The sequence below is a fragment of the Mesorhizobium sp. WSM4836 genome, from assembly GCF_055811815.1.
Map to the genome: position 1 here is coordinate 1 of NZ_JBVVQF010000008.1, position 113399 is coordinate 113399.

General features: G+C 61.6%; 105 protein-coding genes and 6 pseudogenes (1 of these 111 running past the window's edge). 43 read left to right on the plus strand and 68 right to left on the minus strand.

The window, feature by feature from the left end:
* Positions 1-141, plus strand: a pseudogene (locus AC0L2P_RS11815) (S-(hydroxymethyl)glutathione synthase); the annotation flags it as partial.
* A gap of 144 nt (positions 142-285) precedes the next feature.
* Positions 286-531 carry a type II toxin-antitoxin system Phd/YefM family antitoxin gene (locus tag AC0L2P_RS11820; protein WP_473501388.1) on the plus strand — a complete coding sequence of 82 codons (246 nt, stop codon included), beginning with the start codon at positions 286-288 and terminating at the stop codon, positions 529-531.
* A 90-nt stretch (positions 532-621) separates the two neighbouring features.
* Here AC0L2P_RS11820 and AC0L2P_RS11825 read toward each other — a convergent pair whose 3' ends face one another.
* From AC0L2P_RS11825 to AC0L2P_RS11875, 11 genes are all read right to left on the minus strand, one after another.
* Positions 622-1452 (minus strand): BtpA/SgcQ family protein, encoded by an 831-nt coding sequence (locus AC0L2P_RS11825; RefSeq protein ID WP_473501389.1) that lies wholly within the window; start codon positions 1450-1452, stop codon positions 622-624.
* Positions 1449-2357: a ribokinase gene (locus tag AC0L2P_RS11830; protein WP_473501390.1), complete on the minus strand. Its 909-nt coding sequence runs from the start codon at positions 2355-2357 to the stop codon at positions 1449-1451. The genes AC0L2P_RS11825 and AC0L2P_RS11830 overlap by 4 nt, the downstream gene beginning before the upstream one ends.
* A 3-nt stretch (positions 2358-2360) precedes the next feature.
* Entirely contained in the window at positions 2361-3131 is a 771-nt protein-coding gene (locus AC0L2P_RS11835; RefSeq protein WP_473501391.1) for a glutamine amidotransferase, read from the minus strand.
* 28 nt (positions 3132-3159) lie between these two features.
* A complete protein-coding gene (locus AC0L2P_RS11840) occupies positions 3160-4248 on the minus strand; it encodes a phosphotriesterase family protein (RefSeq protein WP_473501392.1) in 1089 nt (362 codons plus the stop codon).
* A gap of 4 nt (positions 4249-4252) precedes the next feature.
* Positions 4253-5257 carry an ABC transporter permease gene (locus AC0L2P_RS11845; RefSeq protein WP_473501393.1) on the minus strand — a complete coding sequence of 335 codons (1005 nt, stop codon included), beginning with the start codon at positions 5255-5257 and terminating at the stop codon, positions 4253-4255.
* Entirely contained in the window at positions 5254-6051 is a 798-nt protein-coding gene (locus tag AC0L2P_RS11850) for an ATP-binding cassette domain-containing protein (RefSeq protein WP_473501394.1), read from the minus strand. The genes AC0L2P_RS11845 and AC0L2P_RS11850 overlap by 4 nt, the downstream gene beginning before the upstream one ends.
* Positions 6052-6124: 73 nt before the next feature.
* Positions 6125-7063 carry an ABC transporter substrate-binding protein gene (locus tag AC0L2P_RS11855; RefSeq protein WP_473501395.1) on the minus strand — a complete coding sequence of 313 codons (939 nt, stop codon included), beginning with the start codon at positions 7061-7063 and terminating at the stop codon, positions 6125-6127.
* Positions 7064-7179: 116 nt separating this feature from the next.
* Positions 7180-7791, minus strand: coding sequence for a cupin domain-containing protein (locus tag AC0L2P_RS11860; protein WP_473501396.1), 612 nt, complete (start codon positions 7789-7791; stop codon positions 7180-7182).
* Between the two features lie 1087 nt (positions 7792-8878).
* Positions 8879-10123 (minus strand): efflux RND transporter periplasmic adaptor subunit, encoded by a 1245-nt coding sequence (locus tag AC0L2P_RS11865; protein WP_473501397.1) that lies wholly within the window; start codon positions 10121-10123, stop codon positions 8879-8881.
* 18 nt (positions 10124-10141) lie between these two features.
* Entirely contained in the window at positions 10142-12505 is a 2364-nt protein-coding gene (locus AC0L2P_RS11870; protein WP_473501398.1) for an ABC transporter permease, read from the minus strand.
* Positions 12506-12510: 5 nt separating this feature from the next.
* A complete protein-coding gene (locus tag AC0L2P_RS11875; protein ID WP_473501399.1) occupies positions 12511-13218 on the minus strand; it encodes an ABC transporter ATP-binding protein in 708 nt (235 codons plus the stop codon).
* Between the two features lie 268 nt (positions 13219-13486).
* Here AC0L2P_RS11875 and AC0L2P_RS11880 point away from each other — a divergent pair, with 268 nt between their 5' ends.
* Both AC0L2P_RS11880 and AC0L2P_RS11885 read left to right on the plus strand, forming a co-directional pair.
* Positions 13487-14131, plus strand: coding sequence for a CBS domain-containing protein (locus AC0L2P_RS11880; RefSeq protein WP_473501589.1), 645 nt, complete (start codon positions 13487-13489; stop codon positions 14129-14131).
* A gap of 71 nt (positions 14132-14202) precedes the next feature.
* A complete protein-coding gene (locus tag AC0L2P_RS11885; protein ID WP_473501400.1) occupies positions 14203-15516 on the plus strand; it encodes a glucoamylase family protein in 1314 nt (437 codons plus the stop codon).
* 221 nt (positions 15517-15737) lie between these two features.
* On the opposite strand, the gene AC0L2P_RS11890 is transcribed toward AC0L2P_RS11885, so the two are convergent.
* The 9 genes from AC0L2P_RS11890 to AC0L2P_RS11930 form a co-directional block, all read right to left on the minus strand.
* Entirely contained in the window at positions 15738-16184 is a 447-nt protein-coding gene (locus AC0L2P_RS11890; RefSeq protein ID WP_473501401.1) for a pyridoxamine 5'-phosphate oxidase family protein, read from the minus strand.
* A gap of 66 nt (positions 16185-16250) precedes the next feature.
* Positions 16251-17510 (minus strand): MFS transporter, encoded by a 1260-nt coding sequence (locus AC0L2P_RS11895; protein WP_473501402.1) that lies wholly within the window; start codon positions 17508-17510, stop codon positions 16251-16253.
* Between the two features lie 8 nt (positions 17511-17518).
* Positions 17519-19972: a heavy metal translocating P-type ATPase gene (locus AC0L2P_RS11900; RefSeq protein ID WP_473501403.1), complete on the minus strand. Its 2454-nt coding sequence runs from the start codon at positions 19970-19972 to the stop codon at positions 17519-17521.
* Positions 19973-20000: 28 nt separating this feature from the next.
* Entirely contained in the window at positions 20001-21431 is a 1431-nt protein-coding gene (locus AC0L2P_RS11905; RefSeq protein ID WP_473501404.1) for a multicopper oxidase family protein, read from the minus strand.
* Between the two features lie 86 nt (positions 21432-21517).
* Positions 21518-22186: a methyltransferase family protein gene (locus tag AC0L2P_RS11910; RefSeq protein ID WP_473501405.1), complete on the minus strand. Its 669-nt coding sequence runs from the start codon at positions 22184-22186 to the stop codon at positions 21518-21520.
* Between the two features lie 2 nt (positions 22187-22188).
* Positions 22189-22500 carry a DUF2933 domain-containing protein gene (locus AC0L2P_RS11915; RefSeq protein ID WP_473501406.1) on the minus strand — a complete coding sequence of 104 codons (312 nt, stop codon included), beginning with the start codon at positions 22498-22500 and terminating at the stop codon, positions 22189-22191.
* A gap of 19 nt (positions 22501-22519) precedes the next feature.
* Complete coding sequence (locus AC0L2P_RS11920) at positions 22520-22969, minus strand: hypothetical protein (protein WP_473501407.1); 450 nt, start codon at positions 22967-22969, stop codon at positions 22520-22522.
* Between the two features lie 50 nt (positions 22970-23019).
* Entirely contained in the window at positions 23020-23592 is a 573-nt protein-coding gene (gene copM, locus AC0L2P_RS11925; RefSeq protein ID WP_473501408.1) for a CopM family metallochaperone, read from the minus strand.
* Between the two features lie 168 nt (positions 23593-23760).
* Complete coding sequence (locus tag AC0L2P_RS11930) at positions 23761-24261, minus strand: hypothetical protein (RefSeq protein WP_473501409.1); 501 nt, start codon at positions 24259-24261, stop codon at positions 23761-23763.
* A gap of 323 nt (positions 24262-24584) precedes the next feature.
* Here AC0L2P_RS11930 and AC0L2P_RS11935 point away from each other — a divergent pair, with 323 nt between their 5' ends.
* On the plus strand, positions 24585-25541 hold the full coding sequence (locus tag AC0L2P_RS11935) for an ATP-grasp domain-containing protein (protein WP_473501410.1): 957 nt from the start codon (positions 24585-24587) through the stop codon (positions 25539-25541).
* A 202-nt stretch (positions 25542-25743) separates the two neighbouring features.
* Here AC0L2P_RS11935 and AC0L2P_RS11940 read toward each other — a convergent pair whose 3' ends face one another.
* From AC0L2P_RS11940 to arcD, 7 genes and pseudogenes are all read right to left on the minus strand, one after another.
* On the minus strand, positions 25744-26871 hold the full coding sequence (locus AC0L2P_RS11940; protein WP_473501590.1) for an ABC transporter permease: 1128 nt from the start codon (positions 26869-26871) through the stop codon (positions 25744-25746).
* Positions 26872-26875: 4 nt separating this feature from the next.
* Complete coding sequence (gene rbbA, locus AC0L2P_RS11945; RefSeq protein WP_473501411.1) at positions 26876-29608, minus strand: ribosome-associated ATPase/putative transporter RbbA; 2733 nt, start codon at positions 29606-29608, stop codon at positions 26876-26878.
* Entirely contained in the window at positions 29592-30722 is a 1131-nt protein-coding gene (locus AC0L2P_RS11950) for an HlyD family secretion protein (RefSeq protein WP_473501412.1), read from the minus strand. The genes rbbA and AC0L2P_RS11950 overlap by 17 nt, the downstream gene beginning before the upstream one ends.
* A 222-nt stretch (positions 30723-30944) precedes the next feature.
* Entirely contained in the window at positions 30945-31958 is a 1014-nt protein-coding gene (gene arcC / locus AC0L2P_RS11955; RefSeq protein ID WP_473501413.1) for a carbamate kinase, read from the minus strand.
* Between the two features lies 1 nt (position 31959).
* Positions 31960-32959, minus strand: a pseudogene (gene argF / locus AC0L2P_RS11960) (ornithine carbamoyltransferase).
* A 17-nt stretch (positions 32960-32976) separates the two neighbouring features.
* Positions 32977-34209 (minus strand): arginine deiminase, encoded by a 1233-nt coding sequence (locus tag AC0L2P_RS11965; RefSeq protein WP_473501414.1) that lies wholly within the window; start codon positions 34207-34209, stop codon positions 32977-32979.
* Positions 34206-35672 (minus strand): arginine-ornithine antiporter, encoded by a 1467-nt coding sequence (arcD, locus tag AC0L2P_RS11970; RefSeq protein ID WP_473501415.1) that lies wholly within the window; start codon positions 35670-35672, stop codon positions 34206-34208. The genes AC0L2P_RS11965 and arcD overlap by 4 nt, the downstream gene beginning before the upstream one ends.
* A 207-nt stretch (positions 35673-35879) precedes the next feature.
* On the opposite strand from arcD, the pseudogene AC0L2P_RS11975 reads away from it, so the two are divergent.
* The 5 genes and pseudogenes from AC0L2P_RS11975 to AC0L2P_RS11995 all read left to right on the plus strand — a co-directional run.
* Positions 35880-36086 (plus strand): annotated as a pseudogene (locus AC0L2P_RS11975) (alcohol dehydrogenase catalytic domain-containing protein); the annotation flags it as partial.
* 96 nt (positions 36087-36182) lie between these two features.
* Positions 36183-36329, plus strand: coding sequence for a hypothetical protein (locus AC0L2P_RS11980; protein WP_473501416.1), 147 nt, complete (start codon positions 36183-36185; stop codon positions 36327-36329).
* 294 nt (positions 36330-36623) lie between these two features.
* Positions 36624-36861: pseudogene (locus AC0L2P_RS11985) on the plus strand (VIT1/CCC1 transporter family protein); the annotation flags it as partial.
* A gap of 211 nt (positions 36862-37072) precedes the next feature.
* Positions 37073-38140, plus strand: a complete 1068-nt coding sequence (locus tag AC0L2P_RS11990) for a cyclic nucleotide-gated potassium channel (protein ID WP_473501591.1) — start codon at positions 37073-37075, stop codon at positions 38138-38140.
* Positions 38141-38548: 408 nt separating this feature from the next.
* Positions 38549-39604, plus strand: a complete 1056-nt coding sequence (locus AC0L2P_RS11995; protein WP_473501417.1) for a Dyp-type peroxidase — start codon at positions 38549-38551, stop codon at positions 39602-39604.
* 386 nt (positions 39605-39990) lie between these two features.
* Here the strand turns inward: AC0L2P_RS11995 and AC0L2P_RS12000 are convergent, their stop codons facing one another.
* The 6 genes from AC0L2P_RS12000 to AC0L2P_RS12025 form a co-directional block, all read right to left on the minus strand.
* The gene (locus tag AC0L2P_RS12000; protein WP_473501592.1) at positions 39991-40749 is read right to left on the minus strand and encodes a sulfite exporter TauE/SafE family protein; all 759 of its coding nucleotides are present in this window, start codon (positions 40747-40749) and stop codon (positions 39991-39993) included.
* Between the two features lie 8 nt (positions 40750-40757).
* A complete protein-coding gene (locus AC0L2P_RS12005; protein ID WP_473501418.1) occupies positions 40758-41192 on the minus strand; it encodes a DUF6691 family protein in 435 nt (144 codons plus the stop codon).
* On the minus strand, positions 41189-41599 hold the full coding sequence (locus AC0L2P_RS12010; RefSeq protein ID WP_473501419.1) for a YeeE/YedE family protein: 411 nt from the start codon (positions 41597-41599) through the stop codon (positions 41189-41191). Before AC0L2P_RS12010 ends, AC0L2P_RS12005 begins: the two co-directional genes overlap by 4 nt.
* Positions 41596-41928 carry a sulfite-sensing transcriptional repressor BigR gene (gene bigR / locus AC0L2P_RS12015; RefSeq protein WP_473501420.1) on the minus strand — a complete coding sequence of 111 codons (333 nt, stop codon included), beginning with the start codon at positions 41926-41928 and terminating at the stop codon, positions 41596-41598. The genes AC0L2P_RS12010 and bigR overlap by 4 nt, the downstream gene beginning before the upstream one ends.
* 5 nt (positions 41929-41933) lie before the next feature.
* Positions 41934-43226, minus strand: coding sequence for a bifunctional sulfur transferase/dioxygenase Blh (gene blh, locus AC0L2P_RS12020; RefSeq protein ID WP_473501421.1), 1293 nt, complete (start codon positions 43224-43226; stop codon positions 41934-41936).
* Positions 43227-43705: 479 nt separating this feature from the next.
* A complete protein-coding gene (locus tag AC0L2P_RS12025) occupies positions 43706-44380 on the minus strand; it encodes a GntR family transcriptional regulator (protein WP_473501422.1) in 675 nt (224 codons plus the stop codon).
* Between the two features lie 128 nt (positions 44381-44508).
* On the opposite strand from AC0L2P_RS12025, the gene AC0L2P_RS12030 reads away from it, so the two are divergent.
* From AC0L2P_RS12030 to AC0L2P_RS12065, 8 genes are all read left to right on the plus strand, one after another.
* Positions 44509-45096 (plus strand): amino acid synthesis family protein, encoded by a 588-nt coding sequence (locus tag AC0L2P_RS12030; RefSeq protein ID WP_473501423.1) that lies wholly within the window; start codon positions 44509-44511, stop codon positions 45094-45096.
* Positions 45089-46885, plus strand: coding sequence for an alpha/beta fold hydrolase (locus tag AC0L2P_RS12035; RefSeq protein WP_473501424.1), 1797 nt, complete (start codon positions 45089-45091; stop codon positions 46883-46885). Before AC0L2P_RS12030 ends, AC0L2P_RS12035 begins: the two co-directional genes overlap by 8 nt.
* A gap of 5 nt (positions 46886-46890) precedes the next feature.
* Positions 46891-47943: an LLM class flavin-dependent oxidoreductase gene (locus AC0L2P_RS12040; RefSeq protein ID WP_473501425.1), complete on the plus strand. Its 1053-nt coding sequence runs from the start codon at positions 46891-46893 to the stop codon at positions 47941-47943.
* Complete coding sequence (locus AC0L2P_RS12045; RefSeq protein WP_473501426.1) at positions 47940-49415, plus strand: aldehyde dehydrogenase; 1476 nt, start codon at positions 47940-47942, stop codon at positions 49413-49415. The genes AC0L2P_RS12040 and AC0L2P_RS12045 overlap by 4 nt, the downstream gene beginning before the upstream one ends.
* 77 nt (positions 49416-49492) lie before the next feature.
* The gene (locus AC0L2P_RS12050) at positions 49493-50497 is read left to right on the plus strand and encodes an ABC transporter substrate-binding protein (protein WP_473501427.1); all 1005 of its coding nucleotides are present in this window, start codon (positions 49493-49495) and stop codon (positions 50495-50497) included.
* Positions 50498-50562: 65 nt separating this feature from the next.
* The gene (locus AC0L2P_RS12055; protein WP_473501428.1) at positions 50563-51423 is read left to right on the plus strand and encodes an ABC transporter permease; all 861 of its coding nucleotides are present in this window, start codon (positions 50563-50565) and stop codon (positions 51421-51423) included.
* Between the two features lies 1 nt (position 51424).
* Positions 51425-52225 carry an ABC transporter permease gene (locus tag AC0L2P_RS12060; protein ID WP_473501429.1) on the plus strand — a complete coding sequence of 267 codons (801 nt, stop codon included), beginning with the start codon at positions 51425-51427 and terminating at the stop codon, positions 52223-52225.
* Positions 52222-53301 (plus strand): ABC transporter ATP-binding protein, encoded by a 1080-nt coding sequence (locus tag AC0L2P_RS12065; RefSeq protein WP_473501430.1) that lies wholly within the window; start codon positions 52222-52224, stop codon positions 53299-53301. The genes AC0L2P_RS12060 and AC0L2P_RS12065 overlap by 4 nt, the downstream gene beginning before the upstream one ends.
* 129 nt (positions 53302-53430) lie before the next feature.
* On the opposite strand, the gene AC0L2P_RS12070 is transcribed toward AC0L2P_RS12065, so the two are convergent.
* On the minus strand, positions 53431-54654 hold the full coding sequence (locus AC0L2P_RS12070; RefSeq protein ID WP_473501431.1) for a pyridoxal phosphate-dependent decarboxylase family protein: 1224 nt from the start codon (positions 54652-54654) through the stop codon (positions 53431-53433).
* Positions 54655-54964: 310 nt separating this feature from the next.
* Here AC0L2P_RS12070 and AC0L2P_RS12075 point away from each other — a divergent pair, with 310 nt between their 5' ends.
* Entirely contained in the window at positions 54965-55927 is a 963-nt protein-coding gene (locus AC0L2P_RS12075) for a LysR family transcriptional regulator (protein WP_473501432.1), read from the plus strand.
* A gap of 193 nt (positions 55928-56120) precedes the next feature.
* Here AC0L2P_RS12075 and AC0L2P_RS12080 read toward each other — a convergent pair whose 3' ends face one another.
* Positions 56121-56750, minus strand: a complete 630-nt coding sequence (locus tag AC0L2P_RS12080) for a VOC family protein (RefSeq protein WP_473501433.1) — start codon at positions 56748-56750, stop codon at positions 56121-56123.
* A gap of 381 nt (positions 56751-57131) precedes the next feature.
* Here AC0L2P_RS12080 and AC0L2P_RS12085 point away from each other — a divergent pair, with 381 nt between their 5' ends.
* Positions 57132-57713, plus strand: coding sequence for a hypothetical protein (locus tag AC0L2P_RS12085; protein WP_473501434.1), 582 nt, complete (start codon positions 57132-57134; stop codon positions 57711-57713).
* 257 nt (positions 57714-57970) lie between these two features.
* On the opposite strand, the gene AC0L2P_RS12090 is transcribed toward AC0L2P_RS12085, so the two are convergent.
* The 4 genes from AC0L2P_RS12090 to AC0L2P_RS12105 are packed head-to-tail and all read right to left on the minus strand — an operon-like array spanning position 57971 to position 62538.
* Complete coding sequence (locus tag AC0L2P_RS12090; RefSeq protein ID WP_473501435.1) at positions 57971-59170, minus strand: mandelate racemase/muconate lactonizing enzyme family protein; 1200 nt, start codon at positions 59168-59170, stop codon at positions 57971-57973.
* Between the two features lie 17 nt (positions 59171-59187).
* Complete coding sequence (locus AC0L2P_RS12095; protein ID WP_473501436.1) at positions 59188-60549, minus strand: mandelate racemase/muconate lactonizing enzyme family protein; 1362 nt, start codon at positions 60547-60549, stop codon at positions 59188-59190.
* Between the two features lie 57 nt (positions 60550-60606).
* Positions 60607-61773, minus strand: coding sequence for a mandelate racemase/muconate lactonizing enzyme family protein (locus tag AC0L2P_RS12100; RefSeq protein WP_473501437.1), 1167 nt, complete (start codon positions 61771-61773; stop codon positions 60607-60609).
* A gap of 54 nt (positions 61774-61827) precedes the next feature.
* Positions 61828-62538 carry a GntR family transcriptional regulator gene (locus AC0L2P_RS12105; protein WP_473501438.1) on the minus strand — a complete coding sequence of 237 codons (711 nt, stop codon included), beginning with the start codon at positions 62536-62538 and terminating at the stop codon, positions 61828-61830.
* Between the two features lie 208 nt (positions 62539-62746).
* On the opposite strand from AC0L2P_RS12105, the gene AC0L2P_RS12110 reads away from it, so the two are divergent.
* The 6 genes from AC0L2P_RS12110 (at position 62747) to AC0L2P_RS12135 (ending at position 69329) form a co-directional block, all read left to right on the plus strand.
* A complete protein-coding gene (locus AC0L2P_RS12110; RefSeq protein ID WP_473501439.1) occupies positions 62747-64225 on the plus strand; it encodes an ABC transporter substrate-binding protein in 1479 nt (492 codons plus the stop codon).
* Between the two features lie 78 nt (positions 64226-64303).
* Entirely contained in the window at positions 64304-65263 is a 960-nt protein-coding gene (locus AC0L2P_RS12115; RefSeq protein ID WP_473501440.1) for a carbohydrate ABC transporter permease, read from the plus strand.
* The gene (locus AC0L2P_RS12120; protein ID WP_473501441.1) at positions 65260-66150 is read left to right on the plus strand and encodes a carbohydrate ABC transporter permease; all 891 of its coding nucleotides are present in this window, start codon (positions 65260-65262) and stop codon (positions 66148-66150) included. The genes AC0L2P_RS12115 and AC0L2P_RS12120 overlap by 4 nt, the downstream gene beginning before the upstream one ends.
* Before the next feature lie 124 nt (positions 66151-66274).
* Complete coding sequence (locus AC0L2P_RS12125; protein WP_473501442.1) at positions 66275-67372, plus strand: ABC transporter ATP-binding protein; 1098 nt, start codon at positions 66275-66277, stop codon at positions 67370-67372.
* A gap of 20 nt (positions 67373-67392) precedes the next feature.
* Positions 67393-68556 carry a mandelate racemase/muconate lactonizing enzyme family protein gene (locus AC0L2P_RS12130; protein ID WP_473501443.1) on the plus strand — a complete coding sequence of 388 codons (1164 nt, stop codon included), beginning with the start codon at positions 67393-67395 and terminating at the stop codon, positions 68554-68556.
* 23 nt (positions 68557-68579) lie between these two features.
* Positions 68580-69329, plus strand: coding sequence for a ribonuclease activity regulator RraA (locus AC0L2P_RS12135; protein ID WP_473501444.1), 750 nt, complete (start codon positions 68580-68582; stop codon positions 69327-69329).
* Between the two features lie 67 nt (positions 69330-69396).
* On the opposite strand, the gene AC0L2P_RS12140 is transcribed toward AC0L2P_RS12135, so the two are convergent.
* Both AC0L2P_RS12140 and AC0L2P_RS12145 read right to left on the minus strand, forming a co-directional pair.
* Positions 69397-70536: a mandelate racemase/muconate lactonizing enzyme family protein gene (locus AC0L2P_RS12140; protein ID WP_473501445.1), complete on the minus strand. Its 1140-nt coding sequence runs from the start codon at positions 70534-70536 to the stop codon at positions 69397-69399.
* Positions 70537-70832: 296 nt separating this feature from the next.
* Positions 70833-71231, minus strand: a complete 399-nt coding sequence (locus tag AC0L2P_RS12145; RefSeq protein ID WP_473501446.1) for a tautomerase family protein — start codon at positions 71229-71231, stop codon at positions 70833-70835.
* A gap of 74 nt (positions 71232-71305) precedes the next feature.
* Between AC0L2P_RS12145 and AC0L2P_RS12150 the strand changes: the two genes are divergently transcribed.
* Entirely contained in the window at positions 71306-71968 is a 663-nt protein-coding gene (locus tag AC0L2P_RS12150; RefSeq protein ID WP_473501447.1) for a winged helix-turn-helix transcriptional regulator, read from the plus strand.
* 94 nt (positions 71969-72062) lie between these two features.
* Here the strand turns inward: AC0L2P_RS12150 and AC0L2P_RS12155 are convergent, their stop codons facing one another.
* The 3 genes from AC0L2P_RS12155 to AC0L2P_RS12165 are packed head-to-tail and all read right to left on the minus strand — an operon-like array spanning position 72063 to position 75628.
* Positions 72063-72884: an alpha/beta hydrolase gene (locus tag AC0L2P_RS12155; protein WP_473501448.1), complete on the minus strand. Its 822-nt coding sequence runs from the start codon at positions 72882-72884 to the stop codon at positions 72063-72065.
* A gap of 11 nt (positions 72885-72895) precedes the next feature.
* Positions 72896-74389, minus strand: a complete 1494-nt coding sequence (locus AC0L2P_RS12160; protein ID WP_473501449.1) for an NAD-dependent succinate-semialdehyde dehydrogenase — start codon at positions 74387-74389, stop codon at positions 72896-72898.
* A gap of 12 nt (positions 74390-74401) precedes the next feature.
* Positions 74402-75628, minus strand: a complete 1227-nt coding sequence (locus tag AC0L2P_RS12165; RefSeq protein ID WP_473501450.1) for an iron-containing alcohol dehydrogenase — start codon at positions 75626-75628, stop codon at positions 74402-74404.
* A 192-nt stretch (positions 75629-75820) separates the two neighbouring features.
* On the opposite strand from AC0L2P_RS12165, the gene AC0L2P_RS12170 reads away from it, so the two are divergent.
* On the plus strand, positions 75821-76513 hold the full coding sequence (locus AC0L2P_RS12170) for a GntR family transcriptional regulator (RefSeq protein ID WP_473501451.1): 693 nt from the start codon (positions 75821-75823) through the stop codon (positions 76511-76513).
* A gap of 151 nt (positions 76514-76664) precedes the next feature.
* The gene (locus tag AC0L2P_RS12175) at positions 76665-77258 is read left to right on the plus strand and encodes a DJ-1/PfpI family protein (RefSeq protein WP_473501452.1); all 594 of its coding nucleotides are present in this window, start codon (positions 76665-76667) and stop codon (positions 77256-77258) included.
* A 136-nt stretch (positions 77259-77394) separates the two neighbouring features.
* Here the strand turns inward: AC0L2P_RS12175 and AC0L2P_RS12180 are convergent, their stop codons facing one another.
* Entirely contained in the window at positions 77395-78306 is a 912-nt protein-coding gene (locus tag AC0L2P_RS12180; protein ID WP_473501453.1) for a GntR family transcriptional regulator, read from the minus strand.
* A 262-nt stretch (positions 78307-78568) separates the two neighbouring features.
* Between AC0L2P_RS12180 and AC0L2P_RS12185 the strand changes: the two genes are divergently transcribed.
* From AC0L2P_RS12185 to AC0L2P_RS12215, 7 genes and pseudogenes are all read left to right on the plus strand, one after another.
* Positions 78569-79525: an ABC transporter permease gene (locus tag AC0L2P_RS12185; protein WP_473501593.1), complete on the plus strand. Its 957-nt coding sequence runs from the start codon at positions 78569-78571 to the stop codon at positions 79523-79525.
* Positions 79522-80304, plus strand: coding sequence for an ATP-binding cassette domain-containing protein (locus AC0L2P_RS12190; RefSeq protein ID WP_473501454.1), 783 nt, complete (start codon positions 79522-79524; stop codon positions 80302-80304). The genes AC0L2P_RS12185 and AC0L2P_RS12190 overlap by 4 nt, the downstream gene beginning before the upstream one ends.
* 93 nt (positions 80305-80397) lie before the next feature.
* Positions 80398-81312 (plus strand): sugar ABC transporter substrate-binding protein, encoded by a 915-nt coding sequence (locus tag AC0L2P_RS12195; protein ID WP_473501455.1) that lies wholly within the window; start codon positions 80398-80400, stop codon positions 81310-81312.
* Positions 81313-81400: 88 nt separating this feature from the next.
* On the plus strand, positions 81401-82426 hold the full coding sequence (locus tag AC0L2P_RS12200) for a zinc-binding alcohol dehydrogenase family protein (protein ID WP_473501594.1): 1026 nt from the start codon (positions 81401-81403) through the stop codon (positions 82424-82426).
* 74 nt (positions 82427-82500) lie between these two features.
* Positions 82501-82626 (plus strand): annotated as a pseudogene (locus tag AC0L2P_RS12205) (EamA family transporter); the annotation flags it as partial.
* Positions 82627-82759: 133 nt separating this feature from the next.
* On the plus strand, positions 82760-82987 hold the full coding sequence (locus AC0L2P_RS12210; protein ID WP_473501456.1) for a CopG family transcriptional regulator: 228 nt from the start codon (positions 82760-82762) through the stop codon (positions 82985-82987).
* Positions 82984-83421, plus strand: coding sequence for a TA system VapC family ribonuclease toxin (locus AC0L2P_RS12215; protein WP_473501457.1), 438 nt, complete (start codon positions 82984-82986; stop codon positions 83419-83421). Before AC0L2P_RS12210 ends, AC0L2P_RS12215 begins: the two co-directional genes overlap by 4 nt.
* A gap of 388 nt (positions 83422-83809) precedes the next feature.
* Here the strand turns inward: AC0L2P_RS12215 and AC0L2P_RS12220 are convergent, their stop codons facing one another.
* Both AC0L2P_RS12220 and AC0L2P_RS12225 read right to left on the minus strand, forming a co-directional pair.
* Positions 83810-84937: an NAD(P)/FAD-dependent oxidoreductase gene (locus AC0L2P_RS12220; RefSeq protein ID WP_473501458.1), complete on the minus strand. Its 1128-nt coding sequence runs from the start codon at positions 84935-84937 to the stop codon at positions 83810-83812.
* Between the two features lie 64 nt (positions 84938-85001).
* Positions 85002-86003: an SIS domain-containing protein gene (locus tag AC0L2P_RS12225; protein ID WP_473501459.1), complete on the minus strand. Its 1002-nt coding sequence runs from the start codon at positions 86001-86003 to the stop codon at positions 85002-85004.
* Between the two features lie 102 nt (positions 86004-86105).
* Here AC0L2P_RS12225 and AC0L2P_RS12230 point away from each other — a divergent pair, with 102 nt between their 5' ends.
* From AC0L2P_RS12230 to AC0L2P_RS12245, 4 genes are all read left to right on the plus strand, one after another.
* Positions 86106-86972 (plus strand): PfkB family carbohydrate kinase, encoded by an 867-nt coding sequence (locus tag AC0L2P_RS12230; RefSeq protein ID WP_473501460.1) that lies wholly within the window; start codon positions 86106-86108, stop codon positions 86970-86972.
* Between the two features lie 158 nt (positions 86973-87130).
* Positions 87131-87967 carry an ABC transporter substrate-binding protein gene (locus tag AC0L2P_RS12235; RefSeq protein ID WP_473501461.1) on the plus strand — a complete coding sequence of 279 codons (837 nt, stop codon included), beginning with the start codon at positions 87131-87133 and terminating at the stop codon, positions 87965-87967.
* Between the two features lie 76 nt (positions 87968-88043).
* A complete protein-coding gene (locus AC0L2P_RS12240; RefSeq protein ID WP_473501462.1) occupies positions 88044-89573 on the plus strand; it encodes an amino acid ABC transporter permease/ATP-binding protein in 1530 nt (509 codons plus the stop codon).
* Between the two features lie 110 nt (positions 89574-89683).
* Positions 89684-90793, plus strand: coding sequence for a LacI family DNA-binding transcriptional regulator (locus AC0L2P_RS12245; protein ID WP_473501464.1), 1110 nt, complete (start codon positions 89684-89686; stop codon positions 90791-90793).
* A 173-nt stretch (positions 90794-90966) separates the two neighbouring features.
* Here AC0L2P_RS12245 and AC0L2P_RS12250 read toward each other — a convergent pair whose 3' ends face one another.
* From AC0L2P_RS12250 to AC0L2P_RS12345, 20 genes are all read right to left on the minus strand, one after another.
* Positions 90967-92385 carry an NAD(P)/FAD-dependent oxidoreductase gene (locus AC0L2P_RS12250; protein ID WP_473501465.1) on the minus strand — a complete coding sequence of 473 codons (1419 nt, stop codon included), beginning with the start codon at positions 92383-92385 and terminating at the stop codon, positions 90967-90969.
* A gap of 2 nt (positions 92386-92387) precedes the next feature.
* Positions 92388-93239: a PfkB family carbohydrate kinase gene (locus tag AC0L2P_RS12255; RefSeq protein WP_473501466.1), complete on the minus strand. Its 852-nt coding sequence runs from the start codon at positions 93237-93239 to the stop codon at positions 92388-92390.
* A gap of 5 nt (positions 93240-93244) precedes the next feature.
* Complete coding sequence (locus AC0L2P_RS12260; protein WP_473501468.1) at positions 93245-94099, minus strand: sugar phosphate isomerase/epimerase family protein; 855 nt, start codon at positions 94097-94099, stop codon at positions 93245-93247.
* A gap of 21 nt (positions 94100-94120) precedes the next feature.
* Complete coding sequence (locus tag AC0L2P_RS12265; RefSeq protein WP_473501469.1) at positions 94121-94981, minus strand: carbohydrate ABC transporter permease; 861 nt, start codon at positions 94979-94981, stop codon at positions 94121-94123.
* On the minus strand, positions 94978-95940 hold the full coding sequence (locus tag AC0L2P_RS12270; RefSeq protein ID WP_473501470.1) for a carbohydrate ABC transporter permease: 963 nt from the start codon (positions 95938-95940) through the stop codon (positions 94978-94980). Before AC0L2P_RS12270 ends, AC0L2P_RS12265 begins: the two co-directional genes overlap by 4 nt.
* A gap of 11 nt (positions 95941-95951) precedes the next feature.
* Entirely contained in the window at positions 95952-97277 is a 1326-nt protein-coding gene (locus tag AC0L2P_RS12275) for an ABC transporter substrate-binding protein (RefSeq protein WP_473501471.1), read from the minus strand.
* A 28-nt stretch (positions 97278-97305) separates the two neighbouring features.
* A complete protein-coding gene (locus tag AC0L2P_RS12280) occupies positions 97306-98319 on the minus strand; it encodes an SIS domain-containing protein (protein ID WP_473501472.1) in 1014 nt (337 codons plus the stop codon).
* A gap of 192 nt (positions 98320-98511) precedes the next feature.
* Entirely contained in the window at positions 98512-99576 is a 1065-nt protein-coding gene (locus AC0L2P_RS12285; protein ID WP_473501473.1) for a LacI family DNA-binding transcriptional regulator, read from the minus strand.
* Between the two features lie 297 nt (positions 99577-99873).
* Positions 99874-100143: a type II toxin-antitoxin system VapC family toxin gene (locus tag AC0L2P_RS12290; protein WP_473501474.1), complete on the minus strand. Its 270-nt coding sequence runs from the start codon at positions 100141-100143 to the stop codon at positions 99874-99876.
* A gap of 63 nt (positions 100144-100206) precedes the next feature.
* Positions 100207-100329 carry a hypothetical protein gene (locus AC0L2P_RS12295; RefSeq protein ID WP_473501475.1) on the minus strand — a complete coding sequence of 41 codons (123 nt, stop codon included), beginning with the start codon at positions 100327-100329 and terminating at the stop codon, positions 100207-100209.
* Positions 100310-100552 carry a type II toxin-antitoxin system Phd/YefM family antitoxin gene (locus AC0L2P_RS12300; RefSeq protein WP_473501476.1) on the minus strand — a complete coding sequence of 81 codons (243 nt, stop codon included), beginning with the start codon at positions 100550-100552 and terminating at the stop codon, positions 100310-100312. Before AC0L2P_RS12300 ends, AC0L2P_RS12295 begins: the two co-directional genes overlap by 20 nt.
* 330 nt (positions 100553-100882) lie before the next feature.
* Positions 100883-101953 carry a GDP-mannose 4,6-dehydratase gene (gene gmd, locus AC0L2P_RS12305; protein ID WP_473501478.1) on the minus strand — a complete coding sequence of 357 codons (1071 nt, stop codon included), beginning with the start codon at positions 101951-101953 and terminating at the stop codon, positions 100883-100885.
* A gap of 484 nt (positions 101954-102437) precedes the next feature.
* Positions 102438-103136: an FkbM family methyltransferase gene (locus tag AC0L2P_RS12310; protein ID WP_473501479.1), complete on the minus strand. Its 699-nt coding sequence runs from the start codon at positions 103134-103136 to the stop codon at positions 102438-102440.
* A gap of 739 nt (positions 103137-103875) precedes the next feature.
* Complete coding sequence (locus AC0L2P_RS12315) at positions 103876-104664, minus strand: phosphatase PAP2 family protein (protein WP_473501481.1); 789 nt, start codon at positions 104662-104664, stop codon at positions 103876-103878.
* A 45-nt stretch (positions 104665-104709) separates the two neighbouring features.
* Positions 104710-106047 carry an NAD(P)H-dependent oxidoreductase gene (locus tag AC0L2P_RS12320; protein WP_473501483.1) on the minus strand — a complete coding sequence of 446 codons (1338 nt, stop codon included), beginning with the start codon at positions 106045-106047 and terminating at the stop codon, positions 104710-104712.
* A 43-nt stretch (positions 106048-106090) separates the two neighbouring features.
* The gene (gene rfbC, locus AC0L2P_RS12325) at positions 106091-106624 is read right to left on the minus strand and encodes a dTDP-4-dehydrorhamnose 3,5-epimerase (RefSeq protein WP_473501484.1); all 534 of its coding nucleotides are present in this window, start codon (positions 106622-106624) and stop codon (positions 106091-106093) included.
* Positions 106625-106735: 111 nt separating this feature from the next.
* On the minus strand, positions 106736-107887 hold the full coding sequence (locus AC0L2P_RS12330; RefSeq protein WP_473501485.1) for a GHMP family kinase ATP-binding protein: 1152 nt from the start codon (positions 107885-107887) through the stop codon (positions 106736-106738).
* A complete protein-coding gene (locus tag AC0L2P_RS12335) occupies positions 107844-108899 on the minus strand; it encodes an NAD-dependent epimerase/dehydratase family protein (protein ID WP_473501487.1) in 1056 nt (351 codons plus the stop codon). The genes AC0L2P_RS12330 and AC0L2P_RS12335 overlap by 44 nt, the downstream gene beginning before the upstream one ends.
* Positions 108892-110160 (minus strand): HAD-IIIA family hydrolase, encoded by a 1269-nt coding sequence (locus AC0L2P_RS12340; protein WP_473501488.1) that lies wholly within the window; start codon positions 110158-110160, stop codon positions 108892-108894. The genes AC0L2P_RS12335 and AC0L2P_RS12340 overlap by 8 nt, the downstream gene beginning before the upstream one ends.
* The gene (locus AC0L2P_RS12345) at positions 110157-110810 is read right to left on the minus strand and encodes an SIS domain-containing protein (protein WP_473501489.1); all 654 of its coding nucleotides are present in this window, start codon (positions 110808-110810) and stop codon (positions 110157-110159) included. Before AC0L2P_RS12345 ends, AC0L2P_RS12340 begins: the two co-directional genes overlap by 4 nt.
* A 162-nt stretch (positions 110811-110972) precedes the next feature.
* Here AC0L2P_RS12345 and AC0L2P_RS12350 point away from each other — a divergent pair, with 162 nt between their 5' ends.
* Positions 110973-111203: an integrase core domain-containing protein gene (locus tag AC0L2P_RS12350; RefSeq protein WP_473501490.1), complete on the plus strand. Its 231-nt coding sequence runs from the start codon at positions 110973-110975 to the stop codon at positions 111201-111203.
* A gap of 137 nt (positions 111204-111340) precedes the next feature.
* On the opposite strand, the pseudogene AC0L2P_RS12355 reads toward AC0L2P_RS12350, so the two are convergent.
* Positions 111341-111788 (minus strand): annotated as a pseudogene (locus AC0L2P_RS12355) (helix-turn-helix domain-containing protein); the annotation flags it as partial.
* A gap of 202 nt (positions 111789-111990) precedes the next feature.
* Here AC0L2P_RS12355 and AC0L2P_RS12360 point away from each other — a divergent pair.
* Both AC0L2P_RS12360 and AC0L2P_RS12365 read left to right on the plus strand, forming a co-directional pair.
* Positions 111991-112779: a WecB/TagA/CpsF family glycosyltransferase gene (locus AC0L2P_RS12360; RefSeq protein ID WP_473501491.1), complete on the plus strand. Its 789-nt coding sequence runs from the start codon at positions 111991-111993 to the stop codon at positions 112777-112779.
* A 162-nt stretch (positions 112780-112941) separates the two neighbouring features.
* Positions 112942-113399, plus strand: the start of a protein-coding gene (locus tag AC0L2P_RS12365) for an oligosaccharide flippase family protein (RefSeq protein WP_473501492.1). It continues 862 nt past the right edge of the window; 458 of the gene's 1320 nt are visible here — the first part of the coding sequence; its start codon is at positions 112942-112944; the stop codon falls past the right edge of the window.

The window sequence follows — 113399 nt, forward strand, 5'->3', positions numbered from 1 at the left end:
GGTGTCGATCCGAGCCGCATGGACGGCATAAGGTCACAGCTGAAGTCAATCGGGCTCGAGCCCTATGATTGCCTCAATCCAGGCCTGATGGACTATGTCGCCACCTGGACGGCCAAGAGATCCGGCGCGTTGCCGGCCTAGTAGCCGCTCGACTATCATCGATCGAGCCGGGCGACATCGCCCGGCTCGATCATGTGTACGTGCGCATGTGGGTCATCGAAAATCCACTAGACTAAGTTTTATAGACCTAGACTAAGTTTTACAGACTAAGTCACGAGGCCCGCCATGCGCACCGTCAATATCCACGAGGCCAAGACGCATCTGTCTTGTCTTATCGACAGGGCGGCCAAAGGCGAATCCCTCATTATCGCCAAATCCGGCAAGCCGATGGTCAAGGTCGTTGCCATCGACGCACCTGCGGCCGGCGAAATGCGTCGCGTGGGGTTTATGGCCGGGCAGTTTTCAGTTCCGGACGATTTTGATCGCATGGCCGATGAGGAAATCGAGAAGCTGTTTGGCGGCGAGCCATGAAACTTCTGCTCGATATCCGTCTTCTGCTCTGGGCGGCGCGCGCGCCCGGAAAGCTCCCGCAAGCCGCCCTTGCTAGGCACCTGAAGTCAACTATCGCTTCAGACCACCCATGAAGGCCTTTACTCGAGCAGAGTCGACCTGGTTCCACCAGACGCCGTCGTGCTTCAGCGCGCTGGCGATGATGACCCCGTCGACAATGGCGAGGATATCCTTGGCGTTGTCCGCCGTGACCCCGCTGCCGACCAGCGTCGGCAGGCCGGCGGCCTGCTTGATCATGCGTATGTAGCCCAAATCCGCGGCGTGGCCGGTGCGCTGGCCGGTGGCGATGATGGCGTCAGCGTCGAAGAAGACCAGGTCCTTGACCAGTTCCTCCACCGGACGGTCGGCGACGATGGCGTGTGCGCCGTGCTTGACATGGGCATCGGCGAAAATGCGGATGCCGTTGGCGCGCAGCCTGGCGCGGTAGCGCGCCGCGCGGCCCGACTCGCCATCGATAAAGCCCTCATTGGCGACATAGGCGTTTGCCCATTGATTGACGCGGACGAAACCGGCGCCGACAGCGCTGGCGATCGCCAAGGCCGGGATCGCGGCGTTGGCCAGGACATTGATGCCGATCGGCCTGCCGAGCTCGCGGCGGATTCGGTCGGAGACGACCGCCATATAGGCCGCCGTCTCCGGCCCGATATCGTCAGGCTTGGCGAAGGGGATATCGCCATGGTTCTCGACGATGACGCCGTCGCAGCCGCCATCGAGATAGGCTTTGGCGTCATCGAGCCCGCGCTGGTAGATCACTTCCACGGCCTCGCCGTCATAGCGCGGCGCGCCGGGCAGCGGCGCCAGGTGAACGACGCCGATCACCACCTTGGTGCGGCCGAAAAGGTCTAGAAGCGCGTCGCCGCCGGATTGGCCGATCTGGGTCATGAGAGCTCCATTTGATCGATGAGCGCCGCCATCTCGGAGGCGGAAGGACAGGATGCCAGCGTGCCCGGCCGTGTCACGGCGATTGCGGCCGCCGCGAGCGCAAGCTCCAGCGCTGAAGTGACCGGCATGCCCCGCGCAAGCCCGCCGGTCAGGCAGCCGCAGAACACATCGCCGGCGCCGCTGGTGTCGAGCGCCTCGACCTGCGGCGCCGGCAAACGAAGCGGCTTTTCATGGCCCGGGCCAAGCACGAGACAGCCTGCGGCACCGAGCGTGATGACGACGGTGCCTGCGCCTTTGGCTACCAGCGCGCCGGCTGCTGCTGTCATGTCATCCCGGCCGGTCAGGGTTTTCGCCTCGGATTGGTTGACTACCAAAACCTCCGCTAGGCCGAGATCGGGCAGCGAGCCCGTGTCGATCGGGCTGGCGTTGAGGACGGTGCGCGCACCGTTTTCCCTTGCTGCCCCGAGGCAGGCATTGGTCGCAGCAGCCCGCAAATTGCCCTGACAGACGAGGATGTCACCGGGCGCGATCCAGCGAACAAGTGCTGTCTGCGCCACCGGGTCGAAGGCTTCGCTGCAGACGACGCCGCTGACGATGAAATTCTCTCCGCCTTTATCGACGACGATGGTCGAGCGGTCGCTCGGCAGCTCGAATTCACTCACCTCAAGGTCGGACAACTCGCTGTCGAGGCGGGTCCTGATCCACGCGCCAGCGGGGTCCTTGCCGAGCGCCGTCCAGAACGTCACCTCTGCACCAGTCCGTGCTGCTGCGACTGCCTGGTTGGCGCCCTTGCCGCCGAGCCCGTCGGCATAGCTCACGGCATTCAAGGTCTCGCCCGCGACAGGGAAGCGGCCGACGCGAAACACGGTATCGACGCAGGCATTGCCGACGACGTGGACATGCATGGTTCAGCTCTCACTGGTCGCCCAGCCCAGCATCTGTTCGAACAGGGTCTTGTAGCCTGGCCAGGCGATGAATTGCGGCGGCAGCCAATGCGGCCCGACATCGGATGTCCACGCCACGGTGCGGCCCTTGCCGTAATGGCCGGTGACAAGCAGCGGCAGCGAGCCATAGTCCGACGACACGCTGGCCAGGACCTCGGCCCCGTCCTTCAGCGTCACCTCGTTGAAGCCGAGCAGGATCGGCCAGTCCGAGCCGAGGCCCCTGAGGATGGGATGGCTCGACCCCGGCTTCGGCACGGGCGCAAAACCTTCGGGAACCTCGACACGGTCGTCGTAGGCCAGGCAGTTCACCGGCAGCACGTCCTCGACCGGGGTCTTGCGGTAGCGCGCGCCGCCATTGATGCCCTGGAAGCTGTAGTAGCCGCCGAACATCAACAGACCGCCGCCGCCGCTGACGTAATCGCGCAGCAGGCGCAGGCGGTTCGGGGTCGGCTTGGAGTGGACCCAGGTGTCGGGATGCAGCAGCAGCGTGTTGGCGCCGATGTCGGAGAGCACGACCGCGTCATAGGCCGACAGCGCTTCTATGGTCTGTGGAAAGCCGCGCTGCGCCTCATGCGCCGGCATGAAGGTGACGTCGAAGTCGGTCGTCTTCAGCGCGCCCAGCAATTCGTCCGCGCCGGTGTGGTAGGTGACGGTCGGAAACTGGTCGAAGCCCTTGATATGGGTCGCCGTCGAGACCCAGGATTCGCCGGCAAGCAGGATTTTTTTCTTGGACATTTGAACTCCCGTCGTAAGTCTGGGCTTCTTAGAACCGCGCGAACACGCTCTTCGGATTGGCGATCAGCATGCGGTCGATGGCCGCCTGCTCGACGCCGTGGCGTTTCAGGCGCGGTATGAAATGCTTCAGGATATAGCCATAGCCGAAGCCGCCGAAGCGCGTCAGCATGATCTTGAGGAACACGTCCTGCGACAACAGCAGGCGGTCGCCGAAGCCCGCCTGGACAAGGGCGGTGATGGCGCGTGCATTCTCCTCGTCGGAGGGCGATTGCGCGTCCTGGTCGGCGTAGTAATAGTCCATGCCGATCATGTCGTATTCGAGGAACGCGCCGCGCCGGGCGAGGCTTTTCTGGTAGTCGGGATCGTCGTGGCTCGGGTTCATGTGGCAGAGCACCGTATGACGAAGATCGGCGCCTTCGGCCTCGACGATATCGAGCACCTCGTGCGCCAGCCGCTCCCAGCCCGGCAGATGGATCGACAGCGGCACGCCGGTGATCCGCGAAGCGCGCGCCGAAGCGCGCAGCGACTTGCGTTCCTCGGCGGTGAAATCCTTGCTGACGCCGACCTCGCCGATCAGCCCGGCCATGATCGGCGGCTGCGTCTCGCCGCCGCCGACATCGTTGACGATGAACTCGGTCACGGCGTCGACATCCATGGTCTTCAGCCATTCGGGATGGGTGTGCTCGAGATAGAAGCCGGTGCCCATGACGATCTTCAGGCCGGACATGCGGCTGATGCGGGCGAGCTTTTCGGGGTCGCGGCCGATGCCGATATTGGTGGCGTCGACGACGGTGTGGCCGCCCAGCGCGCGATAGCGCTGCAGCTCCGACAGTGCCAGGTCGGCGTCGTCGAGCGAAACGTTGTCGCGGTTGACGTAAGGGTTCATGCGCAACTCGCCGATGATCTCGATGTTCACCGGCTGCTCGGCGATCGCCAAGTCATCGGGATGGCAGGGGCATTTCCAGCTGCGGGCGCCATCGAGCAAGATGTGCTCGTGCATCAGCGTTATGCCTAGGTCGTCGACCGGAACCGGGCCGAGCACGGTCATCACATGGCCAGTATCGACCCCGATCGCCAGCCGCTGGCCGGGCACCGCGTCATCGAAAAGACCGCTCATCGGCTCAACGGCTCCGCACGGCGCCGCGGAACAGGCGGAAGTTCAGCCAGATGGCGATCAGGATGATCGTTCCGGTGACAATCGGGGTCAGGAAAGGCGACAGATGCGCCAGGATCAGGCCGTTGCCGATGACGGCCACGGTCAGCGCGCCGAGCACCGTGCCAATGATCGTTCCACGGCCGCCGAACAGGCTGGTGCCGCCGAGCACGACGGCGGCGATTACTTCCAGCTCGAAACCCTGTCCGGCGTTCGAAGATCCCGATCCAAGGCGGGCAGCAATGATGATCCCGGCAAGGGCTGCCGCGGTGGCGGAAATCACATAGACGAAGAGCGTCGTCTGCCGGGTGTTGACGCCGGCACGCCGCACGGCCTCAGCGTTGGCGCCGATGCCGGTGACATAGCGGCCGAATGGCGTCTCGTTGAAGGCGAGATAGGCGATAGCCAGGATTGCCAGCGCGATCAGCGCCGGCACCGGCACGCCAACGAACCAGGCGCGGCCCAGCACGGTGAAAGCGCTTCCGGGCTCGATCGGGATGGAATAGCCGCCGGTGATTAGCAGCGCCACGCCACGGATCACCGAAAGCCCGGCAAGCGTGACGATGAAGGACGGGATGCCCTCATAGGCGACGAAATAGCCCTGTACCGCGCCAAGCAGGCCACCGAGCGCCAACATGGCGAGGATAACGACTGGCCACGGCAGGCCAAACTGCAAAAACGTCGCCGACAGCGTCGCCACCAGCGCCAGCACCGAGCCGACCGAAAGATCGATGCCGCCAGTGGTGATGACGAAGGTCATTGCCGCGGCGACGATCAGTAGCGGCGCCGACTGCCGCAGGATGTTCAACAGATTGGGCGATGTCAGAAAGGCGTCGGTCGCAACCGAGAAGATGATGCAAACGACCAGAAAGAACAGCGCGATCGAGACGACACTGCCATTGGCGAGCAGCGCATCGCGCCAGGTGCTCTTGTGTACTCGTGAGGGCTGGGCGGCGTGGGTCGCGTCGCTCATGCCGACGCTCCACCGCGATAGCCATTGGTGGCGGAACGCGCGCTGAACTTGCGGCCGACGATCAGATTGACCACGTCTTCGATATTGGTCTCGCCGATCAGCCGCTCGGCGACATTGCGCCCCTCATACATGACCTGGATGCGATCGCAGACGAGGAACAGGTCCTGCAGCCGATGGGTGATCAGGATGACGCTGACACCGCGTGCACTGACCGCGCGGATCAGTTCGAGCACTGCCTCGACTTCGGCCACGGCAAGCGCTGCCGTCGGCTCGTCCATGATCAGCACGGCCGGCGCGAACGAGGCGGCGCGGCCGATCGCGATCGATTGGCGCTGCCCGCCGGAGAGGTTTTCGACCTTGAGCCGTGTGTCGGCAATGACGATACCGAGCCGATCGAGCATCTGGCGCGTCTCGTCATGCATGCGCTTCTTGTCGAGAAAGGAAATACCGGCGATGCGGTGGCGCGGCTCGCGGCCGAGAAACAGATTGCCGGCGACATCGACCGTGTCGCACAGCGACAGGTCCTGGTAAACCATCTCGACGCGCGCCGCACGTGCGTCCGCCGGCGAGGTGAAGATCACCGGCTTGCCGTCGATCTCGATAGTGCCGGCGTCCGGGACCACTGCCCCCGACAGCACCTTGCTCAATGTCGACTTGCCGGCGCCATTGTCGCCGACGAGCCCCAGCACCTCGCCCGGCTTCAGCGTCAGCGACACGTCATCGAGCGTCTGGATGGCGTTGTAGCGCTTTGAGATGCCGCTCATCCGCACCCGATAGGTCTGGCCACTGCTCATCTGGGATTCCACGCGATTGCAGGCATCCGCGACGCAGCCTCAGGCGGCGCCGCGGCTCGGTCGCCGACGCAGTTTACTTGAACATCGCGCGGTATTGGTCGACATTCTTCTTGGTCACGATCGTCACCGGGATATTGATGATCGGATCGACTTTCTCGCCCTTCTTGAGCTTGCCCAGCGCTTCGACCGCGGCCTTGCCTTCGCCGGCCGGATCCTGCTGCACGACCGCCACCACCCAGCCGTCATCGATGCCCTGAACGGCCTGCTTGGTCAGATCCCAGCCGAACACCTTGACGTCGCCGGTACGGCCCTGGCTGGTCACCGCCGAAACGGCGCCGAGCAAGGCCGGCTCTCCGGTCGCATAGAGCGAGTTCATGTCCGGGTTGGCGGTCATCAGGTTTTCCGAAGCGTTCAACGCGGTCTCCTGAACGTTCTGGCCGTCGACCGTGTCGAGGAAGGTGACGGCCTGGCCGCTTTCGGTCACCGCCTTCTTGAACCCGTCGAGCCGCTGGTTCTGGATGAATGAATTGAGCGCGCCGACGATGCCGATCTTGGCCTTGCCGCCCATCTCGGTCTTGACATAGTCGGCGTAGAACTTGCCGATGTCCTCGCCGGCCTTGGTGTTGTCGACACCGATGAACGAAATAGTGTCGCCGTCGGGGATCTGCGCGTCGATGGCGATGACCGGAATGCCGGCCGCCTTGGCCGCGGTGATCGCAGGCTTGACGCCGTTGACGTCGATGGCGACCAGAATGATGCCGTCGACTTTCTGCGTGATGTAGTTCTCGATCGCGTCGTTCTGCGCGCTCGGCACATTGTTGGCGTTGAAGATGACCAGCTTGGCGCCGGCGGCGTCGGCTGCCTTTTGCGCACCCTCGTTGATCTGGTTGAAGAACAGGGCCTGCTGGTTGATGTTGACGAGAGCGAACGTATCGGCAAGCGCCGATCCCATGGCTGCCGAGCCCATGGCAATGGCGGCCGCACAGCCGGCGAGAAGTTTGAACAGACGCATTTCGGTTCCCCTTGCTTGCGGACCAGACCTCGGCTGGTCCCGTTGGTGCTACAGGCACGACGCAAACATTCAAGAGACTTGAATATTTGTCAATCCAAATGAACGCAGAGCGTCGTTCAGAAAGTCGCTGGCGTGTTGACCCAGAAAATGCTGGCGCGTTCCTCGCCGATGTTGCGGTAATGATGCGGCAGCTCGGACCTGAACACGAAGGCATCGCCAGTGGCGAGAGCATGGCTCTTGCCGTCGACGATCAGCTCGATCCGGCCTGCGAGCACATAGCCCACTTCCTCGCCGGCATGCTGGATCGGACCTTCGCTCGAGCCCTCTGCCTCAATGTGATGGATGTTGCATTGTAAGAGATGGCCAGGCGAATACGGAATGATGCGTTCGAGCGAAATTCCCTCGCCACGCCGTAGCGCGTCGAGCGCAATCAAAGGCCTTGCGCCCGCCCGGAATACGATCGCCTCGTCGTCATCGACCTGCTCGAACATCCAGCCGATGTTGGTGTCGAGAACCTCGACCAGGCGGTGAAGCATGGGCAGGGACGGCGAAGCCTTGCCGTTCTCGATCTTGGACAGCAGGCTTTCCGAGCAATTCGCAGCCGCGGCCAGCCTCTTTAGCGTCATGCCCCGTGTCTGGCGGGCGAGGCGCAGCCGAGTCCCAAGTCTCGTGGCATTTACGGTGGCGTCCGTTTCTGACTCCGGCCGCCGTCGATCGATTTTGTTCATCTGTTCGCCAACCATTCAACGGTCAAGGGCAACTATCGCGCGAGCAAAAGACCTCTGCCGACGATTTGCAAGTGCTGATGCGTCAAATTCGAGACTGCAGCCGTAGCTCCGGCATCTGGGCGAATGCTGCTCCCGCATGAACCGTGCTGATGATCTCGCCCCAGTTGTCCTATCGCTTGGCTGCCCATCGTGGTCGAAATCGCCAGCCGTTACCGCGTTGCGTCACGTGGCGAGTGGACTTGGAGCGACAATGCGGGCAAGGCGGGCCACGCAGCCAATCTACGCAACCACGGCCGTGCCGACCGGATTAAATCTGGACTGTGACCGAATTCGCGAAGTCGGCCAGAAGTCACCCGCGGCAGCGCCTATGGAGTTACGCCCCGGGGCGCGCAGGCTCTCGGTAGCGGCGGCGTGCGGAAGCGGTGTGCTGTTAATGCTTTAGAAGTATAGACACATCCACACGAGGGGCGAAGAAGCAACGCCAATACAGCTCATTGGTTACGACATATTTATTTTCGCAGATATGGTATTGCCCGTCCGGGGATTCCTGGACGCGGTCCCGTGGGATGGTGAAATTATGCGGCAAATAAGTGTAACCGCCGTCTACCCTGGATCGCACCGAAGACCGAGGAATGGCGCGGCAATCAGAACCACCGCAGCACTTGAATTTGGTCTGTGGGTCAATCTTGTCTTCGTACCAATCATGGGCGTTAGCGGCTGTTGCGGCGGCGATACACATTGCCGTGAAGATGAGCCTTCGCATGGCATTCCTCAAGTATCTGGCAGGCGCTGCTCGTTCGAGCGTCATGTATATTAGCGTTCGATTGAAAATGCCATTGGCCTCCGACCGACTAAAGCGGCTCCAGCAAGCGATGCTCGCAACTGAAAGGCCGCATCGGTTTGACATCCACTCTCGATTATCAAGACTTTGCGCGAAAGCAGGATTCGCCCTGAAAAGCGTTGTTGAACAGACGCTAGCAACCGTCGAAAGGGTCTCATGGTTATTATTCTCCTTTGATTGCGAAGGCCGGACAAGCCCAACTGCTGGCAGTCGAACACCTTTGATCTGCGTCAGACGATCGTCGGTTCACTGCCATCGTAACAGAATGGAGGAGATCGCCGTGGGCGCCATCAAGCCGTCGCGCTCCGCGACGATCGCGCCGTCCGTGACCCTGTCGCTCGGGTGCAGCACCACTCGATCGCCTGCGACCAAGCCCGACAGAACCTCTGCCGTGCTGTTGTTTCGCTGACCAATCTCGATGATGGACGCCCGTGTACGGCCGTCCCTTACCGAGAACACCGCCCAGTCGTCTCCTTGTCGGAACAGGGCAGCCACGGGCACGGTCAGGATGTCGTCGGCTTTCCAGATCGTGATATGCACGATGACGCGGTAATCATGTCCTAGTGCCGACCATTTCGCCCGAGGGTCGTTTAGGTCGATCGTCGTGCGGACCCGTTGTTCCTCGATGCCAAGGGCTGAAATCTTGGTGAAGCCCGCCGGATCGACGCGTACGACGCGGCCCTGGACTGGCGGTCCACCCCAGTTGTCGATCCAGACTGGCGCGCCTTGTTTGATGCGGACAGCGTCGGTCGACAGCAGGTCCGCGATGATTTCGAGATCGAGAGGGTCACCGATTTCGATCAGCGGAGCACCAGCCTGGACCACGCCCTCGCTCTCCTGGATGATCTTAAGGACGCTGCCGGTTACGGGGGCGCGCAACTGTATGCAGCAGGCGGGATCCAACTCCGGAGCGGGACCCGATTGTTCGCCAAGTCGCGCTGCAACGCTGTCACGCTCGTTTCGGCGGACCTCGAGTTGGGCTTTCGCACCGGCGAGCGCTGCTTCATTAGTATCGATGTCGAATTTGGCTGCGTCGAGAACCTTTAAAGAGATCGCTTCTGTGCGCGCCAGCGCCTCGGCCCGCCCAAGCTGCTTTCGCGAAAATGCAAGCGCGGCCTCGATCCGACGTATCTCGGCTGCCGCAAGGTTCACCGCCGCGTCGGCCCCAGCCAGTGCCGCCCGCAGCTCCTCATGGGTGCGTGCGTCGTGAAAGCCGGGCAGCGTCGGCTGCATCACCGCCATGACCGTTGCGTCCTTTGTAACTTGATCCCCGACGTGACGCGGCGGAGAGATCCGCAAGACCTTGCCGGCGATGGGGGCAGACACTGTATAGACGTGGCGCACGCGCGTTTTCGCCTCGTCGTCGATCGTGACCTCCATGGGACCTTTCGCCACCGTCGCGAGGTCCACAGCAATGGGCCGCGGCCATGCGAACCAGAGGGCGCCGGCCCCCAACACCGTCACAGCAGCGATCCCAAAAATTCGCTTCATCCATATTGCGCGCATCGTTCAATCTCGCGTCTTGAGAACGGCGACAAGGTCCAGCTCGTTGAGCCTTCGGCGAACGACGAGCGCGGAAAGTACTGCTGCGGCGACCACGATGGCGCTGGCGAAGACATAGGTGGATTGCTCGACGATCAGACGTACCCGCATCAGTTCGCCTGCCAGGTTCTTCTGCATGATCCAGGCAAGGCCATAGCCAATCAGCCAACCGGGCGGCTGCGCGATCAGCGTGAGCAGGGCAAGTTCGAGCAGGAGGATGCGCAATACTTCGCCCCTAGTGAAGCCGAGGACGCGCAAGCTGGCCAACTCCCGCGCCCGTTCGGAGAGCGAGATGCGGGCGCTGTTGTAGACGACGCCAAAAGCGATGACGCAAGCCAGCCCGGTGTAAATGCTGGCCATGGTCGTGATCAGCAGGGCCACCAGCTTGCGGAAATTCGCAAGCGACACTCGCTGCAAGGCCAGGCCACCGACAATCGGCATGTCCTTAATCGCAGGATAGAACGCCTCCCGACTGTTCTGGTCGAGACTGACATTGATGCTGTTTACCGACGGCGCTTCGCGCATCAGGCGCGCGAGCGTGTCTGAATCCATCATCCCGCGGATGCCGAAGTAGTCTTCCACCAGGGCTGCCACAGGCACGACAACGGTCCGCCTTGTTCCTTCCAGCAAGTCGAGCTCGACGGGATCGCCAACCCTCACTCCCAGGATACTCGCAAGCATGCTCGAAATCGCCAGGCCCCCTTCTGGCAGGCCGACTGGCCGCAGGTCGACATCAATGATGCGGTTGAGGTCGGCGTTACGCAGCCTGCCGCTGATCATGATGCGGCGCTGAACGTTGCCGTTCCTTATGCGGACAGGCACCTCGCGGTGAGGTTCGGCGACAAGGACGCCCGGAAGCCGTGCGATCTGCAGGACGACGTCGAGCGGACGTTTTTCCACGAAACTCACAGTGGCGTCCTGACGGTCGGCGAGGAAGTACGTTACATCAATCAACTCCTCCATCGCGTCGCCGGTGAAAAGCGAAACGATCAGGATGGCTGTCGCCAGCGCAATTCCAAGCGTCGTGAACAACGACCTGAGTGGATGGCGCGTGATGTTGCGCAACATCATCGTGGTCGGCTGGGAGATGAGTCTGTCGAGAGAGAAGCTCGCCGGCAGCAGTCGCCGATAGCGCGGAGGCGCCGGCGCCTGCATCGCGACGGCAGGCGCCAATCGAATGACCTCGCGAAGCGCGCGCACCGCCCCGATGATTGCGGCAACGAGACTGAGCGCGGCGGCAATGACGTAGAGGTCCAGGCTCTTGGTAAAGACGAGGAACGGAAAATGGAAGAAGTCGCCGAACAGATTGGTGATGCGCATCCCCAGCCAAGTGCCTGCTGCGCTGCCGATCACAATGCCGACCATCACGATGAGGATGACGAATTTCAGGTAGTGCGAGACGATGCTGGCGTTGTTGTATCCCAGCGCCTTCATCAGCCCGATCTGCTCGCGTTCCAGGGCAACCAGCCGGGTGAGTGTGAGATTGACCAGGAATGCCGATACCAAAAGGAAAATCGGCGGCAGCGTCCGGCTCATGTTGTTGAGCATGTCCAGTTCGTGGTTCAGCCAGGCATGCGAAGTCTGGTCCTTGCGCCCGTAGGCCGCTCGCCCGCCATAGCGCTCAAGCAGGGCATCGAGGCGCATCATGACCTCACTCTCGGACGCACCCCGCAGCAGCTTCAACGACACTGATGAGAACGCATCATCGAGGTCGAAGGCGCTGGCAAGCGCTTTTTCAGACATCCAGATGAGGCCGAAGCGGCGATCGTCCGGCATGATGTCGCCTGGTCCGACCGCATAGATGAACTCCGGAGACAGCGCGATCCCGACAATCGTCAATTCACGTTTCCGGCCATTCAATATGGCCGAGAAACGTGCCCCGGGTTGAAAGCCGTGGGACAAGGCAAAGCCTTCGTTGACGACGACCTCTTCGGCTCGCCCAGGCTCTGGCATGCGACCAACACGCATGTAGAGCAGGTTGAGCGAAGCCTCACCGATCTCCGGCAGGGAGATGACTTCACCTGTCGCCGGCTCCAGATAATCCGGTATGTCGAGCAGCACGAGCCTGGCTATTCGCGCGTCGACCGAAGCGACGCCGGGAATCTCGGCAATCCGGTCGACGAGCGTTTTTGGTGCGCGGCTCACCGAAGCAAAGACGTCGGCGAAGCGGTAGCGTTCGTAGTAGGCGGTGCGCGTCTCGTCGAGGGAACGGTAGGAACCGACGGCGAGGATAAGCGTCGCCACTCCTCCGGCTATGACCAGGGCGATGGCAAGCGCCTGCGCCCAGAGCCGCCCGAAGTCGCGAAGGAGCTTGACATCGAGCACGCGCATCCAGATCACCAGATCAGCTCGGCGGCAGTTCGGCGAACCTCGTTCTTACGGGTTCTCGAGATCTGCCCGTCGGCGAAAAACAGGACGCGGTCGGCGACGTCCTGGATGCTGGCATTGTGCGTGATGATGAGCGTTGTGGTGCCAAGCTGGGCATTGATGCCAAGCAGTGCCTCGATTACCCGGATGCCTGTCTTGGAATCCAGCGCGCCGGTCGGCTCGTCGCAGAGCAACACGTCCGGGCGCTTGGCGATCGCGCGGGCAATGGCCACACGCTGCTGCTCGCCACCGGAGAGCTGAGCCGGGAAATGGTGCATCCTGGGTTCAAGTCCGACCAGGGCGAGCGCCTCCTCCGGGCGCATCGGATGATCTGAAATCTCCGTAACCAAGGCGACATTTTCGTAAGCCGTCAGACTGGGGATCAGGTTGTAGAACTGAAACACAAACCCGACATGCTGCCGCCGATAGGCCGTCAGGCCCCGATCGTCGAGATTGGTCAGTTCCTGGCCCCTGAAGAACAACTGGCCGCTCGTGGCATGGTCAAGTCCGCCCATGATGTTGAGCAGCGTCGACTTCCCGCTGCCCGACGGTCCGAGCAGAACGACCATCTCTCCCGCCGAAATCTCAAGGTCCAGCTTACGCAGTGCAAGCACTTGCGTCTCACCCGAGGTGTAGGTTTTGGTCAGCGCTTTTGCGGTGAAGACGGTGTCAGCCATGGCCGTCGGGGATTTGAGGCATCTGTCGCGTCGCTTGCCACAGTCACCCGTCGAGGTGAGCGCGACATTGATACAAATCAAAACAGGGATCCAAAGGCCGTGACCGAGTGCCAGCTCCGGTCAACAACCAGGGAGTGAGCATCCGAGTCGCCAGAATCGGCTGGTTCTGACCCGGTATTGATTTGCCTCAAGAAGGTCGTGGACTGCTACGCTACAATGCCGCCAATTGGCGCTCGGACGCCTGTTTACTGAGCTAAGGATAAGGCAGATGAGAGCAAAGGATGTAATGACTGCAAAGGTTGTTACCGTGTCGCCTGACCACAGCATAAGACACGCCGCACGGATCATGCTCGATCATAGCATCAGCGGCATGCCTGTCGTCGATGACGACGGACGCCTGGCTGGAATTGTGAGCGAAGGTGATTTCCTGCGCAGGTCGGAACTCGGTGCCTCAGCTTTTCCGGCAGGTGAGGCGCGCGGCTATGTGAAGGGCCACAGCTGGAAAGTGGCGGATCTGATGACCTCGGATGTCATCGTGGCCGACGAGGAAACCCCGATAGCGCGAATTGTTGCGCTGATGCAGGAGCACGGCATAAAGCGCATTCCGGTGATGAAAGGACAGCGTCTGGTCGGCGTCGTCAGCCGCGCCGATCTTCTGCGCGTCGTCGTTGCGAGCAGGTCTGACGACGCTACGGCGGCAGGTGACGATGCGATCCGGCGCAGCATTCTTGCACGATTGCGAGAGGACGCAGGGGTCGAAGCAGACGCATTAACGCTTACGGTGACTGATGGCCTGGTGCATTTTTCGGGCGTGGTCAGATCGCAGAATGAACGGGATGCTGTCCGCGTGGTTGCCGAAGGCGTCAGGGGCGTCAAAGGGGTGTTCGACCATCTGTGTCTGGCGCATCCGTGAACAGCGGACGGGAACGCAGAGCGATGCGAGCGCATTCTCCCAAGACCAACAGCGTCGCGAACACCTCAGCCATGCAAGACGATCTTGCGGCCCTGCAACGGGAGACATTCGATTACTTCATCCATGAGGCGAACCCCGCCAACGGTCTCATCCGGGACAAGACCGAGGCGAATTGGCCGGCAAGCATCGCGGCCACCGGCCTTGCGCTGGCATGCTATACAGTGGGTGTCGAGCGCGGATTTATGACGCGAATTGTGGCGGCCGAGCGGACTTTGGCGACGCTGCGCTTCTTCTGGAATAGCCCACAGGGGCCGGAACCGGATGGTACCGGATATCGCGGTTTTTACTATCACTTCCTGGACATGCAGACCGGCCGGCGGGCCTGGCAATGCGAGCTGTCGACGATCGACAGCACGTTGCTGCTGGCAGGCGCGCTGGCTGCAGGGCAGTATTTCGAGAAAGACACCGAGGCCGAAGCCGAGATCCGCGGCTTAGCCGAAGCGCTCTACCACCGGGCCGACTGGCGCTGGGCACAGGATGGGGGAGACACCGTAACCCATGGCTGGACTCCTGAGCACGGGTTCCTGAAATATCGCTGGGAAGGCTACGACGAAGCGCTCTTGCTCTATGTCCTGGGACTAGGTTCGCCGACACACCCGTTGCCTCCGAGCAGCTACACTGCGTGGACCTCGACCTTCCGATGGGAGAGCTGTTACGGTTATGATTACCTCTATGCGGGACCGCTGTTCATCCACCAGCTCTCGCACGTATGGATCGACTTTCGTGGCGTGCAGGATGCCTTCATGCGCTGCAAGGGAAGCGACTATTTCGAGAACAGCCGACGCGCCACCTTCGTCCAACAGCGTTATGCCGTCGACAATCCGCGTGGATTCGAGGGTTATGGCGAACACTGCTGGGGCATCACCGCAAGCGAGGGTCCTGGTCCTTCCACGCTCAAGTTGAACGGCATCGAACGCCGGTTCGAGGGCTATGTCGGGCGCGGTGTCCCTTATGGTCCCGACGATGGCACGCTCGCCCCTTGGGCTGTCGCGGCATCCTTGCCGTTTGCTCCTGAAATCGTCCGGCCGGCGATCAGTTTCTGCATCCACCAGGCCAAGCTCAAGGCCGCAAATGCCTATGGCTTCAAGGCGGCCTTCAACCCGACGCATCCGGGGACATCCGGCAGCGCCTTTGGATGGTGGGTTTCGCCTTGGCACTTCGGCCTCAACGAGGGCCCGATTGTCCTGATGATCGAGAACGACCGCAGCGGCCTTTTGTGGCGGCTGATGCGCTCGTGCCGGTACATCCGTAGCGGCCTGCAACAGGCGGGGTTCGAGGGCGGCTGGTTGAGGGAGCTTGAACCAAGCCCGACGCCAACTGCTTGATCGGCTTGGCCGGCGGAGGAATCAACAAAGCCGTGAAACAGGGGAGCGTCGTAGTCACGACCTTTCCTTTGGCGAAGCGTTCCCGGACAATTCGGCGCTGGCCCCGGTCGGCGCTGGCCGGGGCAAGCCGCGATGACGGCGCTAACAATTAAGGCAAAACCGATCGGGCCGGCGCAATCGACTGCAGGGTGCCGTTCGGCGCATGGATCAATGGAAACAGCCTATTCGCTTGCTTCACGGCCCGACACGTCTTCAACGAGAATACGAAAGAAGACGTGCGGAGTGCTGTCTGACATGGGAGGTCCGATCGGCTTGAGGGCACCAGGCTCCCACCAGTCCGCGTGCTTGCTCAACACTGACCATGCATGACCGCGTTGAAACTCATGGCCGGTCCGATCACTCAGTTCTTCAAAGCGGCCGTCGACAATGACGCTTCTCCATCCGCGTCCTTGGTCGTGTTCCTCTACCTGGACGCAGACCAGGGGATTGGCTCTCATCCATTCGATCTTCTTGCCTAGCAAGGAAAACGCATAGAGGTGAGTGTCAGCGTAGGCGTAGTTGAAACACACGACGTAGGGCTGTCCGTCCTTCGCGCATGCCAGATGGCCGACGCGATTGGCCGCCAGCAATTTCGTGCATTCCAAACTGGAAAGTGTGCGGATCCGCATCGATGCGAACTCCTCTTTTTCACAGCTTATTTCACACCTTGGCAGCTGCACTCGCAATGACTTGGATCAAACTGCTGCGTCCGCTTGGTCGGCAGGTCTCGGCCGCGAATGCGCGCGCGCAAATGGCAGCGGCAGCTTCAAGCTTGAGATTGCGGCGAGACCCATGGCCGCGGCAGCGGCGAGGAAGGCGGCGCTTTCCAGACGGTGGGAACCGAACAGCAGGCCGGCGGCTGCGGAGCCCACTGACAGCCCGAGGCTGACCGCAGCCGACTGGATGCCGAGTTCCACACCTTGGCTTCGTGCGCTGATGCGCGACACCCAGTAGGCGAGCAGCGGGCTGATTACGCCGGCCGAAGCCGAAACAAGGGAAACTGCAAACAGCATTTCCGTGAGCCCGGCAATTGTTGGCATAACTGCCAGACCAATCGCCATCACCAGGAAGGCGGGAGCCACAAGCAGCCTCGCCGTCGCCGGTTTGACGAGCGGCGAAAAGACAAGGCCCTGGACCGCAAACATCACAACGCTGCATGTCGCGAACATGAGGCCGAGGGCGGCGGGACCCATTGCGAGTTCGACGTTTCGCAGCGTGAGCCCGACCTCGAATGCACCAAGCCCTGCCGCGGCCACGGCGGCAAGGGCGAGCAGCCGTAGCTCTCCGGGCACGAACATTGACGAGCCGTGCTTGCTCGCCTCGGCACCGGGGCTGGGCAACAGGTTTCCAGGCAGCGCAAACCACACGCCGAGCGCTGCCGCTACAGCGAGGCCGGACGCAAGAAAGAAGGGAACCGCCTGCGACAGGGCAGCCGCCATGCTCAGGTCAAGCTTCAGTTCCGCCACGAGCCCGCCGAGCGTGGGCCCGAGCAGGAAGCCTGCGATCGACGCCATGCTCATCCGGCCAAACGCTCTTGTGCGGCGATCGTCCTCGCCTTCGGTGTCGGCAATGAACGCAAGAGCCGTTGGCCCCACGGCAGCCGCGAAGCCGCCATTCAAGATCCGACCGACATAAAGAACGAGCAGACTTGGCGCCAGCGCCGAAGCGGCCAGGGTGATGGCAAAGCCGATCAGACCGACGACAAGGACGGGTCTGCGCCCGATCAAATCCGACCACTTCCCCCAGAGGAAAGCGGCGCCGACCGGCGCGGCGACATAGGCAGCGGTCAGGAAGCCAATCTGCCGCGCGTTGAATGTCGGGTCTGTGGAACCGGCAAGCCGCTCGACCATCATCGGCAGGACCGGCAAGACGATTCCGTAGCCGAGCGCAACGACAAAGGCCGAGGCGAGAAGTGCGCCCAAGGCCCACCGCGGCGTCGGCAGGCGAGCTTGCATCGACACCCTCATGCCTGTGCGCCCGCAGGGTCTTGATGAACTGCGCCTGCGGTGGTCGACGCGGCAGGACGGATGCCTTCGAGCCTGGTTCGCTTGAGCAGCAGGGCGTTGACGGCCACAAGCGCCGAACTGCCCGACATTGCCAGCGCCGCAAGCTCGGGGCTCAGCAGGAACGGGTAGAACACGCCCGCCGCGATCGGGAAGGCGATGAGATTGTATCCGACCGCCCACCACAGGTTCTGGTGCATCTTGCACAGCGTGGCGCGCGAGAGCGTCATCGCACCGACCACATCGTAGGGATCGCTCTTCATCAGCACGATGTCGGCGCTTTCAATGGCGACGTCGGTGCCCGCGCCGATAGCAAATCCGACGTCGGCCTGCGTCAGGGCTGGCGCATCGTTGACGCCATCGCCGACCATGCCGACCTTCAGGCCTTGCCCCTGCAACTCCTTGATCTTTTCTGCCTTCTGCCCTGGCAGCACGTCTGCGAGGACGATGTCGATGCCGAGCACGTCCGCGATGCGCTTGGCGGTGCCGGCGTTGTCACCGGTGAGCATGGCCACGCGAACGCCCTGGTCGTGCAATTTGGCAATCGTTGCGATGGCCGTCGGGCGCGGCGTATCTGCGATTGCGATCAGCCCGAGCAGCTTGCCGGACCGTGCGACATGGATGACGGTGCGACCTTCACCCTTGAGCCTCTCGGCCTTCTCGCCGAGTGCCAGAAGATCGATCTTCTGCTCATCCATGAGGCGCCGGTTGCCGAGGAAGACCTGGTCTCCATCGATGGCGGCACTGGCGCCCTTGCCGTCGATGTTCAGGAAACCCGAAACCTTTGGGAGTTTCAGGTCTCCGGCCCGCTCGACGATGGCGACAGCCAGCGGATGCTCCGATCCCTGATCCACGGCGGCCGCGACTTGCAGAACCTCGTCGGGCGAAATGTTGGCGGCGGAGACGATCTCGACAACCTTGGGCTGACCCATGGTGAGCGTGCCGGTTTTGTCGAAAACGATCACGTCGAGCTTGGTCGCTTCCTCGAGAGCGGCGGCATTCTTGAACAGGATCCCGTTTGCCGCGCCAAGGCCAGTGCCGACCATCACGGCCATCGGGGTGGCGAGGCCGAGCGCATCGGGACAGGCGATGACGAAGACCGTTATGGTCAAGGTCATCGCGAACAGCAGAGGCTGGCCGAGCCACCAGAACCAGACGGCGAAGGTCGCAAGCCCGATGAGGATCGCCGCGAGTACCAGCCATTGCGAGGCACGATCGGCGAGCAACTGCGCCGGTGCCTTCGAGTTCTGGGCCTCCTGGACCAGCTTCACGATCTGGGCGAGGGCGGTGTCGGCGCCCACCTTGGTGGAGCGATAGCGCAGCGTGCCACTCTTGTTGATGGTCGCCCCGATGACCTTGTCGCCGACCTTCTTGGTCACCGGCATCGACTCGCCGGTCAGCATCGATTCGTCGATGGTCGACGTACCCTCGACCACCTCGCCGTCGACGGGAAGCTTGTTGCCGGGGCGCAGGACCACGATGTCGCCGAGCACGACGTCGGCGGTCGCAACCTCGACCTCCTTGCCATCGCGCAGGACGGTGGCCATGGGCGGGGCGAGGTCGAGCAGGGCCCTGATCGCGGCCGACGCCCCGGCACGGGCGCGCATCTCCAGCCAGTGCCCGAGCAGGATGAACACGAGCAACACGCTCGCGGCCTCGTAGAACTGCTGCCCTTCGAAGAAGAAGGTCGCGCCGACGCTGAATAGATAGCCGGTGCCGACGCTCAGCACCACCAGCACGGCCATGTTGAGAACGCCGTTACGCAGGGCCCGCCAGGCGGCGACCAGGAAAGGCCAGACCGGATAGAGGATCGCGGCGCTAGCGAAGAAGAACATCGCAAGGTCTTCGCTCAGCCCGAAGGGCGGACGCAGCCAAGGTCCGCCCAGACCCATCGGCTCCATGGCGAAAATCGGCAGGGCAAAGACCAGGCTGATGAAGAACCGGTTACGTATATCCTTGACCATGCCCTGCATGTCCACGCCGGCGCCGTGTCCCATCTCTTGGGCCATGGCGTCGTGCCGCGCCTTGGCGGCAATCGGCCCATGAATCGCAGGAGCCGGCTCGATCATGGCGGCGTGCTCCCCATCGTCGTGTCTCCCATGATCGTGTTGGGCGTAATCGTGCCCGGCGTGACCGGACTCCGGGCGCGGATGCCCCGGCGGGATCGTCATGCTGTTGGGAATGCACAGGTGCCGGGGCACGATCTCACCGCGGCAATGGAAGCCGCAGGCCTGGATTTCGCGGGCAAGGGTTTCCGGGTTCGTCAGCGCTTCATCGAATTCGACGGTTGCGGTCGTGGAGCCCGCATTCATGGCGACACCGGCAACACCCGGCAACGCCGCGAGACGCTTTTCGACCGCCGCGAAATCCATCATGCCGACAAGGTCGCGCACTTCCAGATTGACCTTTTTCATCATTGCTTCTCCGTGCCGCGGGTGCGTCTCAGCTTTGATAGGCAAAGGTCGACATCATGCCGCTCGCCATGTGGTAGAGGTGGTGACAATGGAATGCCCATTTGCCGGGATTGGCTGCGTCGACGGCAATGGTGACCGAGCGCATCGGCGGCACCAGCACGGTGTCGCGAACCGCGCCCTGGAAGCGCTGGCCATCAATCGCGACCACCTGGAAATGATGGCCGTGAAGGTGCATCGGGTGGGCCATCATGGTGTCGTTGCGCAGCGTGACCTCGACGCGATCGCCGTTGTCCGCCAAGATGCGAGCGCTGGTTTCGAATCCCCAGCGATAGGCAGCCATGTCGCCGGTCAGTGCCATTCCGAAGGTCTTGTCCGCAGGGCGCGAGGCAAGCGGCGCGATTGCTCGAAGTTGTGCCTCAAGCGTCAGGTCCAAAATCGGAGCGTCGACATCAGCCGCCTTCTTGAGCTTGGCCACGGTTGCCCCCGCTGGACGCAGGACAATTCCAGTTCGTTCCTTGCTCCCCTCGCGCAGCGCCAGGATCGGAAAGGAGGAGCTGAGGTCGCGCGGCAACTTCACGCGCACGTCGATGCGCTGGCCCATCGTCATTGGAAACCGCCGGCCCGTGACCGGTTCGACAGGCTGACCGTCGACCGCGATCAGCTCGCCTTCAAGCTCGCCGAAGTCGATCGTGAACGCCGTCGCCGTGGCGCCGTTGATGATCCGCACCCGCACGCGTCCGCCCCGCTCGACCGGGACGATCTCGGGGTCGTCCAGGGAGCGGTCATTGGCCAGATAGGCGTCATACTCGATGTCATTGATATCCATCGCCACGCCGCCGTGATTCATCCCAGCCATGGCGTCGCCGGCCCCACCTGACATGTTCATGCCGTCCATCGGTGTGGAGCCGCCGGTATTCTTATTCTGCAGCCCGGCCAGCAGCTCCTCCGGAGACGAAAACGAGAAGTCGTGGAGCAGGATGACAACCTCCTGCTCGTCTTTTGCATCATCGGCAGGATCGGCGACGATGAGCGGCGCAGCCAGCAGCGATTGCTCCTGCAAGGTATGGGCATGCATCCAGAAGGTGCCGGGCTCGCCGACCGGGAAATCGAAACTGCGATCGGCTCGCGCGCCGATGAGTGGCAGTGGCGCGTCGGCAACGCCGTCGCTCGGCCAAGGCGGCGTCAACCCATGCCAATGTATGATCGTCGGCTCGGCAGTCTCGTTTCGAACCGTGACATTGAAGGCTTCGCTCGTCCGCAAGCGCAGGCCGGGCGCGCCGTCGGCCCTTCGCAGGCCGAACACGGTTGCAGCTTTGCCGTTCACCTCGATCGTGCGGCGCGAGATGCCGAGTGGCTGGCCGCCCGACTGAGTAGCGGAGGGCGCCGCGAGCAGGCTCGATGGCATTGCAAAAGCTGCGGCGCCTGCCACCGCGCCCTTCAGGACATCTCGACGTTTCATAATGGTTTCCTCGGTTCAATTGGGAGTTTCGTTGTTTCGTTCAGCACAAGATCAGGTTCAAACGCGCCGGCGATGAGTCGGGGCGATCAGGGCGCACGGTGCTCGCCGGCGGAACCGAACAGTCTGGCCAGATGCGGAAAAAAAGCGGGGACACGGCCTGCGTAACGGTCGTATGCGTCGCCGAATTCCTTTCTGGCCTCACGCTCTTCAATGAAGGAAAGCCGCACATACATGCCGACCAGTATAGGAAACATCGCCAGCGTCAGCAGCGTCGGCCACTGCACGAGGAACCCTGCCATGACGAGAACGAAGCCGACATATTGCGGATGCCGTACAGCGGCATATGGGCCGCCGGTTGCGAGGCGATTGTGATGCTGCGCTTGGTAAAGCACCCGCCACGCGGTCGAGATCAGCACGAATCCGCCACCGATCAGGAAGAAGCTGAGAATGTGAAACGGGCCGAAATGCGGATTGAGACGCCAGCCGAACATCATCTCCGGGAGGTGACCGGCATCATGCGAGAACCATTCGATGCGGGGGTATCGTGACTGCAGCCACCCCGAGAACAGGTAGATCGTCAGGGGGAACCCGTACATCTCGGCAAACAGCGCCACCAGGAAGGCGCTGAACGCACCGAAGGAGCGCCAGTCGCGGCTGGTTCGCGGCTTGAAGAAGCTGAATGCAAACAGGATGAAGACCGCCGAATTGATGATAGCCAGGCCCCAGAGGCCATAGGCGGGAGATTGCTCGACCATCGTCATGCTCCTTTATGGTGGATGGTGCTGTCTTGTGCGTCCTGCTCGGTTTCCTTGTGCCTGGCATGGCCGCCGTGGCCGCCATGCCCACGGTGGAATACGTGAAGCAGAGGACAGGCGAGCAGCAGCAGAAAGGGCAGGATGCCCAGCGCATGCGCCCGGTGCTCAGTAAGGAGGAAAAATGCAGCGATCACCAGGAAAGTGATCGTGACTAGTCCGGTCTTCGAAGCCCAAAATCCGCCCGCCTCGGCCGCCGGTTCTGGTTCGGACCCGGTCGACGGACCCGACATGCGATGCACGTTGTTGGTATCCATGGGATGGGTTCCTTATTTGTCAGCGATTGTTATTGCGCGAGCTTTCCAGCCCATACGCGACGAGGCTCACGGCCCAGACCAGCGCGCAGGCGAACAGTGGCCACCTGAAGTCGGAGCCAATCGTGAAGTTGACCACCGACATAAGGCCGATGGACGACGCTCCTCCTATCAGAGCACCGATCAACGCGACCGGATGGCGCGCGCGGAACGCGGTGATCGCCAGCGCAATCAGGAGAACGCCGGTGGCGAGGGCGTAGCCGCCGAGCACCCGGAAAACCCGCGTGAGCCACATCGTCAGACGCGGACCAATGGCTTCCAGTTCGCCGGCCGAGAGCCGCATATAGCGGACATCCTCGGGCAGCAGTGGCGCCCTGAGAACGATGAAATACAACCCGATGCCGGCGATGATTATTCCCGCCAGGACAAGAGTTGCGGATGACGTCGTCCATGGATTGACTGCTGCTTTCATGGGCTGAACCTCGACTTGCTTTACCGGCCTCCGGCGGCGGCGACTTTCTGTCACTTCACGTGCTGCTTGAGCCATTCCTGCATGGCGGCGATTTCGGCCTGCTGAGCCGTGATGATCTGATTGGCCCAGTCCTTGACCTGATCATCCTTGCCGAATTGCAGAACCGCACGAGCCATGTCGATGGCACCTTGATGGTGCGGAATCATTGCCTTGACGAAGGCGACATCGGGATCGCCGGCCTGGATGCCCTGCATCATCGGCCCGTCCATTCGCTTCATGGCATCCATGTAAGACCTGGAGGCCTCGGGCATGTTGGCGGTGTCCATCGGCATGTTCATCATGCCGCCGCCCTGCATCATGCCGCCGCCCTGCGTTGTGCCGCCTGGCATCATTTGCTGCATCATGGAAGCCATCTGCTCCATCATGGGCATCATCTTCTGCATCGTCGACATCATCGACGTGCACTGCTCGGGCAAACCGCCCGGCATCGCCTCCGCGCCAGGAGCCGTTGTCTTGGTTTTTGATGCATGGGTCGCCGGATGATGCGGATCCGTCTGCGCAAATGCCGCGCCGGACAGAGTTGCAAGGACTCCGAGCATGATCAATCCAAGGTGGATTTTCATGACTGTTTCCTTTGTCGCTGGTGTGCAACCGACAGGCGAACTTTGGAAGCATGCGCAATGCAGCCAGATCGCCGCTAATGGCTATGGTCTCGCGGATCGTTCGCGCGTTTATGGGCTTGACGGGGCGCTGCTGGTTTCAACAGGCCCAACGGCCGCGACGACGCGATATCAGGCGAAGATCCGGGGAGGTTGCAGGAGGGCCTCGGGGTCGGTGCCCGTTGCCAGGAACGCCTTGCCCGCCATGAAGCGGATGGCGTCCGGCGCGTGACGAAGAATGCCGCATTCGTTGGCGGAAATGCCCGCAAAACAACAGCCGCAGCAGGTCGAGTGCGCGCAATCCAGGCAACCATCACATGGCGAGCGATGGTTGTTCTGGTCTGTGGACGCGACGTGATCCATCACCCCGTGCGAGGCGCTCGTCGACATCATGGCAACTTCAGCGGTGGCACCGGCGCCTATTGCAGAAGTCCGCTCGGCAAAACCAGCAATGGCAGCACCGCCCGCGATCAGGAGGATCACGGCGAGCAGCAAGCGAAGCTGGGCCAAGGCGAGTTTCATGGATTCAGTGTAGCCTAACTGCATGCCGCTACTTTGATGCAAATCAATGCCCACGAGCGTGGCTAATCCGAAATTGATATCATTCCGGCGGCAATGAGGAGATAGCGACATGCTCACAGTCCCCGGGGTGGCGGAGGCCAGCGCGTCCCTATCGGAGCGGCTCAACCGCAAATGCTTCTGCATCACGCTCGACCGGGCGAAACTTTGGGCGGCGCTGGACCACGAAGCCGGTAAGCCTGGTTTCTGCGAAGCCTTTATGGCATCGCGACCGCATCTTTTTTCCAACGTCCCGGTCTTCATCTCCGCGCCCGCTATCGATGAGATGCAGAAAATCGTCGGCGCTATCGAGGCGACGGCACTTGCCGGCTTACCGCGAAGCGGTCCTCTCCTGGGCTCCCGACATCGCGCAACGGGATTTCGGACCCGTCGGCGTCATGATGGGCTACGATTTCCACCTCGAGGATGATGGTCCCAAGCTGATCGAGATAAACACCAACGCCGGCGGCGCTTTCCTCAATGCGCTGCTCGCCGAGGCACAGAAGGCTTGCTGCTCTGAAGTCGACCGGGCGCTGATCGGTGCCAGGGACGGTCACTTCGAAGCCAGCATTATTGCGATGTTTACGGACGAATGGCGCCGCCAGCGGGGAGCCGGTTCGCCGCGAAGGATCACGATCGTCGACGATCTGCCCGAGGAGCAGTACCTCTATCCTGAATTCGTGCTTGCCAGGCAGCTGTTGCTAAGACACGGTTTCGAAGCGGTGATCGGTGACGCGGGCAAGCTGGAATACGAGGGCGGCAGGCTTCGGCTGGACGGCGACGAGATCGATCTGGTTTACAATCGCCTCGTCGATTTCACGTTTGACGGGCCGGAGCACGCCGCACTCGGGGCGGCTTATCGGGATGGCGCCGTGGTGGTCACGCCCAATCCGCACAACCATGCGCTCCTTGCAAGCAAGCGAAATCTGACATTGCTGTCCGATCGGGCGGCGCTCGAAGCATTTGGCCTTTCCCCGGAGCTGCGCTTGCGGCTGACAGGCATCCCGCGAACCATGCTGATTACCCCCGACAATTCGGATGCCGCCTGGCAATCCCGCAAGGACATGTTCTTCAAGCCGCTCTCGGGCCACGGCAGCAAGGCGGTCTACCGCGGCGACAAGGTGACAAAGGGCGTCTGGGCCGAGATCGCGCGCGGTGGTTACGTGGCCCAGTCATTCGCCGCACCCGGGCAGCGCATGATCGAAATCGACGGCGCACCCGCGCAACGCAAGATGGACGTGCGGCTTTACACTTACGATGGCCGGATGTTGCTCGCCGCCGCCCGCCTTTACCAGGGCCAAACCACGAACTTCCGCACACCAGGCGGCGGTTTTGCTCCGGTTCTGGTCATCTGACCATGCGTAGGTCCATCAGTACTGACAAAGAGCTGATCGGTCGAGCGTCCTTGCGGAGAACTGTTGCCGTTCTTGTGTCTCAGTTCACGGGTGCACTACACCATGTCTCCGGTTCAAAGTGTTACCCATCTATCGGCTGGACATACCCCCGCGCGCTCCGCGGCTAGAGGGCGGTGGACGCGAAATCGCACTTGCGGTGACCTCACATCACTGCGGCGGCACTGATCCTGCGGAAACGCGTGACGGAGAGGACGAAGAAAACGCCACCCACCAGGCCGACCGTGGCAAATTGCGGCCAGACAACGTCCATGCCGGCGCCTCGATAAAGGATCGCCTGGGCGAAGCTCACGAAATGGGTCGAGGGTGACAATTGCATCACCGCTCGTAGATAGGTCGGCATGCTGTCGAGCGGTGTATTGCCACCGGAGAGGATGTTCATCGGGAGGGCGATCAGGATGAAGAGGAGCCCGAGCTGAGGCATCGAGCGAGCGACCGTGCCCAAGAAGATGCCGATGGCGGTGGCGAAGAACAGATAAAGCACGACCCCCGCCATGAAGAGCGGAACGGAGCCGACGATCCGAATTCCCAGCAGCGTCTCTATTACCAGCCACAGTGACAGACCGACCGCGACGGTGATCACCAGCCCGTTTGCCCACACCTTGGCAGCTGCGATCTCGAACGGGGTAAGGGGCATGATCAGCAGATGGTCCATCGTGCCATGCTCTCGCTCGCGGATGATCGCTGCGCCCGCAAGTATGATGGCCAGCATGTTGACGTTGCCGATAATTGCCATGACGGCATTGAAGAGTTGCGTGTTGAGGTTGGGGTTGAAGGCGACGCGGACGGCGAGATTCACCGGCTGGGCCTGCGGCGGTTCGGCACGCGCGGCAAAGCGAGCGATTTCGCGAGCGATGATCTGCTCCAGATAGCCGGCGCCGATTCCGGCCTGCATCATAGCGGTCGCGTCGACATTGGCTTGGATGGTCGGCTGGCGCCCAGCCTTGGTGTCGCGCTCGAAATGTGGCGGGATATCGAGGACGAACGTGCTGCCGGCTGTGTCCATCAGCCGATCGACCTGACTGGCCGCGATTTCAGTCGGACGGCTGAAATAAGGTGGCTGCAGAGCTGCGGCAATCGCACGCGACAGTGTCGAGTGGTCCTCGTCGACGATAGCGACGGCTGAGTTGTGGACCTCCTGCGCCGGGCTCTCGGCCTGCGCATAGACCGCCAACGTGAAAGAGTAGACAACGAAGCCGAACAGCACGAAGTCGCGCGAGAAACTCCGCAACTCCTTGGTACCGAGCCAGAAGATGTTCGCCAGATGTTGCATCATATCATTGTTCTTGCCGGCGGAGAAAGGCAAGGCTGATCAAGGCTAGAAGAGGAATGAAGACGGTAAGGGCCAGCAGGCTTCCGGCGAGCTCCTGGAAGCCGAGCGCCTTGGTGAAAGTGCCGACCGAGATCCGCAGGAAATACATCGCCGGGAACGTGTGGGCCATGAAGGCCGGGAAACCCACCAGCGAGGAGACCGGCGTCAGCATGCCGGAGAATTGTACCGCGGGAAGTGAGGTCATAATTCCCGCGGCGAAGAGCGCGGCGATCTGGGTTCGCGTAAATGTCGAGATTACCAGACCGTAGCCGGTCATCGCCGTCACGTAGAGAAATGCGCCGAGAAAGAGCACCCAGAAGCTGCCTTTCAGCGCCACGCCGAACAGGAAGACGGCCATCGCAACCAGGATGAGAAAGCTGACCAGGGAGAGGATGACGTAGGGAAGCTGCTTCCCCAGGAGGAATTCGAGCCGTGTGACCGGCGTGACGTAGAGATTGGTGATTGAGCCCAGCTCCTTCTCCCTGACGACACCGACCGCCATCAACATCGCCGGCATGAATGCGAGCAGCATCGCTATCGTTCCGGGGACCATGGCAAAGACGCTCTTGAAGTCCTGATTGTAGAGGAATCGGGTCTCGACGGCCTGCGGCGCTTGCCGGTTGCCGAGCGCTGCCGCACGATCGGCGAGATACTGTTGATGCACGCCTGCAAGATATCCGCGGGCGGTCTCGGCATGAAAGGGCATGGCCCCGTCGACCCAGGCACCGATGTCGGCCGCCGCGCCGCGGCGGATATCCCGGCCAAAGCCTGGCGGGACCTCAATGGCCAGCGCGAAAGTGCCGCTCCGCAGCTCCTCGTCGAGCTCCTCGTAGCTGGTCAGCACTTTGCGTTCAACAAAATAAGGCGATCCGCGAAACTCCTGTAGATAGGCCCGGCTCTCCGGCGTGTTGTCTCGATCGAGTGCAGCAAAGGTCAAATGGTTGACGTCAGTGTTGATACCGAGCCCGAAGACCATCATAAGGAATGCAGTACCAAGGATGGCGAAGCCGAGGCGCACCGGATCGCGCCAAAGCTCCAGCGCTTCGCGCCGCGAATAGGCTAGAAGCCGTTCCAGGCTGAAGCCGCGCGACCGCGTAGGCCGGGGCGAGGGGATGGCGGTAGTCCCGGCTTCCGGCAGGCGCCTGACAGAGCTGGCGTTCTCGCTGCCTGCGGCCTGGAGATAGTCAACAAATGCTTCCTCGAGATCGGCTGCGCCACTGGCTTCGACCAGTTCATTGGGCGTGCCGGTGGCGAGCACCTTGCCGCCATGCATGAGCGCGATCCGGTCGCAGCGTGCCGCCTCGTTCATGAAGTGGGTCGAGACGAAGATGGTGATGCCTTGCTGCCGCGAAAGCTCGACGAGGAGCTCCCAGAAGCTGTCGCGGGCCAGCGGATCGACCCCCGAGGTCGGCTCATCGAGGATCAGGAGCTCCGGCTCGTGCACCACGGCGACGGCAAGCGAGAGTCGCTGGCGGATGCCGAGCGGCAGCTGCGCCGCCCGCTGGTCCAGGTAAGGGCCGAAGCCGAACCGCTCGACAAGTGCGGCGATGCGGGATTTCCCCCTGTCGCCGGCAATGTGGAAGAGACGCGCGTGCAGGTTGAGATTCTGCCGAACCGTCAGCTCGGTATAAAGCGAGAACGACTGCGACATGTAACCGACGCGCCGCCGCAGCCGCACATCGGTGCCAACGATCGGCTGCCCGAACAGCCTTGCCGTTCCTTCGGACGCCGGCAGCAGACCGGTCAGCATCTTCATAGTCGTGGTCTTGCCGCAGCCGTTCGAACCGAGAAAGCCGAAGATCTCGCCGCGCTCGATGGCGAAGCTGACGCGGTCCACCGCCACGAATTCGCCGAAGCGCCGGGTGAGGCCATTGGCGACGATGGCCATCTCGTGCTCGCCCGGCGGCCGCGGCGGTACGACGAGAGCGCGGCGCCCGGCGCGAACAGCCTCCGGCAACAGCGCGATGAAGCTTTCCTCAACGCTTGCCTGCCCCGTCAGCCGCTTCAGCTCGGCTGGCGTCCCAGTTGCGAGGATACGGCCAGCATTCATGGCGATGAGATCATCGAAGCGCTCGGCCTCCTCCATATAGGCGGTGGCTACCACCACGCTCATGCCGGGCCGCCCCGCGCGTATGTGCTTGATCAGCTCCCAGAATTGACGGCGCGATAGTGGGTCGACGCCCGTAGTCGGTTCGTCGAGAATGAGGAGGTCAGGGTCGTGGACCAGCGCACAACATAGGCCGAGCTTTTGCCGCATCCCGCCGGAGAGGTTCTTGGCGGCTCGGTTAGAGAAGGAATCGAGGCCGGTCGCTTCGAGCAACGTATCGATGCGCCAGGCCCGCTCGCGCGCCGGCTCGCCGAACAGGCGCCCGAAGAAGTCAATGTTTTCCCTGACGCTCAGATCGGGATAGAGGTTCTTGCCGAGCCCCTGTGGCATGTAGGCGATGCGTGGGCACACGGCCGAACGATGGCGAGAATCGACCATATCGCCACCGAGTACCGCCACGCGGCCCGTCTGGCTGCGCTTGGCCCCGGCGATGAGGCCGAGCAGCGTCGACTTGCCGACGCCGTCCGGGCCGATTAGTCCGACGAGCACACCAGCCGGGATCGCGAGCGTTATGCCGTCGAGCGCAAGTGTGCGACCGTAGCGGTGCGAGAGTCCGTCGACGGCTATGACCGGGCTAGCGGGATGGCTCATCTGTCCGTCCCAGCGCAAGAGAAGCCGGCCACTCAGCGTCGCCGTTGAGTCGGACATAGGTGAGCCCGGGCAGACCCGAGCTTATCTCCGCCGCATGAGCGCTAAGATATTCCGGGTTGACGCGTACGCGGACACGGAACATCAACTTGTCGCGCTCCGCCTTGGTCTCCACGGCCTTTGGCGTGAACTGCGCCTCTCCGGAGACGAAGACCACCTTGGCAGGGATTGGCGCTTTGGGGGCGGCGTCGAGCACGATGCGCGCATCGCTGCCCACGGTCGCGCGACCAGCCTCCGCTGTGGGCAGGAAAATGTCCATATAGATATAACCGATGTCGAGAACGGTGAGGACCTTGCCACCGGCCCCCAGGACTTCGCCGATATTGGCGAGGCGATACTGGACACGGCCGTCGCGCGGGGCGACAAGGGAATTGTCGGCGATGTTGATCCGATAGAGATCGGTATCGTGATTGGCGGCCGCCACCGTCTGTTCGGCTTGCCCCACACGCGCGGTGGCTGCCGCGAGTGCGGCACTGGCGACGCTCATCTGCTGGTGGCGTTGGTCGAGAACCTCGGCCGTTGCATAACCCCTGTCGACGAGGACGATCGTGCGGGTGAGCTGCTGCTCCGCGAGCTTCGCCTGCGCCTTCTGCTGCTCGAGATCGGCCTGCGCTTCGTCGAGCATCCGGCTTGCCCCGAGCACCTGCGCCTCGGCTTTGTGGAGCGACATCTCAAGATCCTGCGTGTCCATTCGTGCGACCACTTGGCCCGCCCGAACGGTGTCGCCCTCGTCAACGAGGAGCGCAGCGATGCGGCCGCCGAACTTGGTCGCGACGTCGATCTCATCGGCCTCGACCCTGCCGTTGCCGAAGGTAATCCCCGCGGGCAGTCCGGGCTCGGCATGCTGCCACCAATATCCCGCTGTCGCGGCTGCGCCGGCAACCACAACCAGGGCCAAGCCGAGCCAAAGCCGGGTGCGCGCTCTGACGGTCTGGGCGGGGGCAGGCCCGGCCAGACTGCGATCAGTTGGGCTCGGCACAAGCATTCGGCCCACCGAGGGGGCGTTCGGGGGAAGCAGCCCGGCGCTGCCAGCGCCAATGGTCTCGATGTTGGGCATTCATCAATTCCTGATAGAGATAACGCGTGGCCGCGCCTCAATTCTACCTTTGCCCGTGTGTGGCGAGTGGGCGTTGATCTGCGTCAAAGGGGGTGTGATGCGCTTCAGTTGATCCAGGCGCGCAGTGTCGGCCCCACTACCCGAAAGATTCTCATGCGTCAGCGGCGAGCACCCCGCAGCGAGCGATTAGACTAGCGCAGGTTTTGAGGTCCCGAAATTCGGTTATGTCCCTCCGGGAAGGTACTTGGAGCCAATAGCGGGCAGGCACGTTCCCGCGCTGGTCGCGGGAGCTGCTCGGCCGTACCGAGGCTCGATGGATGAAACCAGAGCGCCCGTTTCAAACCATGTGCCGTGTTCGCCTCTGACAATTTCGACGGCCTCATCAAGCTTGCCGATCGCCGCAGGCTTGCCCGTTGCTTCGACGAATTCAATCGCGGCGCCGACCTTCGGTCCCATGGACCCGGCCGGAAAATCTCGCCCCGATATTTCTGTCGGGGTAACCCTGCGGAGCGCACGGGCAGTAGCGGTACCATAATCGACATAGACGGCATCGACATCGGTCAGCATCAGCAGCATGTCGGCCTTCAATTGGTGGGCGAGGAGCGAACTCGACAGATCTTTGTCGATGACGGCCTCCACGCCGCAAAGACTGCCGTCATTGCTCGCCACCACCGGAACGCCGCCCCCGCCCGCGCAAATGACGATGACGCCGCGTTCGACAAGAAACGAAATCACGGATGTTTCCAGAATCTCCAGCGGCCTGGGCGAGGGGACAACGCGACGCCATTTGTCGCCATCGGGCGCGATCTGCCAGCCGCGTTCCGTGGCAAGCCGCCGCGCGGCTGCCTCGTTATAGACTGGGCCTATCGGCTTCGTCGGATGAGCGAAGGCCGGGTCGTGCGGGTCCACTTTCACCTGGGTCAGCAACGTCGCGAACAGCCTCTCGTCGAGAAGGTTGCTGAGTTCTTGCTCGATCACATAGCCGATCATGCCGGCGCTCTCGGCGCCGAGCACGTCGAGAGGAAACGCACTGCCGTCCGAAGTGGCTGCCGCCTGCAGGGCCAGAAGCCCGACCTGCGGACCGTTGCCGTGCGTGATCACGACTGAGTGTCCTTCGCCGACAAGTTCGGCAAGCACCGAAGCGGCGCGCGCGATGTTGGCGCGCTGGTTTTCCGCCGTCATCGGTTCACCGCGCCGCAGCAGTGCGTTTCCGCCGAGCGCAACGACGACAAGCATCTCAGTTGCCGATCGTGGCGACGAGCAGGGCCTTGATCGTGTGCATGCGATTTTCCGCCTGGTCGAGAACAATCGAGGCATCCGATTCGAACAACTCGTCCGTCACCTCCATGCAGTCGATCCCGTATTCCCGCGCAATAAGCGCGCCGATCTCGGTATCGGTGTCGTGGAACGCCGGCAGGCAATGCATGAATTTGACGTGCGGGTTACCGGCTGCAGCCATAACCTCGCTGGTCACCCGGTAAGGTCAAAAGACGGATGCGCTCGGCCCAGCCGGATTTGTCCTCGCCCATCGACATCCACACGTCGGTGTAGACGAAATCGGCGTTCTGGACGGAGCCCGTCACGTCCTCGTCCAACCTAAAGAGGCCGCCGCTGTGTCCCGCCAGTTCCCTCACGTGGGCACAGAACTCCTCATCCGGCCAAAGCTCCCTCGGCGAGGCGATGCGCATGTTGATGCCGACCTTGGCCGCTCCGAGCGCCAGCGATAGCGCGACATTGTCGCGGCCCTCGCCGACGAAGGTCACCGTCACGTCCGAAAGATGCTTGTGCGTGAACTCGCGCATGGTCATCAAATCGGCGAGGATCTGCGTCGGATGCGCCTCGTCGGTGAGACCGTTATAGACTGGCACGCCGGCATGCGCGGCAAGCAATTCGGCCTGATGCTGGCCAAAGCCGCGATATTCGATCGCGTCGTACATCCGGCCGAGTACGCGTGCGGTATCCTTCATGGATTCCTTATGGCCGATGTGGCTGCCGCTGGGTCCGAAATAGGTGACATGGGCGCCCTGATCATAAGCCGCCACTTCGAACCCGGTCCGGGTGCGGGTCGAATCCTTCTCAAAGATCAGCGCGATGTTCTTGCGGGTGAGACGCGGCACTTCGTGCCCGGCGAGCTTAGCGGCCTTGAGATCGGCGGCGAGCTTCAGAAGAAACCGGATCTCGCCAGCCGTGAGATCGTCCAGGGTCAGCACAGAGCGGCCGTGAAGGTTGATCGACATCGGACTTTCCTTTCGGGTCAAATCGGATCGCGGGCGATGGGGCAGGTCATGCAGTGCCCGCCGCCGCGACCGCGGCTCAGCTCGGCGCCTCCGACCGTGATCACTTCAATACCGGCGCGGCGCAGAAGTGTGTTGGTGTAGACGTTGCGGTCGTAGCCGATGACCACGCCGGGCTCGACGGCCACGACATTGTTGCCGTCGTCCCATTGCTCGCGTTCGGCCTCGTAGCGGTCGCCGCCGGTGGCGATGATCCGCAGCGATTTCACTCCGAGAGCCTCGGCGACAACCGCCGTGAACGGCTTGTTCTCTTCCGTGACCTCGACGGCCGCCGCTCCGTCGCCCGGCCTTAGCGAGAAGGCGCGCAGCCGCTCGACCACCGGCGGGTACATGGTGACCAGGTCGCGGTCGCAGAAGGTGAAAACAGTGTCCAGATGCATGAAGCTGCGGTCCCGCGGCATCAGCGCCGCGATCACCCGCGTCGCTTCGCCGGCCGCGAACAGGCTGCGCGCGAGGCCGCCGACCGCTTGCGGCGTGGTGCGTTCTCCCATGCCGACGAGGACCGTTCCATCGCCGATCGGCATGACATCTCCGCCTTCCAGGCTGATGCCCGTTCCGGGATCCGGTGACACGAAGGAGATGCCGCTGTCGCGAAAGCGAGGGTGGAAGCGGTAGACGGCTTCGACATTGGCCGCTTCCGGGCGCCTGGCCGGCCAGTACATGGCATTGACCGAGATCGAGCCGTAGATCCAGCAGGAGCTGTCGCGAGTGAAAAGCTGGTTCGGCAGCGGCGGAAGAACGAAATCCTGCGGCGCCAGCGTTCGTCCGGTCAGTCCCCTTGGCTCGAACGGAAGCTCCGCCCGGGCGATGCCGCCGATGAGACAGGTTGCCAGTTGCTCCGACGGCATCTCGTTGAGCCACCCCCGCATTTCGTCGACCATGTCGAGCCCGACGACGCCGGAGTGGATCCGCCGATCGAGAAGCCAGTCGCGGGCTTTGGTCAGGCTCATGGTTTCGGCCAGCAAGTTCCCGAACGAATGCACCACCACGCCGCGCTCACGCAACGCATCGACGAAGACATCATGCTCCTGACGTGCTTTCTTGACCCAGAGGACATCGTCGAACAGCAATGCCTTGCAATTGTCGGGCGTCAGCCTTTGCAGGCTGAGGTCCGGGCGGTGCACCAGCACCTCGCGGAGCCGGCCGATTTCGGAAAATGCGCCGAGCCGAGTTGTGGTGATAGGAGCGTTCATAGCGGGCTGATGCTCCCGTTCCACATGAGGTAGGCGGCGGCGATGCCCGCGGCGACAATTGCCGCGGCGATCAGCGCTTCGACAGGATGGAACACGCGTTGATTGGCTTCGCGTCGGGCCCGGATGTAGAACAGGATGCCGGGCGCATAGAGTATCGCGCACATGAACAGATACGCCGGACCGGCCGCGTAGACGAGCCATAGCCCGTAGGCGGTCGCCAGCAGCCCGGCAAAAAGCGGGCCGGCGCGTTGTTCGCCGCTCCCGTAACTTTCTCCGGTCAGCGCCAACTTGGCCGCGTAGGCTCCGGAGAAGATGTAAGGCACCAGGATCGCCGCCGACGCGATGTAGAACAGCGCCTGGTAGGTGCTTTGCGCGAACAGCGCGATCACCAGGAATGCCTGGACGAGCAAATTGGTGATCAAAAGCGAGGTCGATGGCACGCCGCGCTCGCTCTCTTTGCCGAAAAAATTCGGCATCGTGCCGTCCTTGGCGGCGAGATGCGGTATTTCGGCCGCAAGCAGCGTCCAGCTGAGGAAGGCGCCGACCACCGACACGACAAGCGCGATGTTGATGAGGATCGCACCCCAGGGGCCGACAACCGCCTCAAGCACGCCAGCCATGGAGGGGTTCTTCAGCGCGGTAAGTTCAGGCTGGCTGAGAATACCGAGCGACAGCAGCGAGACCAACGCGTAGAGGGCGAGGCAGGTGAAAAAGCCGAGAACGGTTGCAAGGGCGATGTCCTTGCGGCGCTCGGCGCGGCCGGAAAACACGCTGGCGCCCTCAATGCCGATGAAAACCCACAGTGTGACCAGCATCGTGCTTTTCACCTGTGCAGTGATTGAGCCGTGGCCGGCGTTGCCAAAGCCGGTGAAATCGAGCGACCAGACATCCAGCTTGAACGCAACCGCGACGACCCCGACGAAAAGGACGATCGGGGCGATCTTTGCCACGGTTACGACCAGGTTTATCACGGCGGCCTGCCGGATGCCGGCGAGGATCAGCGCGTGGATCAGCCACAGCAGGATGGATGCGCCCAGCACCGCCTGCCAGGTGTTTCCGTCGCCGAAAGCCGGAAAGAAATAGGAAAGCGCGCTGAAGACGATCACCGCGTAGGAGACGTTGCCGACCCAAGCGCTGATCCAGTAGCCCCAGGCGCTGTTGAAGCCGATGAAGGGACCGAAGCCGGCCTTGGCGTAAGCATAGGGGCCTGCCTCGAGCTCCGGTTTGCGGGTTGCAAGCGACTGGTAGACGAAGACGAGCGCCAGCATACCGACGGCAGTGATGGCCCAGCCGATCAGGATGGCAAGAGGACCGGCACCTGCCGCCATATTCTGCGGCAGGCTGAACACACCGGAGCCGACCATCGAGCCGATCACCAGTGCGGTGAGGGAACCCAGCCGAAGCTTCGTTGCTGCTGCGGCCGTCACCTTTGGGACAGGGATGTTGATTCCAGCGGTGGTCATGATGCTCTCCCTTTTCAAAGCTTTGATGGGAGGCAATGAACCGAGAACGGAGGCCGCCGCTTTGATGCCGGTCAAAAAGAATGTGTCTTCCCGGTATATGATTATGGGACCTCAAATATTCCGAGCATCTGAAAGGTTGCCGTGAGAAGGCGGTGTTGCTTAAGGCCTTCTGGCATGCCCAAAGCTTCCAGGTGAGGGGCACTGCTTTTGAAACTGATCGACAGGCCAGATCCCATGCCAGCTGCTGGCGAAATCAGGTTGAAGGTTGAGGCATGCGCGGTTTGCCGGACCGATCTTCGTGTCGTTGACGGTGACCTGCCTCGCCCAAAACTGCCGCTCATACCTGGCCATGAGATTGTCGGCATCGTTGATCTGGTCGGTGAAGGCGTTGCGCGATCCCGGCTCGGCAAGCAAGCTGAGACCACGATCGAGAACATGGCAGCAGGAACGGTGGCCTGACCGGCCTCGATGGGATCATGGCCAAAGGCAGCTGGGGCAAAGGCATTCCCGATGAAGGTGCTGACTTGCCTTTCCCGCGCGACAGCTCTGCATGCGGCGCTTGGCCTGTCCACTGTGCTGGCGAGCGCAGATCAGATATCGCACGGCAAGGCACTGGTCGAAGTCAATTGCGCGCTGGCATGCGATCGGCCGAACTGACAAGAGCAGCCATCCCGATGCGCCTGAATTTCGCAAACTCTCGCGGCGTTATCCGCCCACCGATCTCGAGGAGGCGCTCGCCCAAGGAATTTCAACCGGGAATCCGGATATGCATGAGTGGGTCGCCAGCCCCGATCAGATCGAGGCAATCATAGCCTATGTCGCGAGCGTGCAAGGACCGTGACCGCTACACGCCAGATGATCAACCCTGACCGGCTCGGATTGGCAGGCGCCTGCCCACTCTGCAACGCTATCTTTAATGATCCAGATCAAGGCTGGGCCTGCTGCTCCCACCCATTATTTTCGGTTGGCGCGGCCCTGCCGTTGGCGATGATCCTCCTTTCACCGGCCACCTGGCTTGCAATAATCGTTTCCGCTGCCTCGCTCTTGTTCCTTGCTGTGCTGGGTGCGATCGGCGCGAAGGGCCGGCGCCGCCAATGTGCTGAGGGCCACGGTTCGCGTCACGTGGTGGAGCGCGCTGGCAATGACACTAACAGCTGGGATCGGAACCGTCGTTGGCACTGCCATATGAGTCAGGCCTCCGCCTCGTGAGTGGCGATGGCGACCGCAGCAGTATTCGGTTCGCCGCTGCCTTGGGGGCCTTCTCGGTTGTGGCCTGTCTGTTCACTTTCCCCACTTCTGAGTTCACCGTTGGTGGTGCACATCGCGGCGAAAGTAAGCACCTTTGCGCTTGCTTTGAAGGCATCCTATTCTGGAGGGTAGTAGCCGCTCGTGGGTATAGAATGTCGGTACTGCCTTTCTTGAGAACTAACGCGTCGCTCAACGCGCTGCTGGCTGCGACCGGGCTTGTGGCGATGGCTACGCTCACGACACCGGACATGTCCGGACGAAGCAGACTGGCTCTGGCTACCGTTCTCGCGGTCATTTGGGGCGTCTATCTGTTGCAATTGGCCGAGACGCTGCTCAAGCGCCGGGCGGGAGACGTTCGGGTCAGGACGCCAGCAATCGCCATTGATGTGCTCGCGGTTTTGGTTCCACTCGCCGCATTTCTGCTCGTCGGAACGCCCGACCGGAGCCTCTACTGTGCTGTCTGGCTGCTGAAACCGCTGCGCGACTCGACTTTCTTCCCGCTGCTGGGCAGGATCCTGACCAACGAAGCGCGCAACCTGATCGGCGTCACCACGGTCCTTAGCATCGTTCTGTTCGGTGTTTCGCTCGCGGCCTATGTCATCGAGCGCGACGGCCAACCGGAAAAGTTCGGCAGCATCCCCCAGGCAATGTGGTGGGCGGTGGTCACGCTGTCCACTACCGGCTATGGCGACGCTATTCCGGAAAGCTTCGCCGGCCGCGTCCTTGCCGGGGTGGTCATGATGAGTGGCATCGGCATCTTCGCGCTCTGGGCTGGCATTCTTGCCACCGGCTTTTATCAAGAAGTCCGTCGCGAGGATTTCGTCCGTAATTGGCAATTGGTCGCCGCCGTGCCGTTGTTTCAGAAGCTCGGCCCGGCCGCACTAGTCGACATCGTGCGCGCGTTACGACCTCGCGTCGTGCCGGCGGGCGCTGTGATCTGCCGCAAGGGTGAGACCGGTGATCAGATGTTCTTCGTCGTGGAGGGGCGCGTCAGCGTCGCGACGCCGAACCTGGTGGAGCTTGGCCCTGGCGCCTTCTTCGGCGAGATGGCGCTGATCACCGGCGAACCGCGCTCGGCGACCGTCAGCGCCACAACGGTGGTCTCACTCCTGTCGCTACACTCGGCGGATTTCCAGATGCTGTGCGGCAGCAGCCCGGAGATCGCGGAAATCATCCGCAAGACCGCGCTCGAGCGGCGCGGCGCGGCACCTCAGGGTTGACCTAGACTAGGTGTTCGTCAGGAGGATGCGCTGCCAAGGCTGCCGATTGCCTGCCGATGGTGGCTGGCTGGAACTACATGATGCGGCTCTATCGGCCGCGTAGCTCGGCGACGCGACGGGTGACGACACCGACTGGGCAGGCATCAGACAAGCCGGTCGACAGCGGTCTGCGCCACGCGTTGATGCCTGAGAGGAAGCCTGGAGTCGAACGGCTTCTCGGCGGGTTTCACCAGCAGCTGCTTCGAATCCTGTCAGTCTGAGGGTGGATTAATGTCGCCAAGCCGTCGCGATCCACTCAATATCCCCAAGCCATTTCACAACTGGTTGCAGCGGACGGCCGCCGCTTACCTCCTTGACCCGTAATTTGCTAGCGTGCGCGTTTGAAGCACAACAAATAGGCTACGCAAGATGGGTGCGAATGATCCCGGCTTCAAGGACGTTCCCGACGTCGCCAATATCGGTTTTCCCATCGCCGAAGTAGAGGCCGAGGGCAGCCTTGTCATCACCAAGGCGCGAGGTACGGGAGGCCTTGTCGACCTGCGCACCGTCAAGGAGCAACTGCTCTACGAGATCCACGATCCGGCCGCCTATCTGACCCCTGACGTCACCCTCGACATCACCCAGGTCGAGCTCGAGCAGGTCGGGCACGACAGGGTCCGCGTGCGCGGAGGGAACCGTTTGTTTGGAGGATCCAGACCGAAGGAACTGCATCCATTTCGCGAAATCCACGGCCAGCATCACGCCGTCTCGACACCGGGCGACATCCTCTTTCACATCCGTGCCGCACGTATCGATCTTTGCTTCGAACTGGCGACACAGATCATGTCGCGGCTAGATGGCGCAGTCTCCACGACGGATGAGGTGCACGGCTTCAACTATTTCGATGACCGCGACCTGATCGGCTTCGTCGATGGCACCGAAAATCCTGTGGATGAGCGCGCCGTCAAGGCCGCGATCATCAGCGAGGAGGACCCGGCCTTTGCCGGAGGCAGCTATGTGATCGTACAGAAGTACCTGCATGATCTGAAAGCATGGAACGCGCTCCCCATCGAGAAGCAAGAGGGAATTGTCGGCAGGAAAAAACTCTCCGATATCGAGCTGGACGATGCCGTGAAGCCGACCTCGGCGCACAATGCGCTGACCACGATCATCGAGAACGGAGAGCAGTTGGAGATTGTACGCGACAACATGCCATTCGGCGAAGTCGGCAAGGGTGAGTTCGGCACCTATTTCATCGGTTACGCCCGTTCGCCGCGCAGAATCGAGCAGATGCTCGAGAACATGTTCATTGGCCGCCCGCCAGGCAACTACGATCGGTTGCTGGACTTCAGCCGTGCGGTCACTGGTACTTTGTTCTTCGTGCCGTCGGCGACATTCCTGGAGAACGTTGCGACGGGCGAAGCGGTCATCTCGACCGCTGGTCCGGCCCCGTCGGGCGGATCTATTCGGAGTCGCCGTCAATAGGTTCGCCACCGAATACGAGAGCATAAGATGATACGGTTGGGGCGAACCATCCGCTTTGTGTTGAGAAAGGCGGCGTCCCTCAGCGACTAACACAATCGTTGTTCGCCAATAGCTTACGAAGCGTTTCGCCAAAATCGATTCAAGGAGTTGGTCCAGCCACTCGCCGATCGCATTTACCTTCTACGGAATGGCGGCTTTGCGGCCCAAGTCGGCCGTTCAGGGCGACTTGATCACCGCCTGGAAGCCGACCCTCCCGAGAGCCTCGGATCGACGCGCTTTCGCCAACAGCCGACATGGAACCGCACCACAAAGCAAGTCGATCCAGCCTGGAAACTTGAAGCCCGCTGCACACGTCGCGGGGTGATTTCCCGTTATGGAGGCAGCGTCTAGCGGCCTTCGCTCCGCCACAGCACGTAGCCTGCGACAATGAAAATAACGATGGCGAAGATGCGGTTGAGCGTGTCCCTGCCGGCGGAAAGCCGGGTGGCTAGAGTCATGCCGATCATGCCCCCAAGGATACCGCCGCCAATGAACTCGGCCGCGAGCGGCCAATCGATCAGCCCAGAGGCGGCATAGTTAACGGCTGTAGCGAGGCCGAAGGCGGAGACCGCGAGCAGAGAGGAGCCGACCGCGTTGATCATCGGCATGCCCGTGGCGGCCAATAGGGCGGGCACGATCAGGAAGCCGCCGCCGACGCCGAAAAATCCGGACGCACCACCCGCGAGGATCGCAGCGAACGCCGTCAGCAGGCACATACGTCGATCCACGGGCCGAGCCGTTGCGGCTACGGTCCTGCGCGGCTTGAGCATCAGGATGCCGATCACGATCATCACCAGGGCGAATAGGACAAGCAGGCGTTGATCGTCCATAGCCTTCCCGAAGCTGGAGCCGGCGAGTGCGCCGACCGCACCGATGGCGGCAAAGACGATCGCGCAGCGCCACCAGATGTGCCCTCTCAGCGCATGGCCGGCGAAGTTCGCAATCGCGTTGGCCGAAACGGCAAGTGCGCTGGTGCCGATGGCGATGTGGGGGCTAGAAACGCCAACGACATAGAGCAGGAGCGGTGCGGCAAGGATCGAGCCGCCGCCACCCAGTAGGCCAAGCATCAAGCCGACGATACCGCCCGAGCCGACGGCGCTTACCATGGCGCCGGTCACGGCCGCACCCGCTTGAAGAACCGGTCGTGGAATATCATGCCGGCGACCATTGCCAGCGCGAAGAGCCAGGTTTGCCAGAGGCCAAGCGACAGCGACGCGACAGCGGGGCCGGGGCACAGGCCGCCGAGTCCCCAGCCGAGGCCGAAAAGCGCCGAGCCGACGATCAGCCGAGCGTCGATGCTTGTCGCGGCCGGGAAATAGAACGTCGTGTCGAGTATCGGCCGTGGCATGCGCCGCCCCACGCGGAGTCCGACGAAGGCCACCGTGACGGCACCGCCAAGCACGAAGGCGAGGCTCGAGTCCCACGCGCCAAAGACGTCGAGAAAGCGTTGCACGCGTATCGGGTCGAGCATGCCCGACAGCGACAGGCCGAAGCCAAAGACCAGACCGGCGCCGACAGAAACGATGATTTGCGAGTTGCGAAAGGTCATGGCGCGATGCACTTCAGTAGAGCGACGGCGAGCACGCCGGCCGTGAGGAACGTGACGACGGCGGCGAAAGAGCGCCTCGACAACCGGGCAAGGCCAAGGACGCCATGGCCCGAAGTGCAGCCCGAACCCATGCGCGTCCCGAAACCCACGAGCAAGCCGGCGACGACGATCAGGGGCCATGATCCGGTGACGCTGACGGCCGGCCTATGCCCGAATAGCGCGAGGAACAACACCGGTCCGAGGGAGAGGCCGACGACGAAGGCTCCGTTCGTCAGGATGTTGGCTCCCTGCGCCAGGCGCCCGACAATGCCACTGACGCCGGCGATGCGGCCGTTCAGCAGAAAGAGCAGGACCGCGGAGAGGCCGATGAACATGCCGCCGATGAGCGACGCCCAGTAACCGCTCATGACGTGCCCCCGGGCTCGCAGAAGATACCGTAGAGAGCCCCGATGAGCTGCGCCGCCTTCTCCGCCGTAAGGCGGTAGAAAATCTGCTTGCCTTCGCGTCGCGTCTCCACAATCCCAGCCTCGCGCAAAACGGTGAGTTGCTGTGAGAGCGTCGGCTGGTGGATATCGAGCTTTTCCTCAAGCGCGCCGACCGAGTATTCGCCCTCGGCCAACGTGCAGGCGAGCAGCAGCCGGACCGGATGGGCGAGCGTCTTGAGCAATCCCGCGACTTCGCCGGCGCGGACCTCCATGGCGGCAAGGCTCATGCCTTTCGTTTTCAAATCGTCCATCGCAGTCACCATGCCGCTCCCTGGAGCGCGTCGAGTGGAAATTTGAGATAGCGCCGGCCGTTGTCTTCCGGTTCTGGAAGGCGGCCGCCCCGCAAGTTTACCTGCAGCGCGTGGAGGATCAGCTTGGGCATGGGCAGCGTGCGATCGCGCACCTCGCGCAGTTTGACGAAGGCGGCCTCGTCGATCCCGGCGATATGCGCGTTGGCGCGCTTCTGTTCGCCCACCGTGCTCTCCCAGCGTGGCGTCCGGCCTTCCGGCTGGTAGTCGTGGCCGGTGAAAAGGCGCGTCTCGTCCGGCAGCGCGAGTATATCCTGAATGGACCGCCACAGAATCTGGGCATCGCCGCCAGGGAAGTCGGCCCGCGCGGTGCCGCTGTCTGGCATGAAGAGGGTGTCGTGAACGAAGGCCGCGTCGCCGACAACGTAAGTCACAGAGGCAAGAGTGTGTCCTGCCGACAACACCACATTGGCGTCGATGGAGCCGATCTTGAACCGATCGCCGTCCACGAACAACCGATCCCACTGCGAACCGTCCTGTGCGGAATGCCCGTTGTAGATGCGTTGCCAAAGCTTTTGGATATCGACGACATGCGCGCCAATAGCGGTTGGTGCGCCGGTCTTGTCCTTAAGGTAGTGCGCCGCGGAGAAGTGGTCGGCGTGCGGATGGGTGTCGAGGATCCATTCGACCGACAGTCCCTCGTCGTCGACATAAGCGAGGATGGCGTCGGCGCTCCCGGTTCCAGTCGCGCCGGACTTCTCATCGAAGTCGAGCACCGGATCGATGATAGCGCATCTCTTCGTCGCCGGATCTGCAACCACATACTGGATTGAATAGGTGCGCGGATCGAAGAAACCTTTTACGCGCGGGCGCTCGCGGGCAGTTCTTTCCAGCCATTTGACCGCGCCGGAAAGGTCGAAACCATGGCTCTTTCCGAACGATACGACATTGTCGACCTTCATCCGGCCATCGAGCACTTCCCCCAGCCCGAAAAGCGTCAGTGCCCGTGCGCCGCTTTTGCAATGCGCAATGACTGGCCCTGCCGAAGCAGCCATAGCGGATCGGAACGCGTCAATATCGGCCCGTGTGATCGTCGCGCCGGTGACCGGAACGAAGCTATAGCGAAGGCCGGCATCGTGCGCTGCTCGCTGCTCGGCAAGGTTTCCAGGCTGGCCGGCCTCCTCCCCGTCGGGTCGTGCATTGATGAGCGCATGAAAGCCTTCGCCGGCCAAATGCTTGAAATCGGCAACGTTTGTCTGGCCTGCAATCGAGAACGTGTCGGTGATGGCAATGGAGCGCATGCGGGCATCCTTCTTCGTATCGTTATACATTTATACATAATGTATAATGACGGCTCTGGCAAGGACTTCCGTACGGCCTGCGTCGAGGCTCGTATCATCGAACCCAAATAGCCGCGGTCACACGTTTCGAATGTCTGGGAGAGTCAACAGCTCCAATTTCGCCGAAGCCCGCTATCGGCCGAAAAAAATGGCTGCAGAGAGTCCGCTTGGGTCAGATCACGACGATGGCCGCCATGATCCGAATGTCCGCCCTTGAAGATCCGTCGCCAGGAGCTGCCCGTCTCCTTGCGGCCGCCAAACTGCCGGGCGGCAACGCGCCTCAATGTCACTTGGAAGTCCGATTTGCGATTTCCCGAAAGGAGACGGCTCCGCTCGAGGTTGCGTATGAGCCATATCAGTTATGTTTTCGCCAAAAAGAGGGTTGTTTACCCAACGACGACGCAGGGAGAGGGCGAGACCCTCTTGGCTGCAACGGACAGCTAGAAAGGGTCAAGGCGCAGTTTGTTGCGCGCGATCTTCCAAGCGGATTCGACATGCCGCCGCGCCGCCGCCTCAGCCTGCTCCGGCTTGCGCGCCCTGATCGCATTCATGATCTCGTTCATTTCGGCGATCGCCGGCTCGCGCCGGTTCGACGAGGCGATCGTCATCGAACGCAACTGGTTGATACGCACATTCAACCCGCTGACAATCTCCCATGCGACGCGCTTGTCGGCTGCCTCGAACAGCGCTTCGTAGAACTTGGTCGTCGCGCGCATCACCGCCGGCGGCTTGGCCGAGGCCCAGGCTTCGAAAAGTTCGCTAAGGGCATGCTCCAGTTCCGCCAGCTGTGCGTCGCTCGCAGATTGCGCGCAGGAGCGCGCCGCGATCCCTTCGAGTAGGGCCCTGAGCTCATAGATCTCGTCGGTGCGGCCGAGATCGGGCTTCGCCACCGCCGGCCCGTGCCCCGGTATCATCTGCACCAGACCTTCGGCCTCCAGCTGCCGCAGCACCTCGCGTACGACCGACCGACTGACCCCGAGCTGATCGCACAACGGCCGCTCCACCAACCTTTCGCCTGGCTGGAAATGGAAATCCATGATCGCCTCGCGCATGCGCTCCAACGCCAACGTCCTCAACGTTTTGGCGGAGCGGTCGATGCGAAGCGTGTCAGCCATTTTGTCCTGGATCCCTGGCCTTATCACAAAAACAGATTCCACGACCGGTTGACAAGGCACGAGGCACTCCATAGCATGGTATACCATAATATGGTAGGCCGCTAACGCGGCTCCATCCCGAGGAATCCATGCAGCCGGCCATTCGCAAGATCGTGACTTACACAGAGAATACACTCATCGAAGGCGGTAAGACCGCGCCGCGGCCGCTGCGCCTGATCGGCGTCGCGGCGGTGCTGACCAACCCGTGGGCGGGTCGCGGCTTCACGGAAGATCTTTCGCCCGAGATCCGCGGCTTCGCGCCGGTGCTCGGCGAAACGCTGACCAACGAGATCATCAATACGGCAGGCTCGGGCGAAGCGATCGAAGGCTATGGCAAAGCCGCCATCTGCGGCACATCGGGCGAGATCGAGCATGCGTCAGCGCTGATTCACACACTGCATTTCGGCAACCACTACCGCCGCGCCGTCGGCGCTAAGACCTACCTTGCCTTCACCAACCTGCGCGGCGGTCCCAACACGCCGATCATGATCCCTCTGATGGACAAAAGCGACGAAGGCCGCCGCTCCCATTATCTCACCGTGCATTTCCAGATCGGCGATGCGCCGGGACCGGACGAGCTGGTCGTGGCGCTCGGCGCGTCCATCGGCGGGCGCCCCCATCACCGCATCGGCGACCGCTACCAGGACCTGAAGGAGGTCGGAGATTTGCATGGCTGACACCGCGGCGATCCGCAGCAAAGCCCCCGACGGCACCGGCTTCATCCGAGCCGGCTCGGCCGCGCCGGTCCTGCTCATCCACGGCGTCGGCATGGACGCAACGATCTGGCAGCCGCAGATTGCCTTGATGCACGACCGGTTCGACGTGATCGCCATCGACATGCTCGGCCATGGCGCCTCGCCCCTGCCGCCGGAGAACGCCGACCTTTCCGACTTCGCCGATCAGGCGAACCGGCTCCTCGATCACCTCGGCCTCGATCGGGTCGCTGTCGTCGGCCACTCCATGGGCGCGCTGGTCGCCCAGGAGCTGGCGCTCCGCGCGCCGTCGCGTGTCAGCTCGGTGGTATGCCTCAACGCCGTGTTTCGTCGCCCGCCCGAACTCTCGCAAGCGGTGCGCGAACGGGCGGCGGCGCTCGGCGGCCCCGGCGATCCGTCGGCGATCGCCGCGACGATTGCCCGCTGGTTCGGCGATCCGATCCCGCAGGTTCTGGCGGACGCGGCCGCGACGGCGCGCGCCGCGCTCGAAAGCGTCGACGTTGAAGGCTATGCCCGCACCTATCGCCTCTTTGCCCGCGCCGATACCGAGCACGCCGATCGTCTGGCCGATCTCACAGCACCCGCGCTGTTTATGACCGGCTCGGAGGATCGCAACTCGACACCTGCCATGTCGGCGGCGATGGCGCGGCTTGCACCGGCCGGGCAGTGCCTGGTGCTGAGCGGCGAAAAGCACATGATGACAATCGCTTCGCCGCAAAAAGTGACTCAGCGCATCACGGCCTTTCTCGACCAGGTCGCGGCTGTTCGCCCGATGGCCATAGCGATCGACCCCGTACTCGATACCATAGAATTCCGGCGCGCGCTGGGCTCCTTCCTGACCGGCGTCACCATCGTCACGACGATCGATGAAGCCGGCGGCCCTCGCGGCTTCACCGCCAACTCCTTCACCTCGGTCTCGCTCGATCCGCCGCTGGTGCTAGTCTGCATCGCCAAGAAGGCGCTGGGGCATCAGGCGTTCTCGACCTCGAGAGGCTTTGCCATCAACATCCTATCGGAAGCGCAGAAAGCAGCGTCCGGCATCTTCGCCTCGAAGGCTGCGGACAAGTTCGCCTCCGTGGCATGGCAGCCCGGACAGACCGGCAATCCGCTGATCGAGGGATCGGTCGCGGTGTTCGATTGCGGCATGGAACAGCTGATCGATGCCGGCGATCATTCGATCCTCATTGGCCGCGTCCATGACTTCACCCACAACAGCGCGCAGCCTCTCGGTTACTGTCGGGGCGCCTATGTCTCGCCGGGCCTGACCCAGGAGGCGCTCGCGGCTGCCGCTCCCCCCGGAACCGAGGTCGGCGCCATACTTGAGAACGAAGGCCGCGTGCTCTTCTTCGAGACTGCCGAGGGATCCTACCAATTGCCGGCCGGGCATGGGCTGGGCGCCGTGAACGACGCGTGCAGCCTCAGGGGAAGGCTTGCCGCCAGAGCCATCGACGCCGAGCTCGGCTTCCTCTACGCGGTGTGGGACGACGCGACGGACACCTTGCGCACCCATGTCTATTATCGCGGAACGGTGGATGCACCCGTCTCCGGCGACGGCCAGATCCGCTTTGTCGAGATCGAACGCATGGCCGAACTGACGGTCGCCGACCCGGCTGTCCGCTCGATGCTCGCCCGCTACGCGCGCGAGCGTGCCGAGGACACTTTCGGCGTCTATGTCGGCAATGAGGTCGAAGGTGAGGTCAGGCCGCTCGCCAAGCCCGCGCCCTCGGCGCCAATCCATTCCCGCCGCGGGTGAGACCGATGAAATTTTCGCTTTTCGTCCACATGGAGCGCTCGGACCTCGCCAAACCTCATTCCGAGTTGCTGACGGAACTGGAGGAACTCGTCCTGCTGGCTGAAGCGGCGGGTTTCGAGACGGCCTGGATCGGCGAGCATCACGGGATGGAATTCACCATCTCGCCAAACCCCTTCATCAACATCGCCTATCTGGCCGCCAAGGCGAAAACCATCCGCCTCGGCACCGGAACGATCATCGCGCCCTTCTGGCATCCGATCAAACTCGCCGGCGAAGCGGCGATGGCCGATGTCGTCACCGGCGGCAGGCTGGATCTTGGCATCGCGCGCGGCGCCTACAGCTATGAATATCAGCGCGTCTTCCCGGGGTTGGATGCCTGGGGCGCTGGCCAGCGCATGCGCGAGATGATCCCGGCGATCCGCGGCCTCTGGGACGGCGACTACGAGCATTCCGGCGAGTTCTGGCAGTTCCCGCTGACCACCTCGTCGCCCAAGCCGTTGCAAAAGCCCTATCCGCCGATCTGGGTGGCGGCCCGCGATCCGAACTCGCACGACTTCGCGGTCGCCAACCAATGCCAGGTCCAGGTGACGCCGCTGGCTTCCGGCGACGGCGAGGTCGCAAGCCTGATGGAGCGTTTCAACACTGCTTGCCAGGCGCATCCCGACATCGCGCGGCCGGAAATCATGTTGCTGATGCACACTTTCGTCGCCGAGGACGCCGCCGACGCCGAGCGTCTGACGCAGGACCTGTCGCAGTTCTACTGCCAGTTCGGTGCCTGGTTCCAGAACAAGAAGCCCGTTCGTCAGGGTGTTCTGGAGCTGCTGACCGAGGAAGAGATCGCGGCCATGCCGCAATACGCCCCGGATAAGATCCGGCAGAACCTCGTCATCGGCGAGGCCGACGAAGTGATCGCCAGGCTGAAAGTCTATGAGGCGCAAGGCTACGACCAGTATTCGATTTGGATCGACAGCGGCCTGTCGCACGAGCGCAAGAAGAAATCGCTGCGGCTGTTCATCGACAATGTGATGCCGGCCTTCCAGGAGGCAGGGGCGCGATGAGCAGCACGACGTTCAGGAACTACATAGACGGTCAGTTCACCGAGCCTTCCTCCAGCTTCGACAGCATCGATCCGTCGACGGGCCTGCCCTGGGCGAAGATGCCTGCCGCGACCATTGTCGATGTCGACCGCGCCGTGGAGGCCGCGCACCGGGCGCTGCGCTCCGGTCCCTGGGCGGCGATGACCGCGACCGCGCGCGGAAAACTGTTGGTCAGGCTCGGCGATCTCGTCGCCGGCAATGCCGGCCGCCTGGCCGAGCTGGAAACGCGCGACACCGGTAAGATCATCCGCGAGACGCGCGCCCAGATCGCTTATGTCGGCGACTACTACCGCTATTACGGCGGCCTCGCCGACAAGCACGAAGGCGCCTTCATCCCGATCGACAAGGCCGACATGGAGGTAACGGTTCGGCCCGAGCCGATCGGCGTCGTTGCCGCCGTCGTGCCCTGGAACTCGCAGCTCTTCCTATCGGCGGTCAAACTCGGCCCGGCGCTGGCCGCCGGCTGCACCGTCGTCCTCAAGGCCTCCGAGGATGGCCCGGCGCCCCTGCTCGCTTTCGCCGAGCTCGTCCATGAGGCCGGCTTTCCGGCCGGCAGCGTCAACATCATTGCCGGCTTCGGTCATGATTGCGGGCATCGCCTGACCAGCCATCCGCTCGTCGCGCGCGTCGCCTTTACCGGCGGCCCCTCAACCGCTCGGCGGATCGTTGCCAACACCGCGGAGAACCTCGCCTACACGACGCTTGAGCTCGGCGGCAAAAGCCCGGTGGTCGTCTTCGCCGACGCCGATCTGGACAGCGCCACTAATGCCGTCGTCGCCGGTATCTTCGCGGCCACCGGCCAGAGCTGTGTTGCCGGCTCGCGACTGCTGGTCGAGCGTTTGATCAAGGACGAGTTCCTTGCACAGCTGAAGCGCAAGGCCGAAGCGATTGTCATTGGCGACCCGCAAAATCCCGCAACCGAGATGGGACCATTGGCGACCTCGCGCCAGCGCGAAAGGATCGAGGCTATCGTTGCGGAAAGCGTGGCGGCAGGCGGGCGGCTGATCACCGGCGGTGCGCGGCCTAAGGACAAGGCTGACGGATTTTACTACGCGCCGACGATCATCGAGGCGCAGAACCAGGCACTCGCCTGTGTGCGCGAGGAATTGTTCGGCCCGGTGCTCAGCGTGCTCGCCTTCGACAGCGAGGCTGAAGCGCTGGCGCTCGCCAACGACACCCCCTTCGGGCTCGCTTCCGGCGTCTTCACCAGCAATCTCGCCAAGGCGCATCGCATGGCGCGCGGCATCCACGCCGGCGTCGTCTGGGTGAACACCTACCGCGCCGTCTCGCCGTTGGTCCCTTTCGGCGGCTATGGCCTTTCGGGCCTCGGCCGCGAAGGCGGCCTCGATGCCATCCGCGACTACACGCGTTCGAAATCGGTGTGGATCCGCACGTCGGACGACCCGATCCCCGATCCTTTTGTCATGCGGTAGCCGCTGCAGACCAAGGAACACGGCCGGGCACAAACGATCTGGCAGTGCAATCAACAACGACAACAGAGGAGAACCACATGAAACTGATCTTCGCCGGCATCCTTGCTGGACTTCTGACCACAACGGCCGCGAAGGCCGAGGAAATGGTATTCACCAGCTGGGGCGGGACCACCCAGGAAGCCCAGACCAAATCCTGGGCCGAGCCTTTCGCCGCAGCTTCCAGCATCAAGGTGCTGCAGGACGGCCCGACCGATTATGGCAAGCTGAAGGCCATGGTCGACGCCGGCAGCGTCAACTGGGATGTCGTCGACGTCGAGATGGATTTCGCCATCAAGGCGGCCAAGGACGGCCTGCTCGAACCGATCGACTTCAAGGCAGTGCCGAAAACCGATCTCGATCCGCGCTTCACCACCGACCATGCCGTCGGCAGCTTCTACTATTCCTTCGTGCTCGCCTGGAACAAGGGGGCGGTCCCCGGCGAACCGGCTGGTTGGGCCGACATGTTCGACGTGAAGAAATTCCCGGGTAAGCGCACCTTGTACAAATGGTCGGCGCCCGGCGTGATCGAGATCGCTCTGCTCGCCGACGGCGTGCCGGCCGACAAACTCTATCCGCTCAACCTCGACCGCGCCTTCAAGAAGCTCGACACCATCAAGTCCGACATCGTCTGGTGGAGCGGTGGGGCGGAGTCGCAGCAGCTGATCGCCTCCGGCGAGGCCGCCTTCGGCCAGCTCTGGAACGGCCGCGTCTTCGCGCTGGAGAAGGACGGCGCAGATGTCGGTGTCTCCTGGAACCAGAACCTGACGGCCGCCGACGTTCTCGTCGTCCCGAAGGGCGCCAAGAACAAGGACGCCGCCATGAAATTCCTCGCCGCCGCGACCAGCCCGACCGGCCAGGCGAAATTCGCCGAGGCGAGCGGCTACGCCCCGATCAACACCAAGGCCAAAGCAGAAATGCTCGCCGACGTGGTCAAGGGCTTGCCCGACGCCCATGTCGACGGCCAGATCAACCTCGACATGAACTATTGGGCCGAGCATCGCGACGAGATCGCCGCGCGCTGGTACGCCTGGCAGGCGAAGTGACGCCCGTCTTTTGACAGGATCGGGATGGCACCAGCCGTCCCGATCCGCAATCCGGGATTACCGGCATGTCGGTGGAAGCACAGCAAGGGATCCCAACCCCGCGACTGCCGGCAGGCCTGGGCGGCCTGCTTCCGGCGTTGGTCCTGATCGGACTGTTTTTCGTCGTGCCGGTGCTGGCGCTTTTGCTGCGCAGCTTCACCGACCCCGCTCCCGGCCTGCAGAATTATGCAGCGCTGCTGGGCGACGGCACTTATGCGCGGGTGTTCTTCAACACTTTCCTCGTCGCGTTCGTCGTCACCGTCGTCACGGTGCTCGTCGCCTTCCCGGTCGCCTGGATGCTTGCGATCATGCCGCCCGCGCTCGCCTCGATCCTGTTCGGCACCATCATCCTGTCGATGTGGACGAACCTCTTGACCCGCACCTATGCCTGGATGGTGCTCTTACAGCGCACCGGCGTCATCAACCGGGCGCTGATGGGCGCCGGCATCATCGACCAACCGCTGCCGCTCATCAACAATCTGACGGGTGTGACCATCGGCATGGTCTACATCATGCTGCCCTTCATGATCCTGCCGCTGGTGGGCACGCTTCGGGCGATCGACCCGATGACGCTGCGCGCCGCGGCCCTCTGCGGTGCCAGCCCGCTCGCCGCCTTCCGCCGCATCCTATTGCCGCTCTCGCTCCCCGGCATCGCCGCCGGCGGCTTGATGGTCTTCGTCATGTCGCTCGGTTATTTCGTCACCCCGGCGCTGCTTGGCGGCACGTCGAACATGATGCTCGCGGAAATGATCGCGCAGATGATCCAGTCGCTGCTCAACTGGGGTCTCGGCAGCGCCGCCGCCTTCATCCTGCTCGTCGTCACCATGGCGCTCTATGCGCTGCAACTGCGCGTGGTAGGCAGCAGGCGCGCGACGGGAGGCGCCTGAGATGCTGCTCGACTATGACCGCCTCGGCTGGCTGAAAATTGTCCTGCTCGGCTTCACCGCTTTGGTCGCGGCATTCCTGCTCCTGCCGGTGGTCTTCATCGTGCTGCTCTCATTCGGCTCCTCGCGCTGGCTTGCCTTTCCTCCGCCCGGCTGGACACTCAAATGGTACCAGGAGCTGTTTACCGATCCGTCCTGGATCGAAGCGGCCCTCACCAGCGCGCGCATCGCTGCGATGACGGCAATCCTCGCCGTAGCCGTCGGCCTGCTCGCCTCCTTCGCGCTGATTCGCGGCCAGTTCCGCGGGCGTGAGATCCTGCGCGGGCTGCTCTTGACGCCGATGGTGCTGCCGGTCGTCGTCTTCGCCATCGCCATCTATGCCTTCTTCCTGCGGCTTGGCCTGGGCGGCACGACGGTCGGCTTCGTCGTCGCCCACACCGTGCTTGCGCTCCCCTTCGCCATCATCCCGATCGCCACGGCGCTCGAAGGTTTCGACAAGTCGATCGAGGATGCGGCCATCGTTTGCGGCGCTAGCCCGCTTCAGGCGAAGCTGCGGATCACCCTCCCGTCGATCCACATCGGCATCTTCTCCGCAGCGATCTTTTCTTTCCTCGCCTCCTGGGACGAGGTCGTCGTAGCGATCTTCATGGCCAGCCCCACCCTGCAGACCTTGCCGGTCAAGATCTGGGGCAGTCTGCGCTCCGACCTCACCCCGGTCATCGCCGCCGCCTCCAGCCTGCTGGTCGCGCTCACTCTTGCTCTGATGATCGTGACGGCCCTCTTGCGCCGAAAGCTGCAGACATGACCCAGCCCTTTCTCTCGATCCGCAAATTGCGCAAGGCATTCGGGGCCTTCACCGCCGTTCATGATGTGACGCTGGATATTCCGAAGGGCGAGTTCCTGACCTTCCTCGGGCCGTCGGGTTCGGGCAAATCGACGACGCTTTATGCCGTCGCCGGCTTCCAGGATCCGACCTCCGGTGACGTGCTGCTGCAGGGCAAGTCCCTGTTGTCGGTGCCCTCGCACAAGCGCAACATCGGCATGGTCTTCCAGCGCTACACGCTGTTTCCGCATCTGAGCGTCGCCGAAAACGTCGCCTTCCCGCTCCGCGTGCGCCGCCGGCCGGATGCCGAGGTCAAGCGCAAGGTCGCCGACATGCTTTCGCTGGTGCGGCTCGAGAACTTCGCCGAGCGGCTGCCCGCGGCGCTCTCGGGCGGCCAGCAGCAGCGTGTCGCGCTCGCCCGCGCACTGGCCTACGATCCGCCCATCCTTCTGATGGACGAGCCGCTCTCGGCGCTGGACAAGAAACTGCGCGAGGAGATCCAGGCCGAGATCCGCCGCATCCACCGCGAGACGGGTGTCACCATTCTCTATGTCACGCATGACCAGGAAGAGGCGTTGCATCTGTCGGACCGCATCGCGCTTTTCAGGGACGGTCGCATCGAGCAAATCGGCACCGGCGAGGACCTTTACCTCAGGCCGGCCACCGATTTTGTCGCCGGCTTCATCGGCAACTCGAATTTCCTGCCGGCCGAGCATATGGGAACCGAGAATGGCGCAGCTGTGGTGCAACTGGCCGATGGCTCGATCGTCAAGGGCGTGAAAACGAGTCAGACTCTCGACCGCGGTCAGAAGGCCAGGCTGATGGTGCGGCCGGAAGCATTCAGCCTGACGCCCATGCCAGGTAACGCGTCACTCACCGTCAAGATCATCGACGCGGCTTTCTTCGGCGACCGCCGACGCGTCCTGGCACGGACCGGGTCGGGGGACGAGATCGATGTCAGGCCGACTTCGGATGCAGCCGGACCAGAAGGCGCCGAGGCCACTTCGGGCCGGGAAATCTTCTTCGATCCCGCTCAGGCATTTTTGTTTCCGGCCTGAGGGTCCGAATGGGGTTAGACTAGATCGCCTTGGTGCCCTGCTGCGGCCTGAAGGACCGCTTCTGAAAATCCGTGTTTCGAAGCTGCCATTCCGCTCTCGGCCCCGTTCCAGCCATTGCGATCCGCTCGCTCAATTCGCGATGCTTTCGGCAAAATCCCGCGTCAATACCGTTGCTGCTGCCGCGATAGCACGCTTCACGTCCGACTCGGTAGTGCGAGCGTTGACCACGCTGATGCGCATGGCGCGACGGTCGCGCCACATTGTGCCGGAGAAGAAGACTTCGCCGGTCTCGTTGATTTTTTGAATTATCTCGTTTGTGAAAGAATCGTTTTCCTCGGGCGAAGCTCCTGGCCGGCCGAATCGGACCAAGCCCTGATTGAGCGTGGGCCTTGCAAGTATCTCCGCACCGGGCAGTCCGCCAATCCCTTCAACCATGTCCGCGCAATGCACGCAACAACGGTCGACCAGAGCCTCTACACCGCTGCGACCGAGTTCTCTTAGCGCAGCATAAACAGGAATCCCGCGCGCTCGGCGGGAATATTCCGGGTTCCAGTCCGTCTGGTCGCGCGCGACGGACGTTGGCGCTACGTAGGTCGCGCTCGAAGTCATTGCCGTGCGATGCGCCGTGCGATCTCGGACTATGGCGATGCCACAATCGAAAGGAACGTTCAGCCATTTGTGAGCATCGGTCGCCCAGCTGTCCGCCAATTCTACGCCGTCGAGCCGATCGCGGTATGTCCGGCTTGCGCGTGCGAACAAGCCGAACGCGCCGTCGATGTGAACCCAGGCGCCGGCTGAATGTGCCAGCGGGATTAACTCCTTGAACGGATCGCATGCGCCGATGTTCAGGTCGGCTGCGTTAAGCACGAGCATGGTGGGCCTGGAATCGCCCGAAAGCGCTCTGTCGAGCACGGCAGCAGGAACGCGCCCCTCATTGTCAGTTTGCAACATTTCCAAGGCGTTACGGCCGATGCCAAGCAAGCGCACCGCACGGTCTATGGTGACGTGCCGTTGGTCGCTGGCCAGCACCCGTATCTCGGGTGCTCCAAACAATCCGTCATCCTCGACGTCCCATTGGAAGCGGTCGAGCAACCCGACCCTTGCTGCGGCAAGGCTCGTCACATGCGCCATCTGGCAACCGCTGGTGAACGCGAAGGATGCATCTCGTGGGAGGTCGAGCAACTCCTTGATCCATTCTCCGGCAACTTCCTCGATCACTGCGGCAGCAGGACTAGCTGAATAGAGCGCGGCGTTCTGGTCCCATGTGGCAACGAGCCAGTCTGCCGCCAGCGCTGATTCCAGGCCGCCGCCAAACACCCAGGCAAAAAAACGTCCGCCGGCATTGCCATGCATACCGTCAGCGGCATCCCTAGCTAGTGTCCGAATGACTTCCTCCGCGCTCCGGCCATCCGGCGGTAGAGGTCCGCCAAAAGATCGTCTGAGATCCGGCAAAGTCGCTGTCGCCCCGACCGGCCGGGTATCCAACCCCCTGATCCATTCACCTGCCGCCTGGCAAGCAAATTCTAGCGCGGCGCTCACCACCCAAGCCCTTTCGACAAGATGGAGACCCAAACGGAGGTTTGCCCTCACTGATTACTTTCATCGATCCCGATTGCCTCGACAAACGAAAAGGATTTAGCTGGGGCATCAACAGGTTTGGCGAATGACGTCTGTCTCCATGCTCAAACGCACACACTCATTGCCGAGTTCGACTATTCTCCTGGGCCTGGAGAATTCGCTCCTGCGAAGCTTGCAGGCGGTTGCCGATACCGGCAGCTTCGTTGGTGCCGCGCGAGTAATGCACCGGACGCCGTCAGCGATCAGCATGCAAATGAAGAAGCTTGAACGCCAGATCGGACAGAGGATATTCGCGCCCAAGGGCCGTTCAGTAGTCCTGACCCCAACGGGTGAGGCGCTTCTCACCTATGCGAGGCGCGTAACCGGAATCGCTGAAGAGGTGATGGTGCACTTCAATCGTCTCTCCCACAGCACCAAGGTGCGGCTGGGCATACCGCACGACTATGCGGCAGCATTCTTGCCTTCGATGTTAAAGGGCTTGCGGGTCGCATCCCCGGAAGTTGAGGTCGATGTGACCTGCAGCGTAAGCAATGCCTTGATTCAAATGCTGGACAGTGGGGAGCTTGACGTCGCTGTCGTTACGGCAGGCATAGCGGACGGCCTCGCACTGACCGATGGCGGGATCTATCATGATCGACTTACGTGGGCAGGCCTCTCGAATGGCCTCGCACATCGACAGCGTCCGCTGCCGATTTCAATTGCTCCGCTTACCTGCCCGTGGCGGAGAGCGGCCATCGATGCACTTGATGGAGCACGCATACCGTACCGAGTAGTCCACACGAGCAATAGCTTCGCCGGCCAGATCGCCTCAATACTTACGGGCGAGGTGGTTTCCCCGTTACCCCTTGTAACTCTGCCGCCGGGCATAGTGCCGTTCGGATTGGAACACGGGCTTCCCCCCATTGGATCCTGTAGCTTGGACCTGAAGCGCAGTCCCCATGCACTGGGCGAGCTTGTCTCCGCCGTTGCGGATCACATCCGAACATATTTCGATCTCGCGAGCCGGAGTGCGCAGGGGCCTGCCTTGCATAATTACCAAAGCTGCTAATTCATTAGGTTGGCTTGGCGATCCACCAAACGCTTTTCGAATTTTCACTCTCACATGGTTCGGGCGAAAGTCGGCTAGGGGGTAATTTCGTCCCGTTAGCGGACGGTCATCTTCCGGCCCCATTTCAACTCCGAGTTATGCTTCATATCGCATAGAGATAGCTCTGGCCTTGGGGCTGGTCGGGTAAACTATGTCAGTCCGCAATGTCGCCAGAAGGCATTGCAGAAACGTCCATCCATATCGCGCCCACGGCATGGCCGTCGGGATCAGCAAGGTCGCGAGTGTACATGAACCCGTGATCTTCGATTGGATTGATGTCAGCCGTGCCGCCGTTCGCAGCAGCTGCGGCAGCCATCGCATCGACGCCGTCGCGGCTGTCGAGGGATAGCGCCAGCATAACCTCGCTGGAGGTTGATGGCGGGATCGGACGGGTCGTCATGGTCTGCCATTTGGCACGGCTGAGCAGCATGAAGTTGATGTGGGCACTCCATACCATCCAGGCAGCCGTCTCATCGGGAAACTTAGGGTTCTTCTCGAAGCCAAGTGATTCATAGAATGCCACGGACGCCTTCACGTCGGAAACTGGCAGGCTCACAAAAATCTTCTTGCCCATCAAACATTCCTTTTCGTTGTTGAGATGCCAGTCAGCGGGTGGTTCCTCTTGAAGACGGTCGACCGCCCGCAGAAACGACAGAGCATCTAAACTTTTTTCTAAATCTTCGGCAGCGGCACAGATGCCGAGGCACAGCAGCATCTCCGCGATGAAGGCAGACTTAGCAGTGAACGGCAGCGGGCTCTCCCATAGGCGCCGGCCAAGCGCCACTGATGTTGAGCCGAGCCTACGTTGTTACTGCATATGCGTTCATTCGGCGTCGGGCGGTCATTGTCCGCTTTTCCCGTAGCATACCTAGCAGCGGACGGCCGGCAGTCGGCCGCGAAACAGACCTTTGCCGAGCGGCGATCAGCTTGGCGCGATAACCTTACCCCTCTTTCGCTTTTCGGCGGCAGACGTCGGCCTTCGTGAGGTGGGCGTTCGCTTGGGGCGACTCCGGCGACGGCGCGTTTTGTTCCGTTCCGCCAAAGGGGTTTGCTGGTGTGGATGTTGTTTTCCGGGTATTCTCTTCGTTGAAGGATAGGCCCAGTCGACTTCCATTGCGGTTGCTTAAGCTTGGCCGCTCCGCTCGGGAGGAGCCCTCTGATTGCGATGGCGCGCTTTGCCCACCTTGCCCTTCTCGCCTTCGGATTGTTGCCTGGAAATTGCGATGGCTGGGGAGCCTTTCGTCCCGAGCTGGATCAAAAACGATCCGACAGCCAAGACGGTGGCTATAGAGATTGTCGCCGATTGGAACCAAGTCGAGCGGTACCGCAGGGACAACATTCGGACCGGCATTATCGACTTCAACGGCTACTGGGGCGGCAATCTCACGATCATGGTGCCAGAAGAATGGTCGTCCAGATCGAGTTCATCAATGGCTCCTCGAATTTCAGGCACGGTCTGATGGTGACCAGGGTTTATGCTCGGTCAGAGATGCCAGTGAAGTTGGACGCTGAGGATGCGATTTGGGGGGCATACACCGCTCCGCTAGAGGGGATTAAAATTAATGAGAGGAGACAACTCAACTTTGTTGCCCAGCAGGCGGGGAACTACTTCCTCGCCTGTCCGAGACAAACGCACCTGATGGACGGACATTGGATCGGTTTCGAGGTGAGAGGTAATCTTGAGCGGGCCGTGGCAATCGTCCATGAAGACAAGTTTCCGCAGGAGCAGCCACCAGGACACCCATAGCGTTGCGCGAGCAACCAGCGTTATGGCTTCCTCGCGGAGATCATTGCAAATCCATGGCGGCTTAGATCGGTAAGGATCGGGCTGTGTCAGAGCAAACTGGTTTGAAAGCGGGGCAGCGGCCTACAGTTGGCTGCCGACGTCCGCTTCATGAGTGGTATCGCACCGAACTCAGACGGGTCTGCTGTCGGCCAGAAACGGTCAATTTTCCATTTGCGAGAATCGGTCCGCGCCGTGCGGGGTTGGGCAAGAAGCATGGTTCAGTCGAAGAAGCCCGCATCCTCTTCACCGAGATACTTCCTGGCTGCTTCGGCGTCGATATCGAGGCCCAGCCCCGGCGCTTCCAGCAGGTCCACCATGCTGTCCTTCACGATCTGCGACGGCAGGCCGATTACGAGGTCCTCCCACCAGGGGTCGGAGGCGCTCGGGTATTCGAACGCGATGTAGTTGGCGGGGAGGGTGGCGCAGACATTGATCAGCGCGCCGAGGCCCAGAAGGCCGTTCGCAGTGCCGTGCGGTGCCATCAGAATCGAGTGCATATAGGCGTGCTCGGCGACCCATTTGAGCTCGGCAATGCCGCCGATATCGGCCGGATCGGGGCCGATGACGCGCACCGCCTGGGTTTCGATCAGCTCCTTGAAATTGTGCCGCAGGTAGATCTGCTCGCCGGTATGAATTGGCGTCGAGGTAGAGGTGGTCAGCTCCCGATAGGCCTGCGGATTGACCCACGGCACATAGTCGCCGGTCAGCATGTCCTCGAGCCACATCAAATTGTACTTCTCGACGGCGCGAGCGAACTTGATCGCGTCGGGCAGCATCCAGCCCGGGCCGCAGTCGAGCGCCAGGCTGACCCTGTCGCCCAGCACTTCCTTCATCGCGATCACGCAGTCGAGCATGTGGTTGAACCCGCGCTCGCTGATCACGCCCTGATCCATGGCGCCGTGATAGCCAGCCTTCTTCTGCGTCACGCCGTAATGGAAGCCCTCGATGGTGTCCTTCATGTTGGAGTGGAACGAGATCCCTTGCTTGATCATGAAGAAGTTCTGCGGCTGCTCCATCATCCATTTCAGGTCAGCGGCGTAATCCTCCGGCCGGTCCCCCGTTCGCTTCTGGCGGATCGAGCCGTTATAGACGCGTACCTTGTCGCGCACCTTGCCGCCGAGCAGTTTGTAGGCCGGCACGCCTGCGGCCTTGCCGGCAATGTCCCACAGCGCATGCTCGATAGCGCTTACAGCCGCGCCATAGGGCTTGAAAGAGCCGCGTTGGCGGATCTTCAGCATCACCCGCTCGACGTCGGTCGGGTCCTCGCCGATCAGCGCCTCGCGGAAATGCAGCACCCAAGGCTTGAGATAGGTCTTGGTGAACTCGACTTCGCCAAGGCCATAGAGGCCCTCGTCGGTAACGATGCGGACGATGGGATGTTTGCCGATGACGGCACAGCGGAGGTCGGTGATCTTCATCTTCGGTTCTTTTCGCCTCAGCTCCAGGTGCGGTCCCAGGAATACTCGTCGTCCCAGTGATCCGTGGGCTGCCAGATGCCGGTGACACCCGGCTGCAGATGCTCCGAGATCACCTCGTCGACGACATCGTCAATCCCCAGGCCAGGTTTGTCCGGAACATTGATAAAGCCGTCCTTCACGAGCGGCTTGGGAGCGCCGGTGACGATATCGTCCCACCAGTCGACATCGGCAGAGTGGTATTCGAGCGCCATGAAGTTTTCGGTCGCGGTCGCGACATGTGCCGCAGCCATTGCGGCGATTGGACTTTCGGCCATATGGATGGCCATGGCGACACCGTGGTCCTGCGCCATGTCGCCGATCTTCTTGGTCTCGAGGATGCCCCCGCTGGTGAGCAGGTCCGGGTGGATAATGGAGAGGCCGCCGCTCTTGAGCAGGGGCTCGAAGCTCTCCTTAAGGTAGATGTCCTCGCCGGTGCAGATCGGCACCGTGGTGGCGGCCTGCAGTTGTCGGTATTGCTCGGTGTACTGCCATGGGATCACATCCTCGAGCCACGCCGGCACGTATTTTTCAATCCGCCTGGCGAGCCGAATACCGTTCTGCAGCGAGATGTGGCCGACATGGTCGATGGCCAGCGGAATATCCATGCCGATAACATCGCGAACCTCGGCAATGTATTGTTCAAGCAGGTCGAGGCCCTTGTCGGAAAAATGGAGGCCGGTAAACGGATGGGGGACGTTGTGCAAATCGTAGGCGGCATTGCGGGCGCGTCGCTCGTTGAGGGTTGTGACCGGGCCGCGGCTGGGGTGAACGCGGTATCCTTCAAGGGAGCCGGCAGGAGACACGACCGCACCGGGGACATCCGCGATCTGCATCAGCCCCAGATCCATCTTGAGGAAGGTGAAACCGAGCTCCATGCGCTGCTTGAGGCGCTTGCCAGTCTCCATGCCGCTCGGCACGGTCGCGTCGGTGTCGCAATAGACGCGCACCTTCTCCCGAAAACGGCCGGCGAGCATCTGGTAGATGGGGACGCCATAGGCCTTGCCGGCGAGATCCCACAACGCGATTTCGACCGCCGAGACGCCGCCGCCTTGCCGGCCGTGCCCACCGAACTGCTTGATCCGGCGAAACAGGCGGTCGATTTCGCAAGGGTTCTCGCCAAGCAGCCGGCTCTTCAGCATCAGCGCGTAGGTGGCGCTGGCGCCGTCGCGCACCTCGCCAAGCCCGACGATGCCCTGGTTGGTGTAAATCTTGAGCAGCGCTGAGGTGAACGGCGCGCCGACGATTTCGGCTACCCGCATGTCGGTGATGCGAAGCTGGGATGGCTTGGAGTTCGCGTTCACCCGATCGAGCGCTTCGTCGGCGCCACCTGTTTTTGCCATGACTCATCCTCGTTTTCGGCTTGTCGCCCCGCACCCTGGGCCGGCATTTAAGCGTCGCTAGCCCAGCTCGATCTCGTGCGCCTGCAGGTAGTCGCGGTCCATCTCAATGCCGAGACCAGGCTTCGACGTCAGCTTGAGGCTGCCGTTCGAAACGTCGAGTGGTCTGTCGATCAGGTGATCGTATTTGCCCAGGTTCCATTCCGACGTTTCGAGTTTGTAGAAGTTGGGAACGGTCATCATCACCTGCGCTCCCGCAACCACGTTGATCGGTCCCGCGGCGTCATGTGGCGAGACCGGTACGTAATAGGCTTCGCACAGCGCAGAAATCTTCTTGAGTTCGGTAATGCCGCCGGTCCAGGTGACGTCGGGCATGATGTAGTCGGCGAGCCTGTTCTCAAGTACCGGCACGAAATCCCATTTCGTGTGGCCGCGCTCGCCCCATGAGATAGCGGTATTGACCTTCTCACGCACCTGCTTGAGCGCGTCAAGGCTCTCGGGCGGGCAGGGCTCCTCAAACCAATCGATCCGGCCGGCCTCCTCGAGGCTCCGACAGAGGCGAATGGCGGTGGGGACGTCGAAGCGGCCATGCGCATCGATGAGAATGTCGACGTCGGGCCCCGCCGTTTCGCGGATCAGCGCCGTGAGTTCGGCGGCTTCGCGCTCGTCCTTGCGGGTCATGCTGCCATCGAGGTAGCCGTCCCGCTGTTCGCGGGGCAGGCCATCGGCGCTGCGGCCCTGGTGGGGGTAAGGATCGAACTTGAGCGCAGTGTGTCCCGACTCGACGATGTCCAAGATTTCGCGGACCACAGCCTCCTTGCTGGTGAATTTGGCCTGGTTGGGATGGGTATAGAGCGCGATTTCATCGCGTACCGGTCCGCCCAGCAGCTCGTAAATCGGCTTGCCGAGGACTTTGCCCCGGATGTCCCAGAGGGCGATATCAATGGCGCTCACGCATTCGACGGCGGCGCCGCGGCTGCCCATGTAGGTGAAGCTGCGGAAGATCTTGTGCCAGAGATGCTCGATGCGCGCCGGATCCTCGCCTGTCACGGCCACGCCGATCTGCCGCAGGATCGCGCAGAGAGCGCGGTTGGCGAGCATTGTCGTGGTGGTGATCTCTCCCCAGCCACTCACTCCCTCGTCGGTCGTCACTTCGACGAACAGGAACTCTCCCCAGTAAGAAGCATCGGACTTGATCAGCCACGGCCGAATGCTCGTGATTTTCATCTCAACTACCTTTGCCTGAAAATGGTCAGCTAACGATGTTCTGGACAGGACATTCTATCCGGCCCGAGCGGCGTTGCGCGCACGCATCTGTTCCAGAATATGCCGGCCCGAACCCTCGACATGGCGGGAAACCAGTTCAGCCGCCTTGTCGGCCTCTCCCGCCTTCACAAGCGCGATAAGTTCGCGGTGCTCGCGCATGATCGCGGCACGTCGCGCCAGCGTGAAATTGAAACGCCGGCTCACGGCTCGCAGCACTTCGCGATGCTTCCACCAAAGCTCGGCGGCGTGGCGGTTGTAGTGCCGCTGGTACATCACTGTGTGGAAAGCGGTATCCAGCTCACTGTGCCTGAATGTGTCGGCGAAGTTGTTCTCTTCGATCAGGCCCTGGAGACGTTCGAGTTCGGCGATGTCCTCGCCGGTCGCCATATTCACAAACCATCGCGTCAGGGCTGGCTCGATCAGAACACCGATCTCGTAGATATCCCGGACAAAATCCTGATCAATGGGTCGTACGCGCGCCCCGCGATTGGCGACAAAGGTGACAAAGCCTTCGCCGCGCAACAGCTGCAAGGCCTCGCGTACAGGATTGGTCGAAGTGCCGTGACGCCGGGCCAGATCTGTGACCACAAGCCGTTCGTTGGCGGCGAGCCGTCCCTCGATGATGTCTTCCCGGATCAATTCATAGAGCGAGGCACCCTCGCTGGAGGCCCCGATGGGATCGGTTCCAACCGGTGGCATCGCCTTGAAAGCGCTTGTTTCGGCCAACGCCGGCTCCCCAGTTTAATACATACCTTGCCCGATATCACACACGGCTTTCGTAAACAATGTACGATTCTGCGCGTTGACAGGCAATCCACGATCTGAAAACGTACTAAGCGATCGAGAGGATACACTGAGCTGAAACAAGCGTCCTAGCGATCGAAACGAGCAAGGACCGCTTTCGGGCGGCATGGGAGAACCAGGGAGGATACCTATGACGAGAATTGCGCTCGGCAGTGCCGTCCTGCGCGGCACTGTCGCCACTGCTTTGATGGCATCCCTGACGTCCACATCGGCGCTGGGTGCACCGCCGGTTGACCTGAGCAAGTGGTCGCCGGAATATGTGCGCTCGATTGCGGGCACACAGGATTTTGACACGGCGGCCGATTGCGCCAAGGTCACCCCACTCGATTATAAGGGGCGACTGACTTTCTGGTATCAGGGCGTGTTCGAGGGCGACCCCGACCTCCTGCGCCAGTACTACAAGGATTTCTTCGAGACCTTCCGCAAGACATATCCAAACATCCAGCTTGAGGAACAAGCCCTCACTTATAACGACCTTCTCGACAAGTTCCGCACCGCGCTCCTGGGCAATGCCGCGCCTATGGCGGTCCGCCTGCAAATCCTGGGTGGTACCGAGTTCGCCTCAAAGGGCTATCTGCAGCCGCTCAAGCCAGAGGATGTCGGGTATTCGACGGAGGATTTCTGGCCCGGCGCCATGAAGGCCGTGACCTGGGAGGGCGTGACCTACGGCATTCCGACCAACAACGAGACGATGGCGTTCATCTGGAACGCCGACATCTTCAAGCGTGCGGGCCTGGATCCGGACAAGCCTCCGGCAACCTGGGCCGACGTCGTCAAATATTCCAAGCAGATCCACGACAAGCTCGGCATTGCCGGCTACGGCCTCGTGGCTCGCAAGAATGCCGGCAATACGCCGTACCGCTTCATGCCACAGCTATGGGCCTATGGCGGCGGCGTCTTCGACGAAGCGACAGCAAACCCGACGTATGAGCAGGTCCAGCTCGATAGTCCGCAGAGCAAGGCAGCGCTGCAAGCCTCGTACGACATGTATGTTCGCGACAAGTCGGTTCCGGTTTCGGCACTCACCAACCAGCAGGCCGACAACCAGCCCCTGTTCGTCGCCGGTCAGCTCGGCATGATGATCTCGCACCCGTCCGATTACAATGTGATGCTCGACCTCCAGAAAAAGGCGACGGGCACCGACAAGGACAAGGCGCAGACGGTCATCGACAACATGCGCTACGGCCTGATCCCGACTGGTCCCGACGGCAAGCGCGCCGTCGTGTTCGGCGGCTCGAACATTCACATCCTGAAGCCCGAATATGTCGAGGGCGGCAAGGTAGACGAGCCGGCTGCGAAAGCTATCATCTGCATGTGGACAAGCCCTGAATGGTCGCTGAAGATGGCCTACGCCGGATCAAACCCGGGCAACCTCAACGGCTTCAAGACCAAGTGGATGAAAGAACGTCTGGACAACATCAAGTTCCTCGATGTCACCACCTCGATGCTGCCATACGGCATCCCGTTCCCAGCCCTGCCGCAGGCCCCCGAGATCATGAACATCATCATCCCGGACATGCTGCAGAATGCCCTGACCGGAGCGATGACCGTCGACGAGGCAGCGGAAGACGCGGCTAAGAAGGTGAAAGACCTGATGGGCGGACTCTAGTCCAGGCCTGACCTACGACCTGACCGGCTGCGCCGCCGGCGCAGCCGCCTCGTTTCGAAGAATAAGGGCACGCCACAAGTGACGATCGTGACCGGCAAGGCCGAGGCTCGCCGAAGATTGCAACCCGGTACATCCGGCACGCTGCGGAAGAGCTGGGAGCATCGCGCGGACTACGCGTACGTGCTGCCGGCGATTGCTGTCATGCTCATCGTCATCGCCTATCCGATCTACTACACGATCGAGCTGTCATTCTTTAAGACGCCGCCTGGTCTGCAGCTCCGCGACAAGAGCTTCGTCGGCTTCGACAACTACACGACCATCCTCACGAGTCAGGTGTTCTGGAAAGTCACCTGGAACACAATGATCTGGACACTGGGATCAACTTTCATCTCCTTTGTCCTGGGGTTTGCCACAGCGTTGGCACTCCACCGCGACTTCATCGGCCGTGGTGTCTTGCGCGCTATCCTGATTATCCCTTGGGTCATCAGCGCAGTCGCCGCCTCCTATACCTGGAAGTGGATCTACCATTCGGACTTCGGGATCATCGGCGCGGTGCTGGTCGGCCTCGGATTGGCCGACCAGCCGCCGAATTTCATCGACAATGTCAGCACGGTGCTGCCCTCCCTGATCGTCGTCAATATCTGGCGCGAGTTTCCGTTTGCCATGATCATGATGATGGCGGGTCTGCAGACGGTTCCCGACCAGTTGCTGCGCGCCGCAAAAGTCGACGGTGCCAATGCATGGCAGCGCTTTTGGCACGTTACCTTCCCGCACTTGCGCAACGTGTCGGTCGTGACGATGCTGCTGCTCGCGGTGGCCAACTTCAATTCCTTCATCATTCCCTGGATCATGACCGGCGGCGGGCCGTCGAACGCATCGCATATCTGGATAACCCACATATATGAGCTCGCCTTCGGACGGCAGCGCTGGGGCGTGGCATCCGCCTATTCGGTGCTTCTGTTCCTCATACTGATGACGCTGGGCTACTTCTACGTCCGTGCGCTAAGCGGCAACGAGCGGAAAGAGGGGAGCGCATGAGCACGATTGCCGAGACAGCCCCTCGAGCCCAGACCCGTCGCCGCATGCGCATCGACGGATGGCGGTGGGCCGGGCGCATATTCCTCCTGTTCATGCTGCTTTATACCGCGTTGCCGATGATCTGGATGCTGATCACCTCGATCAAATCCGGATTCGCGGCGACGCAATTCCCGCCGCAATGGTGGCCGGACGAACCTACCCTCGCCAGCTACCAGAAACTGCTCGATCCGCAGAACAGCGTCGGCCAGGACTTCCTCCGCTTCTTCTGGAACAGCCTTTTTGTGTCGACCGTCACGACAATCCTTTCAGTGATCGTGGCTGTCCCTGCGGCCTACGCGTTTTCGCGCTTCCGTTTCCCCGGCCGGAATTTCCTGTTCTTTGCCGTGCTGCTGCGCAACATGTTCCCGGCGGTGATCTTTCTCGTGCCACTCTTCATCCTGATGCGCGCGATTGGTCTGATAAACACGCATGGCTCGCTGATCCTCACCTATCTCACCTTCGGCCTGCCGCTGGCGATCTGGCTGCTCAAGGGCTTTTACGACAACATCCCTGTGCAGCTCGAGCAGGCGGCGCGCATCGATGGCGCAACACGGTTCCAGGCCTTCATCATGATCGTGATGCCGCTCTCGACGCCGGGGATCATCGCCACCGCAATCTATTCCTTCATTGGCGCGTGGAACGAGTACATCTACGCCTACACCTTTCTCTCCAAGAACGAGCAGTTGACGCTGCCGGTCGGCATCCAGCGCTTCTTCTCGGAAAATACGACGGACTTTCCGGGCCTGATGGCGGCCAGCTTCATGATGAGCGTGCCCGTCGTGGTGCTGTTTCTGGTCCTTCAACGATACTTCGTACGCGCCCTTACAGAAGGCGCGGTCAAGCACTAGAGCCGGATGATTTCAGGTCGAATCGATCTGAAATCTGAATCCGGCTCTAAATCAGAGAGGTAGAGCATGATGTCGTCCGAAAACCGCTTCACACTTTTCGGCATCATGCTCTAGGGAGTTGCCGATGGCCCACGTGGTCCTGCAAGATCTCGTCAAGAGCTATGGCGGCTTCAAAGCTGTCAACCACGTCTCGCTGACGGTCAATGACGGCGAGTTCGTTGCGCTCGTCGGCCCTTCGGGCTGTGGCAAGACAACCACGCTCAATCTCGTCGCCGGGCTGACCCCGATCACATCGGGCGACATCATCATCGGCGAGCGAGTGGTCAACGACCTCGACCCCAAGGACCGGGACATCGCGATGGTGTTCCAGAACTACGCGCTCTACCCGCAGAAATCGGTCTACAAGAACCTGGCGTTCCCGCTTCAAATGCGCAAACTCCCCAGGGACGAGATCGACAAGAAGGTCAAGGAAGCGGCGCGAGTGCTCGATATGACGCATCTGCTCGAGCGCAAGCCGCGCGAACTTTCGGGCGGGCAGCAGCAGCGTGTGGCCCTCGGGCGTGCCCTCGTTCGCGACCCCGCCGTGTTCCTCATGGACGAGCCACTGTCTAACCTCGATGCGAAGCTGCGCGTGCAGATGCGGTCGGAGATCAAGCGTTTCCACCAGGACCTCAAGGCGACGATCATCTATGTGACGCACGACCAGCTCGAAGCCGTGACCATGGCTGACAAGATGGCGGTGATGAATGGCGGCTACCTGCAGCAATACGATTCACCGGCGCAGGTCTTTGCCCATCCGGTGAACATGTTCGTGGCCAGCTTCATCGGCAGCCCGGCGATGAGCCTTATTCCGCTGGAGGCCTCGACGGCAAACGGCAACACGGTGTTGACCGGCGCCGAGGGCTGGCGCCTTGAGCTCTCGCCGCTTAATGCCCACAAGGTCGCGAAAGCGACGGCCAGGAAAGTCGTGCTCGGCGCTCGTCACTCGACGATCAAGCTCCACAAGAGTGCGGTGCCAGGCAGCGTCCCGGCCAAGGCCTATACGGTGGAGCCGACCGGAGACGTCACCTTCGTGCAGGCGTTCCTGTCCGGCGCCATCGTCAACGTCAGCGTGGCGCCGAACATTGCCGTCGCACCCGACGAGCAGATCTGGCTCGAGTTCGACCAGGAGCGGATGCATCTGTTCGACGGCGAAACTGAAATGGCCCTCAAGGCCAACTGAGATTGGGCGAATGGGCGTGGATGACTGAGAAACTTAAGATCACCGCGATCAAGCCCTATCCGGTGTGGGTAGGAACGCGCAACCAGATGCTCGTCAAGGTCGAGACCGACCAGGGCATCTTCGGCTGGGGCGAGAGCGGCTTGAGCGGTCGCGAGAGAGCGGTGGCCGGCGCGGTCGAGCACTATCGCGAGTTCCTCATCGGTCGCGACCCCATGCAGATCGGGCGGATCTGGCAGGAGGTTTATCGCAGCCAGTACTTCGAAGGCGGGCGAGTTCTGCAAGCGGCGATTTCCGCCATCGACATCGCGCTTCACGACATCAAGGGCAAGGCGCTGGGCGTGCCGGTCTACGAGCTGCTGGGCGGCAAGCAGCGCGACCGCATCTCCACCTTCGCCTCGACCGGCGACGAGGCCGAGGGCGATGTCGCCATCGAACGAGCCCGCGAACTTCGCGCACAGGGGTGGCAGGCGATCCGCTTCTTCCCCTTTGGGCAAAACAGCAAGGACATTTTCGAGCCGCGCGAGTCAATCGGCGCTACCGCGAGTATGCTGAACAAGGCGCGCGAGGCGCTGGGCGACGACGCCGTTCTCGGCATCGACTACCATCATCGGCTGTCGGTGGCCGAGGCGGCGAGCTTCTGTAACAAGCTCGGCCGCGGCGTGCTTGACTTCCTCGAGGAGCCGATACGGGACGAGACGCCGGAGGCCTATGAATCGCTGCGCACGATGACCGAAATCCCCTTTGCCATCGGCGAGGAATTTGCCAGCAAGTGGCAGTTCTTGCCCTACATCGAGCGCGGCATCCATCAGTTCAACCGGATCGATGTTTGCAATGTCGGCGGGCTCACCGAGGCGATGAAGGTCGCTGGCTGGAGCGAGGCGCACTATGTGGACCTGATGCCGCACAATCCCCTTGGCCCAGTGTGCACGGCCGCGACCGTGCATCTCGCCGCCGCGGTACCCAACTTCGCGTGGCTCGAGACCAGAGTGCCGGAAACAAAGCTGGGCTTCGACAATTCCGAGTTCTTTCCCGTGCAACCACGGCTCGACGGGACCGATTACCCGGTCGGCGATCTGCCGGGGCTCGGCGTCGAGGTCAACGAAGTGGCGGTCCAGGCGCAGAGCTTGCGTTTCTGGGAAGCGCCTCACCTTAGGCGCCGCGACGGTGCTGTTACGAACTGGTAGTTCCATTCATCCGGAGTCCAAAAATGACGCATACTTCCGACATCGCGCGGCCGCCTAAAGACCTGATCGACGCGCTGAGGGAGATCGGCGCCGCGACGGTAGCCGGCACGCTTGGCCACATGGGCTTTCGCAATCCGCACATGGTCGGTCCGGTAGCGCAAAACCATGGGAAGTCGATTGTCGGGCCGGCGTTGACGCTGCAGTTCCTGCCGCAGCGGCCGGACCTCTTCACAGAGGGGGAATATGCCGATCCGGAGACGCAGCTGCACCGGCACGTGCTCTACCACGCGCAGGAGGGCGATGTGGTCGTGGTCGACGCGCGCGCCGACATGAGCTCGGGCGTCTTCGGCGATATGATGTCGACGTATTTCAAGGGGCGGGGCGGGGCGGGTATCGTCATCGACGGGTGCATGCGCGACCGGCCCAACGTCGAAAAGCTCGACCTGCCTTTATGGCTGCGCGGCTGGACGCCAAACTATCATGTGCAGACCAGTATCTATCCCAATGCCGTCAACGTTCCGATTGCCTGCGGCGGTGTCACGGTGATCCCCGGCGACATCATCGTCGCCGACGACGACGGCGTGGTGGTGCTACCCGTCGTGATGGCCCCGAAGGTGATCGAAGAATCACAGAAGCATCATGATTGGGAGGAATTCTCGCGGGTGAAGCTCATGGAGGGCGGGCCGTTGCAACGCTATTATCCGCTGCATGACGATGCCCGCGGGGAATACGAGGAGTGGCGCAAAACAAACCGCCTGGAAAACCCGAGTTAGTGCATGGATTCCCTCGTGGCGGGCGGGGAGTTTCTGGCGGCATCGCCTCGGTGGCTCGGTCATTCACTCACTTGCCAGGGAGGCGTGCATTTTCGGGCGCGGCACCCAGTTCCGACCGTACTAGGCGCCTTGGTCTCACCCATTCGCCGCGCGCTTTTTCGGACAGTACCAATCCATGGCCACGTCGATCGGGTGCATAGGCGTAGCCGTCCCGGATTTCGATGGGCTGTTCCACCAGATGATCGAAGTTCTGAAACGAATATTCCAGCCATTCGACTTCCGGAAGCGCGACCGCCATGTGCACGCCGATCTCCAGAAAGGTGTTGCCGATGCTGACCGGGATGCCGAGCTCGGCGGCCAGCCAGCCGATGCGCATAACATCGGTGACTTGACCGTGAACATTCAGGATGTCGGTTGCGTGAGCTTCCAGAAGAAGCCGTTTGCATTGAAGATCCAGATACTCGCCGGTGTTGATCTGAGTCCATGTCGTTGCCTGTCTGAGCATTCTCAATCCTTCGTGGTCGTGACGCAGGATTGGATCCTCGACCCAGAGAAGATCATGACCGGCATCGCGGATCGCCACCAATTTCATTAGCGCTTCCTTCGAGGACCACGCCTCGTTAGGGTCGATCATGATTTTCGAGCCTGCCGGCACACAGGATTTCAACAGCTCCAGCCGTCGCAGATCGCGATCGAAATCCGGGTGGCCGACCTTGATCTTGAAAGCGGAATAGCCAAGCGACGCCGCGTGGGAAAACAAGGAAACGAAAGCATCGTCGTCGAGGTGAAAATCGAGGCCACTGGCGTAGGCTTTCACACGGTTGCGACGACTGCCCAGCAACACGTGAAGGGGTAGACCAGCTTGCTTTGCCGCAAGGTCCCAAAGCGCCACCTGGACCGCTTCATGAAAAGGAAGGGAGTACGCCCGCTGATTGCCGCCGCGCGGGCGGTTCACACGATGAACCAGCGCGATCGCCTTGTGTCCTTTCAGGGCCGGCCAAACCTCGCTTTCGAAAACGGTCTCAATCTCGGTCTGGTCGGGCAGGGGATTGAAGAGCGTCTGGACGAAGCCCAGTCCGACCTCCCCACTTGTCGAAACGAGTTCCAGCGCGGCGACGTTGACATCGTCGGCTCGAACCTGACTGTCCCCGATTACCCGGTCGCGGGCGAACTGAAATCGGGTTATACGAAAATGCGAAAGGCTCATCACATGGGCTTTCTGATCGTCCGGTGCAGGTCGGCGAGCACGCGATGATCGCGCGCCTGCCTCCGAGGTTTGCCGGCCGGCGCAAAGAGGCCAATATGTCTTGCCGTGAATCCAGCGAGCGTCAACCTGTTCAATCCGGATAGCGGGCAGCGCATCGACATTAGGACGTGGATATCACGCGGCTGAACGCAGCGGCGCAACGTTCCGCGATGTTGCCTCGAACCCATCCGGAGCGAATGCGCACCGCTGGCGGTCAACCTGCAATGAGTGATCGGCATCTCGGCAGGTTAGCTAGTCTAGCTATAGGCGTTTTTCTGGTCCTCGACCCGTTGCGTATTGTCGGCGAGCAAGCGGCCCTCGTGCACCACAAGCTCGAGTGGATACTCGTGCATGAAAATCATGAAGTCAGGTAGCTTGTAGGCATCCGCGACGGCGGCATTGATCCTCTTCAGCATCCGGCGCTTGGCATCGCCGGCCGCACCCTGCGGACCATGGATGACGAACACGGGCCTGAACGGTTCGGCGGGCACGATGCCATTCTGGCTGACCATATCCGGTGACCACTCTCGTAGGAAAACCCGATGATCGTCAGGGAAAGGATAGGCCTCGTTCAGGGCTTCATAGAGCCCCTTCATCAGATGCCGCTTCCGGTCGGGGTCGATTCCGGCGGGGACGTCGAGATAGGCGATAGGCATAACTTCCTCCTAAGCTGACTTTAAAATCATATAGCACATAGACAGGATGGGCAAGGGTGCGCTAGAACTTTTTCATGGCAAAGCGAAGCTACAATCAGTACTGCGCAATTGCGCGGGCGCTCGACGTGATCGGCGAACGCTGGACGCTGCTGCTGGTGCGAGAACTGCTGCTCGGACCGAAGCGCTATGGCGATCTGCTGGCAGCGAACCCCGGCATCGGCACCAATCTGCTGGCCGACCGCCTCAAGGAGATGGAGAGCCAATGCCTTATCGAACGGGTGACACTTCCTCCTCCGGCAGGCTCGACCGTGTACCGGCTGACCGGTTCCGGGACGGAGCTTGAACCGATCGTGCGCGCCCTCGGCCGCTGGGGTGGGCGATTGATGGATAAGCGGGGACCGGGGCAGCAGCTCTCGCTGGGTGCTTATTTCGTGGCCATCCGGGAGTGGTTTCGGCCGGAGCGGGCAACGGGATTGCGCGAGGCCTACGAATTCCGCGTGGATGGACGGGTGTTCGAAGTCCGGGTGGACGAGGGAAGCTGCGCGACTAGCGAGGGCAGCGCGAGCGGTGCGGTTGCTGTGTTTGGGATGAGCCTGGAGACGCTCGACCAGCTTTTCCGCGGCGAGCTTGGTGCCGACCGGGCCATCGCCGACGGGCGGGTAAAGGTCGATGGCGACCGGGAAGCGTTGGCCCGGTTCCAGGCGGTGTTCCAGTCGCCCGCCGCGTCAGCGGTATGAGCGCACTGAGTAGCTGCCAGCTGCCAACCGGAGTTGGTCCCTGAACCTTTCAGCAGGATCCCAAAAGGCTGCGGAGCCGGCTGGTGGCACCAGACTAGCGGGCCTTGGCGATCAGTTCTGCCAGGCAATCAGCAGCCTCCGTCCCCGGCAAGCCGAGATCTCTGACACCGTCCATGTGGTTGCGGTTCGGGAGCACATGCGACGTTACTAACGACCCATGCCGCAACAAGCTTGCTGTGAATCGATCAGCTTGCTGATGAAAGGGTGGCGTCTCATTGGCTCCGACCAGAACCGCCGCTTTGGTCTGAGGATCATGCCGATAGGCAAGAGGTGTGAACATGGCGACTTCCTCGTCGGTTATTGCAATCTCGTTGGCGAGAAAGGAATCCTGGAGCGGCTTCAAATCGTAGAGCCCGCTCAACAGAAAGGCTGCCCTCACATTCGAGGGGGTATGCTCGCCCTCGAACAGGAACGTTGCAAGATGTGCTCCCGCCGAATGACCACTGACAGTCAGGGCCGCCGGGTTTCCGCCATGATCGGCGATGTTGGCCACGACCCACTGCTTGGCGCGGCGCACCTGGTCAACGATCGTCGCCATTCTGACCTTGGGCATCAGAGCATAATCAACGATGACGGCTATGGCCCCGGCCTGGGTAATCGTCGTTGCGACGTATGAATAGTCGCGCTTGGAAAACATTCTCCAGTAGCCGCCGTGGACAAACATGTGCACCGGCAGCGCCGTTCTTTTGCCTGCGGGAAAAAACAGGTCCATCGTTTCGGTCGGATCCGGTCCGTAGGCCACGTCGGCGGCCATCGCAATGGCGGCGCGGGCGGCCTCGCTGCGATCAACGAATTCCTGCACGATTTGGTCAAAGTCAGCGACGTGGTCGCGGATGCGAAAGGGATCGCCTTGCATTCTTCTTCTGCTCACATGCTGATGGCGAGGTATTTAGCCTCCATGAACTCGGAAATGCCGTGATGCTGCCCTCCCTCGCGGCCAAGCCCACTCTGCTTGACGCCGCCAAAAGGGGCTGCCGGATCGGACATCAGCCCGCGGTTGAGAGCGATCATCCCGGCCTCGATCCGGGAGGCCACCCGCATGCCGCGCGCCAGATCGCGCGTGTATATGTAGGCAGCAAGCCCATATTCAGTGTTATTGGCGCGTGCGATGACCTCGGCCTCGGTTTCGAAGCTCGAGATTGGCGCCACCGGCCCGAATATCTCCTCATGCGCCATCTTTGCGTCGCCCGGCACGTCGCGAAGCACCGTCGGAGGGTAGAAGAAACCACGTCCGGACAGCACTGAGCCACCGCACAAGACCCGCGCGCCTCGTGCAACCGCGTCGATGACGAGTCGGTCTATCTTCTCGACCGCCTTCTTCGTGATCATAGGGCCGCATTCGGTATCCGGGTCGGTGCCGGCGCCGACCTTGAGCGACGACATCCGCTTCTCGATGCCGTCGGAGAAGGCTTCGTAGATGCCAGATTGCACATAGAGGCGGTTCGCGGCCGTGCAGGCCTCGCCGGCGTTTCGCATCTTGGCCACCATTGCGCCATCGAGCGCCGCTTCGAGGTCGGCATCGTCGAACACAATGAACGGCGCGTTGCCGCCGAGTTCCATCGAACACGAGACCACATGCCTGGCAGCCTCTGCCAGCAGAGCGCGACCCACACCGGTCGAACCGGTGAAGGAGAGTTTGCGCACCCGCGGATCGGCCAGCATGGCGGCTGTCAAAGGCCCAGGACTGGAGGTTGTCAGGACGTTGACCACCCCCGGTGGAACGCCAGCGTCCTGATAGAGCGCGGCCAGCGCGTAGGCGGTAAGCGGGGTCTCACTGGCCGGCTTCAGGATCACTGTACATCCAGCGGCAAGTGCCGGCGCAATCTTGCGCGTCGCCATCGCGGCAGGAAAATTCCAGGGCGTGATCAGGACGCAGATGCCGATCGGTTCGTAATCGACCACAATGCGGTTGGTGCCGGAAGGCGCAGTACCGAATTCACCGGTAATGCGAACGGCCTCCTCGGCATTCCATCGGAAAAATTCCGCGGCATAAGCGATCTCGCCGCAGGCATCCCGGAGTGCCTTGCCATTTTCCAATGCGATGAGAGTAGCCAGAGCTTCCGATCGTTCCGTCATCAGTTCGAAGCAGCGCCGGAGGATCTCGGAGCGCTTTCGCGGCGACGTTGTCCGCCAGCCATGGGCCGCCTTGGCAGCGGCGTCAACGGCGGCGGCCGCGTCCGCCAAGGTCGCATCGGGTACGGCAGCTATGGTGGCTTCCGTCGAAGGATCGATGACCGGAATTACCCTGCCATCCGCGGACTGCCGCCATTGGCCGCCAATATACAGGCCGTGCGAAATTGTGTGGAAGTCGCTGACGCCCTGATCGTCCGCCAGAACCTGTGAATACGTGTTCATCTCCATATTCCCGATCGTTTACATGGCGCCGCTGGCGAGGTCGCCATCAAAGGCGGCCTGGACCAGGCGTCGCATGGACCCCAAATCGAATGGCCGCGGATTGTTCTTGATGAGGCGCTCGATACCGATCGCTTGTTCCGCCGTCCAATCGAGCTTGTCGGCAGGCAGCCCTAGCTCGGCCAATGAGGGGGTGATCCCGATTGCCCCAAACAGCCGACTGACCTCGCCAATGGTCGCGTCGGCCAACTCTTCAGCCGTGCGGCCCTTTCCATCGAGGCAGAGGGCATTGGCGATCTCGGCCATCTCGGTGACTGCCGCTGTTCTGTTGTACCTCATGACGTATGGCAACATGGTGGCAACACCCAAGCCGTGAGGGGTGTGGGTTACCGCGCCAACCGGGTATTGCACGGCGTGCGCTGCCGCCGTGCCGGCCGTTCCGAACGCGCAGCCGGCTGCAAGTGCGCCCATCATGACATCGGCCCGGGCGTCCTCGTCGGAGGGCCGGCGGTATGCCGTTTCAAGGCTTCGGCCAAGCAGCTTGATCGCCAGCAGGGCGAAATGATCGGTCAAGGCGGTTTTGCCGATAAAGACATGTTGCTGCGGAAGACCGGGATCGGTCCCGCGCCTGGCGGCGGTGAAGGCCTCGATTGCATGCGTCAGCGCATCGGCGCCTGCGATCGCCGTCAATCCCGGCGGGCATGTCATTGTCAGCTCAGGGTCGCAGATGGCCGCGGCCGCGATCAGATACGGGCTGGAGATGCCGACCTTCAGCGTGCGGTCCGGATCCGAGATCACCGCGACCGGGGTCACTTCAGAGCCCGTGCCGGCGGTCGTCGGCACCGCGATCAACGGCAGCGTCGGGCCGGGCACCTTGAACTCGCCGTAGTAATCCTGGAGCTGACCGCCATGACTGATGAGCAACGCGGCGCATTTGGCCATGTCGAGACAACTGCCGCCGCCAATGCCGATCACCATGTCTGGCGCGAACTGCCGCGCTTCCTCGACGCAGACGGCAACAGTGTCCCGGGGGACGTCGGGTAGGACACGGTCATGCACCAGTACGTCTATCGAGGCGGCTCGCAGCGCCGCGATTATCTCTTCGAACGGGCCTGTTGCGGCGAAACGTTCATCGGTGCAGACGAGCACGCGACGCCCGAGCCTGGCCGCGACAACCGCGATGACGTGGCGTTGGCCCTTCCCGAAGAGAATTTCGCGCGGCAGCCTTATGGCAGCGAAAAGGCTCATGACCTGCAGCCTGTGATGATGTCTGGAAAGGCTGCGGGCGCGGCACGCTGCTCCAGCAGGGCTACCGTTTGCGCCATTGCGCTTTGGAACAGCCTCAAATTATAGTCTATAAAATCGTATATGATATAGGATTGCATTAATCGGAGCATCGTGTTAGCGACTCGACATGTCAAGAGGCAAAACGTGCAGGCCATGAACTTACCCGGTGTAGACGAAGCGAACCTCGCCGGCGGGCGTATCCAGCGCTCCAGCAGCTTGGTTGAGGACGTCTACGAAGCAATTTTTGCGCAACTCATGTCGCTGAAGGTTGCGCCGGGCTCGCGCATCACCGTCGACAGCCTGGTAAAGGAATTCAATGTCTCCCACACGCCGATCCGCGAGGCGCTCGGCCGGCTCGAAGGCGAAGGCCTGGTGCTGAAGACGCATCTGATCGGTTACCGCGCCGCGCCGCAGATAACGAAACGACGGTTTGACGAACTATACGAGCTTCGCCTGCTGCTCGAGCCTCATGCCGCGGCCAAGGCAGCAGTGCTCCTGGACGAGACGAAACTTGCCGTGCTTCAGGAGTCCGCAGGCGTCATGGCGCGCCGTGAGGGCAAGGACGAGCGCCTGCGGTATTCCAACTTCGCCCGCCAGGATGCCATTTTCCATGACAAGGTGATGGAATTCGCCAACAACGAACTCGTGCGCGAGACACTGGCGCACCAGCATACCCACTTCCACATTTTTCGCCTGATGTTCCATTCGCGCGTCACCGAAGAGGCGCTTGACGAGCATGAGGCCATCCTGGCCGCTTTTGCTGCGGCCGATCCTGCCGCTGCCGAGCAGGCGATGCGTCGCCATATCGAGCATTCCCGCGACCGTTTGTTGCTGGCGTTCGACTGAGACTGTCCCGATGTGCCCGTACCCGCCGTCGATGATCGTCACGCAGCCCAGTGCCAAGAAATACTGCTTCCCCGATTCACCCTTCTAGAAACTCAAGCCCACCGGGCGAGTACAGGTCTCGCCCGGCCATTGTCACAGGAAAGGAAGTACCATGCCAGGCAAAAAGATCCTGATGCTGACCGGTGAATTCACCGAGGAATACGAAATCTTCGTGTACCAGCAGGCGATGGAAGCGGTGGGCCATACCGTTCATGTTGTGTGCCCAGACAAAAGCGCCGGAGACCTGATCAAAACATCGCTGCACGATTTCGAGGGCGATCAGACCTACACCGAAAAGCTCGGCCACTATGCGCTGATCAACAAGACCTTTTCCGACGCTGAGAAGCAGTTGGAGCAATACCACGCTGTGTACTGCGCCGGCGGTCGTGGCCCCGAATACATCCGCACCGACAAGCGCGTGCAGGCGATGGTGCGCCACTTTCACGAAACCAGGAAGCCGATTTTCACGATCTGCCACGGCGTGCAGATCCTGATCGCGGTTGACGGCGTCGTGCGTGGCAAGAAGGTCGGCGCGCTGGCGGCGTGCGAGCCCGAAGTGACGCTTGCGGGCGGCACCTATATCGACCTGTCTCCAACGGAGGCTTATGTGGATGGGACGATGGTTTCGGCAAAAGGCTGGACGGCCCTTGCAGCGTTCATCCGCGAATGCCTGAAGGTGCTGGGGACGGAAATCCGCCACGCGTAGACCTTTCTTCCGACGCATCGCAAAGGGGTGCGTCGGTTCCCTTTCTGCGGAGGAAACTTGTCACCGCCAATTCGGCTTCGGACCATAAATCACCTGCATCACGCTGAGTTTGCGTCCCAGGATCAGAAGCATTTCGTCATGCATTGATGCTCGTTTCATCAATTCCTGTGAGCGAGCGCATCAGTGTTTCCCTTGCTGAAGCAAGATGCGCTCGGCAGGCCACCTCAATCCGAGTGGAGTTGCGGCTCTCAAGCGCATCGATATAGGCAATGTGTTCGTGGATCGCGGCAAGGTTGCGCTGCTTTTCGTCCTGCTTGTTCCACTGATAGTGGTAGTGAAAAATGAACGTGATGATGTCGTAGAAATCATCGATAAAGCGGTTCGGTGAGGCCTCGTTTATGAGCCGGTGAAACCGGTTGTCCAGGCCGGAGAAGTCGTGAAAGCGGCCTTCAATTCGCTCCAGCAGGTCGGCATGCGCCATCTTGAGCGCGGCGAGTTTCGACCATAGCGGAGAACTGTCCGGCTGCAGTGAAAACAATTGTGCCGAACGCAGTTCGAACATCACCCGGATCTCGAAGAGCTCAAGTGCAAAGTCTTCGGTGAAGCCCTTGAAAAGCCAGCCTGTATTCGGCCTTTTCTCGATCAGTCCAAACCGGCTGAAGCGGATCAGGAATTCGCGAATTCCATTGGTCGCAACGCCGAATTGGCGCGCAAGCTCGAGCTCATTGATGCTGGTGCCGGGCCTGGTGTCACCCCGCAGCATCCACTCCATGAACTGTTGTTCGACATGCTTGGCGCGTGGCGTGGTTTCGGCGTCCGGATAGTAGTCGTTGTCGCTGACCGGGCGGCCCGTCGACCTGAGGCCCTTACGCTCGGTGACAAGTTCGCGGTGAACCAGTTCCCGCAAAACCTTTCTGACGGTTGTGCGGCTGACGCACATTCGCCGTCTAAGCTCATTTTCGGAAGGAAGTTCACCGGCCAGTTGCCCGTCGCGCAGCATATTTGCAACTCGATTGAAGGCCTTCTTGTAGACGGTGTCGGTTCTCATCGGATTTTCCTTGGAACAATACCTTGTCCTTTTAGCATGAACTTTATCCATAAAAAACAACTTGACCCGACCCGACTGGTTGTTTTTTATCGATAAGAAGAGGACCTGAACACGAATTGAGTTTTTGACGACGCGGCTCACGCGAGCCGCGGCGGGGAGGGGAAATTTGCCTGAAACGGGAAACACCGGCACGACTGTCGGCGAAGCCGCTTTGCCAGCATCCAGGAAGCCAGAAGCCGTCCCCGGCCTTGCGCTTGGCCTGATGCTGCTGAGCGCTGGTCCGGTCGTTATCCTGGTGCTGCTGATTGCCGTTCTCAGCTTTCTGTCGCCCTATTTCCTGACGGGACGCAATCTCAGCAACATCCTCGCCCAGACGGCCGTCATCTCCGTTGTTGCGATGGGCCAGCATCTGGTCATCCTGACACGCGGCATCGATCTCTCCGTCGGCTCGAACCTTGCACTGGCTTCCGTTGTCGGCGCGCTGAGCTTTCATGCCGGCGCCTCCGCCATCGTCGTGATCGCCGTGATGGTCGGCTGCGGTGCCGCGGTCGGCGCCATCAACGGGCTCTTCTATGTCTTCGGCCGGCTGCCGCATCCTTTCATCATCACGCTGGCGACGTTGAGCATCGCCAAGGGGCTGGCGCTGCAACTGGCCGACGGACGCGCCATTCCTGGCATGCCGGATTCGATCGATGCGCTTGGCCGCGACGCGGTCTGGGGTCTGCCTGGATCGGTGTTCGTCGTTGCCGGCGTTGCCGCGGTTCTTTTCATCATGGCTAAAACCATGGTCTGGGGGCGCTGGATTTATGCCGTCGGCGGCCGGCCCGACGCTGCATTGCGCATGGGTATTCCCGTTTCCTGGGTCCTGGTTTCCGTCTATGTCATCTCAGGGCTGTGTGCCGGCATCGGTTCGGTCATCCTTGCCGGCCGCACCGACGCCGGTTCGCCGCTGTTCGGCAATCTGCTGGAACTGGATACGATCGCGGCGGTGATCATTGGCGGCGCCAGTTTTCTTGGCGGTCGCGGCCACCTCGGCCATGCCTTGATCGGCGCCATCATGATTGGCGTTATCCGCAACGCGCTCAACCTGCTCAACGTCAACGTCTTTTTCCAGCTCATCGTCATCGGCGTGGTTATCGTCATAGCGGTCGAGTCCGACGTGCTGCGCAATTACCTCGAAGGGCGTGTGCGTGTCCTGCAAGCCGGGAGGCAGTCATGAGCGCCGTTGCGGCCAAAGTCGATCACGCCGCCTCCGACCATCCCGTTCTGGCGGTACGCGGTGCTACCAAGCGTTTCGGTTCGGTTCTGGCCCTGGATGATGTCAGCATCGAGGTGCGGCGAGGCGAGATCGTCGGCCTGCTCGGCGACAATGGCGCGGGTAAATCGACGCTGACCAAATGCATCAGCGGGGTGCACCAACTCGATGCCGGCGCGATCCTTTTGGACGGTGCGCCAACGCAGATACGCTCCCCTGCGGATGCGCGCTTCGCCGGCATCGAGACCGTCTATCAGGATCTGGCGCTGTTCGACAATCTGACGCCGGGACAGAACTTCTTTGCCGGTCGCGAGCTGGCTAGGCCGCAATGGCTTCCGCGCGGCCTGCGATTTCTGCAGCAGCGCCGGATGGACGCCGAGACCCGCGCTCTGCTGGCAAAGCTGAAGGTTACGCTGCCGCGGCTGGATGCCGTCGTCGCCATGATGTCTGGCGGTCAAAGGCAAGCGATCGCCGTGGCCCGCTCGACCGTGTTCGCCCGCAAGCTTGTCATTCTGGATGAGCCGACCGCCGCACTCGGCCTGCGTGAATCACGCCAGGTGCTCAACCTGGTCGCTGCGCTCCGCGACCATGGCAATGCAGTCATCCTGATCACTCACAACATGGAACACGTCGTCGAGCTGGCCGATCGCGCGGTGGTGCTTCGCCAGGGCCGCAGGGTCGGCGAACTGGTGCCGACCAAGGGCAACAAACAGGAACTGGTTTCCATGATCGTTGGAGCCTGACCCGTTCGAAATTTGGGGACCTTTCCGGTCCGCAAATGTCTGAAGCGTCTCCCGCCGGGAGGCGTCTCAATCCAAGGGAGGAATACAATGCCAATGAACCGAAAACTGTTCGCAGGACTGGCGATCGCCGTTGCGTTTTCCGTGCCGGCTTCGGCCGCAGACAAGATCAAGGTCGGCCTGATTACGAAATTCCCGGTGCCGTTCTACTCGACCATGGAGGACGCCGCCAAGAAATACGCGGCCGCTCATCCGGAAATCGAACTGGTCACCGGCCAGGGCCAGGCGGCTACCGACATTGAAGGCCAGATCGCTCTGATCGAATCGATGATCACGCAGGGCGTCAAGGGGCTGGCAATCACTCCGGTCGACCCGACGGTCGCGCCGGCGCTCGACAAGGCGGTGGCCGCCGGCATCAAGGTGGTTCTCGTCGACAACAGCATCCCCAACTGGAAAGGCCAGACGGCGCTGGTCTCGACCAACAACCTCAACGGCGGCAAGATCGCCGGAGAGTATCTGAAGACGGTGCTCAAGGGCGGTGACAAGATCGGTATCTTGCAAGGCGTTCCCGGCGTGCCCGCCCTGGATGACCGGGTCACGGGCATGATGCAGGGACTTGGCGACGTAAAGGTCGAGGTCGTCGGCAAAGGTGCAACCAACTGCACGCTGGAACTTGGCACGTCAGTGACCGAAGACATCCTGACCGCCAATCCCGATCTCAAGGCAATCTACTCGGCCTGCGGCCCGCCGATCCCTGGCGCTGTCAAGTCGATCAGCAATGCAGGCATTGCCAACGACAACCTCATATTGGTCGGCTTTGACGCCTGCTGCGGTGAGCTCGAAGCGATCAAGTCGGGCGCGGAGGACGCCAGCGTAGCCCAATTTCCCGCAAAAATGGGCGAGCTTGGCATCGACACTGTCGTCAAGGCCATCCGTGGGGAACCTGTCGAGGCCAATGTCGATACCGGCGCCGGACTGGTGACGCTGCAGAACGTCAAGGACTTCGAGTGATCCACCAGCGGTCCGGCGGACCGCCGGACCACTTTCTGTTGCCGGACTCCAGCTTAGCAAGGGGTGAATTACAGTCATGGACCCCACCATCAAAGTCGTGCGATGCGCCGAGCCCGGCAGACTGGTGTTTGAGGAGCAGCAGGCGCCAGGCGCTCCGCCCGAAGGCTGGGCACTGGTCAATGTCGCCTTTGTCGGGATATGCGGAACCGACTACCACATCTTCGAGGGCAGGCATCCTTATCTCGCCTATCCGCGCGTCATGGGCCATGAGGTTTCGGCAACAATCGCGGCAATCAACGGGCCCGTGGACCTGTCGGTCGGAGAGCAAATCCTCGTCAATCCCTATCTTGCCTGCGGAAATTGTGCCGCCTGCCGCCAGGGCAAGCCTAACTGCTGCATGTCGATTGAGGTGCTTGGCGTGCACCGTGACGGTGCCATGAGTGAGCAGATTCTCATGCCGGCGCAGAACTTGATACCAGCGGCCGGCCTGTCACCGGTCGAGGCTGCCACGGTCGAGTTTCTGGCCATCGGTGCCCACGCGGTCCGCAGATCCATGGCGGCGCCGGGCATTCGCACCTTGGTTATCGGCGCCGGGCCGATCGGCCTCGGGACGGCGCTTTTTGCGCGCATCGCGCAACAGAATGTGACCGTCATGGACGTCGATACCGAGCGGCTGACCTTTGCCGCGGGTCAACTGGGTTTCCTGGTGCTCGACGGATCGAAGGGATCGATCGCCGAAACGATAGCGGAGCGAACCGCCAAAACAGGTTTCGACGTCGTCTTCGACGCCACGGGGAACAGTCGTTCGATGCAATCTGCCTTTACCTATGTTGCCCATGGCGGCGTCATGGTGATGGTCAGCGTCGTGCCGGACGACATAACTTTCTCCGATCCAGAGTTCCACAAGCGGGAAATGATGCTGATCGGCAGTCGCAACGCGACGCGCGGGGATTTCCAGCACGTCATTGCCTCGATCCACGCTGGAAAAGTACCAATCGACCAGCTCGTCACCCACCGCACCACCCTGCGCGACAGCCCACGCGACATCGCAATCTGGGCGCAGCAGAAGTCCGGTCTGATCAAGGCCGTTATCGACGTAGCGGGATCTGGCTGACTTCAGTAACACAATCAAGATATGTCATCGCAGCCCTGGTGCTGCATTATGGGAGGCGGGTGCTCGATGACGCCAGGCTAAGCGTCGTGCTTGACACGGTATTCGGCGTGGTTTTCCTCAGAGAACAATTGTCCCTGCCGAACTGGCTTGGCGTTTCACTGATTGCAGCGGCCGCAGTTCTGGTCGCATATAAAGGTTGAAGCCGTGGACTGACGATCCTTCCGGCACAAAACGTGTTCCACGCAAAGTCCGCCGGGCATTCGCACCGCTTGAGTATCCGACGTCCCTATTCTATATGATGCGTGATGCTTGATGCGCACCAAGGAGGGCGATATGAGAACCACACTGGCGATCGATGACGATGTTCTGATCGCGGCCAGGGCCATGGCCCGGCAGCAGGATCGCAGCCTCGGCGAGGTCATTACCGATCTCGCCCGGCGCTCGCTGCGCCGGCCTCAAGCCGGCGGCGAGCGTAACGGGTTTCCTCTACTGTCGCCTCGGCCGGATGCACCTCCTGTCACGCTTGAGACGGTCAATGCCTTGCGAGACGAACTGCCTTGACGTTCCTGCTCGATGTCAATGTGCTGATCGCACTGATAGATCCTGGCCACGTCGCCCATGACGACGCGCATGGCTGGTTCGAAGAGACCGGTAACGCTGCATGGGCTACGTGCCCCATCACCGAAAACGGCGTCCTGCGCATCGTCGGCAACCAAAGATATCCCAATTCTCCCGGTTCGCCCGCTGTTGTTGCGCAAATCGTTACCAAGTTGCGGACCCTGCACGGGCACAGCTTCTGGCCCGACGATGTGAGCCTGGTTGGCTCCGGCGACATCGATGCAGCGAAAATCCTGACCTCGACACAGGTCACGGATACGTACCTTCTCGCGCTCGCCAAGGCGCGCGGCGGCCAACTTGCCAGCTTTGACCGCAAACTGTCAGCGGCGGCCGTGAAGGGCGGGAAGTCTGCGCTGCACCTGATTCCCACAAGGTAGACCGCCGGGCTCTTCGGTGCAGTCTGCCTTTCGATCTTCTTGGCTTTGAATCGAGGCTTCCGCAACTTGTCGAGCTCAGCGCACTCCAGTGGATCGCGAGCGGCTATCTGACCATAGTTTGTGGCGCATTCATCTCTACCCTGCGCGTTCGCGCTTGGACGCGCAGCGCTGACACTCGTCGCCGTCTCTGTTGCCGTAACACGACAACCCGATCACAAGATCATGTCACCTATCTGTCGGCAAGGGCACCTCAGCTTCTTAGTCTTGACCACCCTCCGACCAACGTTGAAACCGCAGGAGACGGATATTCGCTGTTTAGCGATTCTTGCCAAGATTCCTCAGGCGCGCGGCCCATCTGGACAGTTCGACCTCGGCCGCGATTGCCCTTTCAGCTGAAACGCTTCGCGCGGAACGTTGCAAGCATGGGATGCGGATTGCCGGAGACGATTTCTTTGGCCAGCAATTCGCCGATGATCAATCCGAGCGTGGCGCCGCTGTGACTAAAGGCGACGTGAAGCCCGGCGACGGTCTCGACGGGGCCAAGCACTGGCTCGCCGTCGCCGGGGATGGGCTTCGGGCCAACGGCATAGGTGGCAAGTTGGAGCCGCGGATTGCCCTCGAGCACCGCACTAGCCTCGTCGAGCAGTCCTTCGACGGTCTCATCGTGCACAGTGTAGGTTCGGTCAGAGTTGACCACGACTTCTTCCTCCGACCACGCCGAATCCAAAACAAATGCGCCATCCGGCGTCGGGCGCACCGCCACGCGCGGCGTATTCAGCACGGCACGGAGCTCGGTCTTGATCGGCTTGGTCTTCAAGAGAAGTGAAATCGGCGTGGCGTCAGGGACATGGACTCCGATTTCGGCAAGCATGGCAGGCGTCGCTGGCCCAACGGCAAGGACGACGGCATCCGCCTTTATCGGTACACCGTCGGCAGTGACGACGCCACGCGCGCGACCACCTGTGGTATCTATCCGCACGCGCCCAGCGCCCTGAACAAGCTTGCCGCCGCGGGCGCGGAATTCATTGAGCAGCAGATCGATCAGGAAGGGCAGGTCAACCCATCCTTCGCCAGGATTGAAGATGGCGCCCTGTGGGGTGATTGCGCCGGCGTTGACACCGGGCGTCACTGCGCCGACTTCGGCAGGGCCGAGCAGAAGCGCGTCATAACCAATATCCTGCTCCAGCTGACAGATGGACGCGATCTGGTTCGCCTCATCATCCGCGTCCCAGGTGAGGCCGCCGTCAAAGCGAAGCCACGACGCCGTTTCCGGCCTTGTGGCGGTCAGGGTCCGATAGCGGTCGATGCCTGCAAGCCTCAAGCGGTGATAGGCAGTGTCCGCACGTCGCGCTGAGTTCAGCCAGGAAAGTGAACGGCCGGATGCACCATTGGACGGTGCGCCATCGTTGACAATGGTTACATCAACGCCGAGACGAGCGAGGTGCAGCGCGGAGGAGACGCCGAAGATGCCTGCGCCGATGACGACGACATGGCGCGGCTTTGGAGATGCAGTCATGGAAAAGTCCTTCTACGCAGAAGACGGGCTAGGAGTTGGTGGATCGCTGCAGAGCGCGGCGGAACTAGTAGTCCGTGAGCTTCTTCATGTAGCGCCGGCCCTCGAGCATCGGCCGGCCGCGCAGACCCGCCAGCTGGTAGGCAAAACGCCATAAGGTGTCGAAGAAGACCAAGGGCACGAGATAGGGTTTGATGTGTTCGGACATACCGCTGAGGTCAAGTTCCGCTCCATCGAGCACCAGGATGTTTTCCCGGCTGCCGTACTTGAAAAGGAAGTCGCGGGCGCGTTCGGAAAGTCTCCGCGTCTCGTCCAAACCAAGCAAGACCACGACGCAAGCATCCCGGTCGACCACCTCGAAAGGGCCGTGAAAGAATTCGTTGGCGTGTATGGCTTGCGAGTCGTACCACTGCATCTCCATCAACACGCAGATGGCATAGGAATAGGCCGCACCATAGCTGGCACCGCTGGCCAGTGTGTAGATCGCCTCGCGCGGCGCGAAACGGGGTGCGAAGGCTTGAAAGCGGTCGGCATAGGTCTGGTGCGCACGTTCGATCGCCGGTTGAAGGTGGCTCAGGCTCGTCAGCAGATCGGCGGTTGTCCCGGCACCCTCCCGAGCATCGATCAGGCCCGCCAGCAACATGTAGAGCACGCCGTAGTTGCTGCAGGCGGAATCGATTGCTTTGCCCGTCGTGTAGGAGGCCTGGTAGGCTACCGCATGGTCGACCGCCTTTGCGAGGGGCGATATTAGGTCGAGGGTCATACCGATTGTCGTTGCGCCTCGATCTTTTGCATGCTTGGCCGCTCGCACGGTCTCGCTGGTGGCTCCGGTCTGGGAGCAAAGGACAACGAGCGCGTCAGGTCCCAACCGCCGCGGATCTCGGCAGACGAACTCATCCGCGTTGTAGATGTCGCAGGCGAATGTGCCACTGTGACAGTCGACGAAGTATTTGCCTGCCATCATGACCGAGAGCGAGCCGCCGCACGCCACGAGAAACAGATGCGAAAATTGCCGGCCCGCCATAGCGGTCAGGGCGCGTTCCACGTCGGCGGGCAGGGCGGTAATCATGAGTTGTCTCGTCTCGTTGGCAGAGCTTGGGGCCGCGCACAATTGACAATTGACCGTCATTATGCGAACGTTCTCACATTCCTTTAGACTGAAAGCCCTGCAATGGTCAAGATTGCCGCGATAGGCGATAACGTGGTCGATTGTTATCTTGCTCGCGGCGAGATGTATCCCGGCGGAAACTGCCTCAATGTCTCGGTCTATGTGAGCCGCTTCGGCGGGCGATCGGCCTATGTTGGATCAATCGGCAAAGACCGGGCCGGGGACCTGATCGACGCAGCGCTGACGTCGGAGCGGGTGGACGTCACCCGATTGCGACGCCTCAAGGGGGCGACCGCTTACTGCCTCATAGGTCATCGCAACGCCGATCGGATTTTCCTGGATTTCGACCTCGGCGTCTCGATGTTCACGCCGACGCAAGAAGATCTGGATTTTCTCTCTGGTTTTCAGGCCGTCCACATCGGCCAATCCAGCGGGTTAGACGCGTGGGTTGCCGCGGTATCGAGTAAGTCCCTGTTGTCTTACGATTTCTCTACGCGCCGCGAACCCGGACATCGACGCGAGATCGGGCCTTATTGCTATCTGGCTTCCGTCTCCGGTGACGGCCTCGACGACAAGGAATTGGCTGCAATCGCTGCCGAACTGCTCGCATGTGGTGCAAAATGGGTTCTGGTGACTCGCGGTCGAGCCGGCGCCGCGCTCTACCGAGATTCGACCTGCTACAGCACGCCGGCGCGGCTGGTCGAAACCGTCGATACGCTGGGCGCGGGCGACACCTTCATCGCCAGGACGCTATTCGGCCTGCTCAGGGAAGAGGCGCCTCGAGCCATTCTCGATCATGCGGCGGCGGCAGCAGCCGCTACCTGCCAGTACTACGGGGCGATTGGCCACGCGACAGCGATCGACCTAGGGAAAATGACGCCAGAGATCCTGCGCGGAGCGGGGCACGTTCAAGACGGGAGAACCATCTAGCTGCGAAATTCCACTGAGCAATTGACGCGAGAAATAGACAATGCTAGAGAAAGTGATAACGTTCTCATTCACCGCAGGCGCCGCCTAAGAGCGTTTTGACGGATGAGACGTCGAGTGGGACCGCAGGCCGAGTTCGGCCAATCGTGAGAGGAGAAGACATGCAAATTAATTCGAGCAGGCGCCAACTGGTGAAATCCGGTCTGGCGCTGACGATCGCGCTGTTGACAGGACTAGGCACGTTGGCCTCGTCAACACAGGCAAAAGCGGCAGACAACCCCTACAACCTCATCGACCCGACCGTGATCAGCGTCGGTACCATGGGCGATGCGAAACCATATGTCTTCACCGACGCCAACGGCAATTTCACCGGCTTCGACGCCGAACTCTTCCGCGACGTGGCGCGCCGGCTTGGTTTCAAGGAGGAGCAGGTCGTTTTCACCGGCCAGGAATTCTCAGCGTTGCTACCCTCCGTCGCCAACGGCCGCTTCGATGTCGCAGTCGCTGCTATCGGCACCACCGCGGAGCGCAAGAAGACCGTGGATTTTGGTGATGGCTATCTCGCCGGCTACCTGTCGATCATTTCGGCTGATCCGTCTCTGACGAGCAATGAGAGCACGGCGGGAAAGCGCATCGGCGTGATCCAGGGGACGCTGCAGGAAATTTATGCCGAGAAGAACCTGAAGGGCGACATCGTCAAATTTCCCGACAACAACACTGCGGTGGCGGCGCTGAACAACGGGACGATCGATGGCCATTTCACTGACTATGAGTCGGCCAAGCAGTATGTGGAGCGCTATAAGGATCTCAAGATAACAATGAACGTGCCGTCCTTCGATGCGCCGGCCGGGTTCGTGGTCAAGAAGGGTAACGACACCTTCCGAGAAGCGCTCAACAAGGCACTGCGCGAGGCCATGGACGATGGCACCTGGAAACGGCTTCACGAGAAATGGTTCCCGGGTACCCCGATGCCGGATCAATATCTGCCCAAGAAGTAAATTCGCGCGTATTCGTTATCATTTCCGGCCGGGTCCGTGAGCAGCGGTGCCCGGCCGAGTCGTAGATGGATTTGATATGAGCTGGTTCGATACCTTCGCCCGCAGCTTCCTGGACTTCCAGGCGATGGCAGAAGTTCTGCCGAACATGGTGATGGTCGGCCTCAAGAACACCCTGATCCTGGCCCTTGCCTCGACCTTTTTCGGGACGCTGATCGGTATCGTACTCGCCGTGATGGGGATTTCCGAGAATCGGCCGCTGAAAGTCCTTGCGCGGGTCTACACCGATATCTTCCGCGGGCTTCCGGCCATTGTCACCATTCTGATCATTGGCCAGGGCTTCGCGCGGTTGGGCCGAGATCTGTTCGGTCCATCGCCTTATCCGCTGGGCATTCTGGCACTCAGCCTGATTGCGGGCGCCTACATCGGGGAGATTTTCCGCGCCGGCATTCAAAGCGTCGAGCGTGGTCAGATCGACGCCACGCGCACTCTTGGTCTGACGTATGGCCAAGGCATGCGCCTGGTGGTGATCCCGCAAGGCATCCGTCGCGTCCTGCCTGCACTGGTCAACCAGTTCATCGGCAACGTCAAAGACTCCAGTCTGGTCTATTTCCTTGGGCTGCTCGCTTCCGAACGCGAACTGTTCCGCGTCGGCCAGGACCAGGCCGTGCTGACCGGCAATCTGTCACCGCTGTTGCTGGCCGGCGTGTTCTATCTCGTGATCACGGTGCCCCTGACCCATCTCGTCAACTACATCGACGCGCGCATGCGCGTCGGCAAACGTATCACCGCCGTGCATAGCGGCCTCAAGGAAGTCGCCGAGCTTGCCGAAGCCGTCGTGCCGGGGGGAGCGACGTTGACCGCAGCAGCGCCCACACGCTTCAAGGGCGGCGGCATCGAGGTGAAGAATATCGACATGGCCTACGGCGTCGTCCAGGTGCTCCATGACGTCAGTCTGAAAGTGCAGCCCGGCACGGTCACCTGCCTCATCGGTCCGTCCGGCTCGGGCAAGTCGACCTTGTTGCGTTGCCTCAATCGCCTCGTAGAGTGCAGAGCCGGCGACATTCTGCTCGACGGCGAAAGCATCTACAAACAGACCTCCGACCAGCTCAGGCGACGCGTCGGCATGGTTTTCCAGCAGTTCAATCTGTTCCCCGACCGCAGCGCGCTGGCCAACATCACCCTGGCTCTGCGCAAGGTGAAGCGCATGTCGCGCGAAGAGGCTGAGGGCGCCGCCTTGGCCAGGCTACATGAAGTCGGACTGCTGGATCGCAAGGACCATCGGCCGGCCAATCTCTCGGGCGGGCAACAGCAGCGGGTGGCCATCGCGCGCGCCCTGGCCCTCGAGCCCGAAATTATGCTGTTCGACGAAGTCACCAGTGCGCTCGATCCAGAATTGGTCAAAGGTGTCCTGAACTTGATGGCCGATCTCGGTCGCGGCGGGATGACGATGGTGGTCGTAACACACGAGATGAACTTTGCTCGCAAAGTCGCGAACCAGGTCGTGTTCATGGACGAGGGGCGGATCGTCGAGGCAGGGCGGCCAGAGGACCTTTTCGACAATCCGCAGAGTCCGCGTCTTCGGCGCTTTCTGTCAGAGGTACTGTGATTGCAATGGTGTGCGCAACGGCCGGGTTTGCAGTGTTCGGCCTTGCGGCGCGGGCTTAACTGCCGCTAGGTCGCCGTCACAACGCGCGCATTGGCGGCGGGGGTTGCCGAGTGACTGAAAGATCTTCGAAAAACGCAACCATCATCGAGGTCGCTCGCCGGGCCGGGGTGAGCTCTGCCACGGCGGGGCGTGTGCTCGGTGACTACGGTTACAGCAGCCCCGAGGTCCAGGAGAAGGTGCGCGCCGCTGCAGCTGAGCTGGGCTATCGCCCCAATCGCCTGGCCAAAGGCTTGATCACCGGTAAAACGCAGACTATCGGAGTTGTGGTTGGCGACATCGAAAGCCCGTTCTACGCGAGCGTGCTGCGCGGAATAGGGGATATGGCGCGCCGTGGCGGCTTCGGGGTTATCGTTACGAATAGTGACGAAAATGCCGAACTCGAGCGAGAGGCGGTGCAGCTCCTGCTGGAAAAACAGGTCGACGGTTTAATTGTCTCATCGACTTTCGTGGACGAACCGGATCATCTTCGTGAGGCAGTCGCAGCCCGCTGTCCCGTCGTGCAGTTCGACCGAATGGTCGCGGGCCTGGAAACCGATTCAGTCGTCGTCGACAACGTTTCCGTAACGCGTAGCAGCATCGCGGCGATGATCGGCGCCGGACACAGCCGCATCGGAATTCTGGCGGAGCTCGGGCCGGGCCAACGCGACGATGTTGGCTCGTTTGTGGCAAACGCCGACCTCTCCAGCGCTGATGTTTGCTATCATCATCCAAGCTGGCAAAGGCTATTGGGTTACCTCGAAGCCCATCGCGCCGCGGGCATTACGCCGGATCCGCAGCTAATCCGCCGCGTGGCGATCTATTCTAGCGAGGCGGCCCGCAAGGAGGCACTCGATCTGCTGACAATGCGCAATGCGCCGTCCGCCCTGTTTACCGCCGATGGCGTGATGTCGACAGGCGTTCTGGAGGCGACATCGGCACTGAAGCTTGCGATCCCAGGGGACCTTTCGCTGCTTTGCTTCGACGATCTCGACTGGATGCAATTTGTGGCCCAGGGTATCACAGCCATCGCCCAGCCGGCGCATTTGATCGGAGCGGCGGCGGCGGAGCTTCTCTTGAGGAGGTTAGGGGAGGCCAGTTTGCCTTTCGAGCACCGAGTGCTGGCGGCCCGCTTGGTGGAGCGTAACTCAATTGCGGTCCATCGCAACCGCGAGGCCGTTTGATCTCCGGCCCCGACGGTCTGGCTGGAGCTGAATTGCAGCGCCTCTAGGCCGAGGTCGATGCCATGCAGGGACATTGACCTGCCGTATGTCGCTTCGCTTGCCCACAACAACATCGGCCATTGCGGATCGGCTCGGCTGAATGACAGCCCAGGCGGACTGCCTGGGCACGACTACTACTGCTTACGATGCCCCGGCGTGAGCTGCGCAAGAAAACGGGTGAGAACATCCGGCTTCCCGTTGCGGATCTCGACGTCGTTCTTGCGCCGGATTGCGCCGCGCACAAGCCTGGCGCCGAGATAGCGGAACGGCTCTGGGGGCAATGCCAGCCGCCGATGGATGCCGACGAGCCCGCTGGCGCTCCACCGGTCCTTGCGCTCGAGCACCAGACTGGCGAGGACGCGGCCGCCGATCGGCGTCTGTGCAATGCCGGTTCCGTTGAAGCCCATGCCATAGAAGATGTTGGGATGACCGCGCAGATGATCGAAGACGGGAACATGCTCGGGCACGCAGTCGATCGGGCCGGCCCAGTCATACTCGATCGGAACCCCACGCAGAGCCGGATAGACCCTGTGCAGTTCGCGCACATTGTCGCGACCATGCTCCGGGCTGCGGTTGAAGCTGGAGCCGAAATCGCCTCTGAAAGCGACGTTGCCGCTTCCCCGGCCGAACACGACTCGGCCCTTTGTGGTGCGCTGATAATACAGAACCTGGCTCTGCGAGTCGCAGATCGAAGCGCCGTCGCGCCACCCCATGCGGTCGAGCAACTCCGGTATTTCAGCGGTGGCGATCACCTGGCTGGCAACGACGTAAAGGTGGCGGCGCAGCTCCGGCAGAGCCGAGAGCCACGCATTTGCCGCAAGCACCACTTTCTCGGCATGCACGGCGCCCTGCTGCGTGCGCACCGTGCATGTTTTGCCGGTTTCAATGTCGATAACCGGGCTGCGCTCATGCACGATGACGCCCCGTGAGATCGCCAGGTCGCGCAGTCCTAGGGCAAGCTTGGCCGGGTGCACCGTGCCTGCGTTCGCCTCGATGACGCCGACATAAGACGCGGACGATCCGGTGCGGCGCTCGATCTCTTCTGCCGCAAGTGGCCTAAAGCGGTCCTGGCCAGCTGCCGCCGTCATTTCGACCGCGCGCTCCCATGCGCCTTCCTGCGCAATCGAACTGGCCGTCCACAGCCAGCCATCCAGCCGCAGATCCATGTCGATCGTGCCCTGTCGCTGCAGCTCTTCGAGCTCGGCAATGGAGTCCACCGTGTCAGCACAGAGCTGCCGCGCCTCCTCCACCCCAACGGCACTGCTTAACTGGTCGAGTTCGGCGAACCAGGAGTGAACCTGACCGCCATTGCGGCCGGAGGCTCCCGAGCCGCAGAGATCGGCCTCTATGATCGTTACGCGGGTTTCCGGAGCGAGCTCACGGATGCGCAGCGCCGTCCATAGGCCGGTGTAGCCGCCGCCAACAATAACCACGTCGGTGCGTTCGCTGCCCTGCAGCGGCTCGGTGCACGCAGCCGCAGCAATGTCCTGCAGCCAGAAGGACCGATCGGACGGCGCTGCCACTACAGGCTGTCGCAAACGAAGCGTCGTCATGTTCAGGCGCCCTGGGCATCGATGGTCGAGCTGGTATATTTGGCGAGCAGCCAGTCCGGAACAGGACGCGGCTGCTGCGGAAACCCGCCAAGATGCGTGCAGGTCTCGGCAGCCGCGACGGAGGCCCTGTGCAGCGCCTCGACGGCGCTCAGCCTGTTGCAGCAGAAGGCGGTCAGGAACGTTGCGATAAAGCTGTCTCCCGCGCCGCACGTATCGACGACATCGACCGGCGTGGCTGCGGCGTGCACGATTGTGGTGCCATTATCGAAGTATGAGCCGCGCCGGCCGCAGGTCAGCACCACCTGGCGTGCGCCGGCTGCTCTCAGCGCCTTTAGAAGCGGCTCCACAGGCGTAGCGGCCTCGTTGGGTCCGGACGCAAAAAGCAGCGGTACGCCCTCGAGCGGCAGCACCAGATGTGCCGTCGATATGTCGACACTGAACGAGACATTGTCGGCCACCAGGCGGCGGACGAGCTCCTTGTTGGAGTTGGTTCCCAGATGCACCCAGTCGGCAGCAGCGATATGGGCATGATGTTCAGGAGCCGGCATGTAGTTTGCGCCGACGCCGAGGGATTCGACCAAGAAATTGCGTTCGCCGAACTCCTCACGCAGCAAGGTGACAGCGGTATCGCCGGGACGGCGTTCGACATCACTCGGCGACAATCCGACCGCGGCAAGCTCAGCCAGCACCATCTCGCCCTCGGCGTCGTCGCCGACCGCACCGAAATATTTTGCCGGCCAGCCGTTGCGCTGCCACTGCGCAGCGACGTTCAACGCATTGCCGCCCACGGTCAGCAGGCCGCTCGTAAGATAGACATCGAGGCAATTGTCACCGATCGCGACAAGTCTGGGCATCGACGTCATCCCGGAATCGCCGAACGGTTCAGGTAAGGCTCGATCGCAGTAAGACAGCGTGTCCAGGCCGTCACTGGGTCAAGTGCATAAGAGCCGCTGCCGAACGGCTCGAAAGTGACCTTGCCTCCATATCCGAAGCTCGCCAGGTCGCTGACGTAGCGGTCGAGCGGCAGCGAGCCGTCGCCCCAAACCAAATGGCCGGCTGGCGTGCCATCGACCAATTGGACATGCGCCAACCGGGAGCCGAACAGATTGACGTAGTCCGCCACCGTGTCGCCCGCCGTGGCCATGCCGACCGTATCCAGCACGATGTCCATATTGTCGGCGCCGATCTGATCGAGCATACGCCGCAGGCCTGCGGCATCGTTGACGATGTTGGTTTCGAAGCGCTGCAGCGGCTCAAGCAGGCAGCGCACGCCGTTGCCGTCGGCATGCTGGGCGATCTCGCGGAGCGCCTCGACCGCGCGTGACCACGCCCGCTCCGGCGCTTCGTCCTCATACCCGCGCCCGGGCGTCAGGAAGAGATAGCGAGCGCCCAGCATCGCACATATGTCGGCCGCACGGCAAAACCGCTCAATGCTGGAACGGCGGAAATCCTTGTCGCCAGAGGCGATGTTGATCGGATAAAGCACCTGCTCAGGGGTGAAGCACCAGGTGGACAGGCCGTTGTCGGCCAGCACACCACGCACGGTATCGACGCGAGTGTCGGTCGCGTGGAAGAGGTCGAGATGGGGCGCAATTCCCCACAACTCGATTTCCCGCACACCGAAGCCGCGGATACTCTCGGCGACCCGTTCGAACGGGAAGTGCTGAAAGCTGAAATTGGCTCCGATGAGTTGGTTGGCAGCAAGCTGCGGCATAAAGGCTCCTTTCGGGAATTGCTATTTGCCGATGCCCTCGGACAGGCCGCGGATGAAGTAGCGCTGGGCGGCAAAGAAGATGATGACGATGGGCAGGGCCGAGATCGTCATCGCCGCGAACACTTCGGCATAGTTGGTCCCGTGCTTGGCCATGATCGAGGTGAGGCCGACCGGAAGCGTCTGCACGTCGGCGCCGCTGGTGAAGATCATTGCGAACAGATATTCGTTCCAGGCGAACAGGACGTGCAGGATGACGCACGAGACGATGATCGGTCGGCACAACGGCAGGATGATCCGCCAGAATATCTGCCCCTCGCTGGCACCGTCCATTGTCGCCGCCTCATCGAGATCGCTGGGGAGATCGAGCATGTAGGCGCGGATCAGGAATGTGGTGAACGGCACCCGAAACGCCGTATAGAGGATGATCAGCGCCCAGTAGGTGTTGTAGAGGCCGAGTGCCTGCAGCATCTTGACCAGGGGAATGATCGCTACGGTCGGGCTGAGCATCAATCCGCCGAGCACGATGGCGACGACCAGCGGCTTTGCCGGCATCTTGGTTCGGGTGAGCCCAAACGCCGTCCAGGCACTGATCAGCACGGTGCAGATGGCGGATGCGACGGTCACCAGGATGCTGACGCTCACATAATCGCGCACCCCCTGGTTCCAGGCCTGCACGTAATTGTTCCACGACCAGCGAGCCGGTAAGGCGAACGGGTCGCCGAAGATTTGCGCGTTGTCCTTGAACCCGTTGAGCGCCATCCAGACCAACGGATAGATGACGACAAGCCCGAGGCAGATCAGAAACGCGTACAGGAACGTCCTGCCGAAGATGCCCCACACATTTCCCTGTGGCCTGCGCCTCGTGGCAACCATCACGGTCATAGCTGCACCCTGCGCCGCCTGGTATACCAAAGCTGCGCGGCCCCGGTGAGCATCGTCACCACGAAAATGACGGCGGCGATCGCCGCGCCATAGCCGAAATTGTCCTCGATGAAGGCCTGCTGGTAGAGCCATGTGCCAAGCACCTGGCTGCTGTTGTTGGGCCCTCCGGCGGTCATGACCATAACCTCGTTGAACACCTGGAATGCTCCCGTAATGGTTACGATCACCATCAGGCCGGTCATCTCCCGGGTAAGCGGAAAGGTAATGCTCCACAGGCGCCTCAGCGCACCTGCGCCGTCCATCGTGGCTGCGTCATAGAGATCGCGTGGAATTTTCTGGATTGCGATGGCAAACAGGAGTGTTGAATATCCGAACCCCTGCCACTGGCTCATCGCGATAATTGCGTAGATTGCCGTGTGCTCGTTGCCAAGCCATGGCTGCACGAGTTGCCCGAGGCCAAGCCGGGCAAGCACCGCATCCAGCAATCCGATCTGCGGCTGGTAGATGAAATAGAATAGCAGGCCGGTCACCGTGATCGAGATTGCCGAGGGCACGAAATAGATGGCGCGCCAGAAACGGCGCCAGCGCTCCGATCTGAGGCCTTCGATCATCGCCGCAAGCAGGAAGGCGCCGAAGACCTGGAACACGACAGAGATCACGGCGTAGAGGCAGTTGTTCCACAGCGAGACCCACACGATCGGGTCATGCAGCAACCGGTCGTAATTGGCGAGGCCGACATTGGTGACCTCGCCCGTATAGATGTCCTGGTCCGTGGTGCTGACAATGAAGTTGTCGACGATGGGGTAATAGACAAACCAACCGATGAGGATTAGCGCGATCGCCGCCCAGCGGAATGACAGCACATTGCCGAGGCGAGCCCGGAGCTTGTTGCCTGCCCGTTGCCGCCTCGCGGCGCCGTAGCTAACGGCGCCGCTTCGGTCTTTTTGCGCAGTCGCCACCATGATCTCAGCTATTTGGCTGCGGATGCGGCCTGCCTGACGGCACCCATGACCTGTTCGGGCGACATCGAGCCCCCCGTCAGCGCCTGCAGGCTGGACAGCCATGCAGCAGCGACGCGCGGTGGATTTGCCGTATCGAGCCAGGGCATCAAATAGGATGCCGCGTTGATGTCCTTGATGCCCTCGACGACTGCCTTGCTCATGGTCGATTCCGACGCCCCTCCGATCGTGGCGCTGGGCTGCCCATAGGGCGGCGCGGAAAGCACTTGGCCGTTCTCAGGGGACGTAACGAATTTCATGAAGTCGATCGCCAGCGGGATATTGGCGGACGCTGCGCTGATCATGTAGCCTTCAGGCGCACCTTCGATCGCCTTCGGATCTCCCTTGGCGCCGTCGGGCACCGGCAAGGTGAAATAGCCGAAGTCAGCGGGCTTCAAGGCCGATTCCGCCGTGGCGCTCTGATCGAATTCGATGATCTCCTGATAATACATCGCCGATTTCGCGTTGGTGAAGGCTTGCAGCGCGGAAGCGTAGGACGTGCCATTGATCGCGGCTCCGTCGGTGCAACGATCGGCGAGCTGCTTGAATTGTTTCAGCGCCTCGACATAGCCGGCATCCACATATTCGGCGGTGCTCGGAGCGAAATCGCGTTCCAGCGTGGCCTGGGGCACGTCATAGGCGAGCAACTGGCCGACATAGTGGATCGCCGGCCAGGCTTCCTTGTTGCCCAGCGATATGGGCGTCATTCCGGACTTGCGGATCGCATCACAGCTCGCCAGCAACTGGTCGAAACTGGTCGGGACGCTGAGGCCGAGCTTGGCGAAAACCTCCTTGTTGTAGCCCATGAACTTGGCATCCTGATAAAGCGGAATGCCGTAGAGCTTGCCATTATACTCGAACGCCTTGACGGCGGCCGGAGAAAGCGTTTTCCCCCAATCAGTATCGGGGCCGATGACGTTGGTGAGATCGACGGCGCGATTGCCGCGTACGAAGTTTGCGCCCCAACTGCCCGTCCAGGAGAAATAGATATCAGGAAGCGAATTCGATGCCACCAGCGTCTTCGTCTTGCCTTTGACGCTGTCGTCGCTTTCCTGGATGAGTTCGATCTTCACGTCGGGATGGCGCTTCTGATATTCAGCAGCAACATTGACGAAATAGGGCGACAATTGCTGCAGCCCGAATTTGGTCATGATCGACAGCGTGCCGCTGTATTCGACCTTCGCGTGTGGATCTGCTGCCACGGCCTTCCGCGTGGCGGCGGAGCCGCTGGCCGCCGACAACCCCAGTGCTGATACTGCGGCCACCCCGACCGCCACGACTTGCAGGGAACGTTTCATGAGCAACTCCTTCAGATGTGAGAGGGGTTCAGTACTCTACGCGTTTGTAGTAGCGGCGCGTCGTCAGCGGGTGATCGCGCAGTGTCTCCAGGTGAGCGCTCAGCCGTTCGAGCAAAGTGGCGAGCAGGACCGGTGAGATCAGGCTGCGGACCCGGTCTGAAATACCCGGAAGTTCGACCGAGGCGGCATCGAGTGTCCGAACGCGATCGGTGTAGCGCCTGGCGAAGTTCTCGACCCGGTCCGCCAGCGGGCGTGCGGCATCCTCGCCCTTGAACACGAACACGCTGACGCCGGGTTCGACTAACTCCAGCGTGCCATGGAAGAAGTCCGCGGCGTGCACCGGCCGGGTACGGATCCACTGCATTTCTTCAAGAATGCACATGCCGTAATAGTAGGCCTCAGGCCACGCCGATCCGGCGCCGGTGAAAATATGATAGGTTTCGTCCTTGATCATTTCGGCCAGCTTGGCCGCCGGTCCCTCGAACGCGGCCTTCGCATCGGCAAGCAGACCGGGCAGCAGTTGCAACTCCGCCACGGTCGCGTCAAAGCCGTCGTATTCTCCGCGCTCGGCAAGAAGCGCCAGCACGATCAGCAATGTCTGGAGATAAAACGATTCCGATGAGGTGTCGTCCTCGGCGAAATTGGTGAAGTTGTATTCGGCCTCTTGCGCGATCGGCGTATCCGAGTGGCCGGTCAGCGAGATCGTGCGCACACCCCGTGCCTTCAGGAAGGACAGAAGTTCGACGCTTTCCTTCGTGGTACCCGACAGCGAGGGGATGACGACCACCGCCTTGTGGTCGAGCCCGGCCGGCGGATCGAGAACGACCTGGGCGGGATACTGCGCGCTCACCGGAAAGGTGGAGCGGCGCTGAGCCAGTTCGATGGCGGGAAGGGTAAGGAGCTGCACGCCGCCGGTCCCCATGAAGTATAGTCGCTCGACGCCATTCGAAAGCAGCTTGCGCAGGAGGGGTCGCGCCTCGCTTCCTATGGAAACGGCACCGCTTTGGATCCTGACGAAGCGGTCCCTGTCGAAGTTGAGCATGCAGGATTTCCTTGTATTTCGGATGTGCAAGTAGCGCCTCGGCGCAAGCGTCGCAGCAGACGTCGAGCCAAGTTTTTTCGGCCCCAAGTTCAGCCGATTGTGAGATCGATCTCACATATAGGCCATGCATTTTCGCGGCTGACAAGTCCCTCCGCATGAAATTTCTTAACAGTTGGAATTTGAAAATTCGGATCAGCGTTTGGGCAGGCGCGAAACCGAGCCGCGAACGATCAGGCGCGTCGGGAATCTGATATGACGCGGCGCGACCTTATTTCCGGCGAGCCGTTCCAGCAGCAGCTTTGCCGCAAGCGGCCCGATCTCAGGAGTGGGCTGGGCGATGACGGTGATTTGCGGGTCGGTGAAGGTGGCGAGATTGAAGTCGTCGAATCCAACAAGCGACACGTCATGAGGGATCGAAAGTCCCATCGAGCGCAGGCCAAGCAATGCGCCTTGCGTCATCAAGCTGTCTACGGTGAACAGAGCCGTCGGGCGATCGCGGCGGCTGAACAGGCGGCGGGTGGCCTCGATCGCATGTTCGACAGTCGAGCGGGAAACACTGATCAGATTTTGATCAAAGTCGATGCCGTGCGAATGCAATGAATTCTGATATCCGGCCAGGCGTTCGTGCGCGGTGAAGATGCGGGATTCGTCTCGCAACAGACCAATGCGGCGGTGTCCATTGGCAACAAGGTAGTCGACGGCCTCTCGCGCGCCGCCTTCGTTGTCGACGATGACGCTGTCGCAGTGCACTTCCTTGGCAACCCGATCGATCAGCACGATCGGGATGCCTTCGCGAGCAAGTTGCACGATGTGCTGGCTATCGGTCGCCGACGTCGGCGCCAGAATGAAACCGCGGATGCTGAGCGAGCGCAGGCTCTCCAGCAGCTCCTTCTCCTGTTCGACATTTTCCTCACTGCTGGCAATCAGAAGATTGTGGTGGTGTTTGCGCAACTCCGCCTCGACGTCATGGGCGATGCGGGCGAAGAACGGATTCTGAATGTCGCCGGGCACGAAGCCGACGAGAGGCAATTGCCCGCTGCGCAGCGCCTGCGCGACGCGGTTGGCCCGATAGCCCAACCTGTCGGCTGCCTCGATCACGCGAAGTGCGGTCTCGTCGCCGACATAGCCGTAGCTGTTGAGCGCCCGCGCAGCCGTCGCACGCGAAACGTTCGCCGCGGCGGCAACGTCCTTCAGAGTGATCCCCTTCTGCGTCAACGTTATCGATCCTCCGGCGACCCGGGCGGGATGCAGGAGCATCTGGCCCCCAGCATTGCAGCCAACCTTGTCCCGAATATCGGCACGCTGTCGAACTGCCAAGGCCGCTTGTCCCGTTCTTTCCCGAAATAGGATTTTATCCGTTTTGCCGGGCCGACCGGCGGGTCAAGCGCCCCTGAGCAACAAAATGCCTTCCTGGCAAGATGGCGCAGGTTTGCGAGATCGTCCTCGGTCAAAGTTCGGCCAGAAAATCGCGGCGGTCCCAGGGGCAGCCCGGGATCGGGAGCGTCGAAGGCTTCGGCACGTCGAACAACATTGGCAGGTGGTTGGGCGAAGAGGTCAGTTGCCATTCGCGAGTGGCCCGAGAATTCGGATTCCCTGGCCGTGCGCGGCAAGCGCGAGCTTGCGATCGAAGGTGGCCAGCGGCAACTCGGTTTCGATTGCGGGCGCAACATAGGCGGCGTGATAGGCGCTGAGCCCGTGCGAAGCCGCTACCGTCAGCCCCCCGCCGTCCGAGCCGCCGCCGGCATCCACCAGCGTCAATCGGCACAGCCGTGCCATGGTGGTGGCAGCTTCGCCCGCCGCGATGCAGCCACGCCGCTCGGCCATCGGTACGACGTTACGCGCCTCGTGCCGGAACAGGGGAGGGACAGGCGCCGTTGTTCCCGGCAATCATCGCACCAGGGCGGCCGCCGCCTCGCTGTCTTCATCAGGAAGGATCCAGGCTGCTGCCATGGAAAGGCCGACAAGGAAAGGCATCAGACGATGATCGCCATCAAGCGCGGCGCCCTTCATCGCGCCAGGCCTGAATTTCCTCCTGCGCCACGGGCTTGGCACGGGCGCGGGCGGCGCTGATCTCTTCGATCACCGCCTCGACATCGTTGCGTCGCTGAATGCGCGACGGCTTGGCAATGGGATCGTTGCCTCGCGAAATAATCACCTCCTCGCCGGCTTCGACCGTTGAAAGCAGTTCCGAGAGATGCGTCTTGGCCTCGCCAACTTTCACCGGGATAGCCATTTTCCTATCCTTGTCCGCCTCGGGACCATCGTGGCGAGCCGTGATCATTGTCGTCGAGCTGGATTGCCCCGACAATCGCTATTCTGTGCGACGACACGCGCAATCCTTGCCCTTGGTCGAGACTTGGTCAAGTCACTAGGCCAGGACACTGCCGACCCCTCGGTTCGCCTTGTCATGACGAGCAGATCGCGCCTCAACCTAAAGGGCATCACAAAGCAAGATTGCCCCTCAGTCGCCGCGCCACAGCCGAGCCGACATGCCGCGGTGGCCAGCCACAAATTTCCGTTTTGCGTCGAGCCGATAAGTGTTGTCCATGACCGGTGGCTCTAACTAGACGCTACTGTCCCTGTGCCAGCTCTCTCGCTCCAGACGTTTCAGATCGGCGGCCACCATTTCCGCCACGAGGTCGCTGAACGTCGTCTTTGGCGACCAGCCGAGCTTTGAGCGGGCTTTCGCCGGATTTCCCATCAGGAGATCGACCTCCGTTGGACGGAAGTGGCGTGGGTCGACTCGGACGAGGATCTCTCCTGTCTTGCCATCCCGGCCGATCTCGTTCACCCCCTTACCTTCCCAGACGATGACGCGGCCGACCGCCCGAAAGGCACGCTCCACGAACTCTCGAACCGAGTGGGTTTCGCCCGTGGCGAGGACGAAGTCGTCTGGCTCGGCGTGCTGAAGAATCCGCCACATGCCCTCCACATAGTCGCGAGCATGCCCCCAGTCGCGTTTCGCATCCAGATTTCCAAGATAGAGGGCGGACTGAAAGCCTCGCTCGATACCTGCAACCGCACGTGTGATCTTGCGGGTCACAAACGTCTCGCCGCGCGTGGGGCCTTCATGATTAAACAGTATGCCATTGGAAGCGAACGTTCCGTACGCTTCACGGTAGTTGATCGTGATCCAATAGGCATAGAGTTTGGCCGCCGCATAGGGAGAGCGCGGGTAAAACGGCGTCTTCTCCGTCTGGGGCACCTCCTGGACTTTGCCGAACAACTCGGAGGTTGACGCTTGATAAAAGCGCACCCGCTCTCCCATCTTCAGGATGCGGATGGCTTCAAGCAGCCTGAGTGTGCCAAGGGCATCGGCGTTGCCGGTATATTCAGGCGTCTCGAAGCTTACCTGGACATGGCTTTGGGCCGCCAGATTGTAGATTTCGGTAGGGCGCGTCTCCTGAATGATGCGAATGAGATTGGTCGCATCGGTAAGGTCGGCGTAGTGGAGAAAAAAGCGTGCGTCCGGCTCGTGCGGATCGACGTAGATGTCGTCGATGCGTTCGGTATTGAAGGAGGAGGATCTGCGTTTCAGTCCGTGGACAGTATAGCCGTTCTCCAGCAGCAGTCTGGCAAGGTAGGCACCGTCCTGACCGGTCACACCAGTTATGAGCGCAATGCGATCTGTCATCGGGTCCCACCCAATCCTTAACGGCTATGGTGGCGCCGTCGACCGACGGTCTGCCCCCACTCCTCTAATGAAAGGCGAAAGCGCCTCGTTCGGCCAGAGTGTCATTGTGGGAGGCACGCCAGCAAAAGGAGGTAATCCCCACCCCTCAATGCCCGTCACAGCTACAGCTACTTCCCGTCAGTCCCCTTTCTGCTTGGCTAGCTTCTTCAGCCTATGCTCCTATGGCATGGACGTAGCCGCCCTGCCGCGCGCCGTCAGTTCATAAGCGCTTGCGCCACCGCTACTCCGCGAGTTGCATGCCGGCCATGCTGCCGTCGGCAATGCGGAACATGTGGTCGGCTGACCAGTGCGGCGCGGGCGATGCCTGCCGGGAAACGGTTCGCGTCCAGCCTGCATCTCGGGTCACCTGGCAAGCGTGGCGTCAGCTTGTTGCCGACGATCCCCGCAACCGCCGGCGGCTTGTCGAAAGTTCTCGTAAGGCTTGTTATCGCGTCAGCAAAAATGACAATTCGTGGCCCGCAGGAGAAACATGGAACAGGGTGTAACCCTGGCCCTTTATCGCTTCCACTGTTCGGTAGGTTTGCTCCACCGGAGTGCGATGCCACCAGTGGTGAAACTCGACGAGAATCTGTCTCGGTAAGACATCAGATCCAAGCACCTCTGGAAGGACGTCGTGCTCTGCCCCCTCAATGTCGAGTTTCAGCACATCGATAGTTGCCAGTCCGAGCATATCCAGGATAGTAGAGTAACGGCTCACGTTGCAGACAATGCTCTTGCCTGTAACCAACTTCGTGGAAAAATTGCTGCGTGTATCATCTTCGGACACAGCAAACGTTTGCTCCCCGTCGAAATTAGATATTCCCAAGGGGTAGATCCGCACAGTGGGGGGTAATTCCTGAGCGGCAATCCAGTCAAGACTGGCCGGAGTCGGATCAAACCCAAAGACCTTTGCACCGAATGCTTTGCTGATTTCCAGATCAAATGAAATGTCGTCCCCTAAGCCAAAGGAGAGAACAATAGGGGAGGGGGCACCTAGAAGAGGCTCGACCGCAACCACCCAACCTCCATATGCGGAGCCGAGTTTTTGTGTAGGAATAGAGCATTCGGGCCGGAGAAAATGATCGTATCCTAAGGCCGCTCTTACAACTCGCTTACAATACCGGAGCCGATCTGGATTGTACATCAATAGTGCCTTTGGCTTATTCCTAGTAGCTGTTCCGCTTGACTGCGCCGTCGTCACTTTGTCCGTCGTCCTCACTGTGTCCAAAATAGACAGCAGCGCCAGATGCGTTCAGTCTGGCCTAACACGGAGCGGCTATCGCCCTGTGAGTTTTACATCGATCCCCACCCGCGACCAGAGTGTCATTGTGGCAGGCGCTCCAACAAAAGGAGGTAATCCCGTCGCTCGGCGTTCTAACAGATGCTGCGGGAGCGTCGCCTTGGGCTCGGCCAATGTCTTCGCCCTACCGCATAGGAAGTAGCCGCCCCGCTGCGAGCGCCGGCTCACGAGTCCTTCCGCCGATGCCCTCGTCCGTGGGCCGTGCCGGCGGCTGCGGAGCCAAGGAAGTGGCGATCCTGTTCGTTGCGGAGCTGAACGCAGGAAGGGCGGGCAGTTCGAATCGGCTTGGCGCTTGCAACGAAATTGACCGTGGGTTCGCCGAGCAGAGAGATCGGCCTTGTTGAACACCGCGGCGCGCGCAATGTGTTGGATACCTCAAAATGGCAGAGGTGGTAGTGCCAGTGAAAGCCGTAGAGGGGCCTTATCCGGCTTGCCGGATGCTTGATCCGCTTCATTGAGGTAATCCGCCGCTGTTGCGAACACCTTTGATTGTTGTTGTCTGGCCAAGATGACGCTTCAGCCCGGCGATGCACGCACGATAAATTCGAGGTCGTCGTGTCGCTGGCCGGCTTCACACCAGTTCCTACTGAAGAAGCCCTTTGGCAAGTTCGCGCAAGTCCTGGAACGCAACAACAAGGTATGAGGCCAGAAAGCTGCACAGATAGAAGCTTGGTGTGGCGCCGCGCTCCCACCGGAGAACCAGGGCGCCGAGTTCAAGGCTTGGGTGCGTTTGTGCTAGCGATACCAGGGTCGCGGCCAAGGCGAGGCTACCCAGAGCATTGGTCGGATAATGCAGCCCCAAGTAGACTCGCGCAAGCTCTACCACCAAGGTGCAGGCCAGGGCGAGGAGTCCGAGTTCGAAGCGAACGAGAAGAATGGCGATCGCTAGACCCGCGAACAGAACCGCTCGCTCGCTGGGGAACCCGGGGGTGCCGGCGGAGGGCGCTGAGCGCAGAACGGCAGCGTCGCCCAGAACGTCCGGGATATGAAGCCCAAGTGCGGAGTCAAAAATCGGCTTTGGCGGCGTCGGCAGAGTGCTCTGCAGGAAATGCGCGATGAGCGCCGCCAGGACAGCTGCGCAGACGCCGCTCACCAGCCTTGCCCTCGATTCCGGCCCGTCATGGGCGAACCAGCAATACCAAAGCAAGGACACAGCTATGGCGCCCTCGGTTGTCGGGTGGACGGCACCGAAAGCGAGCCGGCTGGCGAAGGGCTGATTGCTCGCTACGGTGTTGACGGCCTTTGCGAGGGGCCTGTCGATCCAATCCGGGTTAAGGGCCAGGAAAGTCGCCCCCACAAAGAGGAGGCAAAGCGCGGCGGCATGCGTCAGGCAATGGAAATCGGATAACGTTCGCGCCATCGGTTGGGCCATCTCAACTCTCGGGTTCGGTCGGCGGAACAACCGGAGTCCCGCTAACTAGGCGGTCGCAGAAACCTCGTAGCGCAGGGAGGCTACAGAGCGGCCGAAGAAGGCAAGATCCTGCTCCCGGCGCAGTGCGTCGCAAAGCCGCCCGACCGGAGGCTCGATGTCGTCATACCCGAGCACCTCGTCCCGCCTCACGTCGCGCAGCAGCCGGCTTCCCTCGGCGAGCCCGATCGGCACAAGCCGCTCTGCGTGCACCGTCGGCGCGTTTTCGCAGAGCCCGTAGGTCATGTAATGTCCAAGGCCATCGAGGATCTCTCCGGCACTAAGGTCCCGCTTGGCGGCGGCCACCACATCAACGGTCGGCGCGCCCAGGGGCGCAATCGCGGCATCGCGGAATATTGCGGCCCTCGCCACCGTGGAGGGCACCTCGAAATGACACAGATGATAGGGCCAATAGAAACAGTAGAGCGGTCCGGGGCCCATCTTGTAGAGTGAGAGATAGTGCTTCTCTACAGCATCCTCTGTGGTGCCAAGAACGAAGATGCCGGGGTTGGGCATGGCTCCGACACAATAATCGACTATCCCCGGCCCCTCGAGGAACTGATTGAGCGGATACCAGCCGACCGCCCCCTGGATCGGGGTACCAGGCTCGACCACAGGCCCGTACATGCCGCGCTTCGCCACCCGCATGCCTGTGGCGTTGGCTACGATGGCGTTCTCGAACGAGATCTTCGTGCCGTCCGCGAAGGAGGTAACCATTGGGGCCTTCATCCCCCACTTTTTGGCAAAACCCTCCTGCGTCGTCGGATTTCGGTAGGGATCGTGCAGGCCCTTGATGTTCCCGCAAAGCACCGGACGTATGCCCAGGCCCCTGACCCAACGGTAGAGGTTCATCATAACACCGGGCTGATCCCCCTCCACATTAGTGAGGACCACTCCTGCCCGGTCGGCATACACTTTCAGGATCGGCCCGATCGTGCCGTCGAGTTCGGCATTCATCAGGGCGACGTGCTTGCCGTGCCGGATCGCACGCATTGTGACGTGGGCAGCGAACTCGATCGCGCCTGTCGCCTCGATGATGATGTCGATGCCGTCGGCCTCGCAAATGTGCATCGGGTCCGCCGTGAAAGCACGGCGACCTCGCGCCACGAGATCCTCAAGCGCTTTGGTGCTGGTAGCCTCCGTCACATCGTCTTCGCCTGCGGCGGCATAGGCATCTCGCGCCTTTTCCACGTGCCTGTTGGAAATTGCCACGAGCTCCATGCCTGGGACATATCGCAGCATCTGCAGCGCGATGCCTTGGGCCATGAAGCCGGCCCCCACCATACCCACGCGAATTGGACGCCCCTCAGCCTGGAGCCTCTCCAATTCCCTGTCGACGATGAACATTTGCGTTTCCCCTGTGCTGCTCCCAGGTCGGGACGGCGAAAGGTCAGCGGTCATAATCCGGCCAGCTTCGGTCCTTGTCAGAAATCTGCGCCGGCGCATCCACCGGCCACTTCACGGCGAAGGCAGGATCGTTCCAGCGAACACCGCGCTCGGCTGCCGGTGTGTAGAATTCGGAGACGAGATATGTCGCCTCGGAGTCGTCCTCCATGGTGAGAAAGGCGTTCGCGCAGCCCTCCGGTATCACCAGCATCCGTTGGTTCGCCGCGGAAAGCTCCACAGTGAGGTGCTGCCTATAGGTGGGCGATTGCGGCCGCAGGTCGATCAGCACGTCGTACAGGCTGCCCCGGATGCAGCGAAGCATCTTGTCCTCGCCATGGGGAGCCAGCTGGTAATGGAAGCCGCGCAGTGTGTGCTTGTGCCTGTTGTATGAAATATTCATCTGCACGACACGATCCGGAAGCCCCTGCTCGGCAAACTCCCGCGAACACCAGCCGCGTGCGAAAGAGCCCCGCTCGTCTTCGAATTTCTGCAGTTCCACCAGGGTGGCGCCGGGAATATCGGTCTTTGTGAAAAGCATCGTAGATCCATTGGTCAAATGAGTGTCACGTCGGGTTGCATCTCCGACGATCTCTCCTCAGGGCGGCTCGCGCCGGCGGTCCTCTTGTGCGATCGAAGGACGGCATCAGACTTACGCCGGATGCAAGAGGCGCGAGCCGTGGACTTCATAGCCGATGGGCACATAGGCTAGGTGTGAGAGTGCGCGCCGTACACTTTCCCGGCGTTCCGGCTTGACCGCGAACATAAGGAATCCGCCGCCGCCGGCGCCACACAGCTTGCCGCCTTCCGCACCTGCGTCCCTGGCGAGGTCGTAGTGGCCATTGATCTCCGCGTTGCTCACGCGGGACGCCAAACTCCGCTTCATCTCCCACCCTGCGTGAAGGGCGGCACCGAAGCGTTCTATGTCGATAACGGGCTCCGAAAAGATCTCCTGAAGCATGAAGGCATCGTCCCGCATCCGCCTGAGCGTATCGAGATTGCTTGACGTTTTCGCCTTCTGCTCTGCCAGCACGGAACTGGCGGGTCGCTGATGCGATGTCCAGAACATCATCAGGTTGCTGAAGAGATGTTCGACGGCGCCATTGCGCACCCGTTGCGGCTCGACCGTTACCGCGCCGCCCGGCTGGAAGCGGAACAGGTTCATGCCCCCGAACGCGGCCGCATACTGGTCCTGCTTGCCAATCGGCTCCTTGAGGATGTCCATCTCGACGTGACATGCCTCTTCGGCCAATTGGCCAGGGGTGACACGTTCTCCCCGGAATGCATGCAGGGCGTTGAGCAGTCCCACCGTGAACGAGCTGGACCCCCCCATGCCCGTCGAGGCCGGCATGTCTCCGACCGTTGAGATGTAAATCGGCGGTTCGATCTCCAGGAAACGCAGGCATTCGCGAGCGATGTTGTTCTTGATCTCACCTATGGTGTTTACCTGCTCCGTCTGTGAATAGTTCAAGCGGATGGGTTCATTAAAGATCACGCTGTGACGCTTGACGGTGACATATATGTACTTGTCCACTGCCGCGCTGAAGACCGCGCCGCAATCGAGATTGTAGAAATCGGGCAGATCCGTACCGCCGCCAGCAAAACTGACGCGCAAAGGAGTGCGCGTCAGGACGAGAGACGGTAAACGCTGTGCAGCGCGATCTATGATGGTCGGAAGGTCCAGTCCTGAGCGGCGCTCCGCGACTTTGGTCCCGTCTAGCTGTTCCATATTTTGCCCTCGAAAATCGACGGAATGAAAATTAGGCAACACGCGGCTGCGCGGTTCGCCAGCGCAGCCGATCATCGAGCATCCCCGCCTTGAGCAAATGATCGAGCCAGCGCAGCCGCGTGAAGCGCTTGTCGGTAAAGTCTTCAAATCCAAGTGCGATCGAGCGGAACGCCTCGTAAAGGTCCTGCGCTCCCATTCGCGCCGTCCACTGAAACTCGAAATCCGGGAAAGTCCGTGAGAACTTGCTGAAGTCCGCCTTGTAGGTCCTTTGATCCGCGCCCGGCTTCGGTGTCATCGTGAGCTGCGCGCCGGGGACGGCCTCAACGGCGATCTCCGCTATCTCGCGCACCTGAAGATTGAGGCTTTCAACACCCATGTTGAACGCCTCATTGTGGATGTCCTGTAGCGGCGCTTCCAGCATCAATTTGAAATAGCGCGCGACATCCTGGACATGAACCACGGGCCGCCATGGCGTGCCATCGCTATGGACTTCGACGCGTCCAGTGGTGAAGGCGCTGCCCATGAAATTGTTCAGCACGGTGTCGAAGCGCATTCGCGGCGACAGACCATAGACGGTGCCGTTGCGGCAATAGACGGGCGAGAACCCGTCGTCCGCCAGCGCGCGCAGCGCTTCTTCGGCAACAACCTTCGATCTTGCGTATTCTGTTTGCGGCGCCAGCGGGGCGGTCTCGTCGACGACGGCGGCTTCCGACATGCCATACATGATGCAAGAGGACGAAAATAGGAACCGCCTAATGCCGGCCGCCTTGGCCATCGTGGCCAGACGAACTGTCCCTTCCGCATTGATCTGCCTCGTCCAATCCGCGTTGAGATTTCCGATCGGGTCGTTCGAGAGTGCCGCCAGATGGATCACCGCGTCAAAGCCCTGCAGATCCGGGAGTTCGATCGCGCGCAGATCCTTTGTGATCTCGGGCACACTGGCATTGTCGGCTCCCAGGGTGCACGCACGAAAATATCCCATGTCCAACCCCACCACCTCATAGCCCGCCGCCTGCAACACGGGCACCATGACAGAACCGAGATATCCATTGTGTCCGGTGACGAGAACGCGTGTTGGTTCATTCATGTCTGCCCCGCTCCGCTTTCGAAAGGAGTTGACGGGTGAGGTCCAGAAGCGAGCATTGCTCGCTTACTTGCGCGTATAGGCAGTCCGCGGCTTCGGCCGCTTCACGGTCACGATCATCGTCGCCGACAAAGAGTGTGCGTGTGAGGTCGAGATCAAAGTCGCGCTGTGCCTGATACAGCATACCGGGTTTGGGCTTGCGGCAGTCGCAGCCGTCGTCCCAGCCGTGTGGGCAGTGGTAGATCTCCGCGATCTTGCCGCCGACGGCTTCGCACTCGGCGCACATGCGCTGGTGAAGCGCCTCGAGATCAGCGGCGGTCATCGCTCCGCGCGCTATCCCTGCCTGGTTGGAGATGATGATTATGCGGTAGGCGGCCTCGTTCAGAAGGGCCAACGCCTGCTTTGCACCCGGAACCCACTCCCACTGGTCCCATGAACACACATATTGAGCCCGTGGCGGTCTGCAGTTGAGTACGCCGTCCCTGTCTACGAGCATGGTTTTTTCGCGGCTCATGAAGCGCTCCGTCGCGGGTAGACGCTCGATCGAGCCCACGCTGTAATAGCGGTGATCGCTCAAGAAGCCGGCGAGGCGACGCTGCGTCGCGAGCGGCGTGTAGATGGCCTCCTCGAAGAGGGTGTCCTCGTCGGGCAGGAGTTCGAGAGCGAGATCGGTCAGTATGGCATAGCTGATCTCTACTCCCTGCACCCCGGGCGTGGTGCGGAGCCGGTCGAAGACGGTCACGTTGTCGTTCGCATCAAGGATCACGCTGCCGCGTGAATAGCCGTCCTTGTTGCTGTAGATCGTGATCATTCCTGGCTTGCCGGCCGCACAGAAGCGTTGCCACAGCCGCTCCATGCGCATCGGCCAGTAATTGTCGCAATACAGCAGCAGGAAGCACGGATCTATGAGGTGACGGGCATTGGATACCCGACTGCTGGTGAGGTCGTCGGGACGGGTGACGGCATATTCGATACTGAGTCCGAACCTGCTGCCGTCGCCGAAATGGTCCATCACCACATGGGGCAAATACCCGAGTAGAAGAAGTACCCTTTCGAACCCCTCCTGCCGCAGCTGTTCGATCTGGTATTCCAAAAAAGGGCGGCCGAGCACCGGCACCATTGGTTTCGGGCGATCGAGTGTGATCGGCCGCATGCGCGTGCCACGCCCGCCGGCCAGGATGACCGCCTGCCGCGGCCGGCTGTAGGCGCGGCCTTCGACATCTGCCTTTTGCAGGCAGGGAGAGCTCGGCAGGACAATATTCATTGACCGCGCTCCGGTCGGTCGGCGATGAGGTATCGCGTGATGGCATGACAGATCGCAGCATGGACGTCCTCGACGAGTTCGTAGGTGCCTTTTTCGGACCGCACCCATATTGGCTGATCGACGAGCTCTTTAAGTGTGCCGCCGTCAAAACCCACAATGCCGATGGTGGCGACCTTCCTTTCGCGAGCGAGTTCGACTGCCCGCACGAGATTAAGCGAGTTCCCACTGGCTGAAATCACTATGAGCACGTCACCCGGCTTGGCGAAGTTCTCCATCTGGCCGGCAAAGATACGCTCGTAGCCTTCGTCATTGCCGAGCGCCGTCATCCAGGAGACGTTGTCTGTCAGGCCTATGACCCGGATTGGCTGCCTTCCCGAGCGTTTCGTGGCCTTACCGAGGTCATTGACCCAGTGGGAGGCGGTCGCTGCGCTGCCGCCATTGCCCGCGACGAAGACTGTGCCGCCCGCATCGCGTACGGCGCGCAGCAACTGTATCGCCTCCTGCACGGCGTCCGTATCGATCTGCGCCAATGCGATGCAAAGCGATGCCAGATAATCCTGCGTAAATTGTTTAGGCTGCAACCAGAGGGCATCATCCCGCGAACATTTGCGACATGCCACCACTCCCTGATCGATCGCGAGCTCTGTCATGCCACCCTCGATTGCTGCATTGGTGAGCGATCATCACAGCGTGCGAGCACTTCGAGTTCAATTGCTATTTCGAACGGGAAGCTGGCGGGGCGGCGCTCATCGGAAGTACTTAAAAGGAATATCCCTTGTTCTCTCCGTTGCGGCCGACAGGTCGGCAGGTGGGTGTCGCCCGACAACAATGCCAAGGCCGAGCGCGTCATGCGAACGTTGAAGGAAGAGGAAGCCGACGGCCTCGCCTATCGCGACATCGGCGATGCAAGGAACAGGATCGGCGAATTCATCGACGCCGTGTATAACAAGCAGCGCCTACATTCCGCGATCGATTATCCATCGCCGGATATATTGCGGCGGGAAGCCCGTGCGGCAATCTCAGAAGCGGAGAACTGTTACTGATCTCTGTCTCACCCGAGGGGTGCACTTCAATAGGTAACAGTTTCCCCCTATGATGCGGTCGCAGCGCCAAGCGGTCGGGTTGGCGCGGCGCTGCGGCGAACCCAGCTTCATGCGCCTGGTATTGTTGATGCCAAGTGGCCCGTCCACGCTGTGTTCGGCGCCTCGGCTTCCGGCCACGGTCCGTTGCCATAGGCCCGCAGCCGTGCCCGCTTGCGGACGCTGACAAGGCCATGCCGCGCAAGGATCGCCCGAGCCGTCGAGGCCGATGGCCAGGCCAACTCGGGAGCGATGCGCTTCAGCCGTGCTACGATCTCCTTCGGTCCCACAGCGGATGCGTCTCCTTGGCCGCAACGATCTGTTCCACCAGATCCAAAGCCGTCGCCCGGCCATGATTGAGCGGCGCCCGCGGGGCAGATCATGCGAACCTTCTGGGCCGAGCGCACGATAGCGACGAAGCCATTTGTAGCCGGTCTTGCGCGATATGCCGTAGGCCGCACAAAGCCCGCTCATCGTCTCCTCGCCCGCCAGGCAATCCACAACCAACCGAAGCCGCTCGTCCATGATGCCAGTGTCTTGCCAAACCATCGCCGGTCCTCCCGGCGGACAAGAAAACTGTCAACCATGCAACCGGTCCATTCTGTCACCTATCTCTCCGGTTCGGACAGGATATTCCTTTTAAGTACCTCCGATGAGCGCCGCCCGCCAGTGTCCCGTTCGGAATAGCAATTGAACTCGAAGTGCTCGCACGCTGTGATGATGGCTCACCATTGCAGCAATCGAGGGTGGCATGACAGAGCTCGCGATCGATCAGGGAGTGGTGCGCGAGCAAGTGCTTGGGGTACCCGTGCACGCCCTGGGCTCGGCGCAGGCAGTCAACTGCGTCTTCGACTGGGCCTTACGGCGGGAGAGCCGAACGGTTTTCCTGTGCAATGTCCACAGTGTCGTCACCGCCCGCCGCAATCGCGCCCATGCCGAAGCGATGGGTAGCGCCGACCTTGTCGCGCCGGATGGAGCGCCGGTGGCCTGGATGCTGAGACGGCAGGGGCACGCGGATCAGCCGCGCATCGCCGGACCGGACCTGATGTGGATTTGTTGCCGGAGGGCATCGGAACTGGGCTCGGCAATGTTCCTCTACGGCGGCAGCCCGGGCACCCTCCAGCGTCTCGAACAGCGCATTCGAACCGAGTTTGCCAGCATAAAAATCGTGGGCTCTTACTCCCCTCCGCTCCGCCCTCTGTCGGCCGAGGAGGATGAGGCAGTGGTCAGAATGATCAATCAGTCCGGTGCGAGGATCATGTGGGTGGGGCTCGGCTGTCCCAAGCAGGAAAGCTGGATGCAGTCGCATCGCGGCCGGGTCAATGCGGTCATGTTGGGGGTAGGAGCAGCTTTTGATTTCCACGCCGGAGACCTCAAGCGGGCGCCGCAATGGATGCAGAAAAGCGGGCTGGAATGGCTGCACCGGCTCTTCCAGGATCCCCGCCGCCTGGCGAGCAGGTATCTCGTGACGAACAGCTTGTTCATGCTGGCTTTGCTGCAGACATCACTGCTTCCCAGGCGCGGACTTCGTGACGGTTAGAGGGAGGCGGAACCAGTGAACACACTTGGACCGCCGTACTGCCCATCTGCGCCAACTCCTTCACGGCCAGCCGTTCTTTGGCGCTGCCGCTGGGAGGCGGCGCTGCCATATCTGGACTGTGTGGTTTGCATTGCCTCGACAGGCACCTGACTGGAGGCTACCATGACTCTGAGCAAACAGGCCGCCAGTCTGGCTGTCCTGCATGTCACCGACGTCCTGCAGCCGCTGATCATCTTGCCCTATGCCGGGCGTGTCCTCGGACCCATGAGTTTCGGGCAGTACGCGTATGCGCTCGCCATCGGACAACTCGCTGCCTCCATCGTGGCCTATGGATTTCATTGGACCGCGCAGCGCAGGGTTGCTTCCCTTCGATACGAGCCGGCGGCGATCGCATCGCTCGTCGCTCAGGTCATGGCCACCAAGGCAGTGCTGTTCGTTGCCGTATGCCTGGTTGGCCTTGTGCTGGCCGGCGACGTCCTGGCGCTCAGTAGGCCGACATTCCTGTGCGCGATGCTCTCGGCCGCCGGCGGCATTATTTTTCCGGCCTGGCTCTTCGTCGGCCTGGAACGCGCCTGGCAGGCGACCGTCGCGGTGGTTGTTGCTCGCGTTCTGGCGCTCGT

Excerpts from the sequence above, each read along its gene's own strand:
- AC0L2P_RS11910 (WP_473501405.1), bottom strand. The coding sequence starts at position 22,186 with ATGGTCGAGCAATCTCCCGCCTATGGCCTCTGGGGCCTGGCTATCATC.
- AC0L2P_RS11930 (WP_473501409.1), bottom strand. The coding sequence starts at position 24,261 with ATGTCGCTATCTCCTCATTGCCGCCGGAATGATATCAATTTCGGATTA.
- AC0L2P_RS12175 (WP_473501452.1), top strand. The coding sequence starts at position 76,665 with ATGCCAGGCAAAAAGATCCTGATGCTGACCGGTGAATTCACCGAGGAA.
- bigR (WP_473501420.1), bottom strand. The coding sequence starts at position 41,928 with ATGGACGATTTGAAAACGAAAGGCATGAGCCTTGCCGCCATGGAGGTC.
- AC0L2P_RS11845 (WP_473501393.1), bottom strand. The coding sequence starts at position 5,257 with ATGAGCGACGCGACCCACGCCGCCCAGCCCTCACGAGTACACAAGAGC.
- AC0L2P_RS12060 (WP_473501429.1), top strand. The coding sequence starts at position 51,425 with ATGCTGCTCGACTATGACCGCCTCGGCTGGCTGAAAATTGTCCTGCTC.
- AC0L2P_RS12045 (WP_473501426.1), top strand. The coding sequence starts at position 47,940 with ATGAGCAGCACGACGTTCAGGAACTACATAGACGGTCAGTTCACCGAG.
- arcD (WP_473501415.1), bottom strand. The coding sequence starts at position 35,672 with ATGACCACCGCTGGAATCAACATCCCTGTCCCAAAGGTGACGGCCGCA.
- AC0L2P_RS12030 (WP_473501423.1), top strand. The coding sequence starts at position 44,509 with ATGCAGCCGGCCATTCGCAAGATCGTGACTTACACAGAGAATACACTC.
- AC0L2P_RS11825 (WP_473501389.1), bottom strand. The coding sequence starts at position 1,452 with ATGACCCAGATCGGCCAATCCGGCGGCGACGCGCTTCTAGACCTTTTC.
- AC0L2P_RS12140 (WP_473501445.1), bottom strand. The coding sequence starts at position 70,536 with ATGAGCCTTTCGCATTTTCGTATAACCCGATTTCAGTTCGCCCGCGAC.
- AC0L2P_RS12210 (WP_473501456.1), top strand. The coding sequence starts at position 82,760 with ATGAGAACCACACTGGCGATCGATGACGATGTTCTGATCGCGGCCAGG.
- AC0L2P_RS11885 (WP_473501400.1), top strand. The coding sequence starts at position 14,203 with ATGCAAGACGATCTTGCGGCCCTGCAACGGGAGACATTCGATTACTTC.
- AC0L2P_RS12290 (WP_473501474.1), bottom strand. The coding sequence starts at position 100,143 with ATGGCCGAGCGGCGTGGCTGCATCGCGGCGGGCGAAGCTGCCACCACC.
- arcC (WP_473501413.1), bottom strand. The coding sequence starts at position 31,958 with ATGCTTGTCGTCGTTGCGCTCGGCGGAAACGCACTGCTGCGGCGCGGT.
- AC0L2P_RS12000 (WP_473501592.1), bottom strand. The coding sequence starts at position 40,749 with ATGGTAAGCGCCGTCGGCTCGGGCGGTATCGTCGGCTTGATGCTTGGC.
- AC0L2P_RS12145 (WP_473501446.1), bottom strand. The coding sequence starts at position 71,231 with ATGCCTATCGCCTATCTCGACGTCCCCGCCGGAATCGACCCCGACCGG.
- AC0L2P_RS12195 (WP_473501455.1), top strand. The coding sequence starts at position 80,398 with ATGAACCGAAAACTGTTCGCAGGACTGGCGATCGCCGTTGCGTTTTCC.
- AC0L2P_RS12050 (WP_473501427.1), top strand. The coding sequence starts at position 49,493 with ATGAAACTGATCTTCGCCGGCATCCTTGCTGGACTTCTGACCACAACG.
- AC0L2P_RS11980 (WP_473501416.1), top strand. The coding sequence starts at position 36,183 with ATGAAGGTGCTGACTTGCCTTTCCCGCGCGACAGCTCTGCATGCGGCG.
- copM (WP_473501408.1), bottom strand. The coding sequence starts at position 23,592 with ATGAAAATCCACCTTGGATTGATCATGCTCGGAGTCCTTGCAACTCTG.
- AC0L2P_RS12320 (WP_473501483.1), bottom strand. The coding sequence starts at position 106,047 with ATGTTCATCGTCGACAGGGAATTGGAGAGGCTCCAGGCTGAGGGGCGT.
- AC0L2P_RS12240 (WP_473501462.1), top strand. The coding sequence starts at position 88,044 with ATGAGCTGGTTCGATACCTTCGCCCGCAGCTTCCTGGACTTCCAGGCG.
- AC0L2P_RS11890 (WP_473501401.1), bottom strand. The coding sequence starts at position 16,184 with ATGCGGATCCGCACACTTTCCAGTTTGGAATGCACGAAATTGCTGGCG.
- AC0L2P_RS11875 (WP_473501399.1), bottom strand. The coding sequence starts at position 13,218 with ATGGCTGACACCGTCTTCACCGCAAAAGCGCTGACCAAAACCTACACC.
- AC0L2P_RS12265 (WP_473501469.1), bottom strand. The coding sequence starts at position 94,981 with ATGACCGTGATGGTTGCCACGAGGCGCAGGCCACAGGGAAATGTGTGG.
- AC0L2P_RS12085 (WP_473501434.1), top strand. The coding sequence starts at position 57,132 with ATGGCGCGCTTTGCCCACCTTGCCCTTCTCGCCTTCGGATTGTTGCCT.
- AC0L2P_RS12330 (WP_473501485.1), bottom strand. The coding sequence starts at position 107,887 with ATGATCGGCTGCGCTGGCGAACCGCGCAGCCGCGTGTTGCCTAATTTT.
- AC0L2P_RS12065 (WP_473501430.1), top strand. The coding sequence starts at position 52,222 with ATGACCCAGCCCTTTCTCTCGATCCGCAAATTGCGCAAGGCATTCGGG.
- AC0L2P_RS11855 (WP_473501395.1), bottom strand. The coding sequence starts at position 7,063 with ATGCGTCTGTTCAAACTTCTCGCCGGCTGTGCGGCCGCCATTGCCATG.
- AC0L2P_RS12005 (WP_473501418.1), bottom strand. The coding sequence starts at position 41,192 with ATGACCTTTCGCAACTCGCAAATCATCGTTTCTGTCGGCGCCGGTCTG.
- AC0L2P_RS12230 (WP_473501460.1), top strand. The coding sequence starts at position 86,106 with ATGGTCAAGATTGCCGCGATAGGCGATAACGTGGTCGATTGTTATCTT.
- AC0L2P_RS12040 (WP_473501425.1), top strand. The coding sequence starts at position 46,891 with ATGAAATTTTCGCTTTTCGTCCACATGGAGCGCTCGGACCTCGCCAAA.
- AC0L2P_RS11990 (WP_473501591.1), top strand. The coding sequence starts at position 37,073 with ATGTCGGTACTGCCTTTCTTGAGAACTAACGCGTCGCTCAACGCGCTG.
- AC0L2P_RS11905 (WP_473501404.1), bottom strand. The coding sequence starts at position 21,431 with ATGAAACGTCGAGATGTCCTGAAGGGCGCGGTGGCAGGCGCCGCAGCT.
- AC0L2P_RS12090 (WP_473501435.1), bottom strand. The coding sequence starts at position 59,170 with ATGAAGATCACCGACCTCCGCTGTGCCGTCATCGGCAAACATCCCATC.
- AC0L2P_RS11850 (WP_473501394.1), bottom strand. The coding sequence starts at position 6,051 with ATGAGCAGTGGCCAGACCTATCGGGTGCGGATGAGCGGCATCTCAAAG.
- AC0L2P_RS11830 (WP_473501390.1), bottom strand. The coding sequence starts at position 2,357 with ATGCATGTCCACGTCGTCGGCAATGCCTGCGTCGATACCGTGTTTCGC.
- AC0L2P_RS12120 (WP_473501441.1), top strand. The coding sequence starts at position 65,260 with ATGAGCACGATTGCCGAGACAGCCCCTCGAGCCCAGACCCGTCGCCGC.
- AC0L2P_RS11935 (WP_473501410.1), top strand. The coding sequence starts at position 24,585 with ATGATGGGCTACGATTTCCACCTCGAGGATGATGGTCCCAAGCTGATC.
- rbbA (WP_473501411.1), bottom strand. The coding sequence starts at position 29,608 with ATGAGCCATCCCGCTAGCCCGGTCATAGCCGTCGACGGACTCTCGCAC.
- AC0L2P_RS12190 (WP_473501454.1), top strand. The coding sequence starts at position 79,522 with ATGAGCGCCGTTGCGGCCAAAGTCGATCACGCCGCCTCCGACCATCCC.
- AC0L2P_RS11860 (WP_473501396.1), bottom strand. The coding sequence starts at position 7,791 with ATGAACAAAATCGATCGACGGCGGCCGGAGTCAGAAACGGACGCCACC.
- AC0L2P_RS12315 (WP_473501481.1), bottom strand. The coding sequence starts at position 104,664 with ATGGCCCAACCGATGGCGCGAACGTTATCCGATTTCCATTGCCTGACG.
- AC0L2P_RS11900 (WP_473501403.1), bottom strand. The coding sequence starts at position 19,972 with ATGAAAAAGGTCAATCTGGAAGTGCGCGACCTTGTCGGCATGATGGAT.
- rfbC (WP_473501484.1), bottom strand. The coding sequence starts at position 106,624 with ATGCTTTTCACAAAGACCGATATTCCCGGCGCCACCCTGGTGGAACTG.
- AC0L2P_RS11895 (WP_473501402.1), bottom strand. The coding sequence starts at position 17,510 with ATGCAAGCTCGCCTGCCGACGCCGCGGTGGGCCTTGGGCGCACTTCTC.
- AC0L2P_RS12125 (WP_473501442.1), top strand. The coding sequence starts at position 66,275 with ATGGCCCACGTGGTCCTGCAAGATCTCGTCAAGAGCTATGGCGGCTTC.
- AC0L2P_RS12180 (WP_473501453.1), bottom strand. The coding sequence starts at position 78,306 with ATGAGAACCGACACCGTCTACAAGAAGGCCTTCAATCGAGTTGCAAAT.
- AC0L2P_RS11840 (WP_473501392.1), bottom strand. The coding sequence starts at position 4,248 with ATGAGCGGTCTTTTCGATGACGCGGTGCCCGGCCAGCGGCTGGCGATC.
- AC0L2P_RS12260 (WP_473501468.1), bottom strand. The coding sequence starts at position 94,099 with ATGCCGCAGCTTGCTGCCAACCAACTCATCGGAGCCAATTTCAGCTTT.
- AC0L2P_RS11940 (WP_473501590.1), bottom strand. The coding sequence starts at position 26,871 with ATGCAACATCTGGCGAACATCTTCTGGCTCGGTACCAAGGAGTTGCGG.
- AC0L2P_RS12335 (WP_473501487.1), bottom strand. The coding sequence starts at position 108,899 with ATGAATGAACCAACACGCGTTCTCGTCACCGGACACAATGGATATCTC.
- AC0L2P_RS12150 (WP_473501447.1), top strand. The coding sequence starts at position 71,306 with ATGGCAAAGCGAAGCTACAATCAGTACTGCGCAATTGCGCGGGCGCTC.
- AC0L2P_RS12155 (WP_473501448.1), bottom strand. The coding sequence starts at position 72,884 with ATGCAAGGCGATCCCTTTCGCATCCGCGACCACGTCGCTGACTTTGAC.
- AC0L2P_RS12055 (WP_473501428.1), top strand. The coding sequence starts at position 50,563 with ATGTCGGTGGAAGCACAGCAAGGGATCCCAACCCCGCGACTGCCGGCA.
- AC0L2P_RS12225 (WP_473501459.1), bottom strand. The coding sequence starts at position 86,003 with ATGATTACCGCCCTGCCCGCCGACGTGGAACGCGCCCTGACCGCTATG.
- AC0L2P_RS12075 (WP_473501432.1), top strand. The coding sequence starts at position 54,965 with ATGACGTCTGTCTCCATGCTCAAACGCACACACTCATTGCCGAGTTCG.
- AC0L2P_RS11965 (WP_473501414.1), bottom strand. The coding sequence starts at position 34,209 with ATGAACGCTCCTATCACCACAACTCGGCTCGGCGCATTTTCCGAAATC.
- AC0L2P_RS12235 (WP_473501461.1), top strand. The coding sequence starts at position 87,131 with ATGCAAATTAATTCGAGCAGGCGCCAACTGGTGAAATCCGGTCTGGCG.
- AC0L2P_RS11870 (WP_473501398.1), bottom strand. The coding sequence starts at position 12,505 with ATGCGCGTGCTCGATGTCAAGCTCCTTCGCGACTTCGGGCGGCTCTGG.
- AC0L2P_RS12110 (WP_473501439.1), top strand. The coding sequence starts at position 62,747 with ATGACGAGAATTGCGCTCGGCAGTGCCGTCCTGCGCGGCACTGTCGCC.
- AC0L2P_RS11880 (WP_473501589.1), top strand. The coding sequence starts at position 13,487 with ATGAGAGCAAAGGATGTAATGACTGCAAAGGTTGTTACCGTGTCGCCT.
- AC0L2P_RS12170 (WP_473501451.1), top strand. The coding sequence starts at position 75,821 with ATGAACTTACCCGGTGTAGACGAAGCGAACCTCGCCGGCGGGCGTATC.
- AC0L2P_RS12275 (WP_473501471.1), bottom strand. The coding sequence starts at position 97,277 with ATGAAACGTTCCCTGCAAGTCGTGGCGGTCGGGGTGGCCGCAGTATCA.
- AC0L2P_RS12220 (WP_473501458.1), bottom strand. The coding sequence starts at position 84,937 with ATGACTGCATCTCCAAAGCCGCGCCATGTCGTCGTCATCGGCGCAGGC.
- AC0L2P_RS12285 (WP_473501473.1), bottom strand. The coding sequence starts at position 99,576 with ATGCTCCTGCATCCCGCCCGGGTCGCCGGAGGATCGATAACGTTGACG.
- AC0L2P_RS12250 (WP_473501465.1), bottom strand. The coding sequence starts at position 92,385 with ATGACGACGCTTCGTTTGCGACAGCCTGTAGTGGCAGCGCCGTCCGAT.
- AC0L2P_RS12135 (WP_473501444.1), top strand. The coding sequence starts at position 68,580 with ATGACGCATACTTCCGACATCGCGCGGCCGCCTAAAGACCTGATCGAC.
- AC0L2P_RS12130 (WP_473501443.1), top strand. The coding sequence starts at position 67,393 with ATGACTGAGAAACTTAAGATCACCGCGATCAAGCCCTATCCGGTGTGG.
- AC0L2P_RS12185 (WP_473501593.1), top strand. The coding sequence starts at position 78,569 with ATGCTGCTGAGCGCTGGTCCGGTCGTTATCCTGGTGCTGCTGATTGCC.
- AC0L2P_RS12165 (WP_473501450.1), bottom strand. The coding sequence starts at position 75,628 with ATGAGCCTTTTCGCTGCCATAAGGCTGCCGCGCGAAATTCTCTTCGGG.
- AC0L2P_RS12340 (WP_473501488.1), bottom strand. The coding sequence starts at position 110,160 with ATGAATATTGTCCTGCCGAGCTCTCCCTGCCTGCAAAAGGCAGATGTC.
- AC0L2P_RS11950 (WP_473501412.1), bottom strand. The coding sequence starts at position 30,722 with ATGCCCAACATCGAGACCATTGGCGCTGGCAGCGCCGGGCTGCTTCCC.
- AC0L2P_RS11835 (WP_473501391.1), bottom strand. The coding sequence starts at position 3,131 with ATGTCCAAGAAAAAAATCCTGCTTGCCGGCGAATCCTGGGTCTCGACG.
- AC0L2P_RS12300 (WP_473501476.1), bottom strand. The coding sequence starts at position 100,552 with ATGGCTATCCCGGTGAAAGTTGGCGAGGCCAAGACGCATCTCTCGGAA.
- blh (WP_473501421.1), bottom strand. The coding sequence starts at position 43,226 with ATGCGCTCCATTGCCATCACCGACACGTTCTCGATTGCAGGCCAGACA.
- AC0L2P_RS12070 (WP_473501431.1), bottom strand. The coding sequence starts at position 54,654 with ATGCATGGCAATGCCGGCGGACGTTTTTTTGCCTGGGTGTTTGGCGGC.
- AC0L2P_RS12345 (WP_473501489.1), bottom strand. The coding sequence starts at position 110,810 with ATGACAGAGCTCGCGATCGATCAGGGAGTGGTGGCATGTCGCAAATGT.
- AC0L2P_RS11995 (WP_473501417.1), top strand. The coding sequence starts at position 38,549 with ATGGGTGCGAATGATCCCGGCTTCAAGGACGTTCCCGACGTCGCCAAT.
- AC0L2P_RS11820 (WP_473501388.1), top strand. The coding sequence starts at position 286 with ATGCGCACCGTCAATATCCACGAGGCCAAGACGCATCTGTCTTGTCTT.
- AC0L2P_RS12100 (WP_473501437.1), bottom strand. The coding sequence starts at position 61,773 with ATGAAAATCACGAGCATTCGGCCGTGGCTGATCAAGTCCGATGCTTCT.
- AC0L2P_RS12255 (WP_473501466.1), bottom strand. The coding sequence starts at position 93,239 with ATGCCCAGACTTGTCGCGATCGGTGACAATTGCCTCGATGTCTATCTT.
- AC0L2P_RS11920 (WP_473501407.1), bottom strand. The coding sequence starts at position 22,969 with ATGAAAGCAGCAGTCAATCCATGGACGACGTCATCCGCAACTCTTGTC.
- AC0L2P_RS12160 (WP_473501449.1), bottom strand. The coding sequence starts at position 74,389 with ATGGAGATGAACACGTATTCACAGGTTCTGGCGGACGATCAGGGCGTC.
- AC0L2P_RS12095 (WP_473501436.1), bottom strand. The coding sequence starts at position 60,549 with ATGGCAAAAACAGGTGGCGCCGACGAAGCGCTCGATCGGGTGAACGCG.
- AC0L2P_RS12010 (WP_473501419.1), bottom strand. The coding sequence starts at position 41,599 with ATGAGCGGTTACTGGGCGTCGCTCATCGGCGGCATGTTCATCGGCCTC.
- gmd (WP_473501478.1), bottom strand. The coding sequence starts at position 101,953 with ATGACAGATCGCATTGCGCTCATAACTGGTGTGACCGGTCAGGACGGT.
- AC0L2P_RS12025 (WP_473501422.1), bottom strand. The coding sequence starts at position 44,380 with ATGGCTGACACGCTTCGCATCGACCGCTCCGCCAAAACGTTGAGGACG.
- AC0L2P_RS12280 (WP_473501472.1), bottom strand. The coding sequence starts at position 98,319 with ATGCTCAACTTCGACAGGGACCGCTTCGTCAGGATCCAAAGCGGTGCC.
- AC0L2P_RS12035 (WP_473501424.1), top strand. The coding sequence starts at position 45,089 with ATGGCTGACACCGCGGCGATCCGCAGCAAAGCCCCCGACGGCACCGGC.
- AC0L2P_RS12310 (WP_473501479.1), bottom strand. The coding sequence starts at position 103,136 with ATGTACAATCCAGATCGGCTCCGGTATTGTAAGCGAGTTGTAAGAGCG.
- AC0L2P_RS12295 (WP_473501475.1), bottom strand. The coding sequence starts at position 100,329 with ATGAAGGGCGCCGCGCTTGATGGCGATCATCGTCTGATGCCTTTCCTT.
- AC0L2P_RS11915 (WP_473501406.1), bottom strand. The coding sequence starts at position 22,500 with ATGGATACCAACAACGTGCATCGCATGTCGGGTCCGTCGACCGGGTCC.
- AC0L2P_RS12360 (WP_473501491.1), top strand. The coding sequence starts at position 111,991 with ATGACAGAGCTCGCGATCGATCAGGGAGTGGTGCGCGAGCAAGTGCTT.
- AC0L2P_RS11865 (WP_473501397.1), bottom strand. The coding sequence starts at position 10,123 with ATGAAGCGAATTTTTGGGATCGCTGCTGTGACGGTGTTGGGGGCCGGC.